The sequence below is a fragment of the Streptomyces sp. NPDC026673 genome, from assembly GCF_040638135.1.
In the GTDB taxonomy this organism is placed as follows: Bacteria; Actinomycetota; Actinomycetes; order Streptomycetales; family Streptomycetaceae; genus Actinacidiphila.
Genome location: NZ_JBEZXR010000020.1, coordinates 1 through 114,769, shown reverse-complemented (window position 1 = coordinate 114,769; position 114,769 = coordinate 1). Strand labels below are relative to the sequence as shown.

Genomic DNA, 114,769 nt, shown 5'->3' with positions numbered 1-114,769 from the left:
TTTGCGGGGATGCATGAGGGGCGCAGCCGTGCCGCAACTGGTCTACACCACATTACCTGCCGGGAGGTAGTCCCATGGGTTCGGACGCCGCCGCAGCCGCTCCGCGTCCGAGCCGGAAGTGGAGCGGCGTCCTGTTCCAGGGGCTGCAGAAGATGGGGCGCAGTCTGCAGCTGCCCATCGCGGTGCTGCCGGCGGCGGGCATCTTGAACCGGCTGGGCCAGGACGACGTCTTCGGCCCGAAGGGCCTCGGCTGGGACAACGTGGCGAGGGTCTTCGACGGCGCGGGCGGGGCGCTGCTGGACGGCTCGCTGGGGCTGCCGCTGCTGTTCGCGGTGGGTGTCGCGATCGGGATGGCGAAGAAGTCGGACGGCTCGACGGCGCTGGCGGCGGTGGCGGGTTTCCTCGTCTACTACGGGGTGCTGCACCAGTTCCCGCAGGACTGCCCGAAGGGGGCGGTCTTCGTGCAGGCGAGCATGATCAGCGGGGCGTGCGTCCCGCCGGGGACGCCGTCGCAGGCGGTTCCGGCGGCGTACCAGAATCCGGGGGTCTTCGGCGGCATCGTGATCGGGCTGCTGACCGCCTTCTTCTGGCAGCGGTACCACCGCACCAGGCTGGTGGACTGGCTCGGCTTCTTCAACGGCCGCCGGCTGGTGCCGATCATCATGGCGTTCGTCGCGATCGTCTTCGCGGTGCTGTCGGTGTGGGTCTGGCCGCCGATCGGCGGCGGTCTGACCTCCTTCAGCCAGTGGCTGACGGATCTGGGCTCGTACGGGTCGGGGATCTTCGGCGTGGCGAACCGGGCGCTGCTGACGGTGGGGCTGCACCAGTTCCTCAATGTCTTCGTGTGGTTCCAGTTCGGCAGTTTCACCACGCCGGACGGCACCGTGGTGCACGGCGACGTCACGCGTTTCCTGGCGGGTGACCCGACGGCGGGGCAGTTCACCTCGGGCTTCTTCCCGATCATGATGTTCGCGCTGCCCGCCGCCGCACTGGCGATCACGCACTGCGCCCGCCCGAGCCGTCGCAAGGAGGTCGGGGGGCTGATGCTGTCGGTGGCGCTGACCTCGTTCGTGACGGGCATCACCGAGCCGATCGAGTATTCGTTCATGTTCATCGCGCCGGCGCTGTACGCGGTGCACGCGGTGCTCACCGGGGTCTCGATGGCGGTGACGTGGGCGCTGGGCGTGCACGACGGCTTCTCGTTCTCGGCGGGGCTGATCGACTACGTCATCAATTGGCACCTGGCGACCAGGCCCTGGCTGATCGTCCCGATCGGGCTGGCCTTCGCGGCGGTGTACTACGCGCTCTTCCGCTTCGTGATCACCAGGTTCGATCTGGCGACGCCGGGGCGCGAGCCGGAGGAGGTCGCGGAGGAGATGGCGCGGGACAACACCAAGGCGTAACGGGGGCGCCACGCTCGGGAGTGTGGTCTAGACCACAGGCGGCGAAGCTTTCCTTGATGCGTTGCTTACATGTTAATACTGGTCTACACCACTCGGTGGTTTAGACCAGGAGGACCCCTCATGACAACCGCCACCGCATCGGCGGCCCCCGCAGCGAAGAAGCGGGGCTCCGGCCTTTTCCAGGGCCTGCAGAAGATCGGCCGCAGCCTGCAGCTGCCGATCGCCGTGCTGCCGGCGGCGGGCCTCATGGTCCGGCTGGGCCAGCCCGACGTCTTCGGCGCCGAGGGGCTCGGCTGGGACAAGGTCGCCCTGGTCTTCGACAAGGCGGGCGGTGCCCTCACCGGCGCGCTGCCGCTGCTCTTCTGCGTGGGCGTGGCCATCGGCTTCGCCAAGAAGGCGGACGGCTCGACGGCGCTGGCGGCCGTCGTCGGATTCCTGGTCTACAGCAAGGTGCTGGAAGCCTTCCCGGTCACCGAGGCCAAGGTCCAGAAGGGCGCGGACATAGCCGCGACCTACAACAATCCCGGCGTACTCGGCGGCATCATCATGGGCCTGCTGTCCGCCGTCCTGTGGCAGCGGTACCACCGCACCAAACTGGTGGACTGGCTCGGCTTCTTCAACGGCCGCCGCCTGGTGCCGATCATCATGGCGTTCGTCGGCATTGTCGTCGGCGTCTTCTTCGGCCTGGTCTGGGAGCCCATCGGCGAGGGCATCGGCAACTTCGGCGAGTGGATGACAGGCCTCGGCGCGACCGGCGCGGGTCTGTTCGGCCTGGTCAACCGCGCGCTGATCCCGATCGGCATGCACCAGTTCGTCAACACGGTGGCCTGGTTCCAGCTGGGTGACTTCACCGACGCCGCCGGCCAGGTCGCGCACGGCGACTACGGCAGGTTCCTCGCAGGCGACCCCAGCGCCGGCATGTATATGTCGGGCTTCTTCCCCATCATGATGTTCGCCCTCCCGGCGGCGGCCCTGGCGATCGCGCACTCCGCCCGCCCCGAGCGCCGCAAGGCCGTACTGGGCATGATGACCTCGCTCGCGCTGACCTCCTTCGTCACGGGTGTCACCGAGCCGATCGAGTTCTCGTTCATGTTCGTCGCCCCGCTGCTGTACGTGGTGCACGCGGTCCTGACTGCCGTGTCCCTGGCCGTCACCTGGGCGCTGGGCGTGCACGCGGGCTTCAACTTCTCGGCCGGCCTGATCGACTACGCCCTCTACTGGCGGCTCGACACGAAGCCCTGGCTGATCATCCCCATCGGCCTGGTGTTCGCCGCGATCTACTACGTGGTCTTCCGCTTCGCGATCACCAGGTTCAACCTCCCCACCCCGGGCCGCGAGCCCGACGAGGAGATCGAGGACCTCACCAAGGCGTAGCTCGACGCGAAGCCCCCGGAACCGCAGGGTTCCGGGGGCTTCGTGCCGTTCGGGGCGGGGCGGGGCGGTCAGATCTCGTAGACCGCGCCCGCCTTCGCCACCTCGACCGGGCCGTCGTAGACCTCGCGGGCGTGCTCGAGGTTGATGCGCGGGTCGGTCCACGGCGGGATGTGGGTGAGCAGGAGCCGGCCGGCCCCGGCGCGGTCCGCGTACTCGCCGGCCTCGCGGCCGTTCAGGTGCAGCCCGGGGATGTCCTCCTTGCCGTGCGTGAAGGAGGCCTCGCACAGGAAGAGGTCGGTGCCCTCGGTGAGCGTCAGCAGCGCGTCGCAGGGCCCGGTGTCACCCGAATAGGTGAGGGCGCGTCCGCCGTGCTCGACACGGAAGCCGTACGCCTCCACGGGGTGGCTGACGACGTCCGCGGTGATGCTGAAGGGGCCGAGCCGGAAGGTGCCGGGTTCGAGGGTGCGGAAGTCGAAGACCTCGCTCATGCACTTCTCGTCGGGCATGTCGCCGTACGCGCTGGCCAGCCGCCGCTCGGTGCCCGCGGGGCCGTAGACCGGGATGGCGTGGGCGGGGCCGCCCTCGTGGCGGTAGTAGCGCGCGACGAAGTACGCGCACATGTCGATGCAGTGGTCGGCGTGCAGATGGCTCAGCAGGATCGCGTCGAGGTCGTACAGACCGCAGTGGCGCTGCAGCTCGCCGAGGGCGCCGTTGCCCATGTCGAGAAGCAGCCGGAAGCCGTCGGCCTCGATGAGGTAGCTCGAGCAGGCCGATTCCGCGGACGGGAACGACCCCGAGCAGCCGACGACGGTGAGCTTCATGTGCAGAAACCTCCGTGGATTGTTCCGGGGGTCTTGCGTTGGCGCGCCACGACGCCCCCGCTCCGCAGGGGGAGGGGGGAGGGGCGGGAGCGACCCGCCATGTGCTCTTGAGCGTAAGGCGCACGGCGTGCGCGTGCTCCTCTGCGGAGCCCCGTTGTGGGCGGAATCACCAGTACGGCGCCCTCGTCGCCGGAACTCCGCCGGGACGGGGGCGCCGCGGGGGCGGTCAGGCCCAGAGCTGGCCGTGCAGGGCGGCGACGGCCGCCTCGGTGGACTCGGCGGTGTAGATGCCGGTCGACAGGTACTTCCAGCCGCCGTCGGCGACCACGAACACGATGTCGGCGCGTTCTCCGGCGCGTTCGGCCTTGCGGGCCACGCCGAGGGCGGCGTGCAGGGCGGCTCCGGTGGAGACGCCGGCGAAGATGCCCTCCTGCCGCAGCAGTTCGCGGGTGCGGCGGACGGCGTCCTCGGAGCCGACGGAGAAGCGGGTGGTGAGGACGGACTCGTCGTAGAGCTCGGGGATGAAGCCCTCGTCGAGGTTGCGCAGTCCGTAGACGAGGTCGTCGTAGCGGGGCTCGGCGGCGACGATCTGCACGCCGGGGACCTTCTCGCGCAGGTAGCGGCCGACGCCCATGAGGGTGCCGGTGGTGCCGAGGCCGGCGACGAAGTGGGTGACGGTGGGCAGGTCGGCGAGGATCTCGGGGCCGGTGCCGGCGTAGTGGGCGCCGGCGTTGTCCGGGTTGCCGTACTGGTACAGCATCACCCAGTCGGGGTGCTCGGCGGCCAGTTCCTTGGCGACGCGGACGGCGGTGTTGGAGCCGCCGGCGGACGGGGAGGGGATGATCTCGGCGCCCCACATCGCGAGCAGCTCGCGCCGCTCGGAGGAGGTGTTCTCGGGCATGACGCAGACCATGCGGTAGCCCTTGAGCCTGGCGGCCATGGCGAGCGAGATGCCGGTGTTGCCGGAGGTGGGCTCGAGGATCGTGCAGCCGGGGGTGAGCCGTCCGGCGCGTTCGGCCTGCTCGATCATGTGCAGGGCCGGGCGGTCCTTGACGGAGCCGGTGGGGTTGCGGTCCTCCAGTTTGGCCCAGACGGAGACCTCGGTGGAGGGGGACAGGCGCGGCAGCCGTACCAGCGGGGTGTTGCCGACGGCTGCCAGCGGGCTGTCGTACCGCATCAGCGCATGCCACCGGCGACGGCGGGGAGGATCGTCACGCTGTCGCCGTCGGTGAGCTTGGTGGAGATGCCGTCGAGGAAACGGACGTCCTCGTCGTTGAGGTAGACGTTGACGAAGCGCCGCAGTTCGCCCGCGTCGACGATGCGCTCGCGGATGCCGGTGTGGCGGGTGTCGAGGTCGGCGAGGAGTTCGTCGAGGGTGCTGCCGCTGCCTTCGACGGCCTTGGCGCCGTCGGTGTAGGTGCGGAGGATGGTCGGGATGCGGACCTCGATGGCCATGCGTCGGCTCCAGTGGGTGCGTGAGGACGGCGGGTAAGGCGGGGGGATGGCGCGGGCGGACGTGCTCAGGCGCACGGACATGCCGCGCTGGCGAGGCGGCACAGGTCGACGTGCAGCCGCGCCACGAGCAGTGTGCCCGGCGCCTTGTCGCTCACGTCGTGGGGAACCATGGGTTCATCGTATCGATTCCCCCGGGGACCCAGAGAAGGTCGTCCCATGATGCGGACCCGGGTGTCTCAGACGGTGGGGTCGACGATCTCGACGGGCTCTTCGGTGACCTCGCCGTCCACGATCCGGTACGAGCGGAACTGGAAGGGCCCGGCGTCGTCGGTGTCGGCGGTGGAGATCAGCACGTAGTGGGCGCCGGGCTCGTTGGCGTAGCCGATGTCGGTGCGCGACGGGTAGGCCTCGGTCGCGGTGTGCGAGTGGTAGATGACCACCGGCTCCTCGTCGCGGTCGTCGAGTTCCCGGTAAAGCTTGAGCAGGTCGGTGGAGTCGAACTCGTAGAACGTGGGCGAGCGGGCCGCGTTGAGCATCGGGATGTGCCGCTCGGGCCGGTCGGTGCCGGCGGGGCCGGCGATCACGCCGCAGGCCTCGTCGGGGTGGTCGGCGCGGGCGTGGGCGACGAGTGCGTCGTGCAGGGCACGGGTGAGGGTCAGCATGGTCGTCAGGATAGGCAGACGGCCCCCGGATCCCGTCCGGGGGCCGTCTGGTGGGACGCGCGGCTACTGCTGGGCGACGGCCAGGGGGGACTCGCCGCGGGCGCGCCGCTTGACGACGAGGTAGCCGATGCCGAGCAGCGCCGACCAGACGAGCCACACGAAGAGCCCGAGGCGGGTGTCGGCGTCGGTCGCCATGAGGACGACGACGAAGAGCAGCGCGACGATGGCGATCCAGTTGGTGACCGGGGCGCCGGGCATGCGGAAGTCGGAGGCGGGCAGCAGCCCGGCGCGGACCTTGGCGCGGTAGCGCAGGTGGGCGGCGAGGATCGTGATCCAGGTCCACAGGCCGGCGCAGGTGGCGACCGAGGTGATGTAGACGAAGGCCTTGTCCGGGGAGACGATGTTGACGATCACTCCGATGCCCATGACGAGGGTGGACATGACGAGCGCGGGCAGCGGCAGTTGCCGGTTGCTGAGGTTCGCCACGGCCTTGGGCGCCTCGCCGTTGACGGCCAGGCCGCGCAGCATGCGGCCGGTGGAGTAGATGCCGGAGTTGCAGGAGGACAGGGCCGCGGTGAGGACCACGAAGTTCATGATCCCGGCCGCGCCGGGGATGCCGACCTGGGCGAACACCTGGACGAAGGGGCTGACGCCCGGGGTGTACTTGGTCCAGGAGAAGACCGACAGCAGGATGATCAGCGTGCCGACGTAGAAGACGCCGATGCGGACCGGGAGGGTGTTGATCGCCTTGCGCAGGGTCTGCTTGGGGTTCTCGGCCTCGCCGGCGGTGGTGCCGACCAGTTCGACGCCGAGGTAGGCGAAAATCACGCCCTGCATGGCGAGCATGGCCTGCCAGGCGCCGCTGGGGGCGAAGCCGCCGTCGGCCCAGAGGTGGGTGACCGACGCGGTGTCGCCGGCGGAGGAGAAGCCGAAGGTCAGGATGCCGACGCCGATGACGATCATGGCGACGATCGCGGTGACCTTGATCGTGGAGAACCAGAACTCCAGCTCGCCGAAGATCTTGACCGAGACGAGGTTGGCGACGAAGAGCACCACGAGGGCGACCGCGGCGGTGGACCAGACCGGGATCGACGGCCACCAGAAGTTGATGTAGGCGCCCGCGACGGTGACCTCGGACATGCAGGCGGTGACCCACAGGGCCCAGTACGACCAGCCCGTGGCGAAGCCGGCGAACGGCCCGAAGAACTCGCGGGCGTAGTCGGCGAAGCTGCCGGAGGTGGGGCGGTAGGTGAGGAGCTCGCCGAGGGCCCGCATGATGAAGAAGATCACGATGCCGGCGGCTGCGTAGCAGGCGATGAGGCTGGGCCCGATGGCGGCGATGCCCTTGCTGGACCCGTAGAACAGGCCGGTGCCGATGGCGCCGCCGATGGCGATCATCTGGACCTGGCGGGCGCCGAGTCCGCGCTTGTAGCCCTCCTCCGGCGCGGTCCCCGTGGCGCCGCCGCCCGATTCGTACTGCTCGACCTGCGTCGAGGTCATGGTGCTGTGCCTTTCTCCATGCCCGTCCGGCCGTACTGGCCGGGGCCGGGCTCCGGTCCCCCCGGATGGTGGAGGTGCACGCCGGGATCAGCCGGCCACGCGACCGACCGCGACAGGGGTGGCGTCACGGCCGGTGGTCGAGGATTCGTATCACGGGGTGTGCGCCGGGCACGCAGCGCAAATGTGGCATACCGCACAGGAAGAAGTGGACAAAAGGTGCGCCGAACGGGAATGCGGTCGTGTGGGGTGACGTGATCGTTATCCCGAATTGAGCGTCCTCTGAGCGTCGCGTCGGCGACCGGACGCCTCCCGGATCAGGGCATGAGGGTCTCGACGAGGCTCTCCTGGAGTGCCCCGAGCCAGAGGTAGGCCATGACGAGCGGCTTGCGCGGATCGGAGTCCGGCAGGCGGTAGAGCTCGTTGTCCTCGTCCTCGGTGATCTCCAGCCGGGTCCCCATGGTCAGCCGCAGGTCGTTGAGGGTGCCGAGCCACCGGCGCGCCTGCTCCGCGTCGAGGGTGAGCACCGCTCCCCCGTCGCCGCCGGCGGTCAGGGCGTCGAGGCTGCGGACGACGGCGAGCGCGTCGCCGCGCTTGCGGGTGCGCAGGTCGTTCTCGGTGTAGCGGCGGAACTCCGAGGAGTCCGCCTTCTCCTCGTAGGCGTCGGGGAAGAGCCGGGCGAGCGCCGGGTCCTGCGGGGGCTCGGTGGGGCCCTCCGCGAACAGTTCGGCGAACGGGTCGGCCGGTTCGGCCCCGTCGGCGTCTGCGGGGCCGATCAGCTCAAGGAGCTGTACGGCCAGGCTGCGCAGGATGGAGATCTCGACCTCGTCGAGGGCGACGGCGGCGCCGCCTCCGGCAGCGGTCTCGAAGTACCCGGGCATGTCAGTATCAGCCGTCCCTCAGGGGCTCGGTGGTCTCGGTGGTCTGGGTGGTCTCGGCGATCCCGTCCCGCGGGCTCAGCGGTCCTGCGTCAGGGTGGCCCACAGCCCGTAGCCGTGCATCGCCTGCACGTCGCGCTCCATCTCCTCGCGCGAGCCGCTGGACACCGCGGCCCGGCCCTTGTGGTGCACGTCGAGCATGAGCTTGGTGGCCTTGTCCTTCGGGTAGCCGAAGTAGGCCTGGAAGACGTAGGTCACGTAGCTCATCAGATTGACCGGGTCGTTGTGGACGAGGGTCACCCAGGGAACGTCCGGGGACGGCACCTCGAAAGGGGCCTCGGTCGACTCGGTCCGTTCGATCTCTGCGGGGGCGACACTCACGAGACCCATGCTGTCACCACACCCTGCCGACAGCGAAACCGGCCTCCCGAGAAATCGTCACTCTGACGAGATTTGGGGGTAGCATCCTCGGCATGAGCACTGCAGACCTGGGGCTGCCCGTCACGGTCCCCTCCACCGCGCTGTTCACCGACCGGTACGAGCTGACGATGCTGCAGGCCGCGCTGCGCAGCGGCGCCGCCCACCGGCGTTCGGTGTTCGAGGTGTTCACCCGGCGGCTGCCCGAGGGGCGCAGGTACGGGGTGGTGGGCGGCACCGGACGGGTGCTGGACGCCGTGGAGAACTTCCGCTTCGACGACGCCGTCCTCGGCTTCCTGGAACGGGAGCGGGTCGTGGACGCGCCCACCCTGGAATGGCTGGCCGGCTACCGCTTCCGCGGCGACGTCCTGGGGTATCTCGAGGGCGAGGTGTACTTCCCCGGCTCGCCGATCCTGCGGGTGGAGGGCACCTTCGCCGAGGCGGTGGTGCTGGAGACGGTCGTGCTGTCGATCCTCAACCACGACTCGGCGATCGCCGCCGCCGCGTCCCGGATGGCCGTGGCCGCCGCCGGCCGGCCGCTGATGGAGATGGGCGCCCGCCGCACCCACGAGCTGGCGGCGGTGGCGGCCTCGCGTGCCGCCTACGTCGGAGGCTTCGCCTCCTCCAGCAACCTGGCCGCCGGGTTCCGCTACGGCCTGCCGACCATCGGCACCAGCGCGCACGCCTTCACCCTGCTCCACGACGACGAGCGGGACGCCTTCACCGCCCAGGTGGAGTCGCTCGGCCGGGGCACCACCTTGCTGGTCGACACCTTCGACGTGGCCACCGCCGTGCGGGCTGCCGTGGAGATCGCCGGGCCCGAGCTCGGGGCGGTGCGCATCGACTCCGGCGACCTGCTGCTGCTCGCGCACCGGGTGCGGCAGCAGCTCGACGACCTCGGGGCGAAGAACACCCGGATCGTGGTCACCTCGGACCTGGACGAGTACGCGATCGCCTCGCTGGCCGCGGCACCGGTCGACGCCTACGGGGTCGGCACCTCGCTGGTGACCGGCAGCGGGCATCCGACCTGCTCGATGGTGTACAAGCTGGTGGCCCGCGCGGCCTCCGACGACCCGGAGGCGCCGCTGGTGCCGGTCGCCAAGAAGTCGATGGGCGGCAAGACCAGCATCGGCGGGCGCAAGTGGGCGGCCCGCCGGCTGGACGCCGACGGGGTCGCCGAGGCCGAGGTGATCGGCACCGGCCCCGTCCCCGGACCGCTGGCGGACCGGCAGCTGCTGGTGCCGCTGGTGCTGGGCGGCGAGACCGTGCACCGGGAGCCGCTCGACGCCGCGCGCACCCGGCACATCGAGGCGCGCGCCGCGCTGCCGCTGTCCGCGACCCAGCTGTCGCGCGGCGAGCCGGTGCTGCCGACGGAGTACATCACGCACTGACCCGCCCTGCCGCGGCAGGGCCCCGGCTCATTACAGTCGAGAAGCGACAGCGAGGGGAAAGGACCGACCACCATGCACCGCGCACTGATCGTCGTGGACGTGCAGAACGACTTCTGCGAGGGCGGCAGCCTGGCGGTCGCCGGCGGCGCCGAGGTCGCCGCAGCCATCACCGACCTCATCGGGGACGCCACGGCCGGCTACCGGCACGTCGTGGCCACCCGCGACCACCACGTCTCCCCCGGAGACCACTTCTCCGAACGCCCCGACTACGTCCACACCTGGCCGGTGCACTGCGTGGCCGGCACCGAGGGCGTCGGTTTCCACCCCAACTTCGCGCCGGCGGTCGCCTCGGGCGCGGTCGAGGCGGTCTTCGACAAGGGCGCCTACTCGGGCGCCTACAGCGGCTTCGAGGGCGCCGACGAGAACGGCACCGGGCTGACCCGGTGGCTGCGCGAGCGCGGGGTGGCGGAGGTCGACGTCGTCGGGATCGCCACCGACCACTGCGTACGGGCGACCGCGCTGGACGCCGTGCGCGAGGGCTTCCGCACCCGGGTCCTGCTGGACCTGACGGCAGGGGTGATGGCGGAGACGACCGAGCGGGCGATACGGGAACTGCGCGCGGCCGGCGCCGAGGTGTCCGGGAAGCCGGTGGTCGGCGGCCGGGACTGACGGCCGCGGCCCGCGGTGGGGACCCGGCGGACGCTCAGCGGCGGACCGTCGGCCCCAGCAGCGCCGCGATGGACTGCCAGGCGGCGGCGGGCGGGGCGGGGATGCGGCGCCAGACCAGGCCGTCGGGATGGTGGAGGACGGCGTTGATCTCGTCGGCCGTGGGGGGCTCCATGTTGCCGACCAGACGGACGGTGCGGAACCCCAGGTTGCGCAGGCGGGTCAGCGCACGCTGGCGGTTGACCGCGACCACGAGCACCCTTATGTGCTCGTCCGGGGCCCCGCCGGGCCAGGGCAACCGCAGCGCCACGACGACGTCGCCGCTCGGGAGCCTGGTGAAACCGCCGCTGGCCATACGGACATGGTGAGCGGATCGGCCCCCGTCCACCAGGGGACGGGGGCCGATCAGGTCACTTCGGGTGGTGCGTGATCACTTCTTGGAGGGGCCGACCAGCACCGTGACGGTGCTGCCGTCCCTGGCCTCGTGAAGGATCGTGATGCGCGTGTTGGTCGGGGAGACCTTCACGCTGCCGGTGGGGTTCGCCGACGACCAGTAGGAGTTCTTGTCGTCGAAGACCGGGACCCCCGGCTGGCTCGCGACCTTGGTGGCGACACCGTTCTTGTGCAGGGTGATCGCGTCGGTGCGGGCCCGGGTGAACGTGGAGTCGTAGGACTGCACGCGGTTGCGCATGACCGTGCCGTCCGACCACTTCAGCGCCTTGGGGTGGGCGTCGATCGGGAGGATCTTGCCGGAACCGGCGTGCTCGCTGACGTTGTTGTCGTCCTGCGAGGTGTCCCACAGCCAGATCAGCAGGCCGTTCTGGTACGCGTAGTGCTCGACCCAGTTGTCCTTGGTGCTGGCCCAGCCGAAGTTGTAGGGGCCGACCTTCAGGGTCTTGTCGTACGAGACGTACTGCCGGTTCTCCGCGATGTAGTACTGCGCGTAGTCCTCGGAGAACGTGGAGCCCTTGGTCGAGAAGCCCTTCGCGGTCCAGCCGTTGTCACCGGACTCGGCGCCGTCGCTCAGCACGGTCGCGCCGTCGGCGGTCACGGTGATCGCGTCGGCGAGGAAGCCCTTCAGGGCCACGCCGCCGTCGGACTGGTAGCGGAAGCGGAGCTTGACCGACTGGCCCGCGTAGGCGTCCAGCGGGAGCACCATGTCCTGGTAGGACGTCGCGCTGCCGGTCAGGGCCGGCTTGTCGCTGGCGTCGCGCGGGAGCGGGGCGCCGCCGATGGTGCCGTCGAGCGCGGTCCAGGTGGAGCCGCCGTCGGTGGACACCTCGGTGTAGAGGTAGTCGTAGCTGCGCTCGATGTCGTACCAGGCCTTGAGGGACAGGCTCGCCGAGCTCTTCCCGGTCAGGTCGACGTCACGGGTGAGGGTGTTGCTCAGGTCGTTGCCCTTGCCGCTCCACCACTGCCTGGTGCCCTCGGCCGGGGTCGCCAGCTGGGTGGTCACGGTCTTCTTGGGGAGCGTGACGACCAGGCCCTGCTTCTTCGCGGTGTTGTACTCCGCGACACCGAGGGTGGTGGACGAGATCTTGCCGGCCTTGGCGGTGGCGTAGTTCAGCCAGCCGAGCTGCAGCTTGTCCCAGGCGGTCATGTCGCCGGGCAGGTCACCGATGGTGTCCTTGCCCTCACCGAGCCAGGAACCGGACGACATCAGCGTCCAGAAGCCCGTGGAGTTCTCGGCGGTGTTGGTGGTGTCGTAGTGGTCCGGCAGACCGAGGTCGTGGCCGTACTCGTGGGCGAAGACGCCGAGGCCGCCGTTCTCCGGCTGGACGGTGTAGTCGCCGACCCAGACGCCCGTGTCGCCGATCTGGGTGCCGCCGAGCAGGTTGCCCTCCGGGCCGGTGGCACCGATGTCGGTGCCGTAGGCGTACCACCGGTGGGCCCAGATCGCGTCCTCGCCCTGGGCGCCGCCGCCGGCGGACTCGTCCTCACCGGCGTGCACGATCTGGAAGTGGTCGATGTAGCCGTCGGACTCGTTGAAGTTGCCGTCGCCGTCGTAGTCGTAACGGTCCCACTGGTCGTACTCGGCCAGCTTCGCCTTGATCGTGGCGGCGGAGTCACCGGCGGCCTTGCGCGCGGCGACCCACTTGTTCACCGCGTCGGCGACGAGGTTCCAGGTGCAGGTGTCGCACTTGTTGCTGCCGTACCGGGCCTCGTTCCAGTCGACCTTGACCCAGTCGGCGACCTCGCCGGCGACGGAGTAGCGGCCGGAGGACTGCTTCTCGTAGTACTTCGCCATCGACTCCTTGCCGGAGGCCTTGGAGAAGTACAGGTCCTGGAAGTGCTGCTTGTTGTAGTCCGCCTGCCACGCCGTGCTGTTGTCCGTGCGGCGGTCGGGCTTGGCTATCTGGTTGTGCGCGGGGCCGGTCGTGCCGCCGTACTCGGGGTCGACCTTGGTGCCGAACTCGGCCAGGATCACGAAGATCTTGTCGGTCTTCTCGCGCGCGAGCTCGACGTACTTGTTCTTGCCGAGCTTCACCACGTCCGAGGCACCGCGGTCCTCGACCTTGGACTTGCCGGAGATGACCTGCTCGATCGCCTGCTGGCGCTGCGCGGACTGACGCTCGCTCAGCGGGCCCTTCAGATCATGCTCGACGCGCTCCGCCTTCGCCGGGTCATGGCGCACGACACGGGCCTGAGAGTCGGCCTGGGCTGCCGCGACGGGAAAAGCGGTGGCGCCTATTGCGGCGATCGCCACGGCCAGAGCGGCGGATCTGATGGTCCGTCGTTGGCTTATCACGATGTATTGACCTCCCTAGGGTGAAGCCATTGCACCGGAGTGACGCGTGAAAAGACAGATCTTGACTTGACCATGACCGACAAGTACGGTGAGCGACCGCGCCGTTGCAGATAGCGGACACATCGGGCGGTACAAGCCCAGTTCGGCACAAGGCAATTGGCCGGGGGAAGAACGCGATGCGACCCCGTGCGCCCCCCGTGCTTCCGTACCGTGGGTTAGGTCACGCTTACCAGGCGTTCCGCACGGGCATCCCGCAACGTAGGGTCGGTGGTTGGCGTGCCACGTCCGAACCGCCCGGAAGACCGCCCTGGCCGACGCTCCGCCACCATCGACGTATACGAGGACGGATCAGCCATGCCACGTCCCACTCCCGCCCAGCTGACCTACGGTTCCGCGACCGTGGTGCTCTCCACCCTCGCGATGCTGCTGCTCTCCGAGGCGCGATCGGGCATCGCGGTGGCGGTCATCGCCTTCGCGGGACTGGTGCTCGGCGTCCTGGTCGCCGTGACGGCGGCGATCCCGGCCGGCGCCCGCCGCACCAAGCGCGAATTCCCCGTCGAGCGGCACCCGGTCCCCCGGCCCCGCGTCCGCGGCACCGCCGAAACCCGGTTGGGCGAGCACTCGCTGAGGCGCTGAGGCGCCGGGCACCGCACACCCGCGATACGCCGAAGGCCCCGGAGCGCAGGCTCCGGGGCCTTGGTGTTCGATGCGCGCGTCAGACCTTGACGACGACGGTCTTGGCCGCCTTGTCGTGCCAGCACTGGCGGTACGGCTTGTCCCACAGGTGCCAGAGGGCGTTGAGCAGCGGCACAACGAAGCCCACGCAGGGGATCACGTTGCCGACGACGCTCGCACCCGCGTACGTACCGGCGCGGGCCCAGGCCGCGTTGCCGGGGACGGCGCCGTCGGCGAGCCGCGCCACGCGGATTTTCATGACCTTCTTGCCGATGGTCTGGCCGCTGGACTTCAGCATCAGCGCTTCGTAGAGGAAGCTGGCGATGCCGACGAGGAGCGACACCACGGCGACCTTGCCCAGGTCGTCGGGGTCGGTGAACGACGCGCCGAAGGCCGCGAACAGGACGAACGCGAGGACGAGGAAGATCGCCCCGTCGATGAGCCGGGCGACGAAGCGCTGGCCGCTGCCGGCCAGCGGGGGCATGCCCGCCAGGGCCGGGTCCATGGGCATCTGGCCGTAGCCGGGCCCCTGCTGCGGATAGGCGTAGGGCTGCTGCTGCTGCGGGAACGGCTGCTGCTCGTAAGGGTTCTGGCCCTGGGGGTGCGGCTGCTGTCCGTACGGATTCTGTCCGTACGGGTCCTGGCCCCCCGAGCCGCCCTGCGGGTAACCGTAGCCGGGCGGTTGATTCGAACTCATGGAGTGAGTAAATCAGCCGGGCCTGACAACGCATAGACGCAGTTGGTCACGGCACTGCGACGATCAGCCCACAGCGTGCCTTACTCCACCGAAACCACCACGGTTTGCCCCGCTTTGTCGTGCAGGCACTGACGGAACGGCTTGTCCCACGTGCACCAGAGCACTTCGATGATCCAGAAGATCTCGCCGCAGCAAGGGATGATCGGCACCAGCGAGTAGACCGACTCCCGCTTGAGCGCCGCCGCGTTCGACGGATTGGCACCGTCGGCCAGCATGCCGACCCGCACCTTGAGCAGCTTCTTGCCGAGGCTCTGCCCGTACCGGGGGAGCATGAACACCTGGTAGGCCAGGTAGATCACGGCGTAGATCACGCCTTGGGCGAACGACTCGCCGATGGTGGCGTCCACTCCCCAGATCGCCGTGGTGACGCCGAAGACCGGGATGCCGATGATCAGGCCGTCGACGATGCGCGCGACCAGCCTGCGCCCCCGGTTCGCCAGCGGGGGCATCCCCGCGAGGGGATCGGGCTCGGCCGCGCCGCCGTAGGGGTCGCCGCCCGCGTAGGGCCCGCCGCCGTAACCCGGAGGGGGCGGCTGGTCGTAGGGCGAGCCACCGCCGGGCGGGGGCTGGTACGGGGGCGGCTGGTACGGCTGCTGCCCGGGCGGAGGCTGCCCAGGCGGGGGCTGCGCAGGCTCGGACGGCTCCCGGGGCGGCTTGGCGAACGGGTCCTCGGGCTGATCGGTGCTCATGCCCCGAGTGAAACCCGGACGATTCGGCCGCGCCTCCGGCGGGGGCCGTTCGGGTGTCAGCGCTCGCGGGCCACGAAGGTACGTGCCGCCTTGTCGTGCCAGCACTGCCGCCAGGGCCGGTCGAAGAGACACCAGAGCAGCCCGAGGAAGCCGATGACGAGCACGTCCAGCACCGTGTGGGTGAGCCAGCGGCGCAGCGCCTGCCCGAAGCCCGGCTCGTACTGGCTCTCGATGTCCAGCACGCGCAGGCCCAGCAGTTTCTTGCCCAGCGTGCGGCCCCACTTGGCGGTGGGCAGTACCTCGTAGAGCAGTCCGGTGACGAGCGCGACGGCGGCGATGATGCCGAGTTGCACGCCCGTCGTGCCGTCGATCAGCCAGACCGTGACCTCCTCGCCGCTCAGCCGCGCGGCGTCCACCTTGTCGCGCAGGTGCTCGTACGCCGCCGTCCCCAGCGGCACCGCGGCGGCCGCGACGACCGCGCCGACCACCACGGAGTCGATCAGCCGGGCCACCAGGCGCTTCCCCGGCGACGCCGGCCGCGCCTGCTCCTGCGCGGAGGCGAACGGGTCGTTCGCCACCGGCCGCCACGGCGCCGGGGCGGCCGGTTCCCCGCCCTGCGCCGGGACCTGGCGCGCGAGATCGTGCACCTGCTGCGCCCAGGGGACGGGAGCGGGCTGCCGGTCGGGCGCGGCGCTCTCGGTGGGCGCGGACGCCGCCGCGGTCCGGGCCGGCGCGGGCGCCGGGGCGGGGGCGGCGCTCCGCGCGGGGCCGGGGGTGGGGCCGGCGGTCTGCGTCGGCGTGGGAACCGGGGCCTGGGCCTGGGCCGGTGCGGGTGCCTGGGCCCGGACGGGCACCGCGGGCTGCTCCCCGCGTTCGGGGGCGCCCCATGACACCCGGGGCGAGGGGTCCTGCCGGGCCGGGTCGGCGGCCCAGGCCCGCTCCGGCCGGGACTCCTGCTGCGGCTGCGGCTGCTGCTGCACCTGCCGCCCGGTGAGCGTCTCGGGCCCGCGTTCGGCCCGCGGCGCCCGCGGGTCCTCGTCCAGGAACATCGGCCCGGACTCGTCGAGCGCGGGGGTCCACGGCGTCGCCGCCGCCTGCGGCAGCTCGGGGGCCGCGGGCGCGGGCGGCGGCGCCAGCGCGGGACCGGCCGCGGCCACGGCCGCACCGGAGGGCGGCGCGAGGTCCTCCCCGGACTGCGGGGCGGGGCGGCTCGTACCGGGCACCCACGAGGACCCGTTCCAGTACCGGATGTAGCCCGGGATGGACGGGTCCGGGTAATACCCGGGACCGGGCAGGCTCCCGTCGCTGCTACCGGAGGTCATCCGTGACAACTCCCCTCACGACCGACACGCTCGACCAGCCCGCCGTCTCCGGCGTGCAAGGAGGACACTAACGAAGAACGCGGGGAGCGGACGAAAGAAACGATCCATGGGCGAGGATCGGCATTACGGGGCAAATCCCGGCGACCGAACCGATACGCTTCCGAACTGACACCGCCTCGGACGGACGGGGACGTGCGCGCCGCGGAGCCGTGGGCGCGGCGGGGGCGGGGAACGGGAGAGCCGTCGCACGACCGGACGCACCCCAGGCGGGGCGGACGGCGACGTTCCGTGTGTACCCCATCCATTCCGTGAGTGCCGGGCGTTCGGGAAAAATCCTCCCGATCGCCGAAACCCGCGTAATGGTGAAGACCGTATGCGCTCTCTCCCGGTGCGGGCCCCGCGCAGCACCCGCCGCGCAGCACCGCCAGGGGCCTTCGCGCCGAGGAAAGGACGACCAGATGCAGACCGTGGTGGAACGCGAGCTGGAGATGCACCTGGTGCTGTCGCCCGAGCGCAGCGTCGCCGTCCCGGCCAAACTGGCCTACCGGTCGGAGGACCCCTTCGCCGTGCACATCACCTTCCACATCGGCTCGGACTCCCCCGTCAGCTGGACCTTCGCCCGGGAGCTGCTGGTCGAGGGGGTGTTCCGGCCGAGCGGGCACGGGGACGTGCGGATCTGGCCGACGAAGACGGACGGGCGCAGCGTGATCTGCATGGCCCTCAGCTCGCCGGACGGCACCGCGCTGCTGGAGGCGTCCTCGCATCCGGTGGCGGCCTGGCTGGAGCGCAGCCTGCGGGCGGTCCCGCCGGGGACCGAGCTGGACCATCTCGCCATGGACGAGCGGCTGGACGAGCTGCTGGCGCCGGCCGCCGGCGAGCCCGCGCGGGACGACCGCCGTCCGCGCGACCCGTGGCCGGGGGCCGACGAGTCGCCGGACGCGTGAGGCGCCGCCGGCGCCGGCCCTCGGGCGGCCGGTGCGGGCGGCACGGCCGGTGCCGGCGGGCTCAGAAGACCTTGCCCGGGTTGAGGATGCCGAGCGGGTCGAAGACGGCCTTGACGCCGCGCTGCATCTCCACGCCCACCGGGCCGAGTTCGCGCGCCAGCCACTCCTTCTTCAGGACTCCCACGCCGTGCTCCCCGGTGATCGTGCCGCCCAGTTCCAGGCCGAGCGCCATGATCTCGTCGAACGACTCGCGGGCCCGTCCCGACTCCTCGGGATCGGCGGCGTCGAAGCACACCACGGGGTGGGTGTTGCCGTCCCCGGCGTGTGCGCACACCCCGATCGTCAGATCGTGCTTGCGGGCGATCGCCGCGACCCCGTCGAGCATCGCCGCGAGCCTGCCGCGCGGCACGCACACGTCGTCGATCATCGTGGCCGTGGAGACCCGCTCCAGCGCGGGCAGTGCCATCCGGCGGGCCTGGAGCAGCATCTCGGACTCCGCCGCGTCCTCGGCGGGCACCACCTGTGTGGCCCCGGCGGCGGTGCACAGCTCCCCCAGCGCGGCCAGGTCGGCGGCCGGTTCACGGGTGTCGAAGGCGGCCAGCAGCAGGGCCTCGGTCGACTCGGGCAGCCCCATGCTGGTCATGTCGTTGACGGCTCGCACCGTCGTGCCGTCCATCAGCTCCAGCAGTGAGGGCACATGGCCGCCGGCCATGATGTCGCAGACGGCCGCGCAGGCCGCCTCGGCGGAGGGGAACTCGGCCACCAGGGCCAATTGGGCGGGCGGCGCGGGCTTGAGGGCCAGCACGGCCCGTACGACGACGCCGAGGCTGCCCTCGGAGCCGACGAACAGCCGGGTCAGGTCGTAGCCGGCGACGCCCTTGGCGGTGCGCCGTCCGGTGCGCAGCAGCCGCCCGTCGGCGAGGACGACCTCCAGGCCGAGCACGTACTCGGCGGTGACCCCGTACTTCACGCAGCACAGGCCGCCGGAGCCGGTGCCGATGTTGCCGCCGATGGTGCACTGCTCCCAACTGGAGGGGTCCGGCGGGTAGTACAGGCCGCGTTCGGCGACGGCCCGGGACAGCGCGGCGTTGACGACGCCCGGTTCGACGACGGCGACGCGGTCGACGGGGTCGATCTCCAGGATGCGGTCCATCCTGGTGAGGGAGAGCACGATGCAGCCGTCGGAGGCGTTGGCGGCGCCCGACAGGCCGGTGCGGGCTCCCTGGGGCACGACCGGCACCCGCAGCGCGGTGGCGGTCCGCATGACGTGCTGGACCTGCTCCACGGTGCGCGGCAGGACGACCACCGCGGGCGCCCCGGACGGGCAGAAGCTGGCCATGTCGTTCGCGTACGAGGCCGTGACATCGGGGTCGGCGAGGATCGCCTCGTCGGGGAGTCCGGCGCGCAGCCGGTCGATGAGATCGCCCATGCGTCCAGCTTCGCACCGCGCGGCCGCCCGGGGAAGATCACGTCACCGCGCGGATCGCGGGTGTCGCCGGGCCTCCGGGTGTCCGCCGACGGCGAACCGGCACCGGACCACGCCCTCCCCCGCGGGGGCACGGTCCGGCGCCGGAGTCTGCGGCGAGGGGCGGTCGCGGGCCGCCGTGGTGCTCGCGGCGCGATCGCCTCGATGAGGCCTTTGTCATGCCCTTTGCCGGTCTCCATCGAACCGTGCCGTTCGATCAATTCGACGAAGACGGCCGGGTGATCCTGGACAGGCTTGGTGAAGATCCGCGGCGGGCGACCGTCTCGTCACGATCTGCCCGGATCTCCAACGACCCTGCCGCGGTGCCCGGTTCGCGGCTCGCAGCCGCGAGGGGCCGCCCCGGCGTCGGCGGCGGCGCGCTCCGCGGAGGCCGCCGCGCGGGATCGCGTCGGCGCCCCCTCGGCCCTGGCCCGAGGGGGCGCCGACGCGGGAGGGAGCGGCTACAGGTTGCCGCGGCGCTCCTGCTCGCGCTCGATCGCCTCGAAGAGCGCCTTGAAGTTGCCCTTGCCGAAGCCCATCGAGCCGTGCCGCTCGATCATCTCGAAGAAGACCGTCGGACGGTCCTGGACGGGCTTGGTGAAGATCTGCAGCAGGTAGCCGTCCTCGTCCCGGTCCGCCAGGATCTTCAGCTCCCGCAGCGTGTCGATCGGCACACGGGTGTCGCCGACCCACTCGCCCAGGGTGTCGTAGTAGGAGTCGGGGGTGTCCAGGAACTCGACGCCCGCGGCGCGCATGGCGCGGACCGAGGCGACGATGTCGTTGGTGGCGAGGGCGATGTGCTGGACGCCCGGGCCGCCGTAGAACTCCAGGTACTCGTCGATCTGGGACTTCTTCTTGGCGATCGCGGGCTCGTTGATGGGGAACTTGACCTTCAGCGTGCCGTCCGCGACGACCTTCGACATCAGGGCCGAGTACTCGGTGGCGATGTCGTCGCCGACGAACTCCTTCATGTTGGTGAAGCCCATGACGCGGTTGTAGAAGGTCACCCAGTCGTTCATCCTGCCGAGCTCGACGTTGCCGACGCAGTGGTCGATCGCCTGGAAGTAGCGCTTGGCCGGCGGCTCGACGATCGGGTCGGCGGCGACGTAACCGGGCAGGTACGGGCCCTTGTAGGCGCCGCGCTCGACCAGGGTGTGGCGGGTCTGGCCGTAGGTGGCGATGGCGGCCAGGACGACCGTGCCGTACTCGTCGCCGACCTCGTGCGGCTCCTCCAGGCCGGTGGCGCCGTGCGCGAGGGCGTAGTCGTAGGCGGCGCGGACGTCGGGCACCTCCAGCGCCAGGTCCACCACGCCGTCGCCGTGGGCGGCGACGTGCTCCTCGAGGAAACGGCCGTGGTCGGTGACGGCCTTGACCACCGAGGTGAAGACGAAGCGGGCGCCCCCGGACTCCAGCACGTAGGACGCGGTCTCGCGGCTGCCGTTCTCCGGTCCGGAGTAGGCGACGCGCTTCATGCCGAACGCCGTCGAGTAGTAGTGGGCCGCCTGCTTGGCGTTGCCCACCGCGAAGACGACCGCGTCCATTCCCTTGACCGGGAACGGGTCGGCGTCGCCGGGGGTGGGGGAAGTGTGATCCAGGGTCTCAGTCATGGCAGCAGCCTCGCCCCGCACCTCAAGGTGCGCAATAGTTTCCCGAACGACTGGACAGCTTGTACAGCGCATCGCCCATATCGGGCGGCATTCTGTGCAGGGTGACCACCGCCACAGGAGAGACGGGGCCCCATGGGGATCGACCGGCTGGACGGACGGCTGATCAAGCTGCTCGCCGACGAACCGCGGATCGGCGTGCTGGAGGCCTCGCGCCGCCTGGGAGTGGCGCGCGGGACCGTGCAGGCACGACTGGACCGGCTTCAGGCCAATGGGGTGATCCGCGGGTTCGGACCGCAGGTGGACCCGGCCGCGCTGGGCTACCCCGTGACGGCGTTCGCGACGCTGGAGATCAAGCAGGGGCAAGGCCCGGACGTGCGGGCGCATTTGGCGACCGTTCCGGAGGTGCTGGAGCTGCACACCACGACCGGGCACGGGGACATGCTCTGCCGGCTGGTGGCCCGCTCGAACGCCGATCTCCAACGTGTGATCGACCGGGTTGTGGGCTTTGATGGCATTGTGCGGGCCTCCACGGCGATCGTCATGGAGAACCCGGTCCCGCTGCGGATCATCCCGCTGGTCGAGCAGGCGGCACAGGACGCGGACACCTAGGCGAGGGACGGCAGGGGTGATGCCGGATGAGCTTCTGGGAGTACCTCGCCAGCCGTCGCGAGCAGCTGATGATCGACACCTACCAGCAGGCCAGCCTGGTCTTCCAGTGCACGGTGCTGGCGACCGCCATCGGAGTCGCGATCGGGGTGCTCGCCTACCGGCGCGACTGGGCCGCGGCCCTGGCCGTCACCTCCACCGCCACGATCCTCACCATCCCCTCCCTGGCCCTGATCGGCCTGCTCATCCCATGGCTGGGGCTCGGCGTCCCCCCGACCGTGACGGCGCTGACGCTGTACGGGCTGCTGCCGGTGGTCCGCAACGCGATCGTGGGACTGCGCGGGGTCGACCCGGCGCTGGTCGACGCGGCCCGCGGCATCGGCATGTCGCGGGCGGCTGCGCTGGCGCGGGTCGAACTGCCGCTGGCGTGGCCGCCGATCCTGACCGGCATCCGGGTCGCGACGCAGATGCTGATGGGCATCGCCGCGATCGCCGCGTACGCCTCCGGTCCGGGGCTCGGCAACGAGATCTTCCGCGGGATCGCCTCCCTGGGCGGCGCCAACGCGCTCAACCAGGTGCTGGCCGGGACGATCGGCATCGTCGTCCTCGCGCTGCTCTTCGACGCCTGTTACGTACTGCTCGGACGGCTCACCATTCCGCGGGGCATCCGTGGCTGAGGCATCGGGCGCGGCCATCGAGCTGGAGCAGCTGACCAAGTGCTACCCGGGCAGCGTGGAGCCGGCGGTGGACGGCGTGAGCATGGAGATCGGGGCCGGCGAGACGGTGATCTTCGTCGGCCCCTCCGGGTGCGGGAAGTCCACCACGCTGAAGATGATCAACCGGCTGATCGAGCCGACCTCGGGCCGCATCCGCATCGGCGGCGAGGACGTCACCCACATGGACCCGGTGCGGCTGCGCCGCAGGATCGGCTACGCGATCCAGTCCTCCGGGCTGTTCCCGCACATGACGGTGGCGGAGAACGTCGCCCTCGTCCCCCGGATGGCGGGCTGGCCCAGGGCACGGGTCCGGGACCGCGTCGAGGAGATGCTGGACCTGGTCGGGCTCGACCCGCGTGAGTTCCGGGGCCGCTATCCGCGTCAGCTGTCGGGCGGTCAGCAGCAGCGGGTCGGGGTGGCCCGGGCGCTGGCGGCCGATCCCCCGGTGCTGCTGATGGACGAGCCCTTCGGCGCCGTCGACCCGATCACCCGTGACCACCTCCAGGACGAGCTGATCAGGCTGCAGCGCGAACTGCACAAGACGATCGTGTTCGTCACCCACGACTTCGACGAGGCCATCAAGCTCGGCGACCGCATCGCGGTGCTGCGGGAGCGCTCGCACATCGCCCAGTTCGACACCCCCGAGGCGATCCTGACCAATCCGGCCGACGACTTCGTCTCCGGGTTCGTCGGCGCCGGGGCCGCGCTGAAGCGGCTCAACCTGACCCGGGTGCGGGACGTGGGCGTCGCCGACTTCCCGACGGTACGCCTCGACGACCCGCTGCAGGCGATCTTCGACCGGCTGCGCGGGGCGACCGCCACCGGCGAACTGCTGCTGCTCGACCACAAGGGCCGCCCCTACAAGTGGCTGCGGCGCGGCGACCTGATGCGCTCCAGGGGCTCGCTCGCCCGCGCGGGGACGCTGGTCGGATCCACCGTGACCAGGGACGCGACCCTGCGCGACGCCCTGGAGGCGGTGCTCACCGACAGCAGCGGACGGGTCGCGGTGACCGGCCGCCGCGGGGAGTTCACCGGCGTGGTGGACATGGAGACGCTGCTCAACTCCGTCCACGAACTGCTGGAGGAGGACCGCCTCGCGGCCCTGGAGCACCGCCATGAGCTGGAGGAGCTGCGCGCCCCGCAGACCCGGGCCGAACAGGAGGCCTCCGACCACGAGCCGGGGGCCCGGGCGTGACGCCCGCCGCCGGCGGTCCGCCCGGCGGACCGGGAGGCCCCGCCACGGCTCCCGGGGCCGGGCGCGGCACGGCGGGCCCGGACGATCCGGCGGCCGGCGAGGGCCCCGGCGACGAACCGGCCCCGCCCGCCGCCGGACCGCCGCGACGGCTGACCTGGCCGAAGCTGCTGGTCACACCCGTCGCGCTCGCTCTCGTCCTGCTCGCCACACATCTGTGGATCACCGGCATCACGCTCGACTCGATCGCCGAGAACGCGCTGGTCGGCGACACCGTCCGGGTGCGGCTGTGGCAGCACGTCAGGCTGACCGCGATCTCCACCTTCTGGGTGCTCGTCATCGCCGTCCCGCTCGGTGTCGCGTTGACCCGGCGGCGGCTGCGGCCGGCCGCGCCGGTGGTCACGGCGATCGCCAACATCGGGCAGGCGACGCCCGCCATCGGAATGCTCGCGCTGCTGGTGATCTGGCTGGGCATCGGACCGCGCACGGCGCTGATCGGCATGGTGGTGTACGCGGTGCTGCCGGTGCTGTCCAACACCATGGCGGGGCTGCGGGCCATCGACCCCACCCTGATCGAGGCCTCGCGGGGCATCGGGATGTCGGCGGCCGGAACGCTGTCCCGGATCGAGCTGCCGCTGGCCGTACCGCTGATCCTGGCGGGCGTGCGGACCGCGCTGGTGCTCAACGTGGGCACCGCCACGCTCGCCACCTTCGTCGGCGGCGGCGGTCTCGGCGACATCATCACCACCGGGATCGTCACCCAGCGCATGCCGGTGCTGGTGCTCGGTTCGGTGCTGACCGTCGTACTGGCGCTGCTGGTGGACTGGCTGGCGTCGCTGGCCGAGCAACTGCTGCGCCCGCACGGCCTGGAGACGGGATGACCCGCCGCCGCGCGCTCGCCGCGGGCCTCCTGCTGCTCCTCGCCTGCGCCCCGGGCTGCGGGCTCAAGAGCGGCAGCCCCCTCGTCGACGACGTGCGCCCCGGAACCCTGGGGAAGGGCCTGCCGCTCAAGGGCGCCTCGCTCACGGTCACGTCCAAGAGCTTCAGCGAGCAGATCATCCTGGGCTCGATGATCGGCCTGATCTTCAAGGCGGCGGGCGCCGAGGTGCTGGACCGCACGAACATCCAGGGCTCCATCGGGGCCCGGGAGGCGATCAAGTCCGGTGCCGCGGACGCCATGTACGAGTACACGGGCACCGCCTGGATCACCTATCTGGGCAACGACGAGCCCATCACCGACCCGGTGGAGCAGTGGCGGGCCGTCCGCGACGCCGATCTGCGCAACGGCATCACCTGGCTGCGGCCGTCCACCCTGGACAACACCTACGCGCTCGCCGTCAGCCGGGAGAAGAACCGCCCCTACGGGCTGCGGACCCTGTCCGACGTCGCCGCCCTGTCGAGGAGGGACCCCGCGGCCGTCACCCTCTGCGTGGAGAACGAGTTCGCCTCGCGGGACGACGGCCTGCCCGGCATGGAGAAGGCGTACGGGATGGACCTGCCCTCCTCCGCCATCCGCAAGATGGACACCGGGATCATCTACACCCAGATCGCCAAGCCGGGTTCCTGCCTGCTCGGCGAGGTCTACACGACCGACGGCCGGATCGCCTCCCTCGATCTGCAGGTCATGGAGGACGACAAGCACTTCTTCCCCAACTACGACGCCGCGCCCGTCGTCAACAGCGAGGTGCTGGAACGCTGGCCGGCCATCCGCGGCCTGCTCGACCCGCTGTCGGCGAAGCTGACCACCGACGTCGGCCGGGAGCTCAACGCGAAGGTCGACGTGGAGGGCGAGGACCCGCACGAGGTCGCCAAGGAGTGGCTGGTCGAGGAGGGCTTCGTCACGGCGGGCTGAGCGGCGTCGCGCGATAGGTGCAAAGAAAGCATTGCAAAGAAGTCTTTGCACGCTCTACGGTGAACCCGTGCCCGACGAACCCGCCACCGGCGCGCCCGGCCCCGGCGTCATCAGCCTCGACCCGCGGACCCTGCGCGGCCTCGCCCACCCCCTGCGCATCCGCCTGCTCGCCGCGCTGCGCGAGTACGGGCCGGCCACCGCCTCGGGCCTGGCGGCCCGGCTCGGCGAGTCCAGCGGCGCTACCAGCTACCACCTGCGGCAGCTGGCGGCGTACGGGTTCGTGGAGGAGGACCCGGGGCGCGGCACCGCCCGCGAGCGCTGGTGGAAGGCCGCGCACAGCGGCACCCGCTTCAACGCCGCGGGTTTCCTGGCCCACGCCGACCCCGATGTGCGCGCCGCCATCGGCCTGCTCGGCCGGGAGGTCGCCGCGACCCACGCCGCGGAGCTTCAGGCCTGGCTCGACTCTCTGGACGGCTGGTCGCCGCAATGGCGCGAGGCCTTCGACCTCAGCGACTTCGCCCTGCGGCTCACGCCCGGGCGGGCCCGCGCCCTGCGGGCCGAGCTGCACGCCGTGGTGGAGAGCTACCGCGACGCGGACACCGGACAACCCGACGAAGGCGACGACGCCGCACTCGTCCGGGTCCATCTGCACGCCTTTCCGCGCGCCGCGGACTGACCGCACCGACCACCACGGGGGAACGCACATGGACACCGGAACCGGCATATCCGACGGCACCCGGCGGGCCGCGGGGCCCGGCCGGGCCGGCGACCCCAGGCCACTGCGCCTGGTCCTGGCCGCCAACGTCGTCTCCATCAGCGGCAATTCGCTCACCGTGCTCGCCGTCCCCTGGTTCGTGCTGCAGACCACCGGCAGCGCCGCCCGCGCGGGCCTGGCGGCCTTCTGCGCGACACTGCCGGTCGTGGTCTCCGCGCTCGTCGGCGGGCCGGTCATCGACCGCTTCGGGCGGCGCAGGTCGTCGGTGCTCTCGGACACGGTGTGCGCGGTCGCCGTCGCGGCCGTCCCGCTGCTCCACTTCGCGGGCGTGCTGCGCTTCTGGCAGCTGTGCGCCCTCATGGCCGTCTGCGGGCTCTTCCACGCCCCCGGCGAGACCGCGCGCGAGGTGCTGCTGCCCGTACTGGCCGAGCGCGCCGGAACCCCGCTGGGACGCGCCGCGGGCTACTTCGACGGCGCCTCACGCGGGGCCCGGATGCTGGGCGCCTCGCTCGGCGGGGTGCTCATCGCCGTCCTGGGCGCGGAGACGGTCCTCCTGGTGGACGCCGCCACCTTCGGCGTCTCCGCGGCCCTGATCGCCTTCGGCGTCCGCGGGCTGGCGGGTGCCGAACCGGCGAAGGACGCGGCGCCGGTCTCCCTGCGCACCTACCGGGCCGAACTGCGCGAGGGCTACGCCTTCCTGATCCGCAGCCGGCTGCTGCTCGCCATCACCCTGATGGTCATGGTCACCAACGGCCTGGACGCGGGCTGGAGTTCGGTGTTGCTGCCCGTGCACGCCGAAAGAGAGCTCGGGGGCGCCGTCCAGCTCGGCCTGCTGTCCGGCCTCTTCGGGGCGGGTGCCCTCGCCGGGGCGCTGCTGTACGGCGCGGTGGGCCACCGTATGCCGCGGTGGCCGGTCTACACGCTGTGCTTCCTGCTCTGCGGGGCGCCCCGGTTCGTGGTCGCCGCGTGGCTGCCCGGGTGGGGAGCCCTGGCCGTCACCATGGTGGCGGGCGGTATCGCGGCGGGGGCCCTCAACCCGATCCTGTCGACGGTGACCTTCGAGAACGTCCCGGACGAGCTGCGCACCCGCGTGCTGGGCACCCTGGGGGCCGGGGTGCTGCTCACCACCCCGATGGGCGGGCTGGCCGCGGGCTACCTGGTGGACGGCGTCGGACTGGCCGGCGCGCTGCTCCTGACGGGCGGGGCGTACCTGCTGGCGACGCTGTGCCCGCTGGTCTTCCCCTCCTGGCGGCGCATGGACGCGGAGCGGCCGGCCTAGCAGCTGGGGACCTTGCCCCCGCGGTCGAGGGCGTCCAGGGCGTCGATCGCGCCGTCGAGCGTGGTGACCGGCACCAGGCGCAGCCCCTTGGGGAGTTCGGCCTTGGCGTCGGAGCACTCGGCCTTGGGGACGAGGAAGACGGTCGCGCCGTCGCGCCGGGCGGCCTGCTCCTTGAGCGGGACGCCGCCCACCGGGCCGACCTTGCCGCCGGCGGTGATCGTCCCCGTACCGGCGATCCTGCGGCCGCCGGTGAGGTCGCCGCCCCGGCCGTTGCCGTCGATCTTGTCGATGATGCCCAGGCTGAACATCAGGCCCGCGCTGGGCCCGCCGACGTCCGCCAGGTGGAGCGTCACCTCGACGTCCGAGGAGGACAGGCCCAGCTGCCGCAGGGCCGCGGCGGTGGCGTCCTGCTGCGACTCGGTCATCTCCGCCCGGTTGTGCTTCTCGATCTCCTTGACGGTGCCGCCGGTCGGGTAGACCGCGTCGCGCGGCATGACGGCCTCGTCGGTGGCGAACCACGCCTTGAGGACGTCGCCGAAGCGGACGACGGCGTCGGGGTTGGTCGCCGCGATGGTCGTCATCCGCAGCTGGCCCGAGGTGTCGCGGGTCTCGGTACCGGTGATCGTGATCACCTGCTTGCCCTGGTCCTTGCCGAGGACGTCGGCCGTCAGTCCGGGCACGACGATCGAGATCGGCAGAGGCGCGAACAGGGCCACCGCCAGCAGCGCGGCCACGAGGGCGGCGCAGACGACGAGGGTCCGGTTCCGGGCGGAGGCGAAAGGCATGGGGTGAATGTAGTTCACGGTGGCGCGGGGGACGTGCCGGGCCCCGGGGCCGCCCCCGCCGGGACGGGACCGGACCGCCGTCTAACGCAGGGCGTCGGCGACCTCCATCGCGGCCTCGACGACCCGGGGACCCACCCGTTCGGGTATCGCGTCGGCGAGCATCACCACGCCGACGCTGCCCTCGATGCCGGGCACGCCCACCAGCGGGGCCGCGGCACCGCTCGCCCCGGCCTCCAGCTCGCCGTGGGTGAGGACGTAGCCGGGGCCCTCGGCGCACCGCGGATCCGGCTCGTACGGCTGCACGCTGCGTCCGGCGAGGATCGCCCGGCCGGCGGCGCCGCGGTCCAGGGAGTGCCGGAAACCGGTGCGGTAGGCGACGTGGTAGTCGGTCCAGCTGGGTTCGACGACGGCCACGGCGAGTGCCTCGCTGCCGTCGACCAACGTCAGGTGGGCGGTGGCGCCGATGTCCTCGGCGAGGGAGCGCAGGGCGGGGAGCGCGGCCTCGCGCAGCAGCGGATGCACCTGGTGCGCCAGGCGCAGGACACCAAGACCGACCCGGGCGCGGCCGCCGAGATCGCGGCGGACCAGGGAGTGCTGCTCCAGCGTGGCCAGGAGGCGGTAGACCACCGTGCGGTTGACGCCCAGCTTCGCCGCCAGTTCGGTGACGGTCAGTCCGTGGTCGGTGTCGGCCAACAGCTTCAGGACCCGCAGGCCCCGATCGAGCGTCTGAGAGGTCTCCGCGGTCACGACGCCCCCTTCTCGTGTGAGTGGCGGCTCATCTCTCACGGCGGGAGCACTGCCGGTCCCGCGGCAGAGCGCGGAGAGGCCACCGGTCTGGCGGTACCGGCTGGCGCCCCGAGGCTGCTCTGCCACGGCGCGTTGCGTGACCGGAACGGTAGCGATGCGTACCGCTCAGCGGAAGACTTCGTCCACAATCCGGTCACGCGAATGAGGTAGCGGGCCCGACGGGCGCAAATCTTCCGCCGAACAACCACTCACGCCGCAAGATTCACACTCGCGCTGACGAACCGTCACACCCGCTCCCGAGCACCCCGGATGACGGCTCCGCCGCCGCTCAGCGCATCCGGGTGGCCCACTCCTGGATCTTCTTGATGCGCTCGTTGAGCTGCCCCGCCGTCGCCTCCGCGCTCGGCGGACCGCCGCACACCCGGCGCAACTCGTTGTGGATGACGCCGTGCGGCTTCCCGCTCTGGTGGTTGTACGCGGCGACCATCGTGTTGAGCTTCTTGCGCAGCTCCAGCAGCTCCTTGTGCGTCACGATCGGGCGCCGCTCGGCGGGCAGTTCCAGCAGGTCCGCCTCGTCGTCCGGCCTCTTCCTGCTGTGCGCGATCTGCCGGGCCTGACGCCTCTGCAGCAGCAACTGCACCTGGTCGGGCTCGAGAAGGCCCGGAATGCCCAGGTAGTCCTGCTCCTCCTCGCTGCCCGGATGCGCCTGCATGCCGAACTCGGCCCCGTCGTAGAGCACACGGTCGAAGACGGCGTCGGACTCCAGCGCCTCGAAGGGCAGCATGTCCTGCTCCCCGGTGTCCTCGTCCTGCTGCTTCTCGGCCTCCGCGAGCTCCTTCTCGGACTCCGCGTACGGGTCCTCCTCGCCCTCCTTCTTGGGCTTGTCGAGGGCGTGGTCGCGCTCCACCTCCATCTCGTTGGCGAAGCCCAGCAGCATGGGGATGGTCGGGAGGAAGACCGAGGCCGTCTCACCGCGGCGGCGGGACCGCACGAAGCGGCCGACCGCCTGCGCGAAGAACAGCGGAGTGGAGATGGTGGTCGCGTAGACCCCGACGGCCAGCCGCGGTACGTCCACGCCCTCCGACACCATGCGGACCGCGACCATCCAGCGGTCGTCGCTCCCGCTGAACTCCTCGATGCGGGAGGAGGCGCCGGTGTCGTCCGACAGCACGACCGTCGCCTTGTGCCCGGTGATCTCCCGGATCAGCTTGGCGTACGAGCGGGCCGAGTCCTGGTCGGTGGCGATGACGAGGGCGCCGGCGTCCGGGATGGACTTGCGGACCTCCGTCAGCCGCTTGTCCGCGGCGCGCAGCACGTTCGGGATCCACTCACCGGTCGGCGCGAGCGCGGTCCGCCAGGCCTGGCCGATCGCGTCCCTGGTCATCGGCTCGCCGAGCCGCGCGGAGATCTCGTCGCCGGCCTTCGTCCGCCACCGCATGTTGCCGCTGTAGGAGAGGAAGATCACAGGCCGCACGACGCCGTCGGCGAGGGCGTTGCCGTAGCCGTACGTGTAGTCGGCGGAGGACCGGCGGATGCCGTCGTTGCCCTCCTCGTACGTCACGAAGGGAATGGGGTTGGTGTCCGACCGGAACGGCGTCCCGGTCAGCGCCAGGCGCCGCGTCGCCGGCTCGAACGCCTCCAGGCACGCCTCACCCCAGGACCGGCTGTCGCCCGCGTGGTGGATCTCGTCCAGGATCACCAGCGTCTTGCGCTGCTCGCAGCGGTTGCGGTGCAGCATCGGGCGCACACCGACACCCGCGTAGGTCACCGCGACCCCGTGGTACTCCTTGCCGACCGGGCCCGCGCTGTACTCCGGGTCCAGCTTGATGCCTATCCGGGCCGCGGCCTCCGCCCACTGCTTCTTCAGGTGCTCGGTGGGGGCCACGACGGTGATCTGCTGCACGAGGTGGTTGTGGAGCAGGTACGAGGCCAGCGTGAGCGCGAACGTCGTCTTGCCGGCACCCGGGGTCGCGACGGCCAGGAAGTCGCGCGGCTGCGCGGCGATGTAGCGGTCGAGCGCGCCCTGCTGCCAGGCCCGCAGCTTGCCGGCGGTGCCCCAGGGGGCGCGGCCGGGGAAGGCGGGCGACAGGTGGTGCGGGGTGCTTGCGGTGTGCGGGGCGGTGGTAGTCACGGTCTCCGGCGGCGGGTCGGGTACGACAACCGTCACAGCCTACTGGCGCGGGACGGGGGGTCCGGGGAGGGACGGGCCGGGTTCACGGCTTGTGCGACGGGGGTCACACGGGGGTTCGCCTGCGGGTGCGTTGTGGTTGATGCGGGGGGTTTCCCCGCCCGCCCTCCCGAGCACCCGGCGCGGTCGGTGCGGGCCGCGCACCGTGTGCCTGGGGTCGGTGCCGCGCCGGCGCACTCCCCCAGCCTCCGGCCGGGGGTACCCCCACCAACGCTCGCGGTTTACGCCAACGTCATTCGGCGCCGGGTCCGCCGCTCGTCTCCCCCAGCCTTCGGCCGGGGGGACCCCCACGGGAGCACCCCGCCACACCCCCTCCGGTCGTGTGGGCGCACGACGGCCGGTGGGGGGGGTCAGCAAGGCACTCGCGGCGACCCCGAACCGCTTCCTCACCCCTGCGTCCCCCAGCTACCGCTGAGGGCTGCCCCGTGGGGCGCCTGACCCGGTGGGCTTCGGTTGGGCACTGACGGCGACACCGGACCGGCTCCTCACCGCCTGCATCCCCCAGTTATCGCTGGGCGGTGCCCCCGGGGTGCCTGACCCAGTGGGGGTGAGGTGGGTGCTTGCGGCACCCCCGGACCGCCTACTTACCCCCCTCCGGGGATCAGGCGCGCTACGAGAGGGAGGGGGCGGGGTCGGAGGGGTGGGCGTTCTGGACACTGGGCGTATTTGTGTGCGGCACCCGGGGCAAGGAGAGCAGGTGCCCGCCACGCACGTAAATATGCGTCCAGAATGGCCAGCCCCGGAGGCCCCGCACCCGGCCCACCCACACACGCGCGAGGCGGTGCCTGACCGCGCCGGGCAATCGGGAGGGCGGGCGGGGAAACCCCCAACAGCAACCACAACGCACCCGCACACGACAACCGGGCACCAGCAAACCGCACCCCGCGCGCTACGGGCCGCACCCTGCGGCCAACGCGGCCAGCGCAGCGCCAATCGCCCCCGGGTCGGAAACCACGCCGGAGGCGACCCCCACGACCAGCTCATACGCCGCGTCCTGGTCCGCCGACCGCAGGTCGACCCCGTTGAGGGCGAGGAACACCACCGCCGCAAGCCACGCGGTCCGCTTGTTCCCGTCGACCAGGGGGTGGTTCGCCGCGATCGCGTGCAGCAGCGCCCCCGCGCCGGCGAAGACGTCGTCCCCGTACGCCTCGACGCCGAACATCCGCGCCCGCGGCCGGTGCACCGCCGACGCGAGCAGCCCGGGATCGCGCACCGCGGGCGGCTCGCCACCGCACGCGAGGCGGGCGAGATCGGCGACCTCGGCGAATGTGAGATGGCGCACGGTCACGTCACTCCCCCAGCCTGCGCAGCAGATCCGCGTGGTCGGCGGCGTACGTCTCGCCGACGGCCCGGACGCGCGCGGCCTCGGCCGCCTCGTACGCCCGCACCGCCGTGCGCACGAACTCCGCGACCGGCACGCCGTGCGCGTCGGCGAGGTCGCTCAGGGACTCCCACTCGGTGTCGGTGAAGACGACGGTCAGCTCTTTCACACCGGGACGGTAACCCCCCGGCGCACGCTCCTCACCCGGTTTTCGGGCGGAGCCGGGCCGCGGCGCCCACGCCCGCGAGGGAGATGGCGGCCATGGGGAGGAGGACGGCCGCGAAGGCTCCGGTCGCCCCGCCGAGGGCGGCGAAGACGGTGCCCGCGGCGGCGACCAGGACGACGCTGGACAGGGCGTCGGAGACCTGGAGCGCGGCGGAGTTGGCGCCGGCCTCGGAGGGGGGCGAGAGCTTGAAGAGGATGACGCTCAGGGAGGAGATGACCAGGCCCGCGCCGAGGCCGCCCACGGCCCAGGCGGCGGCCGCGCTCCAGGCGGGGGCGGCGTCGAGGAGCGGCAGGGCGGCGCCGGCGATCGCGGCGGCCATCAGGAACATGCCGAGGACGACGAGGCGTTCGCGGTGGGGCTCGAGGCGGGGCCGGCCCTGGATCCAGGAGCCGATGCCCCAGGTGATGCCGCCGCTGGCCAGGGAGAGCCCGGCGAGGGTCGGCGACATGTGGCGCTGCGTGACGAGCATCAGCGGGACGAAGCTCTCCGCGCCGAGGAACGTGCCGGAGGCCACGCCGCGCAGCAGCACCACGGAGGGCAGGCCGCGGGCCGCGCGGAAGGTGCCCCGGGGCAGCAGCCGCAGCGCGGCCGGGACGACGAGCGCGGCACCGGCCGCCGCGAAGACCAGGGACAGCGGCCGCAGGTCCTGCCCGGCGTACTGGAGCAGCCCGGCGCCGGCCGAGACGGCGAGCGCCAGGCGCAGCCGGCGGCCGTCGGGGGCCCTGCGGTCGTCCGGGGGGCGCTGGAGGGACGTACGGCGCAGCGCGGGCATGCCCATCAGCAGCGGGAGTACGACGAGCACGGGGATGGCGAGGAAGACCCAGCGCCAGCCGAACTGCTCGGTGACCGTGCCGGCCACGAGCGGCCCGACGACCGAGGGCAGCACCCAGGACGCGGCGAAGGCCGCCATCACCGCGGGGCGCAGCCGCTCCGGGTAGGCGAGGCCGACGACGACGTACAGGGCGACGATGACGAGCCCGCCGCCGATGCCCTGCACGGCGCGGCCCAGCACGAACGGCCACATGGACTGCGCGGTGCCGGAGACGACCAGGCCGGCCGCGAAGGCGGCGATGCCGCTGACGAGCGGTGCCAGCGGACCGCTGCGGTCGCTCCACTGACCGCTGACGACCATCGCGAACAGGGAGGTGGTGAAGTAGCCGGAGAAGGCGAAGGCGTACAGCGGCAGCCCGTCCAGCTCGCGCGCGGCGACCGGCATGGCGGTGCCGACGGCGGTGGCCTCGAAGGCGATGAGCAGGACGACGGAGACCATCGCGAGGGTCAGCGCGCGATAACGGCTGCCCAGCACGGTGTCGGTGTCCGATCCGGCGAGCGCCATGCCTGAATTGCCGGATACCGGCTCGATGTCTGCGGTGGTCACCACGACAGGGTAAGGGGTCAATCGATGCCTTGCCCCTGGCACCCTGGTCGGCCTTTCGGCCTAGGACCGGGAGAGAGCGGGCCCTGGCCGGGAAGGCGTAGGCCATGCCGCACTACACGTCGTACGACGGAACCGAGATCGCCTACCGGGACCAGGGCGAGGGGCCGGTGCTGCTCGCCCTCGCCGGCGGGCCGGGACGGGACGCCGCCTACCTGGGGGACCTGGGCGGCCTGGACCGCGGCCGGCGCCTGGTCGTCCCGGACAGCCGGGGCACCGGCGGCAGCCCGCCGGCCGCGGACCCGCTCGCCTACTCCTTCCCGCGCCTGGCCCAGGACCTGGAGGCGCTCCGCGGGCACCTGGGCCTGGAGCGCTTCGCGCTGCTCGCGCACGACGCCGCCGCCGCGACCGCGCAGGCGTACGCCGCCGCCTACCCGGAACGCCTCACCCACCTCGTGCTGGTCACCCCCGGCTCCCGGCTGCAGGGCGAACTGCCCGACGACGCCCGCGAGATCTTCGAGAGCCGCGTCGGCGAACCCTGGTGGCCGCAGGCGGTCGCCGCCCTCGCGGAACTCGAGAGCGCCGACGACCTCGACCGGGTCAGGACGCTGCTGCTCGAGGTCGCGCCGATGGCGTACGGCCGCTGGGACGAGCCCCAGCGCGCCCACGCCGCCGCGGAGGGCGGCCAGTTGCACCCGGTACCGCGCGCCGGCTTCTGGCAGGGCCTCGACGAGCCCGCCCGGCTGGCCGTGCTGGCCCGGCTGCGCGAGGTGACCTGCCCGGTCCTGGTCCTCACCGGCGACCGCGACGCGGTCACCGGCATGCGCGCGGGCGAGGTCGTCGCGGCCTCCTTCCCGCACGCCGTCCTGCGCCCGCTGCACGCCGTCGGGCACTTCCCCTGGGTCGACGAACCCGATCTGTTCCGTCCGGTGGTGGAGGAGTTCCTCTCCTCCCCCGATGGTTCGTGAACGGCGTATGGCAGTCCTGTTGCGGGCCCCCGGGAAGCGTTGACCCGCTCCCGGGGGCCGCGTCTATGGTCGGGGTACGTCAACGACGCAAGGCCGTGTGCCCGAGTGGTTCAGGGGCTCGACTGCAAATCGAGTTACGTGGGTTCGATTCCCGCCACGGCCTCCACCCCTTGACCGGGAAGAAGAATGGGGCGCCCCTCGGAAGAGGTGCGCCCCATCTGCCGGTCCGTCTCAAGTTCCCGTCTCGGTTGACCGGCACGAGCACGCCGGCGGCGCCGTCGTCGCCGTCATCCGGCCCGTCCGTTTCCGGCTTCCGGATCAGACCGCCGACCTGTTTCGCCACCTCGGTCCGCACCGCGTCGACCATGTGCTGACAGCGGGCGGCCGTGGCGGTTGTCGACCATCCCACGAGGCCCATGACAGCGCGCTCGGGTACCCCGAGAATGAGCGGGACCGTGGCGGCCGTGTGGCGGGCGTCGGGCACCTGACGACGCCGTCTGCCCTGCTGCTCAACCGCCGTGCCGCCCCGCACTCGCCGCCGCCCGAAATGTCGCTCAGCTAACGGAGACGGGAAACGCGATGCGCGAGTCGGCCGCGGAGCCCATGCCTCCCGACCGTGTGACGCACGCCACGGGAACCCGCCCCGCCGGTTGGACAAATCTTGACGTGGACTACTCATTGCACACCCGGATACGGGCAGGTGACCCCGAGGCGTTCCGCGAGCTCTTCCGTGACCACGCCCGACTGGTCCACCGGCACGCGGTGCGCGTGACCGGGGACTGGGCCGTCGCCGAGGACGTCGTCTCGCTGACCTTCCTGGAGGCGTGGCGGCTGCGGGCCAAGCTGCGGGACGAGGGCGACAGCCCGCGCCCCTGGCTGATGGGCATCGCCGTGAACGTACTGCGCAACACCACCCGCGCTGCGCGCCGCCACCAGCGGGCCCTGCAACGGCTGCCGGCCAAGGAAACGGTCCCGGACTTCGCCGACGAACTCGTCGGCCGCATAGCCGATGCCGACGAGCTGGCCGCCGCCCAGCGGGCGCTGAAGAAGCTGCGCCAGAGCGAGCGCGAGGTCTTCACGCTGTGTGTGTGGTCCGGGCTCGGCTACGCGGAGGCGGCGGCCGTGCTCGGCGTCCCGGTCGGCACCGTGCGCTCGCGCCTGTCCCGCGCCCGCAGACGGCTGAGCAAGCTGGCCGAGGAAGAACTGAGAAGGCGCAGGGAACCCCTGCCGCGCAACGGACAAGTACAGGCCGGCCGCACTTCTGCGGCCCGGTCACACGAGTCGTACGAGGAGAGGTCCGAATGATCCGCAAGAAGTCGCGGCGTGAGGAGTCGCTGGACCACGCGGAGCTGGCCCGTTTGCTGCCGGCGCCCGGAGACCCGCACCTGTCGCTCGACCGTCACCTGCTTCTCGAGGAGCACCTGATGAACGAGATCGAGTCCACCGCGCCCGCCCCTGCGCCGTCCCGCCGCCCGGCACGCCGTGTCCTGCTGATCGGTGTCCCGGTCACCGCCGCCGCCCTGGCCGGCGCATTCGCCTTCACCGCGCTGACCAATTCCGGGGGCGGCGACCCGGCCGCGGCAACCCCGCCCTCCGCTGCGGCAGCCCCGCCCCCGGTCGAAGCGCCGGTCGTCCGCATCGAGCCCGGCAACACCGCCCAACTCGCCTCCACCGTCGAGCACATCGCCGCAGCCGCCTCGGCCCGCAAGACGCCCGTCCCCGGCCCGGGCCAGTACATCTACATCAAGAGCAAGGTCTCCTACCTCGCCGTTTCGCACACCGACACAGACGACTCCAAGGCCTGGGTCCAGCCCCTGCACATCCGTGAGGTCTGGAATTCCCCCGACGGCAAGCAGGGCTGGCTAGACGAGCCCGGCTACCAGCCCAAGGGCGGCACCACCCTCGACAGCAACGTCAAGCCCAGCTTGGGCGCCCCCTCCTACGACTACCTCAAGACGCTGCCCACCGACCCGGACGCCTTGCTGGAGAAGATCTACAAGGAGACCAAGGGCCAGGGGAACTCCCCGGACCAGCAGGCATTCACCACGGTCGGCGACCTGCTCGGTGAGCAGATCGCACCAGCGAAGCTGAACGCGGCGCTCTACCGGGCCGCGGCCAAGATCCCCGGGGTCGTCGTGGTGGAGCACGCCAAGGACGCCGCGGGACGCGAGGGCATCGCCCTGGCCCACGTCGACCAGCGGAGCGGCGACCGCACCGAGTGGATCTTCGACCCCAAGACGTACGCCTATCTCGGCAGCCGCGCTGTCCAGGTCAAGCAGGCCGACGGCATCAAGCCCGGCACGGTCGTCAACTGGACCGCCGTGCTGGAGCGGGCCGTCGTCGACGCCCAGAAGCAGCGCCCCGCCGCGCAAGGCACCCGTGCGTGAGAACGCAATCGCCCCGCTGGGCAGTGCACATGGCGCCACGCGATCACATCGAGCAGCACTCCCGTCGTCGCGGGTGGCGGTCTCGCGGTCGTGGCTGGTCGGCACCGGCACGGTACCCATCGCGCGCAGGCGCCGCACGGCCGGCCGGAGCTGACTGCAGGCGGCAGGCGGCAGGCGGCAGGCGGCAGGCGGCAGGCGGCAGGCGGCAGGCGGCAGGCGGCAGGCGGCAGGCGGCATAACGCTACGGGTGAAGCAGGCCGGTCGCCGAGTCGTGGGCGGCCTGCTCGTGCTCCGAACCGCTCGGTGAACGGCCACCACCGGCGCCCCGGGTAAGTGGAGTCGGGCACACCGGCGTGGTGTCACGGGGACGGCGCCGGACGCGAACGGCCGCCATCCGTGCCGGGTCGGCCCTGCACCGCGGGCCCGGCCCGGCCGCGTGCGTGCGTGCGTGCGTGCGTGCGTGCGAAAGACCATCGCCACGCCCCCGTTGCCCCGGATAGGGTGGCGGCGACGCGTCCTGGGGCGCGGGGTGTGCCGGGAAGTCTGGTCGGCGTCGCAGGGGCCGTGTGCCCGTTTCCGCCGACGCCCGGAGGTCCCGCTGTCGTGAACGGTGCCCCGCCCTCGCCTTCCCCTTCCGCAGCGTCCTCCCCTCATTCCTCGAGGGACGGCCTGCGGGAACGACGGATCGGCCTCGGCCTCGCCGCTCTCGCGGCGCTCCTGACCTCGATCGGGGCGGCGCTGTACGTGCTGCCGGGCCCCGGTTTCCCGTTGGTGGTCCTGGGCGTCGCCCTGCTGACCGCCGGAATCGCCTCGGCCGGCGCGCACCGTCGCGGCCGGCCGCGTCCGAACACCACTGGAGGTCCCACCCGATGACGAACTGGCACGGGATCGGGCTCGCGGTCTTCTCCCTGACCCTGCTCCCCGCGGGCCTCGCCCTGGTCGCCGGCCGGGTGCCGGCCCGGCTGCGCCCCCGGCTCGCCCCGATGCGCCCGCGCGGCTCGGCCCTGCTCGCCCTGTACGCCGTCGCGCCCCTCAACGCGATCCCCCGGCTCACGGGAGCCTCCGAGGCGGTCACCCTGGCCTGCACCGTCGCCGGAGGCGTCCTGGCCGTGACCGGATGCGTCCTCGTGGGCGTCTTCGCCCAGCGCGCCAAGGCGGCCGCGCCGTGACCCGCGGGCCGCTTCGGCGGCGACCCGCCTGGTCGCTCGTCGTGTGGTGGTTGCCCCTGGCCCTGCTTCTGTGGCTCGTCGGCAAGGCCGTCGACCAGCCCGCGTCCCTCCTGCGGTGCACGGCGTCCGCCGCGCTGTTCGCCGCCGTCGGGGAGCTCGGCGACCGGCTGCGCCGGCGCCTGCAGCGGAACGCCTGAAAGGCCGTTCGCCCTCGCCGCCGCCGGGAAGGCCGCGGCCTGCGGCGAGGGGCCCGCACGGACCGGGCCCTTCGCCGCGTGGGGCGGTGCGTCACGTCTGCGGCCGGGCCACCGCGTGCTGGGGGCGGATGGGCAGGCGGCTGACCGGGCGGCCGGTGGCCGCGCGGACCGCGGAGGCGACGGCGGCCGGGGAGACGACGACGGGGATCGCGCTGGCGGCCTTCGCCCCGAAGGGGGCGAGCACATCGCGTTCCTCGACGAGCCGGACCACGCGGATCGCGGGCGCGTCGAGCGCGGTGGGCAGCGAATAGCCCGTCAGGTTGGGCCGCTTGATGACGCCTCGGGGTGCGCGCAGATCCTCCATGAGGGCCATGCCGACCCCCTGGGTGACCCCGGCCTCGATACGGGCCCGCAGCTGGGCGGGGTTGAGGATCCGGCCGACGTCCTGGGCGACGGCCATCTCCACGACCCGGATCGCGCCGAGTTCGATGTCGACGTCGACCACGGCGCGCACCGCGCAGAAGGCGAGGCCGACGAAGGCGTCGCCCTGCCCGGTCTCGTCGAGCTGCTCGGTGGGATGCGGGCGGCACTGGGCGGTGGCCCACAGCTCCTTGCCGGCCAGCTCCTCCTCGACGGTGGTGGACAGCACCCCGTCGTACGAGGTGATCTTGCCCTCGGCGATGGAGAGCAGCTCCGCCGACATCCCGAACTTCCCGGCGAGCGGCTGCAGCAGCTGGGTGCGGACCATCTTGGCCGCGCGCTCGACCGCGCCGCCGGAGACCCAGGTGTGGCGGCCGCGGGCGGCGGCGCCGGCCGGGGGCTGGTCGGTGTCCGAGGGCAGGACGCGGACGTCCTCGACGCCCAGCACCTCCTGCACGATCTGCCGGGCGAGGGTGGCGAAACCCTGGCCGGTGTCGACGGCTGCGCAGATGACGGTCGCGGCGCCGTCGTGGACGCGCACGGTGGCAGTGGAGACCTCGTCGGTGCCCTCGGCGCCGAGCATGTGCACCATGCCGAGCGCGTAGCCGACGCCGCGGCGCACCGCGCCCGGCTCGCCGGCGCCCTCCAGGCCGCCCGGGAGCAGCCACTCGGACTCGTCGTCGTCGACGGGCAGCGGGGGCAGGTCGGCGTCGCGCACGGCCTTCAGCAGTTCGCCGACGGGCGCCGGGCAGGTCACCGTCTGGCCGGTGGGCAGCAGGTCGCCGGTGGCCATCACGTTGCGCATGCGGATCTCGGCCGGGTCCAGGCCGAGTTTGGCGGCGAGCTTGTCCATCTGGCCCTCGTAGGCCGCGCAGACCTGCATCGCGCCCTCGCCCCGGACGTGGCCGGAGGGCGGGTTGTTGGTGCGTACCGCCCAGCCCTCGACGAAGACGTGCGGGACGACGTAGGGACCGGCGGCGAAGGAGACGGCCGCGGCGAGGGCGTCGGAGGAGGTGTCGGCGTAGGCGCCCGCGTCCAGCAGCACCTGGGCCTCGACCTTGACCAGCCGGCCCTCGGCGTCCGCGTGGTGGCGGTAGCGCAGCAGCGTGGGGTGGCGGTGGCTGTGGCTGAGGAAGGACTCCTCGCGGGTGGCCACGAACTTCACCGGGCAGCCGGTCTTCAGCGCGAGCAGCCCGAGCGGGATCTGCACGCCGGAGTCCTCGCGGTCGCCCATCGCGCCGGGCACCCCGGTGACGACGACCTTGACCCGGTCCTGCTCCAGCCCGAAGCAGGCGGCGGCCAGATCGCGGTCGGTGTGCGGGTCGGTGGAGGCGACGTACAGCTCCACGCCGCCGTCGGGACGCGGCACGGCGAGTCCGGCCTCCGCGCCGACCGGGGCCGGGTCCTGGCGGCCCACCCGGTACAGGCCCTCGACGACAACCTCGCCGACCGCGTCGGGGTCGCCGAACTGCAGCGGGATGTGCCGGATCAGGTTGCCGTCGGGGTGCAGCGGGGGCGCCGAGAAGGCCCGTTCCGGGTCGATGACCGGTTCCAGGACCTCGTACTCGACCTGGATGGCGGCGGCGGCGAGCCGGGCGGTGTCGGGGTGGTCGGCGGCCACGGCGGCGATGGCCTCGCCATGGTGCCGGACGGTGTCCTTGGCGAAGACCGGACGGTCGGCCACGCGCCGGCCGTGCGTGGCGTCGCCGGGGACGTCCTCGTGGGTCACCACGGCGCGCACGCCGGGGAGCGCGGCGGCCTCGGAGGTGTCGACGGACAGGATGCGGGCGTGCGGGTGCGGGGAGCGCAGCACGGCGGCCCACAGCAGGCCCTCGGCCCACAGGTCGGCGGCGTACGGGTACGTCCCCTGGGCCTTGGCCATCGCCTCGGCGGCGGGCAGGGAGGCGCCGATGCCGTGCGGGGTGGACTGCTGCTCGGCGGCGCCCGTCGCGACCGTCGTGGGGGTGCCCACGGCCGGAGTGGCCGTCGCGGCGTCGGGGCCCGTCATCGCGCGTACCTTTCGCTGCCGCGAGGGGGAAGGTGGTGCCGGGTCAAGCGGTTCGGGGTGTTCACGCCGGGCCTCCGGAGGAGGGGCGCGGGTGCGGCACGCGGGCGCCGTCGGCGAGGTCCCCGGCGGCGTCGTCCGCGGCGTCCGCGGCGGTCTCCTCGCGCTCGGCCACCACCTGGCGCACGGCCTCCAGGACTCCCTGGTAGCCGGAGCAGCGGCAGAGGTTGCCGCTGATCGCCTGCCGGGTCTCCAGCTCGGTCGGGTTGTGGTTGCCCTCGAGCAGGTCGTGCACGGTCATCGCCATGCCGGGGATGCAGAAACCGCACTGCACGGCCCCGCACTGGGCGAGCGCCCGTTGGACGTCCGAGGGCCCGCCCTCGGCGGACAGCCCCTCGGCCGTACGGATGTCGCTGCCCGCGGCGGTCGCGGCGGGCACCAGGCAGGAGGCCACGAGACGGCCGTCGACCTTCACCGAGCACGCGCCGCACTCGCCCTGCTCGCAGCCGTCCTTGGCGCCGGCGAGGCCGAGGCGCTCGCGCAGTACGTAGAGCAGCGACTCGCCGAGCCAGGCGTCGGTGACGGGGCGGTCGGTGCCGTTGACGTTCAGGACGTACGAGGCCACCGGGTGCTCGCTGTGCGCGCCCTCGCCGGGCTCGGCGGCCTCGCCGGCCGGCGCGTCCGGGCTCTGCGGATCCTCGGCGGCGAAGTCCGCGGCGGCGTCCCCGGGTTCGCCGGACTCGCCGAGGCCCCCGGGGTCCTCGCCGTGGGCCGCCTCGGGCCGCGGCTCCTCCGGCGCGTCCTCGGCCGCCGGCACGGCGGCGGGGGCGGGGGCGGGCGGGAAGCGGTACTCGCCGGATTCCTCGGCGGCGCCGTCCGGGGCGAGGGGCAGCGTCCACTGGCCGGTGGCGTCCGCGGGGAGCGCCCAGCCGCCGTCCGCGGCGACTCCGGCGTGCGGCGCGGAGGGTGCCTGCGGGGCGGCGGGGGCGGTCCAGGGTGCCGGGTCGGGGGCGGGCAGGAAGGCGCCCACCGAGTACTCGCCGGAGTCGTCGGCGGTCGGGTCCTCGCGCACGACCGGGATCGCCCAGGTCGTGGCCGCGTCCTCGCCGGCGGCCGGGACGGCGGACGTCTCGGCGGAGGCGACCGTGATCGGCACCTCGGGCGGCTCGGGCGCGTAGCCGTGGCCCGGGGCGGCGAGCGGGTCGGCCCCGGGCTCGGTCATGGAGAGCTGCGCCGCGAAGGAGACGTGCATGGTCTGGTCGGCGTCGTACTCGCCGTGGGGCAGGGGCTCCCACACCCCGTGCCCCGGGGTGAATCCCCCGCCGTGCGGCTGGGGGGACCCCGCCTGCGGCTGGTCGGTCATGCGCCCGTCCGGTGTCCTGTCGTCGTACACGTCGTCACTCATGCCAGTGCCCTCCCCAGCGCCCGGCGGGCCAGTGCGGCCACCGTACGCCGCAGCTGGACGGCGGCGGGCGGCAGCTCGGGGGCCGGGGCGCCGTCCGGGCCGGGCAGCGGGTCGGGGATGCAGGCGGCGGCGACGTACTCGCCGAAGGCCGTGAGGGCCTCCGGCGCCAGCGTCCGCTCGCCGTCCCAGTCGATCAGCCCGGCGACCCAGCGTTCGGCCTCGAGCGGCCGCAGCGGCACCGGTGCGACGGCTCCCACCGCGCAGCGTACGCCCCGGCGGGCCGGGTCGAGGACGACGGCGACGGAGGCGATCGCGCGGCCCGGGCCGGTGCGGCCGGTGGCCTTCAGGAACGTCTGCGGGGCGTGCAGCAGCGGCACCCGGACGTACGCCAGGATCTCGCCCGGCCGCAGCGGGTCCATGCCGGTGAGCAGGTGGCTGACGGGCAGCTCGCGGTTGCCGTCCGGGCCCGCGACGACGACGGAGGCCTCCAGGGCGGCCAGCACGGGCAGCGAGTCGCCGGTGGGGGCGGCGCCGGCGATGTTGCCGCCGAGGGTGCCCGCGTTGCGGATCTGCGGGGGCCCCGCGGCGCGTGCGGCGGCCGCCAGGGCGGGGATGAGCGCGGCGAAGTCCGGGCGGCCCATGCGGGCGTGGGTGAGTCCGGCGCCGAGCAGTGCGGCGCCGTCCGCGTACTGCCAGCCGCGGATCTCGCTGATCCGGCCGAGGCCGACGAGTCCGGCGGGGCGCAGCAGCCCGGAGTTCACGGCGGCCATGAGGTCGGTTCCTCCGGCCACGGGCACGGCGGTGGGCGTGGCGGCCAAGGCCGCCACGGCCTCGTCGAGCGAGGTCGGCAACGCCACATTGCGCGCTGCCTGCCGTGCGTACGTGCTCACGCAGCTGCCCCTTCCCCGGCTGTCCGCGGTGCGGTAGCCGTACGGTACGTGCTGACAGCCCGGACGTGGCAACTCTGGCACATCTTCCGGGGTGATCAACGCGAGGGTCGCAAAGGAGAACCCGCCTTCCGGATGGAAGTCCGTCCGGTTTGCGGCTTTCTCCAGCTTGCGATGGGAATGGCCTCCTTCACGCGCCTTGCCGTGATTGGCCACACCACCCTGCCATCTCCCGCGTCGACCGGCCCCGGGTTGTGGCACGCCTCACACGATCGGGGGCGGCCCCTCGATCGGGCGTCCGATGACGCCGGGACGCCGCTGCCACGGCAGCGGCCCGCCGGGCGGCCGGTATTCGACTCCCAGTGCGTCAAGTCGCCCGTAGTGGGTGGCCATTCGGGCGGCGAAGCCCTCGTGGTCGCGGCCGGCGGGCGCGGGCAGCCGGCTCCACACCGTCTCGGCGAAGGCGGCGAGCCGCGGGAAGGCCATGTAGTCCACCGCGCGCACCGAATCCATCGTCTCCGTCCAGATGTTGGCCTGCGCGCCGATGACGTGGGCGGCCTCCGCGGCGGTGAGGCTGTCCGGGACCGGCTCGAAGCGGTAGACGTCCTCCAGGGTGCGGGCGTGCGCGATCGGCACGGGCTCGTCCTCGCTCTCCGACTGCCGCCAGTCCAGGTAGACCTGGCTCTCCGGGCACATCACGACGTCGTGCCCCGCCCGGGCCGCCGCGATGCCGCCCGCGTAGCCGCGCCAGGAGGAGACCGCCGCGCCCTCGGCCAGTCCGCCCTCCAGGATCTCGTCCCAGCCGATCAGCCGCCGGCCGCGCTCGCCCAGCCAGCCGTCGAAGTGCCGGACGAACCAGCTCTGCAACGCGTCCTCGTCACGCAGCCCCAGCTCCTTGATGCGGGCCTGGACGGCGGCCGAGGCCCGCCATTGGTCCTTGGGGCACTCGTCGCCGCCGATGTGCACGAACCGGGAGGGGAAGATCTCCAGGACCTCGGCGAGGACGTTCTCGTAGAAGCGCACGGTCGCCTCGGTGGGCGCCAGCACGTTCGGGTTGATGCCCCAACCGGTCAGCACCGGCAGGGCGGTGGTGTCCACGACGTCCGTGTTGCCCAGCTCCGGGTACGCGGCGATGGCGGCCTGCGAGTGGCCGGGGACGTCGATCTCGGGGACGACGGTGACGTGCCGCTCGGCGGCGTACGCCACGATCTCGCGGAGGTCGTCCTGGGTGTAGTAACCCCCGTGCGGGCGCTCGTCCCACAGCGGCGACTCCCGCAGCCCGACCTTCGTGCGGGTGCGCCACGCGCCGACCTCGGTGAGGCGCGGGTAGCGGCGGATCTCCACCCGCCAGCCCTGGTCGTCGGTGAGGTGCAGGTGGAGCACGTTGAGTTTGTGGGCCGCCAGCAGGTCGACGTAGCGCAGCACGACGTCCTTGGGCATGAAGTGCCGCGCCACGTCCAGCAGTACGCCGCGCCACGCGAAACGCGGGGCGTCCTCGACGGAGCAGTGCGGCAGGCGCCAGGTGCCCCCCGGCAGCGGCGCGCGGCGGAAGGCGCCGGCCCCGAGCAACTGCCGTACGGTCTGGGCGCCCCAGAACAGCCCCGCCGCTCCCCCGCCGGCGATGCGCACCCCGTCCCCGGCCGACACCGTCAGGCGGTACCCCTCCGCGCCGAGGCGCTCGGTCACGGCCGGGTCGAGGGACAGCGTGATCGTGCCGGGCGTGCCCGCGGGCGGCGGGAGCAGCGGGAGCCCGGTGGCGGCGCCGACGGTGGCGCGCAGCCAGTGCGCGGTCCCCTCCGTGCCGGGGCCGGCCTCCAGGGTGGTGCCGGGGCCCAGGTCCACGTGACCGCCGTCGGCGTGCCGGTGCGCCTCGACGGGCGCCGGGATGAGGTCCATGGCGCCCATCCTGCCGCGCCCGCGCCGACTGGAATAGACCAATCGCCGATTTCCGGCCCGCGCCGGCCGGACGCGGAGCGCCCTCAGCCGCGGGCCCGGCGGGCCCGGTTCAGCGCGAGGAAGGGGATCAGCATGCCGACGGCGAACCACAGGACGTGGGCCGCGGTCACCGCGGACCACAGCGCCGTGGAGGTCGCCTGCGCCACGGAGAGGGCCACGGCGGTGCCGATGAGGGCCACGAGAGCGGTCAGCTGGAGGACGGCGTGCCGGCTGGGCAGGAAATCGCGCTGAAGGAAGGCGTCGCCGTACCACCAGCGCACCGCGCGGGCGGCCGCGAGCAGCACCACGACGGCGCCCGCCGCGACGCCCAGGACGGCCGGGAGCGGCCAGGGGGTGCCGTCGGCGGCGGAGGCGGCCGCCAGGCCGGTGGCGGCGAACGGGAGCACGGGCAGGAAGGCCCCCGCGGTGAGGGCCGCGGCCCGGGCGCGGGCCGGGTCCCCGTTCAACTCGGCCCGGGCCAGGGCGCGTACCGTCTGCAGCCGGCCCCGGCCGCTGCTGCCGGAACGGCGGGCCTGGACCAGCCACAGTCCGCCGGCCAGTGCCGCGAGCACGGCGATCCCGCCGGTCAGCACCCAGAGGTCGGCGAACAGCACGAGCGGGACCACCAGCAGGGCGGGCACGAGCCGCGGCCAGCGGCGCCGCCCGGCCACGTCGGCGGGCGACGCCCCGAGCTCCACGGCCCGGGCCGCGACCGCCCGGCGTTCGGCGCGGGCGGCGGGCCGGGCGGACAGGTCCAGCGCCCTGGCGAGGGCGACCTGGGCCTCCGCCTCGCGGGGCGCGATCAGGACCGCCCGCCGGGCGGCCGCCACGGCCTCGGCACGGCGGGAGAGCATCCGGCAGGCGTCGGCAACCAGCACCTGGGCGCGCCACTCGCGGGGGTCGGCGGCGGCGACCCGCAGCCCGAGCCCGAGGGCGGCATGGGCGTCGCCGAGTATCAGCAGGACGAGCCCGGCCAGCAGGGGCGCGTCCGGATCGCCGGGCTCGGCGTGCGCCAGCGCCCAGTCGACGGCCTCCCGGGCCCGGTCGGCCCGCCGCTCGTACGCGAAGACCCGGGCCCGCACCAGATAGCCGAAGCTCCCGTTGCGGGCCACGAAGGCGTCGTCGACGAGCGAGTGCGCCATCGCGAAGCGCCCCCGCTCGCACAGCCCGAAGACCCGCTCCGCCGTGACGGCGTCGTCCTGTGCCATGTCCCCTCAAACGCGCGAAGTACGGCCGCGGTGCCACGGCCGTACCTGCCCGGTATGAAGGCGGCTACTTCTTGCCGCTCTTGTCCTTGTCCCCGCCGCCGACGGGCATGGATTCGAAGATCTCCTTGCACATCGGGCACACCGGGTACTTCTTCGGGTCCCGGCCGGGCACCCAGACCTTGCCGCACAGCGCGACCACCGGCGATCCGGAGAGCGCGCTCTCCATGATCTTGTCCTTCTGAACGTAGTGCGCGAAGCGCTCGTGGTCGCCATCGCCGTTCGACACCTGCGGGGTCGGCTCGACGAGGGTGCCGGTGCCAGCCCCGCGCTCGGGCTCGAGAGTGCTCATGGCACGCAAGCCTAATTCAGAGACGGATCGTCCGGATACGTCGCGACCATCGCGAGTTCGCTGCGCTGCCTGCGCAGCACGGAGCGCCACAGCTGCTCGGGATCCGGGGAGAACACGTCCCCCGGCTCGGACTCCACCACGTACCAGGCGCCCTCGCCGAGCTCGTCCTCCAGTTGGCCGGGCCCCCATCCGGCGTACCCGGCGAAGATCCGCAGCGATCCGAGCTCGGCCGCCAGGAGCTCCGGCGGCGCCTCCAGGTCCACCAGGCCGATCGCGCCGTACACCCGGCGCCAGCCGAGCGGCTCGTCGTCCTCCCCGTCCCGGGGCTCCCCGGGCACCACGGCCAGGCCCAGCGCGGAGTCCAGCGAGACGGGGCCGCCCTGGAAGACCACCTGGGGCGCGCCGGCCAGACCGGCCCAGGGCTCCAGGACATCGCCCACCCCGACGGGTGTGGGGCGGTTGAGGACGACGCCGAGCGTCCCCTCCTCGTCGTGGTCGAGGAGGAGCACCACCGCCCGGTCGAAGTTCGGGTCCGCGAGCGCGGGCGTCGCGACGAGCAGTCTGCCGGTGAGCGATGACACTTCGGTCATGGTCAACATAATCCCGCATTCCGCCGCCTCGCGGGGTGGCAACGGCGCCCTTTTCCGCCCCCGGGCCCGTACGGCGGCACCCGCGACGGCCACCCTCCGGGACCGAGCGACCGCGCAGGGTGCTGTAGCGAAGCCATTACATGAGTGGGACCTCACAGCCCTCTCGCGGTCCCCGGAAGGCCGATTACCATTTCCCCTTGGTGCCTGCGGGGACCCCGCTTCTTTTCTGCCCGTCTCCAGGAACGCGAGAGCAATGACCGGCCTTAACGATGTACTGCTCGTCCACGGCGGCACCCCGCTCGAGGGTGAGATCCATGTCCGCGGGGCGAAGAACCTCGTACCCAAGGCGATGGTGGCCGCCCTGCTCGGCAGTGAACCCAGCCGGCTGCGCAACGTGCCCGACATCCGCGACGTGCGCGTGGTGCGGGGCCTGCTGCAGCTGCACGGGGTGACGGTGCAGGCCGGCGACGAGCCCGGGGAACTGGTGCTCGACCCGTCCAAGGTGGAGAGCGCGAACGTCGCCGACATCGACGCGCACGCGGGCTCCTCCCGCATCCCGATCCTGTTCTGCGGCCCGCTGCTGCACCGCCTCGGCCACGCCTTCATCCCGGGCCTCGGCGGCTGCGACATCGGCGGCCGGCCGATCGACTTCCACTTCGACGTGCTGCGCAAGTTCGGCGCGGTCATCGAGAAGCGCCCCGAGGGCCAGTACCTGGAGGCCCCGCAGCGGCTGCGCGGCTGCAAGATCGAACTCCCGTACCCGTCGGTCGGCGCGACCGAGCAGGTGCTGCTGACGGCCGTCCTGGCCGAGGGCGTCACCGAGCTGAGCAACGCCGCGATCGAGCCGGAGATCGAGGACCTCATCTGCGTCCTGCAGAAAATGGGCGCCATCATCACGATGGGCACCAACCGCACCATCCACATCACCGGCGTGGACAAGCTCGGCGGCTACAACCACCGCGCCCTCCCGGACCGCCTGGAGGCCGCCTCCTGGGCCTGCGCGGCGCTGGCCACCGAGGGCAACATCTACGTCCGCGGCGCCAGCCAGCGCGAGATGATGACCTTCCTCAACGTCTTCCGCAAGGTCGGCGGCGCCTTCGAGGTCGACGACCACGGCATCCGCTTCTGGCACCCCGGCGGCCCGCTCAACGCGATCGCCCTGGAGACGGACGTCCACCCCGGCTTCCAGACCGACTGGCAGCAGCCGCTGGTCGTGGCCCTCACGCAGGCCTCGGGCCTGTCCATCGTCCACGAGACGGTCTACGAGTCCCGGCTGGGCTTCACCTCGGCGCTGAACCAGATGGGCGCCCACATCCAGCTCTACCGCGAGTGCCTGGGCGGCACGCCCTGCCGCTTCGGCCAGCGCAACTTCCTGCACTCCGCGGTCGTCAGCGGCCCCACCAGGCTGCAGGGCGCCGACCTGGTCATCCCCGACCTGCGCGGCGGTTTCTCGTACCTGATCGCGGCCCTGGCCGCGCAGGGCACCTCGCGGGTGCACGGCATCGACCTGATCAACCGCGGCTACGAGAACTTCATGGGCAAGCTGGAGAAGCTCGGCGCCAAGGTGGAGCTGCCCTCCGGGGAGTGACACCGGCGCCCGCCACCGCGGGCACACGGAAGGGCGGCCTCCCCGAGGGGAGGCCGCCCTTCATGTGTTCGCGGTGTTCGCGGAATTACTTGCCCTTGGCGGCTTCCTTGAGCTTCGAGCCCGCGGAGACCTTCACGCTGTAGCCGGCCGGGATCTGGATCGGGTCACCGGTCTGCGGGTTGCGCGCGGTGCGCGCGGCGCGGTGGCTGCGCTCGAAGGTGAGGAAGCCGGGGATGGTGACCTTCTCGTCGCCCTTGGCGACGATCTCGCCGACGACCTCGGCGAAGGCGGCCAGAACGGCGTCGGCGTCCTTGCGGGTCACCTCGGCGCGCTCGGACAGCGCGGCCACCAGCTCACTGCGGTTCATCTAAGTACTCCTTGCATGGAAACCCCAACGTCGACCGTCGAGGAAGACGCATTGTGAAGACGCTTCTCGCGCTTCTGCGGTGCGGCCCTCACCGCCCAGGTACGCATCCTGCCCCTATTTCTGGGGGAAACGCCAATCCGGCACCCGGGAGAGTCACACAAAAAGCGGGTCGCGTACGGCTCGATGACGCTCCGTCGTCAGGAGGTCGCGGTAAGGCCCTGCGACTTGGCGGCCTCCCGGACGGCACCGGCGACGGCGCCCGCGACCTTGTCGTTGAAGACGCTCGGGATGATGTAGTTCGGGTTGACCTCGTCCTCGGTGACGACGTCCGCGAGGGCGGTGGCCGCGGCGAGCATCATCTCGGTGTTCACCGTGCGGCTCTGGGCGTCCAGCAGGCCTCGGAAGACGCCCGGGAAGACCAGCACGTTGTTGATCTGGTTCGGGAAGTCGCTGCGGCCCGTGGCGACCACCGCGGCGGTCTCCCGGGCGACCGCCGGGTCCACCTCGGGGTCGGGGTTGGCCAGGGCGAAGACGATCGCCCCGTCGGCCATGGCGGCGACGTCGTCGCCGTCCAGGACGTTGGGGGCGGAGACGCCGATGAAGACGTCCGCGCCGTGCACGGCCTCCTTCAGGGTCCCCGTGATCTCCTCGGGATTGGTGTTGTCGGCGATCCAGCGCAGCGCCGACTCGGGGTCCGCCTCGACCAGGTCCTCGCGGCCGCTGTGCACGACGCCGTGGATGTCGGCGACGACCGCGTGCTTGACACCGGCGGCGAGCAGCAGCTTGAGGATGGCCGTACCGGCGGCACCCGCGCCCGACATGACGACCCGTACGTCGCCCATCTGCTTGCCGACCACGCGCAGCGCGTTGGTCAGCGCGGCGAGCACCACGATCGCGGTGCCGTGCTGGTCGTCGTGGAAGACGGGGATGTCCAGCGCCTCGCGCAGCCGGGCCTCGATCTCGAAGCAGCGGGGCGCCGAGATGTCCTCCAGGTTGATGCCCGCGAAGCCGGGGGCGATGGCCTTGACGATCTCCACGATCGCGTCGGTGTCCTGGGTGTCCAGGCAGATCGGCCAGGCGTCGATGCCCGCGAAGCGCTTGAACAGAGCGGCCTTGCCCTCCATGACCGGCAGCGCGGCCTTGGGGCCGATGTTGCCGAGGCCCAGCACGGCCGAGCCGTCGGTGACGACCGCGACGCTGTTGCGCTTGATGGTCAGCCGGCGGGCGTCCTCGGGGTTCTCGGCGATCGCCATGCAGACCCGGGCCACGCCGGGCGTGTAGACCATGGAGAGGTCGTCACGGTTGCGGATGGGGTGCTTGGACGCCATCTCGATCTTGCCGCCGAGGTGCATCAGGAACGTACGGTCGGAGACCTTGCCGATCGCGACGCCCTCGATCTGCGCCAGCTTGGCGACGATCTCGTCCGCGTGCGCGGTCGACGTCGCGGCGATGGTCACGTCGATGCGGAGCTTCTCGTGACCGGAAGCGGTCACGTCCAGTCCGTGGACGGCCCCGCCGGAGGCTTCGACGGCCGTGGTGAGCTGGCTGACCGCCGATCCGCTCGCGGGCACCTCCAGCCGCACCGTGATTGAGTACGAGACGCTCGGCGCCGTTGCCATGGCCGCTGTTCCTCCGCTGTCGCTGGTTGTGCGCCCTCGATGCTGCCATACTGGCGGGTACGCGTAAACCGGGGGGCCCTACAACAGAATGTTGAGTGGCGAGCAAGAACAACGGAAGCTTGTGTGCTTAATGTTCCCCGGGCCGCCACCGAAACGGCGGACGCGTACGGAATGACAATCGCGGATCGTTTGTTAGCCTGGGTGAGGCACCGGCTCGATCCAAGCCCCCGGGCCCAACCTTAGGCGCTTCGAGCGCCCACTTGCCGCGAGGCGAGCATGGCGGGTCGGTGTCACTTACGTCCGGCGGGGCGCCCTTCTCGGAAGGGCGCCCCGCCGTCGTCTTGGAGCGGGTCAGTCCCGCAGCAGGTCCGGCACGCCCGCGGCGTCCGGCAGATCGCGCTCCCTGGAGAGCACCGTCAGCCGCTGGGTGGCCCGGGTCAGCGCCACGTACAGCACCCGCAGCCCCGCGGGCGACTCGTCCGCGATCTCCGCCGGCGAGACGACCAGTGTCGCGTCGTACTCCAGGCCCTTGGCCTCCAGGCTGCCGAGCGCCACGACGCGCTCCCCCAGCCCCGCCAGCCAGCGCCTGGCCTCCTCCCGACGGCCCATGGCCACGACCACGCCCACCGTGCCCTCGACCTCGCCCAGCAGGCGCTCCGCCTCCGCACGCACCGCCTCGCCCGGATGCCCGTCGGCGGCCACCACGAACTGCGGCACGATGCCCGTGGAACGCACCGCGCGCGGCGACTCGCTGCCCGGCATGGCCAGCGCGAGCACCTTCGCCGCCAGGTCGGCGATCTCCGCCGGGTTGCGGTAGTTCACGGTGAGCGTGAAGCGGCGGCGCGGACGGGTGCCCAGGGCCTCGTCCCGGGCCAGGGCCGCCTCGTCCGGATCCGTCCACGAACTCTGCGCGGGGTCGCCCACGACCGTCCAGGTGGCCGCGCGGCCCCGGCGGCCGACCATCCGCCACTGCATCGGCGTCAGGTCCTGCGCCTCGTCGACGATCACGTGCGCGTACTCCGTGCGCTCCGCGTCCAGCCGCTCCTGGCGGCTGCGCCGCCCGCCGGCCATCCGGTCGGCGAAGGTGGTGACCTCGTCCAGGCCGGTCAGCTGGTCCAGCGGGTCCGCCTCGCGGGTGCGCACCTTCGGCGGCGGGCCGAGCAGCGCCTCCAGCTCGTCGAGCATGGCGACGTCGTGCACGGACAGCGCCCCGTTGCCCTCGGCGTCCAGCCGGCGCAGCGAGCGGGCCACCCGGCGGACCTCCGGCGGGGTCAGGACGCGCCGCGCCCAGCGCCCGAGCCGCTTCTCGTCGGAGAGTCCCGCCAGCACCCCGCGCGGGGTCAGCACCGGCCACCACGCGGCCAGGAAGTCGATGAACTCCTGCTCGGTGGAGATGTCCTCGTCGAAGCCCTGGCGCTCCTCCGCTGCCAGCTCGGGATCGTCGTAACGGCGTCCGGCCTTGCGCCACAGCGCGTCCAGCAGCAGCCGGCGGGCCCGGGGCCGCAGCAGGTTCACCGGCGCCGTGCCGCCCAGCACGGCGTGCCGGATCGACGACAACTCCTCGGCCTCCAGCTCCAGCCGCCGGCCGAAGGCCACCACCCGCAGCCGGTCAGGGCACCGCCCCGCCCCGGCCCCGTGCTCCAGCACGCCGCGGGCCGACCTGCGCAGCACCTTCAGCATCCGCAGCGAGCCCTTGATCCGGGCGACGGCCGGATCGTCGTACGTGGTCGCCTCGGCACCGTCCACGAGCGAGCCGACGGCCCGGATCGCGACCTGCCCCTCCTCGCCCAGCGAGGGCAGCACGCCCTCGGTGTACGCCACCAGCAGCGGCGTCGGGCTGACCACCAGGATGCCGCCCGCGTAGCGGCGCCGGTCCTGGTAGAGCAGGTAGGCGGCCCGGTGCAGGGCCACGGCGGTCTTGCCCGTGCCGGGGCCTCCGGTCACCTCCGTCACGGACGCGGCGGGCGCCCGGATCACCACGTCCTGCTCGGCCTGGATGCTGGAGACGATGTCCCGCATCGTGTGGCTGCGCGCCTGGCCCAGCGCCGCCATCAGCGCGCCGTCCCCGACGACGGGCAGCCCCGTCGTCAGTTCCGGGCGCAGCAGGTCGTCCTCGACGCCCAGCACCTTGCGGCCCTTGGAGCGGATGACACGCCGCCGCACGACCCGGCCCGGCGCGACCGGCGTCGCCCGGTAGAACGGCGCGGCCGCCGGGGCCCGCCAGTCGATCACCAGCGGCGCGTAGTCCGCGTCCAGCACGCCGAGCCGGCCGATATGCAGGGTCTCGGCGATGTCCGCCGTGTTGTCGGGACGGACCGCTTCGTCGGCCGGCTCCACGGAGGTGTACGCACCGTCCGGGCCCTTCTTGCCGTCCTTGCCGGGCAGCAGGTCGATCCGGCCGAAGAGGAAGTCCTCGAACTCCGCGTTCAGCCGGTTCAGGTGCAGCCCCGCCCGGAACACCTGCGCGTCGCGTTCCGCGAGCGCGCCCGGCGTGCCGACCTGACCGCGCTTGACCGCGTCGTCCATCAGGAATTCCGCCTCGTGGATCTTCTCCTCGAGCCGGTCGTACACCCGGTCCAGATGCGTCTGCTCGACCGCGATCTCCGTGTCCCGGACCGCTGCCACGCAGGACCCCCTTCTTCTTCCCGTTCGTCACGCGCCGCGCGCGCCGCCCCGGCGAACGGGGCAGCCTGCAACCGTACGCCAACAGGGCGTTCCACGCCCACTCGGCGAGTGCCTCCGGGCACGGTCCGGGGGCGCTCTGCGGTGGGGGAGGTGGGGGTGGGGTTGTGGCGGCGGTGGGCTGTTGGGCTTTCCCGCCGTCTCGCTCCCTTCGGTCGCAAAGCGGCGGGCTGCGGATGGGAGGGTGCGGGCTCGGGGCTTCGCGGCGGTGTGCGGGTGGGTGCGTGGTTGGGGTTCAGGCGCCGGAGCGGGATGCCTTTCCGGTGCTGTGGGTCTCGTTGCCGTCCGCGGGTAGAAATGACCGCTTCCACGCCTACTGTTGGGGTGGTGGGCGCACCCGCCGTAACCGGCGTCTGCGGGTGATTCGGGGTGTTGTTGAGGGGGGCGGGACATCGGGCTCGCTTTCACCGACACAGTCGGCGGAAGAGGGCCCGATCTTTGAGCCGGGAGAGATCGGGCCCGCTTTCACCGACATAGACAGCGAAACAGAGCCCGAACTTTGAGCCGGGGGACATCGGGCCCGCTTTCGCCGAATATGTCGGCGAAACAGAGCCCGATCTCTCGGAAAGCCACCCGCCGAGCGCTGTGCTGTCGGGGAATTGCCCGCAGACGCAGGTCACGGCGGGCGCGCCACCCACGGACGGTGGGCGTGGAAGCGGTCATCTATACCCGCGGACGGCAACGAGGCCCGCGCCCCACGAACAACCGGCCCCGCTCCGGCGCCTGAACCCCAGCCGCAAACCCACCCGCACACCGCCGCCAAGCCCCGCGCCCCCACGCTCCCATCCGCAGCCCGCATCTTTGCGACCGAAGGGAGCGAGACGGCGGGAAAGCCGAACATCACCCCACCGAGGGGCCGTACTTGCCCTCCGCAGCCGGGTCCAGCGCGAGGCGGTAACCCCGCTTGACCACCGTCTGGATGAGCTTCGGCGCCCCCAGTGCCGCACGCAACCGCGCCATCGCCGTCTCGACCGCGTGCTCGTCGCGCCCCGCACCCGGCAGGACCCGGAGCAGGTCGGCGCGGGAGACGACCCACCCGGGGCGCCGCGCGAGGGCGCGGAGCAGCGCCATCCCGGCCGGGGGCACGGCGCGCAACTCCCCGTCGACAACGACCGCGTGGCCGCGGATCTCCACGCGCCGTCCGGCGACGGGGAGCGGACGCACCCGCCCCGGGAGCTCGGCGGCGAGCAGCTGGACCAGCGGGCCGAGGCGGAAGCGCTCGGGCTGGGCGGTGGGCACCTCGTGGGCCTCCAGGGGCAGCGCCGTGACGGGGCCCACGCAGGCCGGGAGGATGTCGTGGCGCAGGGCGTCGAGGAGCTCGCCCCGCAGACCGCGCCGTTCGGCCCGGTCCAGCAGGGAGGCCGCCGCCGGGGCACTGGTGAAGGTCACCGCGTCCAGGCCCCGCGCGACGGCCGTGTCGATGAGCCGGTCGACGGGGCCGATGTCCTCCGGCGGCATCCAGCGGTAGACCGGGACGCCCACGACCTCGGCCCCCGCCACGCGCAGTGCCTCGCAGAAGCCGGGCAGCGGCTCCCCGTGCAACTGGACGACGATGCGGCGGCCGTCGACACCCTCGTCCAGCAGCCGGTCGAGGACCTCCGCCATGGACTCGGACGCCGGCGACCAGGACTCCCTGAGCCCGGCGGCGCGGATGGCCCCGCGGACCTTGGGGCCGCGGGCGAGCAGCTCGACGTGCCGCAGCCGTTCCAGCAGGGGCTCGCCGAGCCCCCAGCCGTCGGCCGCCTCGATCCAGCCGCGGAAGCCGATCGCCGTGGTGGCGACGACGACGTCGGGGCCGCGGTCGAGCAGCCGCTTGGTCGCGGCGAGCAGCTCGGTGTCGTCCGGCAGCGGGACGATCCGCAGCGCGGGCGCCCGCATCACGGTGGCCCCGCGCCGTTCTAGAAGGGCGCACAGTTCGTCGGCGCGGCGGGCCGCGGTGACGCCGACCGTGAAGCCCGCCAAGGGGAGGACGTCTGCGTGTCGCACTTGCATGGCTCTTGCCTCGCTCCGCCGGAGGTACACGTGCAACGGAGGCCCGGGACCGTCCCGGGTCCCGGAGTCGTGCGCCCCGTTCCGCGCATGGTTCCAAGCCCCGGTGACGGTCTCGGTTCACCGGCATTTCCCCGTTGTTACGCGGTTCGCCGGGACTACACCTCGGCGTAGGAGAGCCGCTGCTCCGATGCGGCCCGGTCACCGGGCCCGGCCGCCGGGGCGGGGGCCGGTGCGGGCCTGCGCAGGTATACGGCCCAGGTGACCACGAAGCAGACCGCGTAGACGGCGAGGAAGGAGACGAAGGCGGGGGTGCCGGTGCCCCGGGTGAGGAAGGACTGCCGGAACGCGAGGTTGATGCCGAGGCCGCCGAACGCGCCGACCGCGCCGATCAGGCCCATGGCGGCGCCGGACAGCCGGCGCCCGTAGGCGGCGGCGGCCTCGCCGGTCAGGCCCTTGGCCGCGGCCTTGGCGGCGTAGATGCCCGGGATCATCTTGTACGTGGAGCCGTTGCCGAGGCCGGTCAGGAGGAACAGCGCGACGAAGGCGGCGGAGAACAGGCCCAGCGACTTCTGCGCCGAGGCGACGACGATGACCGCGGTGGCGGCGGCCATCGCCAGGAAGTTCCACAGGGTGATCCGCGCGCCGCCGAAGCGGTCCGCGAGCCGTCCGCCGACCGGGCGGATCAGCGAGCCGAGCAGCGGGCCGACGAAGGTGATGGACGCGGCCTGCAGCGGGGTGCGGGCGAACTGGTTCTGCAGGACGAGCCCGAAGGCGAAGCTGTAGCCGATGAAGGAACCGAAGGTGCCGATGTAGAGGAAGGACATGATCCAGGTGTGGCCGTCCTTCACCGCCTCGACGGCCGCCCCGGTGTCGTTCCTGACGGGCGCCAGGTTGTCCATGTACAGGGCGGCGAGCGTCGCCGCGACCACGATCAGCGGGATGTACACGGCCAGCAGCAGTCGCGGGTGGCCCGCCCCCGCCGTGCCGATGACCAGCAGGCCGACCAGTTGGACGACGGGCACGCCGATGTTGCCGCCGCCCGCGTTGAGGCCGAGTGCCCAGCCCTTCTTCCGGAGCGGGAAGAAGGAGTTGATGTTGGTCATGGAGGACGCGAAGTTGCCGCCGCCGACCCCGGTGAGCGCCGCGACGGCCAGGAAGGTCCCGTAGGACGTGCCGGGCTCCATGACGAACGCGGCGGCGATCGTCGGCAGCAGCAGCGCCAGCGCGCTGACGACGGTCCAGTTGCGGCCGCCGAAGCGCGCGACGGCGAAGGTGTACGGGACGCGGACCACGGCGCCGACCGCGGTGGCCATGGCGACGAGGAAGAACTTCCCGGCCGGGTCGATGCCGTACTCCGGGCCCATGAAGAGCACCATGACCGACCAGAGCGTCCAGATCGAGAAGCCGATGTGCTCGGACAGGACGGAGAAGAACAGGTTCCGGTTGGCGACGCGCCGGCCGCCGTTCTCCCAGAACTCCTCGTTCTCGGGGTCCCACCGCTCGATCCAGCGGCCCCCCTTGCGTGCTGTGGTGCTCGCGGCAGTCATGACGCCTCCAGGCCCTGATGTCGCTCGTCGGGTGATGCCCCACGACAGTAGGAACGGCGCGTTTCCGCCCGATGGCCTGAGGTGACCGGCACGCAACCTTGCTCTCACCCCGCGCGCGGGCCCCCTGTGAGCGCCGGGGGCGCCATCAGGCGGGCGTCGGGCTCGGGCAGCCACGCGCCCTCCGGCCGGGTGAGCCAGTCCTCCCGTACGGCGAGCCGGTGCGCCGCCGAGCGCAGGGCGTCCAGTCCCGGGTGCCGCAGTCCGCGCCGCCACACCATGGAGACCGGGGCCAGCGGCACCGGGCCGGTGATCGGGCGCAGGACGAAGCCCGGGAGGTCGATGAACTCGGTGCTGGCCAGCACGGGCCAGCGGTGCTTGCGCACCAGCCGCACGAACTCCTCCGGGCCCTCGATGGCCGGGAAGGGCGCGGCCACGGCGATGCCCCGGCCCCGGAAGAGGCGCTCGGCCAGGTCCGTCCACTCGGCGGTGTCCGGGTTCCCGGCCGCGGCGTACAGCGCCTCGCCCGCGAGTTCCGCGAGCGGCACCTCGGCGAGCGGGGCCAGCCGGTGCCCGGCGGGAAGCAGCACCGCCATCCGCTCGTACCGCACGGGCCGGTGCTCCAGCCGGTCGAGGACGGCGGGGGCCAGACCGGCCGCCCGGCCGAAGGAGACGTCCAGACGGCCGGCGAGGATCCCGGCGGCGGCGCCGGTGAGCCCGCTGTGGAAGCGCGCGGTCAGTTCGAGCTCGGGCGCGGCGGCGCGGGCGGCGGCCAGCACGCGGTGGCCGGTGCCCACCGGCGCGCCGATGTCGACCAGCAGCGGACGGCCGGCGGGCGCGAAGGCGGCGGAGAGTTCGTCGTGGGCGGCGAGCACCCGGCGGGCGTACGGCAGCAGCCGCTCCCCTTCGGCCGTCAGTCGCACCGAACGGGTCGTCCGTACGAACAGCTCGGCCCGCAGCTCGCGTTCCAGGCGCCGCACGTCCCGGCTGAGCGCCTGCTGGGCGACGTGCAGGCGGGCGGCGGCCTGGGTGAAGTGCAGCTCCTCCGCGACGGCGGTGAAGGCCCGCAGCAGGCGTGGGTCGAGGTCGTGCGGCATCCGCCCATTGAACACGTCCGCGATTCACAACGGGAACGCGTCAATGGTCTCCGATCAGGTGTTGGACCCGGCCCGGGGCGGGCCGCGAGGGTGATCGCATGACCGCGTACGCCTTCGCCGCCCCCTACCGGCGGCTCTTCGCCCTGCCCGGCACCCGGGCCTTCACCACCGGGAACCTCCTGGCCCGGCTCCCGATGGGGATGTTCGGCGTCAGCGCGGTCGTCATGATCGCGGCCGGCTACGGCTCGTACGCGATGGCCGGGGCGGTCACCGCCACCGGTTTGGCCGCGACGGCCGTGGTCGCCCCCTGGATCGCGCGCCTCACCGACCGGCACGGCCAGGCCCGGGTGGCCGTGCCGGCCGCCGCGCTGGCCGCGCTGGGCTCGCTGGCGCTGGTGGTGTGCGTCCGTCTGCACGCCCCGGCCTGGACCCTGTTCGCCGCGTACGCCGCCACCGCGACGACGCCGAACACCGGCGGCATGGCGCGGGCGCGCTGGGCCCATCTGTACCGGGACGACGACCGTGCCCGGCATGTCGCCAACTCCTTCGAGCAGGCGGCGGACGAGGTCTGCTTCGTGCTCGGCCCGGTCCTCGCGGCCTTCCTGTGCACCTCGCTGTTCCCCGAGGCGGGCACGCTGACGGGGGCGCTGCTGCTCTTCGGCGGCATCCTTGTCTTCGCCGCGCAGCGCGGCACGGAGCCGCCGCCGGTGCCGCGCGCCGCGACCGGCCCGGGGGCGGGCAGGGGGCACGCCGCCGTACCGGCGGTGCTGCTGACGTTCCTGGCGACCGGGGCCGTCTTCGGCGCCCTGGAGGTCACCACGATCGCCTTCGCCGACGCCCAGGGGCATCGCGGCGCCGCCGGGGCGGTACTCGGCCTCCAGGCGGCGGGTTCCTGCGCGGCGGGCCTGCTGTACGGGCTGCGCCGGCCGCGCGGCACCGCCGGGGGACGCTTCGCCGCGAGCGTCGCCCTGATGGCCGCCCTCATGCTCGGCCCGCTGCCCGCGGCGGCCCTCGGCGGTCTGTGGCCGCTCGCCGCCGCGCTGCTGGTCGCCGGTATGGCCACCGCGCCCACGATGATCAACGGCATGGCCCTGATCCAGCGGCAGGTGCCGCCCGGCCGCCTGAACGAGGGGATGACGCTCGCCGTCACCGCGCTCCTGGGCGGCATCGCCACGGGTTCCTTCGCCGCGGGCTCGGTGGTCGAGACCTGGGGGCCGGCGCCCGGCTACGCGATACCGGCCGCCGCCTCGGCGGCCGCCGCGCTGATCGCGGCCGTGTCCCTGCGGACGGCCGGGGCGGCCGGCCCGGGTCGGGCCGCGAACGACAAAAGGCGACGCCCGCCGCGCGGTGCGCGGTAGGCGTCGCCTTCCATGGGGCAGTGGAGATGGCGGGAATCGAACCCGCGTCCTGTGGTGCGGAATCAGGGCTTCTCCGAGCGCAGTCCGCTGTGCTTTTCTCGGCCCCGGCAGTCACGCGGACAAGCCGCCGACGGGCCCAGCCACTGTTTGATTTCCCACCGAGCCCCGTGGCCGGGCTCAGTGGTTTAGTCCCCTAGCTGATGCCAGGATCCGGGTCGGGAACAGCCCCGGGCTGACACTCCGCGGAGTCTTCGCTAGCTGCTAATTAGGCAGCGAGAGCGAAGGCGGAGGAATCGCGCTTGGAAGTGGCGATTATTGTTTTCGGCATATGGTTTACGAGATCATTGCCGCTTTCTCGGCTCGCTTCCCCTGCTTCGACATCCCCAGTCGAAACCGATCATCCCCATGTTGATTTTTCAAACTGCTCACCGGGCCGTCACGGCCCGGTGGTGCTGACGCCATCGTACGTGACCGACGTGCACGGAGGCCAGCGCATTTCCCGGGGGGTCAGTCGCCCCGCTGGCGGCGGCGCGCCGCCGAGATGGCGCGATCGGTCTCGCGGCGGTCCTGCTTCTCGCGCAGGGTCTGCCGCTTGTCGTAGTCCTTCTTGCCCTTGGCCAGCGCGATCTCGACCTTCGCGCGGCCGTCCTTGAAGTACAGGGCGAGCGGCACGATGGTGTGGCCGGTCTCCTGCGACTTCTGGAAGAGCTTCTCGATCTCCTCGCGGTGCAGCAGCAGCTTGCGCTTCCGCCGCGCCGAGTGGTTCGTCCACGTCCCCTGGGTGTACTCGGGGATGTGCACGTTGTGCAGCCACGCCTCGCCCCCGTCGAGCTGGCCGAAGCCGTCGACCAGGGAGGCGCGTCCCTGGCGCAGCGACTTCACCTCGGTGCCGGTGAGCACCAGGCCCGCCTCGTAGGTGTCGAGGATGTGGTAGTCGTGCCGCGCCTTCTTGTTCTGCGCGATCAGCTTGCGACCCGTTTCCTTTGCCATAGCGCCGCCATTCTCGCACCTCGGCGGTGTCGGGGGTACCGGTTTGCGCCCCGGTCAGCGGGCCGGCGTGCCGAGGCCGTCCAGCACCTCGAGGGCCTCGGCCTCGGCGTCCGCGCCGCCGGTGACCGCGAGGTCGGGTTCGATCCCCCGGCCGTCGACCCGGCGGCCCGCGGGCAGCCGGTAGTGGCCGACGGTCAGCTCGGCGACCGAGCCGTCCGAGAGCCGGCTGGGCATCTGCACGGAGCCCTTGCCGAAGGTGCGGGAACCCACCACGACGGCGCGGCCGCGGTCCTGGAGGGCGCCGGCCAGCAGCTCGGCCGCGCTCATCGTGCCGCCGTCGACGAGGACGACGAGCGGGGTCTCGGTGTCGCCGGCGTCGTCGGCGTAGAGCGCCCGCTGCCTGCCGTGCACGTCGTACGTGGCGACCAGGCCGCCGTCCAGGAGCGCGGAGGCCACACCGACGGCCTCCGTCACCAGACCCCCGGAATTGCCGCGCAGGTCCAGGAGTATGCCCCCGCCCGCCGTCCGGGCCTGGGCGGCCAGGACGTCGCGGACCTGCCGGGCGACGCCCTTGGTGAAGGCGTCGATCTTGACGTCGGTGACGCCGCCGGGGAGGTGCCGCACGCGTACGGACTCCGTCGGCAGCAGGGCGCGCCGCGGGGAGGCGTCCCAGGAACGCGCGCCGCGCCGCAGACCGAGGCGGACGGCGGAGCCCGACGTGCCGGAGCCGCGCAGCCGGGAGACGACCTCGGTGACGGGACGGCCGGTGACGTCCGTGCCGTCGATGCCCAACAGCCGGTCCCCGGCGCGGATGCCGGCGCCGGCGGCGGGACTGCCGGACTGGACGCGGTCGATCTCGATCCGGCCGTTCTCGGTGCGCCGCACCCACAGGCCGACCCCCACGTACCGGCCGTCGAGGGACTGCTGGAAGCCCTCGTACTCCTGGGCCGTGTAGAAGGAGGACCAGCGGTCGCCGCTGCGGCTGACCAGGGCCTCCGCGGCCTGCGGGCCGACCTTGCCCTCGGCGATCGCCTCGGCGATCTCGTCGGTGTCGGCGACCGTGCCGGCCGGGATGCGGGAGGCGGACGGCCTGCCGCGGTCCCCGCCGAGGACGTCCCCGAAGGAGCCGGTCGCCGCGCCGGTGGCCAGGACCGCGCCGAAGACCAGCGTCAACGCCGCGGCGCGGCGCAGGCGACGGGCGCTCCCGGGCGGACAGTGGCTCAGCACGACGGGCAGTCTAGGCGAGAAGCGGGCGCTGTACGGAAAGTTGGCCGTACAGCGCCCTTGGCGCGAATCAGACCTTGAGGTATTTGCGCAGCGCGATGAGGGCGGCCAGCGCGGGCATCAGCATGCCCACCACCAGCACCAGCGGCAGCACCTGGGCCACCTCGCCCCAGCCCAGGAAGTTGATCAGCGGCACCTTGGTCTGCAGCGACAGGCCGTGGTCGATGAGGAAGTAACGGCCCACGAGGAGCATCAGACAGGCCAGGCCGCCGCCGACCAGACCGGCGAACGCGGCCTCCATGATGAACGGCATCTGGATGTAGAAGCTGGACGCGCCGACCAGCCGCATGATCCCGGTCTCGCGGCGGCGGCTGAACGCGGACACGCGCACCGTGTTGACGATCAGCATCATCGCCACCGTGAGCATGAACGCGAGGACCACCAGCGCCGCCAGCGTCATGCCGTTGAGCAGCCCGAAGAGGTTGTCCAGCAGGGCCTTCTGGTCCTGCACCTCCTGGACGCCGGGACGGCCCTGGAAGGCGCTCGCGACCACCTGGAACTTCGTCGGGTCCTTGAGCTTGACCCGGAACGACTCCTGCATCTGGTCCGGGGTCAGCGAGTCGGCCAGCGGCGAGTCGGAGAACTGCTCCTTGTAGTGCTTGTACGCGTCCTCCGCGGACTCGTGGAACGCCTTCTCGACCAGCGGCAGATCATTGAGCTGCTTCTCGATGTCCCGCTTCTGCTCCTCGGTGACGGCGCCCTTGGTGCAGTTGGGGTCGGTCTTGGCGTCGTTCTTGTTGCAGAGGAAGATCGACACCTGGACCTTGTCGTACCAGTAGCCCTTCATCGAGTCGACCTGCTCACGGGCGAGCCACGAACCGCCGGCGAGCGCGAGCGAGAGGGCCACGGAGACGATGACCGCGAAGGTCATGGTGAGATTGCGCCGGAGGCCGACGCCGATCTCCGAAAGCACGAACTGGGCGCGCATGTTGTCCTTTCAGAAGGCTGCGGTGTGCAGAACGAGGTCCCGGCTCAGTGCTGGTAGCCGTAGACGCCGCGGGACTGGTCGCGGACCAGTCGCCCCTTCTCGAGCTCGATGACGCGCTTGCGCATCTGGTCGACGATGTTCTGGTCGTGGGTGGCCATCACCACGGTGGTGCCGGTCCGGTTGATCCGGTCCAGCAGGCGCATGATGCCCACGGAGGTCTGCGGGTCGAGGTTTCCGGTCGGCTCGTCCGCGATCAGCAGCATCGGGCGGTTGACGAACGCCCGGGCGATCGCCACGCGCTGCTGCTCACCACCGGACAACTCGCCCGGCATGCGGTCCTCCTTGCCGCCGAGGCCGACGAGGTCCAGCACCTCGGGGACCGTCTTGCGGATGGTGCCGCGCGGCTTGCCGATCACCTCGAGGGCGAACGCCACGTTCTCCGCGACCGTCTTGTTGGGCAGCAGGCGGAAGTCCTGGAAGACCGTGCCCAACTGCCGGCGCATCTGCGGCACCTTCCAGTTGGACAGCCGCGCGAGATCCTTGCCGAGCACGTGCACCACACCGGTGTCCGTTCGCTCCTCGCGCAGGATCAGCCGCAGGAAGGTCGACTTTCCGGAGCCCGAGGAGCCCACCAGGAAGACGAACTCACCCTTCTCGATTTCCAGCGACACGTCCCGAAGTGCAGGACGGTTCTGCCGGGGGTAGGTCTTGGTGACGTTGTCGAATCGGATCACGGTCGCACTCCGCATACAGGGGATCGGAGGCGACCATACGCGAATGGCCGCTGCCCGCGCAGTCCGCGGTCCGGGATGACGGGTTTATTCACCGACCACGTGGGGACAAAGCAGGCATTGGCCACATGGGTCACTCTTCGGAGTCACGGGAATCGCGCGGGACGCGCCGACCGTCCCGGAAACTGGCACAGTGGTCGGGGGGCTCGGGAACGTACCGTCCCTGTCGCGCGTTGTTCATGGAGCGGCCGCCCGGCCGCCTGGGAGGAGGCGACCGCATGACAGTCGACCGACTGGTGTGCGCCAACTGCGCCGGCCCCGTCAGCGAGGGCCGCTGCGCGGTCTGCCGCGCCCACCGCGCCCGCATGCAGCAGGAGAACCCGTTCGCGGCGATCTCCCCGGCGGCGCTGATCGCCCTGCTCGTCGCACTGCTCGCGGTGGTGTGGGTGGTCCACGAGGCCGCCGTGTAGCGGTACGCACACATACGGACAGCCAGGGGGCCCGGAGCGCGGAAGCGCTCCGGGCCCCCTGCGCGTCCGGGGCCCCTACGCGGCCCTGCGAGCACCCCGGACGCGCGGGGGCCCACCGCGCACGGGGAACATGCGCGGCGGGCCCCGGGGGCGTCCTCACGTCCGGGCGTGGGCCCGGAACCTCAGACGGCGGTGTTGCGGCCGGCGCCGACCAGGCGCGGCATCAGGCGGAAGCCCACACCGCCCGCGATCATCGTCGCGGCGCCGATCAGCAGGAAGAGGGTCTCGCCGGCACCGGTCTCGGCCAGCTCCTCCTTGGTGTCACCCTGGGTGACGACCTCGCTGCTGCCGGCGTTGTCGGTGTCGGTGTTGTCGGCGCAGGTCACGCTGTCACCGTCGAGGGTGCAGGTGGGGCCTTCGTCGGAACCGCCGGTCCCGCCGCCGTTGCCGCTCCCGCCGTTGCCGGAGCCGCCGCTGTTGCCGTTGCCACCCGTGCTCGGGTCGCCGGTCGTGGGGTCACCCGTCGTCGGGTCGCCGGTCGTCGGGTCGCCCGTGGTGGGGTCGCCGGTCGTCGGGTCGCCCGTCGTGGGGTCGCCCGTCGTCGGGTCACCGGTCGTCGGGTCGCCCGTCGTCGGGTCGCCCGTGGTGGGGTCACCGGTCGTCGGGTCACCGGTCGTCGGGTCGCCCGTGGTGGGGTCACCGGTCGTGGGGTCACCGGTCGTCGGGTCACCCGTCGTCGGGTCACCGGTCGTGGGGTCACCCGTGGTGGTCTCGCCGGAGGCGCCCTCCGTGACGCCGAGGGTGGAGCCCTCGGTGTCCTCGTCGCCGAGGTTGACGCTGACGCCCACCTCGGCGGAGCCCGCATCCAGACCGATGTCCAGGCCGACGGCCTGAGCGGCGCCGGCGGCGGTCAGCGAGGCGCCGGCCGCGATCACCGCGGCGGCGGCTATGCGAGCCACTCGCAGCCGCGTGCTCTTCTTGCTCATCTGGCAACTACCCCCAGTAGCTTCTCGTCAATGGAGCAGCGTCACAGGGGGAGCGTCCTGCGGGGCGGTTGAGATTCAAGGTCGTGGCTGGGCCACCGACCGCGCTCGCCCCCGTTCGCTCACGCCCCAGTCATACGCATGCCGCGCATCACCATTCCCAGATTTCACAGTGCAGTCAAGGCCGTTCCAGGCGCAATGCCGGAATTGGCGGCCTATGCCGCCCACTTGCTTATGCGGCTGTGACCCGAAACGCACAACTGCCACCCATCGGGTGGCAGTTGTGAGGATTTCGAGAAGGCGGCGGGGCCGTCAGACGCGCGCGCCCTGCTCCTGCTGCTTGCGCCAGCGGATGCCGGCCTCGAGGAAGCCGTCGATGTCACCGTCGAGAACGCCCTGCGGGTTGCCGACCTCGTGGTCGGTCCGCAGGTCCTTCACCATCTGGTACGGGTGGAGCACGTAGGAGCGCATCTGGTTGCCCCAGGAGTTGCCGCCGTCGCCCTTGAGGGCGTCCATCTTGGCCTGCTCCTCCTGGCGGCGCCGCTCCAGCAGCTTGGCCTGCAGCACGTTCATGGCGCTGGCCTTGTTCTGGATCTGGGAGCGCTCGTTCTGGCAGGAGACCACGATGCCGGTCGGGATGTGGGTGATCCGGACCGCGGAGTCGGTGGTGTTGACGCCCTGGCCGCCGGGGCCGGAGGCGCGGTACACGTCGATCCGCAGCTCGGTCTCGTCGATCTCGACGTGGTCGCTCTGCTCCACGACCGGCAGCACCTCGACGCCCGCGAAGGAGGTCTGGCGCCGGCCCTGGTTGTCGAACGGGGAGATGCGGACGAGGCGGTGCGTGCCCTGCTCGACCGAGAGGGTGCCGTAGGCGTACGGCGCCTTCACCACGAAGGTCGTGGACTTGATGCCGGCCTCTTCCGCGTACGAGGTCTCGTAGACCTCCGTCGGGTAGCCGTGCCGCTCGGACCACCGCAGGTACATGCGCTGCAGCTGCTCCGCGAAGTCGGCGGCGTCGACACCGCCCGCCTCCGCGCGGATGTTGACCAGCGCCTCGCGCGCGTCGTACTCGCCGGACAGGAGGGTGCGGACCTCCATCTCGTCGAGCGCCTTGCGCACCGACTCCAGCTCGCTCTCCGCCTCGGCGCGGGTGTCCGCGTCGTCCTCGGCCTCGGCGAGCTCGAAGAGCACCCCGAGGTCGTCGATGCGGCCCCGCAGCGTCTCGGCCTTGCGGACCTCGGCCTGCAGGTGCGACAGCTTGCTGGTGATCTTCTGCGCCGCCTCGGGGTCGTCCCACAGCGACGGCGCCGCCGCCTGCTCCTCGAGCACGGCAATGTCGGCCCTCAGCTTGTCGAGGTCCAGAACGGCCTCGATCGAGGCCATGGTCGACGAGAGGGACTTGAGCTCTTCGGATACATCCAGGACTGCCACGTCCCCCAGGGTACCGGCACGCCGCGCATTGCCGCTCCGGTGAGCCGGGGCGGACCGGCCGCGGGCCGGGCGCCCGCGGCGCGCTCAGGCGCGGACGGGGGCCGACGCGTGGGCGAGGGTGCCGTCGGCGCGGCGCAGGTACAGGGTCAGGGTGTCGTCCGCCGTGGCCAGGCCGGGGTGCGAGGGGGTGCTGGCGGACAGCGGCACGGGCGTCCACTCGCCGCCGTTCGAGACCGCGGCGGCCAGGGCTCCGTCGCCGGCGGGGGCCAGGACGAAGAGCCTGCCGTCGGAGACGGCGGGCTCGGGGCGGCCCGTGGCGTCGAGGCCGGTGACGATCTCCGAGGGGCGCCAGGCCCCGTTCACATACGGCAGGCGGAGCACGGCGCCGTCGGCCTTGCGGACGGCGAAGGCGTCGAGGGTGCCGCGCCCGGCCGAGACCAGGCCGGGGGCGGCGGTGACGCGGCCCGCGGTGGGGACCAGCGCCCAGGCGTTCCAGCGGCCGTCGACCCAGGAGGAGGTGACCAGGTCCCCGCCGGAGCAGCCGACCAGGTCGATCCGGCCCGGGGCGGAGGAAGCGGCGGCGGGCGTCGTGGTGAACGTCGCGGGCTGGTCGACCTGGTACCAGTCGCCCCAGGCGCCGCCGCTGAGGGTGCGGCGGTAGACCTTGTGGTCGGTGCCGAGGGCGAAGACGTCCAGCTGCCCGGCGCGCGGGGAGACCACCGAGGGGTCGTCGGCGACGCTTATCCCGGTCAGCCGGTGCCAGGCGCCGGAGACCAGGTACCAGATGTTCTTGTCGCTGCCCCGGGTGAAGACGTACGTCGTCCCCGAGAGGGAGATCGCGCGGGGGCCGCCGGCCGGCCGGACTCCGCGGTCCGGGAAGTGGGGCAGCGCGGTGTAGCCGGACCAGCGCAGTCCGGCCTCCTCGGCGGTGCCCGCCGGGGTGCTGACGTCGCCCTGCGGGGTGCTGACGTCACCCTGCGGGGAGGCCGCGCCGCCGGCGGGCGCGGTGGGCGTGGTCGACGCCTGCCCGGACGGCTTGTCCTCGCGGCTGGTGGAACCGCCGTCGTCGTCGGAGCCCGAGGCCGCGATGGCCCAGCCGCCGAGCCCGACGACGAGCGCGGCGGCGGCCGCGGCGCCGATCTTGACGCGGCGGCGCTGGAGCGCGTCGGGGACGGCGCGGTGCCGGTGCCGGGCGCGCTGCCCGGGCACCGTGTCGGGTCCCGTGCCGGCCAGCTCTTCCGCGGTGGGCAGCTTGAGGCTCGTGTGCGTGTCGCGGGTGGAGTCCGGTGCCGAGCCGCGGACCAGGGGCACGGCACCGCGCGGGCGGCCGGCCGGCGGGTCGTACGGTTCGGCGCCGGTGTCCTCGGCCTGGTCGTACACGTCGTCGCCGTGGTGGTCGCCGGGTGTGTCCACCTCCAGCGGCGGCAGCCCGGCCAGCGCGGGCAGCAGCTCGCGCAGCCGCGCGCCGACCTCCGCGGCGGTCAGCCGGGAGGCGGGTGCCTTGGCGAGGCACTGGGAGAGCAACTGCCACAGCTCGTCGGGCAGATCGGGCAGCGGCGCCACGGACTCGGTGACGTGCCGGCGCAGCACCGCGCCCGGGTGGCCGCCGCCGAAGGGCGTGAAGCCGGCGAGCAGCTCGTACAGGACGGTGGCCAGAGCGTAGATGTCGACGGAGGCGCGCGGCGGCAGCCCCTCGATGATCTCGGGGGCCAGGTAGTCGGGGGTGCCGATGATGCGGGTGGCCCGGGTGCGGCGCGGTGAGTCGACCAGCCTGGCGATGCCGAAGTCGGTGAGGAGCGCCGGGGGCGCCCCGCCGGGGCCGGGCGGGGCGGCGGAGTCCAGAAGGACGTTCTCCGGCTTGACGTCGCGGTGGACGACGCCCGCGGCGTGGGCCGCGGCCAGGCCGTCGGCGACGTCCGCGGTGATGGCGACGGCGGCCTCGGGGGCCAGCCTGCGCTCGCGCTCCAGGCGGGAGCGCAGGTCCGTGCCGCGGACGAGGTCCATGACGAGCGCGAGGTCGCTGCCGTCGACCACCAGGTCGCGGATCCCGACGATGTGCGGATGGTGGAGCGCCAGCAGGGCGGTGCGCTCCTGGACGAAGCGGCCGACGAGGTCCTGGTCGGAGGCGAGGTCCTCGCGCAGCAGCTTGATGGCGACCGGGCCCTCGGGGCCCTCGCCCAGCCACACCGTGCCGGCGGAACCCCGCCCCAGCACCTGGTGCGCGGTGTACCGGCTGCCGATCTTCCGTCCCAAGGCTGCTTCGACTCCTCCGACGTGCCGTCGTGTTGGCGACAAAGCTACGCGGATGCGAGCCGCTTGGGGGAACCTGTCGGGGGTGAGTGCGGCTTCTCCGGGAGAAATCACCCTCCGGAAGTCGACAAATCACCAACACCGGCCTGATCGGGGGGTGAAGGCGGGCCGACCGGCGTTGACGGGAGCGGGCGGGCCGAGGCGCCGCCGGAGGAGGCGTGACGGCATCCGCCGCGGCGGCCGCGCCACCGACACCGGCGGGGACCGTCGGCCCGGAGGCCGGCGCTCCCGGCCGGGACCGACGCGGCCGCCCCGGCCGACGCACCGTCAAACGCCGGGGACGGACCGCGCGCAGGGCACCGGCCGCCCCGCGGGGCGGCGCCCCTCGCGTATCCCTACGGGGTGCCGCCGGTGCTTCCCGAGCCGCCCGAGGAGCCGCCGAGGCCCGAGACCCAGTCCCAGAAGTTCTGCACGCCGTCGCTGACGGTGCCCCACAGGCTCTTGCCCGTGTCCAGCCACTCCGGGACCGGGGTGAGGTACCAGACCAGCACCACGATCACGATCAGCACGATGATCATCGTGAAGCAGCCCTTGAGGCACCCGAGTCCCGGGATCTTCATCGGGTTGGCACTGCGCGGCCGCGGCTCGCGGCGCGGGGCCGGCTCGGGCGCGGGCGGGCGCTGGGGCTCGTACCGCTGGTGCTGCGGCTGCTCGTACCGCGGCGCGGGCTGCTGCGGTCGCGGCGCGTACTGCTGGGGCTGGGGCTGCGGCTGGGGCTGCTGCGCGTACCGCTGCGGTTCCGGCTGCGGGGCGTAGGCCGGCTGCGCCGGCTGCCGGTACGTGGGCTGCTGCGGCCGCTGCTGGTACGCCTGCGGGGGCTGCTGCGGAGGCTGCTGCTGCGCTCCGGGCTGACGGCGCGGCCTGCGGCGCAGCGGGTCCTGGTCCGGGTCCAGGTACTGGACCTCGGTCTGCTCGGCGCGCGCACGGGCGCGGTTGAGCTGCGACTCCCACGGGTGCGGGCCCTGGGGCGCGCCGGAGTCCGGCGCGCCGTCCGGGACCGGCGGCATCACGCGGGTGCCGTCGCCGGAGGCGGCGGGGGCGGAACCGCCGGGGATCACCCGGGTGGCGTCGGCGGCGCCCCCCGCCGCGGAGGCGGGCAGAACGCTGGTGGCGGCATTGGGGTCGTACGCGTCGTACGCGCCCAGGGGCGAGCGGTTGGGCAGCACCTGGGTGGGGTCGGCGGTGCCGGGCGGCACGAGCGGGGTGTCCGGGACGGTGGCGGGGGCCGGGTCCGGCGCGAGCAGCGCGGCGACGCCGAGCGCCGCCTCGGACTGCGCCGGGGAGGAGTGCACCCCCACGCCCGCCGCGACGACGCGCAGGGCGCGCGCCAGGTTCTCCGCGCTCGGCCGCTCGCCGGGCTCCTTGCGCAGGCAGCGCTCTATGACCGTCCACAGCGGCTCGGGCACCGTGGTGGGGCGGCGGGGCTCCTCGCTCAGGTGCTGGTGCAGCACTTCGAGCGCGCTCTCGCCCCGGAAGGGCGGGCGGCCGGTGACCAGCTCGTAGAGCAGGATGCCGGCGCCGTAGATGTCGACCGCCGAGGTCTGCGGGCGGCCCTGGGCCGACTCCGGGGCGACGTAGGCGGGTGTGCCGACGAACTCGTGCGTCCGCGTGACGCCGGGCGAGTCCGCCAGCCGGGCGATGCCGAAGTCGGTCAGCATCGGGTGCATCTGCTGGGTGCCGTCCGGGCCCGCGACGGTGGCGAGCAGGACGTTGGCGGGCTTGAGGTCGCGGTGGACCACGCCGTCGGCGTGGCTGGCGGCGAGCGCGTCGGCCACGGCGGCGGTCAGCAGGGCGCCGCCGACCGGCGAGAACGGGCCGTTCTCACGCAGGTAGCGGTAGAGGTCGGGGCCCTCGACCAGGTCCATCACCAGGGCCAGCAGCTCGCCCTCCACCACCAGGTCGCGGACCCGGACGATGTGCGGGTGGCGCAGGCGCAGCAGGACCGCGCGCTCCCGGAGGAAGCGCATGACGATGTCGGGGTCGCCGGCCAGCTCCTCCTTGAGGACCTTGATGGCCACGGTCTCGCCGGTGTCCCGCACATGGGATCGCCACACGGTGCCCGTGGCTCCGCGCCCGAGCGGCTCCACCAGTTCGTATTTGCTGCCTACCGGCCGCACGTTCGCGCTCCCTGGATCTTGGCCTGGTCCGTGGCCTGTTCCGCCCACTGTAGTGCCGCCGCGTGGGAGCGGGGCCGGTTCCGACAGGGGGCGGGTGTGGGGTTAGGACGCGGGGTACGGTCGTTTGGTTGCTTTTTCCGCCCAATGCCGACCATTCAAGATCGCAAAGGTGGGCACCGGCGGCGAGCTGTCGGCGGCGAGTGGGAGGATGCGTCTCGCGGACCGCGATTCGCCGGGCCGGCTGCGCAAGCCGGGCAACGGAAGCCTGCCGGTTCGCTCTTGTACGTGTCGACGTACCGGGCACGGCGGGGTGGGGGTCGGGGGGCCCGTGCCGCGCCGGATCCGGGCAGAAGGGACCGTGGACGGAGATGCAGATCCGGCTGACCGTTCTCGGGCCGCGCGGCGGGCGTGCCGCGCGCTCCTGCGACGTGCTCGTCACCGCGCCCGCGGGCACCCCCCTGAGTGCCGTGGCGGGCGCGCTCGCGTCCGGCTCCGGCGGCTCGGGGCAGCCCGCGCGGGCCGGGAAGTCCACACCCCCGCTGTACGCGGGCGCCGAGCGGCTGGACCCGGCCACCGCCGTCCTCGGGGTGCCGCCGCTGCTCGACGGCGCGGTCCTGTCGCTGCACGCCCCCGCCGACGGGCACGACGCGGGCCGCCCCACGGCCGCCGCGCGGCTGCACGTCGTCGGCGGGCCCGACGCGGGCGGCGTCCACCTGCTGCAGGGCGGCCGCATCCGGGTCGGCCGATCGGTGGACGCGGACGTCCCGCTGGACGACCCCGACGTCTCCCGGCTGCACTGCGTCATCACGGTGGACGAGGGGGGCCGGGTCACCGTCGCCGACCTCGGCTCCACCAACGGCACCGCCCTCGAGGGCCGCCCGGTGGGCGAGCGCGCGGTGCCCTTCCCCGCGGGCGCGCTGCTGCGGATCGGCGAGACGACCCTCCGCCTGGAACCGGCGCCCCCCGGCTCCGCCGTCCCGCCGCCCCCCGCCTCGATCCCCGCCATCCCCGACGCCGAGGGCCACCTCCATGTGACCCTCCCCCCGACCTCCTGGCCGGACAGCGGCCCCGTGGCGACCTGGCGTCCCGCGCGTCCGGCCGACGGCGCCCCGGAGCGGCCCGCCGCCCGGGTCGCCGTGCCCGGCGACGGGCCCACCACCACCGGCACCGGGGCGGGGGGCGCCGGTGTGGGCTCACCGGCGGCAGCCGCTCCCGGGGACGGCCCGGCGACGGGCGCGCCGGGCACCCCGGCCCGGCGGGACACCCCGCAGCGCGGCCTGTCCGAGCAGACCCGCACGGTCGCGCTGCCGCAGGGCAAGCGCGGCGGCGGGCGGGCCGCCGAGGCCGGCGGCCGGATGGCCGGGGCGATAGGGAGCTGGGCCCGCCGCCTCGCGGCCGGGCGCCCCGCCCCGGGTGACGGTGGTCCGGAGCACGGCGCGGGCGCCTACGACCCGGCCGACGCCGCCGCGCTGCGCGACCGCTGGCCCGATCCCGCGGCCGTCCTGCTGACCGCCCTGGGGCCGGGCCCGCGGCTGTGGGAGCGCGCCCCCGGCCATCCCGACCTGCTCACCGTGCGGCTCGGCACCGCCGACCTGACCGCCGAGGACGGCTACCGGACGCTGCCCGCCGTGCCGTTCACCGTCGACCTGCGCGACCCGCACACCCATGTGCTGGGCCTCGCCGGACCGCGCCCCCGGCTGTCCGGGCTGGCCAGGGCGGTGATCGCCCAGCTGTGCGCCCTGCACCCGCCCGGCGTCCTGGAGGTCGCCCTGATCAGCGCCGACCGCGCCCGTCCCGCCGAGCAGCGGGCCGAGGAGTGGCAGTGGCTGCACTGGCTGCCGCATCTGCGTCCCGCGCACGGGCAGGACTGCCGGCTGCTCACCGCCACGGACCGGGAGCAGGCGGAAGCCCGCGTCGCCGAGGTGGTCCGGCGCATCGAGGAGGGCCCGCTCGGCGCGGGCTGGGCGACGGCCACCCCGGAAGAGGTGGCCGAGGCCGCGGCGCGCCGCGAGGGTCCGTACACGCTGCTGGTGGTGGACGGGGACCCGGGCTCGGCCTATCTGCGCGAGGCCGCCGACCGGATCGCGGCCGCCGGGCCGTCGGTCGGTGTGCACCTGCTGTGCCTGGCCGATCGCCCGGAGCGGCTGGCCGCGCGGTGCGGCGCCGTCGCGGTGCTGGAGGGCGACGTCGCCACGACGCTGCGCATGGAGCCGCACGGCCCGGAGCGGATGACCATGGAGGCGGTCTCCGCCGCCTGGGCCGAGCGCTTCGCGCGGGCCCTCGCCCCGCTGCGCGAGGGGGAGGCCGGCGCGCCCCGCCGTACGCGCTCCGCGCTGCCGCGCACGGCCCGGCTCCTCGACGAGCTGGACCTGGCGCTCGCCACCCCGGCGAAGATCGCCACCCGCTGGGCCGAGCCCGGGCCGTCCGGCGGCGCCGCCGCGGCCGTCCTGGGCGCCGGCCCCGAGGGCAGGGTCCTGGTCGACCTGGTCGCCGAGGGACCTCATCTGCTGGTCGGCGGCGCCCCCGGTTCCGGCAAGACGGAGCTGCTGCGCTCCGTGGCCGCCGCGCTGGCCGCCGCCGAACGGCCGGACCGGCTGGCCCTCGTCCTCGTCGACGGCGCGGGAGCGGAGCGCGGCGACGGCCTGCGCGCCTGCACCGACCTGCCGCACGTCTCCACCTATCTGTCCGCCTCCGAACCGCTGCGGATGCGCGAGTTCGCGCAGGCGCTGGCGGCGGAGCTGAAGCGGCGTGACGAGGTGCTGGACGGAGTGGACTTCGGGCACTGGCACGAGCGCCGGCGGCTGCCCGCCGTACCCCGCCAGGCGGAGCCGGGCGGAGCCCCGGCCGCGGCGGCCGCCGCCGCGGACCCCCAGGTGCGCGGCGCGGTGCGGGTGCGCACCCGCACCACGGAGCCGCTGCCCCGACTGGTGGTCGTGGTCGACGACTTCGACGCCCTGGTCGCCCCGGCTCTCGGCAGTCCCGGCCGTCCGGCCGCCGGTTCGGTGGTCCGGGCCCTGGAGAGCGTGGCGCGCGACGGTGAGCGGCTCGGCGTCCACCTGGTCGCCGCGACCGGCCGCCCGGAGCGCACCGCGGGCACCGACACCGACGACGCGGCGCGGCTGCGGATCGCGCTGCGCACCGAGGAGCCGGAGTCCGCCGCGCTGCTGGTCGCCGTCGAGGAGCCGGCGACCGTCGACGACTCCCTGCCGGGCCGCGGCTATCTGCGCCGCCCGGACGGCGCCGTCACCGCCTTCCAGGCGGGCCGGGTCAGTGGCCGGATCCCGCGGACGGCGACCCTGCGCCCCACGGTCGTCCCGCTGGAGTGGGACCGCATGGGCGATCCGCCCACCCGCCGCCCGGTCCGCGAACTCGGCAACGGCCCCACCGATCTGGCCCTGCTGGCCAGTGCCCTGCAGCGGGCCGCGGAGTCCGCCACGGCCGATCCGGCGCCGCCGCTGCTGTGATCCGTCCCCGTCCCGTTCGCCGGTCAGATCGCGGTCACGATCCAACCGCCGTGCGCTGAGGCGCCATTGCGGCGGTTGTCGGACAAGGCGTAGGGCCGAACGCGGAACAGCGGATGACGCGGGGACGGGACGCCCGGTGGTGGCCTCGGCCACCACCGGCGGGGGCGGCACCTTCTCGCTCCCCCGCCTCGGCGACCGGCGCCCAACCGCGCTTGACCGCCTCGGACTTCGCCGAGCCGCACAACGGCGTCGACCGGCCCGGCCCCCTCGTCCACAGGTACGCCCCGATGGCGGCGGGCGTCATCGCGGCGGGCCCGTCCGGGGTGCCGCGGGAGCCGCTGGAGGCGGCCCGGCTGGACGGCGCGGGCGAACTGCGGCTCTTCGCCACGGTGGTCGTGCCGCCGGGCGGCCCGGCGACCGCCTCGCCCGGCATCTTCCGGTTCCTGTGGGTGGGGGACGACATGCCGGTGGCGCTGATCTTCTCGGACTCCGGCTCGCAGCCGATCACGGCCGCCCTGTGGCAGCAGGTCCGGCAGTTCGGCAACGGCATCGAGATCCCGGCGCCGGGCGCCTTCGTGTCCATGGTGGTCCCGCTCGTCGCCTTCTTCGCCTTCCAGCGCCGGTTCGTCTCCGGTGTCATGGCGGGGCCGTGACGTAGTCCTCCGCAGGTCAGCGGGGCAACACTCCGTCGCCGGACCGGTCGCCGTACGCGGCGTACACCCGGGATATAACGGGCATACGCCGCGTAAGCCGACATTACGGATGTGCTGCCTTGCCACGGTTCAGCGTCATCGTGCCCGTCCACAAGGTGCAGGCCTATCTGCACGAGTGCCTGGAGTCCGTGCTCGGGCAGAGCTTCTCGGACTTCGAGGTGATCGCCGTCGACGACCGCTCCCCCGACGCGAGCGGCGCCATCCTCGACGCCTTCGCGGCCCGCGACCGCCGGGTGACCGCCCTGCACCTGAAGGAGAACGTGGGCCTCGGCCCGGCCCGCAACGCCGGCATGGCCCGCGCCACCGGCGACTACCTGCTCTTCCTCGACAGCGACGACACCCTGGCCCCCGGTGCCCTGCAGGCCGTCGCCGACCGGCTCAAGGAGACCGCCGAGCCGGACGTGCTGGTCTACGACTACGCCCGCACCTACTGGGACGGCCGCGTCGTGCGCAACCAGCGCGCCCACCTGCTCGCCCGGGACGAGCGGCCCGCCGGCCCCCTGGACGACCGCCCCGAGCTTCTGCGGCTGCTCCCCGTCGCCTGGAACAAGGCGTACCGGAGGGAGTTCGTCGAGCGTCGCGGCCTCACCTTCCCGCCCGGCTGGTACGAGGACGTCCCCTGGACCTACCCCCTGCTGCTCGGCGCCCGCACGATCACGGTGCTCGACCGGGTCTGCGTGCACTACCGGCAGCGCCGCCGCGGCAGCATCCTGCGCACCACCAGCAGCCGGCACTTCGACATCTTCGACCAGTACAACCGGGTCTTCGCCTTCCTCGACCGCAACCCCGCCCTCGACGGGTGGCGGCCGGCGCTCTTCGGCCGGATGACCGACCACCTGCTGGCGGTCTACAACACCCCCGGACGGCTGCCGCGCTCCGCGCGGGGCCTCTACTTCAAGCGGTGCAGCGTCCACTTCCGCCACTACCGCCCGCAGGAGCCGGCCGACCGCCCGCGCGGCGGCGTACCCGGTGGCACCCGCAGGCTGCTCGTGCGGCTCGGCGCGCGGCAGGTCTTCGACGCCGTGCGCACCGTCAACGCGCTGCGCAGGAGACTGCGGCGGCTGGGCGGGGACGCGGCGCGGGCGGCACGTGAGGCGTGCCTGCGGCTGCACTACCGGATCCAGCGGCGCCGCTCCCTCGACCCGGACCTCGCCGTGTTCGCGGCCTGCCGCTACGGCGGCTACGGCGGCGACCCCGCCGCCGTGGAGGCCGCCGTCCGCGACCTGGCCCCGCACATCCGCACCGCGTGGATCACGACCCCGGCGTACGCGCACACCCTGCCGCGCGGCGTACGCCGGCTCCAGCCCGGCTCGCCCGCGTACTGGACGGCGCTGGCGCGCGCCACCTACCTGGTCAACGACGTCAACTTCCCGCACGCCTACCGCAAGCGGTTCGGCCAGGTGAACCTGCACACCCACCAGGGGACGCCGCTCGGCCGCATGGGCCTGGACGTCCAGGGGCATCCCGCCGCCTCGGCCGGCCGGGACTTCGCCCGCATGCTCGCCCACACCGACCGCTGGGACTTCTGCCTGTCCGCCAACCCGCACTCGACGGTGGTCTGGGAGCGGGCCTACCCCGCCGGCTACACCACCCTGGAACACGGTCAGCCCCGCAACGACCTCCTGCTGCGTGCCGACGCCGACGACGTGCGCCGGGTCCGCGCCGTGCTCGGCATCCCGCCGGAGGCCACCGCGCTCCTGTACGCGCCCGCGCACCGCGACTACCGGCGCGGCTTCCACCCGCCGGTCGACCTGGTCCGGCTGGCCCGCGAACTCGGCCCCGGCCACGTCGTCCTGTACCGCGCGCCGGACGGCCACGCCGGCACGGCCACGCTGCCCGAGGGGCTGCCGGACACCGTGCTGGACGTCTCCGCCCACCCCTCGGTCCAGGAGCTCTGCCTGGCCGCGGACGCCCTGGTGACCGACTACGCGTCGCTGATGTTCGACTACGCCAACCTCGACCGCCCGATCGTGGTGCACGCCGAGGACTGGACGGCCTACCGGGCCGCCCGCGGCACCTACTTCGACATCACCGCCGAGCCCCCGGGGCCGGTCGCCCGGAGCGAGGACGAACTCCTCGACATCCTCACCACCGGCGCCTGGCGCGGCACCGGCCCGGCGGAGCTGCGGGCGGCGTTCCGGGCGCGCTTCTGCCCGTACGACGACGGCCACGCCGCCGAGCGGGTGGTGCGGCGGGTCTTCCTCGGCGAGGACGGCGGGCAGCCCGCCGCGCTCCCGCCGGAGCGCCGCACCCCGGCCCCGGCGGCGCGCCCGTAGCGGCGGTCACGGTCCCGGCGCCCCGGGCGGGTCCCGCCGCTCCCGCCAAGGCACTACCTCGGCTCCGAGCCGCGGGCCGACGGGCACCGCGCGGCGCTCCCCGGACACCCCGGACGCCGCGGACACCCCAGGCGCCCCGGATGCCGCAGGCTCACCCGGGCGGCGGCGCCGGGGTGCGCTCGTCCGGCTTCAGGACGGGAAGCAGCTCCGGCTCGCCCAGCAGCACGCGCCGCACGGCCCGTTCCGCCGCCCGCCCGTCGTCCCAGGGGCAGAAGCGCGCCCGGAAGGCGGCCCGCAGCTCCGCCGCCTCCGGCGAGGACCAGGCCCCGGAACGGAAGGCGGTGGCGATCCCGGCCTCGTCGCGGGCCACCACGCCCGGGGTGTCGCCGGGCCGGCCGGAGACCAGGTCGAAGTAGACCCCGCGGGCGGCCCGGTAGACCTCCCAGTCGGCGGCGTGCACCACGATCGGGCGGTCGAGGTTGGCGTAGTCGAACATCAGCGACGAGTAGTCCGTGAGCAGGGCGTCGGACGCCAGGCAGAGCTCCTCCAGCGGCGCGTACGCCGAGACGTCCAGCGCCCCCTCGGGCAGTGCCGCCGGTCCGGCCCCCGGGTAGAAGTAGTGCGCCCGCACCAGCACCAGGTACTCCGGCCCCAGTGCCCGGCACAGCCGGTCCAGGTCCAGCTGCGGGACGAACTCCCGCTGGTAGTCGCGGTGCGTGGGGGCCCACAGGATCGCCCGGACACCGTCCGGGACACCCAGCCGGGCCCGGATCCGCCGCACGTCCTCGGCGTCCGCCGCGAAGTAGGCGTCGTTGCGCGGGTACCCGGTCGGCAGCGTCAGGTAGCCGCCGGGGTACACCCGCTCCCAGACCTCGCTGGAGTGCGGGTTGGCGGACAGGGAGTAGTCCCACTGGTCGGCGTGGTCCAGCAGCCGGCGGAAGCTCATGCCCTTGGCCACCGCCGGGTGGGCGCGCAGATCCATGCCCATGTGCTTGAGCGGGGTGCCGTGGTGGGTCTGCAGGTAGATCTGGCCTGGGCGCTTGACGACCTCCCCGGTGAAGTTGGCGTTGTTCACCAGGAAGCGGGCCCGGGCCAGCAGCTCCCAGTAGCGCCGGGAGTTCACCTCGACCCGGTCGACGCCCTCGGGGACCGCGTCCTGCCCGCCGCGCCGGACCACCCACACCCCGTGCAGGTGCGGGGCGAGCTCGAGGGCCTTGCGGTGGATCGCGGCCGGGCTGCACAGCACCCCGCGGTTCCAGTACGCGGCGTACAGGACCAGGTCGTCCTCGAGCGGGCGGCGGCGCTCCAGGGCGTACCAGCGGCGGTACACCTCGCGCGCGGCCGCGTTGCGGCCCGCGCGCAGCCGCCGGGCGGCGCGGGCACGCAGCTCGGCGGCCCGGTGGGCGGCGAAGGTGCCGGGCAGCCCGGCACGGCGGAAGAAGGCGGCCCGGTCCTGCGGGCGCAGCCGCCCGGGGTCGTCCAGGACGGCGCGCAGCCGCCGTTCCCGCTCGGCGCGCAGCACCGGCAGGTCGTGCCGGGCCAGGAGCGCGTCGTACCGGTCGGCCACCGCGAGGTGCCGCGGGCCCGGCGTGCCGGAGAAGCTGCCGTGGCGGCGCTTGCGCCAGGTGACGCAGATCCGGTCCAGGCAGGCGATGCGGGGGGCGGAGAGCAGCATCTCGTACGCCACCGGGACGTCCTCGTACGGGCCGGGCCCGAAGCCGAAGCCGGCCCAGTAGTCGCGCCGCACCACCCGGTTCCAGGCGGCGGGGAAGACGGTCAGGCAGTCGGGGCGCTCGGTGGCCCGGAAGACCGCGTGCCCGGCGAGCGCGGCCGCCTGCAGGAAGGGGCCGTCGCCGCTCTCCCCCCGGTGCTCCCACACGTCGAGGCGGTCGTGGTCGAAGAGCAGCACCTCCGGGTCGCCGGTGGCCCGCAGCCGCGCGTCGAGGGCGGCCAGGGCGCCGGGCGCGAGGAGGTCGTCGGAGTCCAGGAAGAGCAGGTAGTCGCCACTGGCCCGGGCCGCCCCCGCGTTCCGGGCCGGGCCGGGCCCCGCGTTGCGGGGCCGGCGCAGCGGGAGCACCCTGGGGTCGGCGGCGGCGACCTCCTCGACGACCGCCGCGGACCCGTCGGGCGAGCAGTCGTCGACCGCGATCAGCTCCAGGTCCGCGTACCGCTGCCCGAGCACCGACTCCAGGCACGCACGCACGTAGCCCTGGGTCTTCCACACCGGGACGATCACGCTGAACCGAGGCATAGCGCCGAGCGTAAGCAGGACCGGCCCCCGGCGCCCGGTGGATCACCCGAAAAGCGCAGGCGAAGTGACCGAGTCGGCGGTCGCGAGTTGAACCCCTCGCCCCCCTGTCGCCCTCGTCCGGAAAGGGCCACGTCACCGATGTCATCGCGCACGCCCCGCCTCACGGTCGTCGTTCCGGTCCACAACGTCGAGAGCTGGCTGGCGGAGTGCCTGCGCTCGGTGGCCGCCCAGACCCTCGACGCGCTCGACGTGGTCATGGTGGACGACGGCTCCACCGACTCCGGTCCGGAGATCGCCCAGGGGTTCGCCGACCGCGATCCGCGCTTCCGGCTGGTCCGCCAGGAGAACGGCGGGCTGGGGCACGCCCGCAACACCGGTACCCGCCACGCCGACCCGCGCACCGAGTACCTGTGCTTCCTGGACAGCGACGACATCCTTCCGCCGCGCGCCTACGAGAGGCTGGTGGGGCTGCTGGACGGGTCCGGCTCGGACTTCGCGACGGGCAACGTCTGGCGGCTCACCGCCGACGGCCGCAGCCAGGCCTGGCAGCACCGGGACATGACCCGCACCGTCACCGGCACCCACATCACCCGGGACCTGAGCCTGCTCTCCGACCGGGTCGCCTGGAACAAGGTCTTCCGCCGCTCCTTCTGGGACCGGCACCACCTCGCGTTCCCCGAGGGCGTGCTCTACGAGGACACCCCGCTCACCATCCCCGCGCACTTCCTCGCCGAGTCCGTCGACGTGCTGCACGAGCACGTCTACTACTGGCGCATCCGCGAGGGCTCCATCACCCGGCGCCGCACCGACGTGAAGGGCGTGCGCGACCGGATCGCCGCCGTCGACCACGTCAGCCGCTTCCTCGGGGACCCGGCCCGCACCCGCTGGACGTCCTACAAGCGCGCCTACGACCGCTCGGTCCTCACCGACGACCTGCTGTACTTCATCGACGCCCTGCCGATGGCCGGGCCCGAGTACCGGCGGGTCTTCATGGACCGCTGCCGGGACTGGCTCACCCGGGTCGACCCCACCCTCTTCCCCGAACTGCCGGCCGGGCTGCGCATCAAGTGGCACCTGATCGTCAAGGACCGCCTCGACGACCTGCTGGCCGTGCTCGACCACGAACAGCGCAACTCCTCCGGCTTCGCCGTCGCCGGCCCGCCGCTGCGCAAGAGGGCGGTGCTGCGCGGCCCGGACGGCGGCCGGATCACCCTGCCGGCCTCGGCCGCCCGGCTGCGGCGCGCCGACTTCCCGGTCCGCGCGCGGGTGCGCGAGGTGGTGCGGGAGAACGGCCGGCTCGTCCTGCGCGGATACGCCTATCTGCGCAACATCGACGCGGACCGCAAGGGCGCCGCGCACATCACCGCCGTGGCCGTCCACGGCCACGGCCGCCGGGCCAAGGTGGTGCTGCTGCCGGTCAGGATCCGGCAGGAGCCCGCCGCGACCCTCAACTCGCGCCAGGAGGAACACTGCTACGACTGGTCGGGCTTCGAGATCACGATCGACCCGGCCCGGCTGACCACCGGCCGGCGCCAGGGCGAACCGCGGGCGGGCCGCTGGCGGCTCGGGGTGGTCGTCGCGGCGAAAGGCGTCATCCGCAGGGCGGGCCTGCGGGCCGCGGAGGCGGGCTCGGGGGCGTCCCCGCCGTCGTACGCGACCGGCGGCGGGATGCGGCTCGTGCCGTACTACCGGCAGGGGCGGCTGCACCTGTCGGTGGAACCCGAGGTCCGGCGGCTGACCGGTCACCGGGCGGCCGGCGACGGGGCGGTGGAACTGGACTTCACCGGTGCGCGGCAGGCGACCGCGGTCCGGCTGTCGCACTCCGCGAGCCCGACCGTCCTGGAGTATCCGCTGGAGCCCCCGGACCCCGCGGACACGGACGGCGGCGTCCGCCGGGCCCGCGTGCCCCTCGCCGACCTGGCGGCCGCCCGGCCCGCGCTGGAGGCCGGGCCCAAGGAGATCCGCCCCGAGGACACCGACAGCTGGGACGTCGCGCTGCTGCGCCCCGGGCACGCCGATCCCGTCCACCTCGACGACGCGCTGCCCGCCGGGCACTACGACCTGGGCACCGACCCCCGCCTCGGGGGGACGCCGCGGCGGCTGCTGGTCGAGGCGAAGGCGTCGGGGAAGCTGGTGCTGCGCGACCGCACCCCGCAGCCCGTCGCCGACGCCATCGGCTGGACCGCCGAGGGCGCGCTGGTCGTGGCGGGCCGCCTCGCGCCGGGTTCCGCCCCGGGCCCCGCGGAACTGGTGCTGAAGCACGGTACGCACCGCGTCGAGTACGCCGTCCCGGTCCAGGCCGACGGCGTCCCGGGACGGCGTCCGGGGTCCCCGGCACCGTCCAGCGCCATCCCGCCGCTGGCGCTCGCGCCGGAGGACCCGGCGGGTCCGGCCCCCCATCAGGGGCGCCGCTTCACCGCCACCCTGCGCCCCGGCGCGCTGGAGACGCTCGCCGGCACCGTGCCGCTGCCCGCCGGCCGCTGGTACCTGCACCTGCGCGACGGCGCCGGCACCGACGCCCCGGTGCGGGTCGCACCGGGCGTGTTCGAGGCACTGCCGATGGCGGCGGAGGCGGGCGGGAAGACCTTCTGCGTGGACCGGCGCTTCCACGACCGGCTGTTCGTCGACGCCCGGCCCACCGTGCCGGAGCCGCAGCGCGGCCCGTACCGGCAGCGGCTGCTCCGCGAGAGCCACCACCCGCGCACCCGCGGGCTGCCGCGCCGCGAGGCGGTGCTGTACAGCGCCTTCGACGGGCGGGCGTACGGGGACTCGCCGCGCGCCGTCCACGAGGAGCTGCTGCGCCGCCGCGCGGCGGACGGCCTGGAGCACCTGTGGGTGGTCAGGGACGGCCAGGCGCCCCCGGCGGCGAGCGCGCGGCCGGTCGTGCTGCACAGCGCCGCCTGGTACGAGGCGCTCGCCCGCAGCCGCTACATCGTCACCAACACCCACCTGCCGGAGTGGTTCGCGCGCCGCCCCGACCAGACCGTGCTGCAGACCTGGCACGGCACCCCGCTCAAGAGGACGGGCCGGGACCTCGCGGGCACCCTCTGCGCGGACCTGGTACACCTGCCCCGCCCGCCGCGCGACCCTGGCGCCCAGTGGAGCCTGCTGCTGTCGCCGAACGCCCACAGCACCCCCCTGCTGCGTTCCGCGCTCGGCTACGACGGCCCGATCGCCGAGACCGGACTGCCCCGCACGGACGTGCTCCTCGCCGACGACCGCGACAAGATGGCCGCCGCGCTGCGCGACCGGCTGCGGATCCCCCGGGACCGCACGGTGGTGCTGTACGCCCCGACCCGCCGCGACGACCTGGCCTACGACGGCGAGCACTACCGCGTGTCGCCGTACCTGGACCTGGCGGAGGCCGAACGCGCCCTGGGCGCCGACCATGTGCTGCTCTTCCGCTCCCACCCCCTGGTCGCCGACCGCCTCCGCACCCCGCGCTCCGGTTTCGTGCGCGACGTGTCCGCCCACCCGGACGTGGCCGAGCTGCTGCTGATCGCCGACGTCCTGGTCACCGACTACGCGTCACCGGCGGTCGACTTCGCCAACACCGGCCGGCCGATGCTCTTCCTCGTCCCCGACCTGGAGCACTTCCGCGACACCCTGCGCGGTTTCTACCCCGACTTCGAGGCCCAGGCCCCGGGCCCGCTGCTGCACTCCACCGCCGACCTGGCCGGCGCGCTGCGCGACCTCGGCACCGTGGCACGGCACAGCGCCGACGCGTACGCGCACTTCCGCACCACGTTCTGCCACCTCGACGACGGCGGTGCGGCGGCCCGCGCCGCCGACCGGCTGCTCGAGTCCGACCGCCACCGACCCTGAGGGAACCCAGGATCCACATGCCCCGCTTCTCCGTCATCGTCCCGGTCCACACGGTTCAGGGCTATCTGCGCGCCTGCCTCGACTCGGTGCTGTCGCAGTCACTGCCCGACCTCGAGGTGATCGCCGTCGACGACCGCTCGCCGGACCACTGCGGCCGCATCCTCGACGAGTACGCGGCCCGCGACTCCCGGGTGATCGCGCTGCACCACGAGGAGAACCTGGGCGTGGGGCGGTCCCGCAACACCGGGGCCGAGCGGGCCACCGGCGACTACCTGCTCTTCCTCGACGGCGACGACACCCTCGCCCCCGGCTCCCTGGAGGCGGTCGCCGAACGCCTGAAGCAGGACGGCGACCCCGACATCCTCTACTTCGACCATGTGCGCACCTACTGGTGGGAGGCGTCCGAGAAGAGCGTCTTCGGGGAGCTGCTCGCCTCGGCCGGCACGGACGTCTTCCGGATCACCGAACGCCCGGAGTTCCTGCGGCTCTTCGCGATGACCTCCAACCGGGTCTACCGCCGCGCCTTCTACCGGGGGCACGGCTTCTCCTTCAGCGACGGCATCTACGAGGACGCCCTCGTCTCCTATGTGACGATGCTCAGCGCCGAGCGCATCTCGTGCCTGGCACGCGTGGTGCTGGAGTACCGGCAGCGTCGCAGCGGCGCCAGCACCCGCAGCCCGGGCCGCAACCACTTCGTCATCCTCGACCAGTACACCCGGCTCTTTGACTTCCTCGACGGGCCCGGCCGCGAGCATCTGGCGCCGCTGCGGCCGATGCTGTTCGAGCGGGCCGTGAGCCACTTCCTGTTCTGCCTGGGCAACCCCGACCGAATCCCGCCCCGGCTGCGCGGCGCGTTCTTCCGGCTCGCCGCCCGCTGGTACGCCCGCCACCTGCCGGAGGGCTTCACGGCCCCGGCGGACAAGGCCGTCGGCTACCGGCGGCTCGCCCGCGGCAGCTGGCTGCTGGCACGGCTGGGCGACGTGCCGGGAGAGGCCCGCAGGGAGCTGGCCCGGCGCAGGCGCCGGATGCGCCGGCGGCTGGCGCAGCGCGCCAAGTCCGCCCTGTACGCGTACCACCTGCGGCGGCCGCTCGACCCCCACCTCGCGGTGTACTCGGCCTACTGGGACCGCGGGGTGTTCTGCAACCCGGCCGCGATCTACCACAAGGCCCGGGAACTCGCCCCCGCCGTCCACGGGGTGTGGCTGGTCCGCAAGTCCGACGTCCCCCGGGTGCCCAAGGGCGTGGACTACGTCGTGCCGCGCACCCGGCGCTACTGGCGGCTGATGGCCCGGGCCACGTACCTGGTCAGCAACGTCAACTTCCCCAATGACGTACTGAAGCGACCCGGCAGCGTCCACCTGCAGACCCACCACGGCACCCCGCTGAAGAAAATGGGGATCGACCAGCAGCGCTACCCCGCCTCCGCCAAGGGCATGAGCTTCCGCCGGCTGCTGGAGCGGGTGGACCGCTGGGACTACAGCCTCTCCTCCAATCCGCACTCCAGCGAGATCTGGGAACGCGTCTACCCCTCCTCCTGGCAGCATCTGGAGACCGGCTACCCCCGCAACGACGTCTTCCTGACCGCCGGCGCCGCGGAGGTCGCCCACGCCCGCGCGGCCCTGGGCATCGCACCCGGCCGCACCGCGATCCTGTACGCGCCGACGACGCGCGACTACCAGAAGAACTTCGTGCCGCGGCTGGACGTGGAACGGGTGTGCCGGGCACTCGGCGAGGACTTCGTGCTGCTGACCCGCATCCACTACTTCCACGGCGAGGACGCCCGGCTGAAGGCGCTGCACAAGGAGGGACTGCTGGTCGACGTCTCCCGGCACCCGTCGGTCGAACAGCTGTGCCTGGCCGCCGACGCCCTCGTCACCGACTATTCGTCGATCATGTTCGACTACGCCCTCCTCGACCGGCCCATCGTCGTCCACGCCGACGACTGGCCGGTCTACCGGGCCAGCCGCGGGGTCTACTTCGACCTGCTGTCCGGCGCCCCGGGCGACACCCCCGGAGCCGTCTCCACCAGCGACGACGAGCTGATCTCCGTCTTCCGCGACGGCGCCTGGAACGGCGCCGCCGCGGCGGAACTGCGGGCCGCCTTCCGCCGGCGCTTCTGCGCCTTCGACGACGGGCGGGCCGCCGAACGGGTCGTGCGGCGCGTCTTCCTGGGCGAGACCGAGCCGCTGCCCCTCGTCCCGCTCGACGCCCGCACCCCCGCGCCGGCCCCCGCGCCCCACGGTGTCCCCACCCCGCCGCGGGAGCCGCGCACCGGGCCGCAGACCGGGCCGCACTCCGGACCGCACTCCGGGCCGCAGGAAGCCGCCGCCCACCCGTAGCCGGGCCCCCGTACGGGCCCCGCCGGGATGCAGCCGCGCCCGTCACGATCAAGCATCGAGTGGAACGAGGTGACGAGTCGACGACGGCCGGGAGGGCGATGGTGACCGGCGTGCTGACCCAGCGGGACTGGCGGATCCAGGCGTACGAACTGCGGGAGGTGCGGCAGCCCTCGCCCTACCTGGTCCTCGGCACCCTCTTCTGGGTGGTGGTGGCCGTCCGCGCCTGGCAGTCCCCCGTCGCCTCCGACTTCGGGCAGCACGCCGCGGCGATCGAGCGGATCGCCGCGGACTGGTGGCATCCGGCCAACCCGCTGCTCGACGTACCGGGCTCCGGCAGCCCGTACTTCACCCCCTACACCGTCCTGCTCGGGCTGCTGTCGAAGCTGACGGGCGTTCCGGGCTGGCAGCTGCTCAAGGCCTGCGGCCCGGTCAACCTGGCTCTGGTCGTCACCGGTATCGGGGCCTTCACCCGCGTGCTGAGCAACCGGCGCTGGGCGCCGGTGCTGGCGCTCGCCGCGTTCGTCCTGCTGTGGGGGCCGCAGCACAAGGAGTGGAGCGGCTTCCTCGGCCTGCAGTCGATGATCCGGGGGCTGGCCTACCCCAGTGCCTTCGCCGTCGGGGTGACCTTCTGGGTGTGGGCGCTCACCGCGCGGGCCGCCCGGCGCGGCTTCGCCGGGACATGGCTGCACGCCGGCCTCGGGCTGCTCATCGGGACGGTGCTGCTCGTACACCCCTTCACGGCGATGGGCACCGTCATCGGGGTGATCGCCATCGTCATCGGCATGCAGCGCACGCCCGTCGCGGCCGGCGTCTTCGGCCGGTGGGCGCTGACCGGCGCCGTCGCCTTCGCGATCGCCGCCTGGTGGCCGTACTTCAGCCTCTCCGCCCTGCTGGGCGACCCCACGGTCGACGACATCCACCGGCGGCTCTACGCGGACCTGTGGCAGTGGTACGGCCTGGCCCTGGCCGGGCTGCCCGCCCTGCTGTGGCGGCTGCGGCTCAACCGCTTCGACCCGCTGGTGCTGATGTTCGCCGCGGACTGCGCGGTCGCCGCCTACGGCTGGCTGAGCGGTTCCTACTCCTTCGGGCGGATCTTCGGGCTGCTGCTGGTGCCGCTGCAGTTCGCGCTGGCGGTGGAACTCGCCGGGGCCCCTCCGTGGACGCCGCTGCGGAGGGTGCTGGCCCCGGTGGCGGCGGTGGCGGCCTGCGCGGGCCTGGTGGCGCAGGCGGGCGCGATCGTGCCGCCGCGCTACGTACCGCCGGCGCTGCAGCTGCAGCGGCTGAGCACCTGGCCCAGCTACCTGTGGGCGCAGGAGCACATCGCCGTCGGCGACGTGCTCCTCACCGACGACTACACCCCCAAGCACGTCATGCCCGCCTACGGCGCGTTCCTGGTGTCACCGACCTGGCCCGACCCGTCGACGACGCAGACCGACCGCGAGCGCCGCGAGGGCGACGTACGCGCCTACCTGTCCCCCTCGACGCCCATGGACCAGCGCCTGGCCATCGCCCGCCGCTACCACGTGAAGTGGGTGATGACCGAGCCGGACGACCCGGCCCCGCCGGGCGGCGTCCAGGTCGCCCAGGGCCCGCGCACCGGCGAGCGGCTGTACCGGATCGGCTGAGCCGTCCACGCGGCAGAGGCCGGGGAGCGTGCTCCCCGGCCCCTGCCGTCGTACGGTCGCCGTCAGGCGTCAGGCGTCAGGCGCCGTGTGTCGGCGCCGTGTGTCAGCGCCGCGCGCGCAGCAGCGAGCGGATCGTCCGCATCGCCACCGACAGGTTCGCCAGGTCGAAGCTCTCCGAGCCCTGGATCTCGTCGAGCGTCGTCCTGGCGCGCCCGACCAGCGCGCTGTTGGACTCCTCCCACGCCTGGTAGCGCTGCTCCGGCGTGGACGAGCCGTTGCCGACGGAGAGCACGTCCTGGGTCAGCGCCGCGTGCGCCGCGAAGAGGTCCTCGCGGATCGACGCGCGGGCCATGGAGTGCCAGCGGTCGGCGCGCGGCAGCTCGATGATGCGGTCGAGCAGCTGCGTGATCTGCAGCCGGTCGGCGAGGTCGTAGTAGACCTCGGCGACCGCCAGCGGGTCCTTGCCCGTCCGGTCGGCGACGTCGACGATGTCGAGGGCCGGGAAGGCGGAGGAGAGCCCGGCCACCTTCGTCGCCAGCTCCTCCGGCACGCCCGCGCCGGTCAGCTCGTCGTGGATCGACTCGTACCACTCCAGGTCCGCGCCGCGCAGCAGCTTGGGCAGCACCGCCCACACGGTCGTGACGCCGTCGCGGAAGAAGTCGATCGTCTCGGCGATCGCCAGCGGCTGCGGCCGGTTGTTCAGCAGCCAGCGGGTGCCGCGCTCGACCAGCCGCCGCGAGTGCAGCCGGATCCGGGTCTGGACGTCGGCCGGGACGACCGTGTCCAGGGCCTCCACCTCGTCCCAGATCGCGCCCAGGCCGAAGATGGCGCGGGCCGCGGTGTGCGCCCGGACGATCTCCTCGGTGGTGGCCCCGGTCTCCTCCCGGAAGCGGTGCAGGAAGGTGCTGCCGCCGGTGTTGACCGTGTCGTTGACCAGCACCGTCGTCACGATCTCGCGGCGCAGCGCGTGCCCGTCGATCTGCGCCGGGAACCGCTCGTGCAGCGCCTTGGGGAAGTACGCGTCGAGCAGCTGCCGCAAGTACGGGTCGTCGGGCAGATCCGTGGTGAGCAGCTCCTCCGCCACGGTGATCTTGGTGTAGGCGAGGAGGACGGCCAGCTCCGGCTGGGTCAGGCCGTGGCCCGCGTTCAGCCGCTCGCGGATCTGCCGGTCGGAGGGCAGGAACTCCAGCGCCCGGTCCAGCTTGCCGTCCCGGACCAGCCTGCGCAGGAAGCGCTGGTGGGCGTGGAGCAGGCTGCCGGACTGGGCCATGCCGTTGGCCAGGGCCACGTTCTGCGCGTAGTTGTTGCGCAGCACGAGGGCTCCGACCTCGTCGGTCATCTCGGCCAGCAGCGAGTTGCGCTGCTTGACGGTCATGTCGCCCTCGGCGACGACCGCGTTGACCAGGATCTTGATGTTGACCTCGTGGTCGGAGGCGTCCACGCCGGCGCTGTTGTCGATGGCGTCGGTGTTGACCCGTCCGCCGGACTGGGCGAACTCGATCCGGCCGAGCTGGGTCAGGCCCAGGTTGCCGCCTTCGCCGACGACCTTGGCGCGCAGCTCGCAGCCGTCCACGCGGATCGCGTCGTTGGCCTTGTCGCCGACGTCCGCGTGGGACTCGGTGGCGGCCTTCACATAGGTGCCGATGCCGCCGTTCCACAGCAGGTCCACCGGGGCCTTGAGGATCGCCTTCATCAGGTCGGCCGGGGTCATCTTCGCCACCGGCTGCTCGATGCCGAGCGCCTTGCGGATCTGCGGGGTGATCGTGATCGCCTTGGCGCTGCGCGGGAAGATCCCGCCGCCGTGCGAGATCAGCTTCGCGTCGTACTCCGCCCACGAGGAGCGCGGCAGCTCGAACATCCGGCGCCGCTCGGCGAACGAGGTCGCCGCGTCGGGCTGCGGGTCGATGAAGATGTGCCGGTGGTCGAAGGCCGCGACCAGCCGGATGTGCTCGCTGAGCAGCATGCCGTTGCCGAAGACGTCACCGGACATGTCGCCGACGCCGACGACGGTGAAGTCCTCGTTCTGGGTGTCGTGGCCCATCTCGCGGAAGTGCCGCTTGACCGACTCCCAGGCGCCGCGGGCGGTGATGCCCATCTTCTTGTGGTCGTAGCCGACCGAGCCGCCGGAGGCGAAGGCGTCGCCGAGCCAGAAGCCGTACGACGTGGCGACCTCGTTGGCGATGTCCGAGAAGGACGCGGTGCCCTTGTCGGCCGCCACCACCAGGTAGGTGTCGTCGCCGTCGTGGCGGACCACGTCGGCCGGCGGCACGACCTGCCCGCCGACCAGGTTGTCGGTGACGTCGAGCAGACCGGAGATGAAGGTCTTGTACGAGGTGATGCCCTCGGTCAGCCACGCCTCGCGGTCGGCCGCCGGGTCCGGCAGCTGCTTGGCGACGAAGCCGCCCTTGGCGCCGACCGGCACGATGACGGTGTTCTTCACCATCTGCGCCTTGACCAGACCGAGGACCTCGGTGCGGAAGTCCTCGCGCCGGTCGGACCAGCGCAGGCCGCCGCGGGCGACCTTGCCGAAGCGCAGGTGCACGCCCTCCACGCGCGGGGAGTACACCCAGATCTCGTACGCCGGGCGCGGCGCGGGCAGGTCCGGGATCGCCTGCGGGTCGAACTTCATCGACACATAGGCGTGCGGCTTGCCGCCGTCGGCGCGCTGGAAGTAGTTGGTGCGCAGCGTCGCCTTGATGAGGGTGAGGAAGGAGCGCAGGATGCGGTCCTCGTCCAGGCTCGCGACCTGCTCCAGGGCGGCGTCCACCTCCTCCAGCAGGGCGTCGGTCAGCTCGCTGCCGGCCCGCTGGTGGTCCGGGGAGAGCCGGGCCTGGAAGAGGTTGACCAGCAGCCGGGTGGTGTGGACGTTGTTGCGGAGGGTGTCCTCCATGTAGTCCTGCGAGAAGGCCGTGCCGGCCTGCCGCAGGTACTTGGCGTACGCCCGCAGCACCATCGCCTGGCGCCAGGTCAGCCCGGCCCGCAGCACCAGGGAGTTGAAGCCGTCGTTCTCGGCCTGCCCGGTCCACGTCGCGGTGAAGGCGTCCTGGAAGCGCTCGCGGGCGTCGTCGCCGAGGTCGCCCAGCGACGGGTCGATCCGCAGCCCGAAGTCGTAGATCCAGGCCCGGGTGCCGTCGGCGCGGCGCATCTCGTACGGGCGCTCGTCGATGACCTCGACGCCCAGGCGCTGCAGCACCGGCAGCACCGCCGACAGCGACACGGGGGCGCCGGTGCGGTAGATCTTGAAGCGGCGCTCGTCGGGGGCGGCGCCCACCGGCTCGTACAGGCTGAGGCAGAAGTCCTCGCCGTTGAGGCGCTCCAGGTGCTGCAGGTCGGCGACGGCCGCGCGGGGCGTGAAGTCGGCGCGGTAGCCGTCGGGGAAGGCGTGCGCGTAGCGGCGGGTCAGCTCGGCCGCGCGCTCCTCGCCGCACTCGGAGGTCAGCGCCTCGGCGAAGCCGTCGGCCCAGGAGCGGGCGGCGTCGGCGAGCCGGTTCTCGATCCGCTCGACGTCGCGGTCGGTGAGGTGCGGCAGCGTGGTGCCGGCCGCGACGCGGACCACGAAGTGCAGCCGGGAGAGCACCGACTCGGTGTTCCAGGCGGTGAAGTCCGCGGTGACCCCGTTCAGCTCCTCCTTGAGGATGTCGGTCAGCCGCAGCCGCACGCCCGTGGTGTAGCGGTCCCGGGGCAGGTAGACCAGCGCCGAGAAGTAGCGGCCGTACTCGTCCTGGCGCAGGAACAGCCGCAGCCGGCGGCGCTCCTGCAGGTACAGCACGCTGGTGACGATCTCGCGCAGCTCGTCCGGGCCGGTCTGGAAGAGCTCGTCGCGCGGGTAGGTCTCCAGGATCTGCAGCAGGTCGCGGCCGTCGTGGCTGTCCGGGGAGAACCCGGCGCCGTCCAGCACCTCCTGGACCTTGCGGCGGATCACCGGCACGCGGCGCACGGACTCGGTGTAGGCGGCCGAGGAGAACAGGCCGAGGAAGCGGCGCTCGCCGATGACGTTGCCGTCGGCGTCGAACTTCTTCACCCCGATGTAGTCGAGGTAGGACGGGCGGTGCACGGTGGAGCGGCTGTTGGCCTTGGTGAGGATCAGCAGCTTGTGCTCGCGGGCCTTCTTGCGGGCGTCCGCGGGCAGCCGGTTGAAGGACGGCGAGACCGCGTGGGCGCCGTCGGTCTCGTCGACGCGGTGCCGCGGGTCGGAGCGCAGGATGCCCAGCCCGGTGCCGGGGACGGCGGTGAGCACGTCCTCCTCGCCCTCGGGGGTGCTCTCCGTGGTGAGCGCGTACTCGCGGTAGCCGAGGAAGGTGAAGTGGTCCTCGGAGAGCCAGCGCAGCAGCTCCCATGCCTCGCCGACCTCCTGCTCGGGCAGGGCGGGCGGGGTCGCGGCCAGTTCGTCGGCGATGCGCAGCGCGGCGTCGCGCATCTTCCGCCAGTCCTCGACGGCCTCGCGGACGTCGGAGAGCACGCGGCGCAGATCCGTGGTGATCTGCTTCAGGTCCTCGCGGTCGGTCTCGCGGTCGACCTCGACGTGGATCCAGGACTCGGTCAGCACATCGTGCGGGAGGGCGGCCGAGTCTCCGGAGGCGGCGTCCAGCACCTCCAGCAGCTTCCCGGTCACATCGCGGCGCACCAGCATCTGCGGGTGGACGACGACGTGGATCGCGCGGTCCTGCCGGGACAGCTCGTTGGTGACGGAGTCCACCAGGAACGGCATGTCGTCGGTGACCACCTCGACCACCGTGTGGCTGCACGTCCAGCCGTTCTCCTCGACCGAGGGGGTGTGCACGCGGACGTTGGCCGTCCCCTGTGGGCGCACCTCGGCGAGCCGGTGGTGGGACACGGCGGCGCCGAAGACGTCCACCGGGTCGCGGTCGAGCAGGTCCTCCGGGGCGCTGTGCAGGTAGTAGCGCTGGAGGAACGCTCCCAGCGCCTCCTTCTCGAGGCCCTGGCCAGGTTGTCCCCCCGCCGGGCTGTTCTCAGCTACCCGGGCCGCCCGTGCGAGCAGCTCGGCCTTTGCTTCGTCCAGCTTGGTCTGCATGTCCTCATGCTCCTGTCGCGCGCCATTGCGTGACGTAGGTAGTGGTGATCGGTGGATCAGCGCTGATCACGCTGTAAGGCTATCGCTACGGCCGGGGGGGCTGTCAGGGGCTCTTTGTGTACAAAACCACGAACCAATCTTTGACGAACTGGACAGTCCGGCCGGGCGGGTGCAGGTTGAGGAGGGGAGCGTCTCAGGGATGTATCGAGACGTTCACACAACGGCAGCGCGAGACAGCAGGGCGGCGCGGCAGCACGCGGCGGACGGACAGCAGACGGCGAGAGGCGGGACACCCAGCCATGGCCACCAAGATCCTGATCGTGACCGGCGACGCGGCGGAATCGCTGGAAGTCATGTACCCGTACCAACGGCTCCTCGAGGAGGGGTACGAGGTGCACATCGCGGCCCCCAGCCGCAAGAAGCTCAGGTTCGTCGTGCACGACTTCGAGGAGGGCTTCGACACCTACACCGAGAAGCCCGGCTACACCTGGCCGGCCGACCTGTCCTTCGCGGACGTCGACCCCGGCGAGTACGCGGCGGTGGTCGTCCCGGGCGGACGCGCCCCGGAGTACCTGCGCAACGACCCCGAGCTGCGCAAGGTCCTCAAGGCGTTCTTCGACGCCGACAAGCCCGTCGCGCAGATCTGCCACGGCCCCCTGCTGACGGCCGCGGTCGGCGCCCTCAGCGGGCGCCGCGTCACGGCCTACCCGGCGCTGGAGATGGACATGGAGGCGGCCGGCGCGAGCTTCCAGGACTCCGAGGCCGTCGTCGACGGCGTCGTGGTCTCCGCGCGCGCCTGGCCGGACCACCCCTCCTGGATGCGCGAGTTCCTCACGGTGCTCCGCTCCAAGGCGCCGGTGACCTGACCTGCGGGCCGCCCGGGTCCTCGCCGCATGGGCCGGGGCTCTGGGCCGGCGGCCGGGGGCCGGGGCTCTGGGCCGGGGGCCGGGCGGCGCGCTCAGGCGACCAGGGCCTCGGCGGCCTCCACCGCCTGCTCCAGCGTGTCGACCACCGGCACCCCGGCGGTCTCCAGGCTCGCCCGGCTGTGCGAGCCGCCGGTGTACAGCACCGCCATCGCCCCGACGTGCCTGGCGGCCACGGCGTCGTCGACGGCGTCGCCGATCACCACGATGCGGTCCGGCGCTATGCCCCGCATCGCGGCGACGTGCCGTGCCATCTGCTCGGACTTGCCGGTGTGGCTTCCCTCGGTACGGCCGTCCACCCGGACGAAGTGGTGCTCGATGCCGTGCGTGCGCAGGATCGGTATCAGCTGATCGTGGGGCGCGAGGGAGCACAGCGACTGCGTGAGCCCCTCGTAGCGGCGCCTGGCCAGGATCTCGGCCGCCCCCTCGGCGAGACCGCAGGTGCCGGCGAGGGTCCAGTAGTGGCGATGGAAGATGTCGTCCATCACCTCCCACTCCTCGTCGGTGGGCAGCCGGCCCATGAGCCGTTCGTAGAACAGGGGGACCGGCACGCAGTACAGCTCGCGGTAACGCTCCAGCGTGATCCGCGGCAGCCCGATCTCGGCGAAGGAGGCGTTGGTGGCCTCGATCACCGCGTCGATGTCATGGAGCAGCGTGCCGTTCCAGTCCCACACGAGATGCGCGTTCACATCCGAAACCGTACCCAGACCCGGTGTCCCCAAGGCAAGTGCCCAGGTCAAATCCACTCGCGGCGTGTTCGTACGGTCACGTCACGCGATGAGCGAGGGGATCTCCTGGGTGGCGTACCAGAGCAGCTCGTGGTCCTCGGCCCCGTCGACGGTGAAGCGGGCGTCGTCGTCGCCCGCGTCGGCCGCGCCGAGGGCGTCGGCGGCCGCCGTGACGTCGCCCTCGGCCTCGTCGGAGTCGGCGTGCACCGCGGCCGCCCGGGCCATCGGAACGGGCGCGGCCAGGCGCACGGTGCCCAGCGCCGAGGGGTCCAGAGCGCGGTCGGGGTCGAAGGAGACGGCGCCGTCGGCGACGTCGACGGCGACCACGACACGCCGCCGGGGCGCGTCCGGGGTGACCGCCAGCAGGCGCAGGGAGGCCTGGGCGGCGCGGGTGAGCGCGGCGTACTCCAGTTCCTCGATGTCGTCGGAGACGTACCACTCGCGCAGGCTCGGGGTCACCGCGAAGGCGTCGAGCGGCGCGGGGCCCAGTTCGCCCGCCTTGTGCGCCTCGGCCAGGCCTGGGAGGGTCGTGGGGATGTAGACGCGCATGGCGTCAGCATAAGGGCGCGGCACCCCTGATAGGTGAATCCCCCACCGCTTCCCGGACAACGCGGGCCCGTCTTCCCGGCTCCGGGCCCGTCCCCGTAGAACCCGGTTACCAGCCGGTAGACCACGGGGGTCCCCACCATGCCTGTCATCACGCCCATGCCCGCAGCCGCGCCCACGTCCGCACCCGTGTCCGGGCCCGCAGCCGCACCCACGCCCACGCGGCACGTCACCGCCCTGCCACCGCACGTCTGGTTCGCCGGGCGGCTGCTGGAGGTCCTCACCGGGCGGCGGCCCATCACCAGCCTCGCCGGACGGATGCAGCCCGAGGCCTACGACCGGCTCTGGGACCTCGTGGGCGCCCGCGCCGACTGGCGCTACGTCTCCCGCGGCCACCTGCCGCGGCTGCTCAAGCCGCCGCGCGTCTCCCCCACCCACGACGGAACGGCCGTCGAGGTCAGCGCCGTCGTCCTGCTGACCCCGCACGTCGTGCGTGCCCTGGCCTTCCGGCTGGAGCGCGTGGGCCGCGAGGGCCCGGAACGCGGGGCCCCGGGACGCGCCGGGTCCGGCACCGGCTGGCGCTGCGCCGCCGTCGAGGCGCACTGACCCGCGCCCGCCGGGACACAAGCCCGGGGCCGGACCCCCGTCAGGAGTCCGGCCCCGGAACGCGTGAACGCGTGAACGCGTGAACGCGTGAACGCTACTTCTTGCGGCGCCGGCCGCCCTTGGCGGCGCGGCGGCGCTCCGCCCGCGTCAGGCCGTCCGACTCCGAGCCCGCGTCGCTCTCGAAGTCGCCCTCGATGACACCGCCCTCGCCGTCCACCGTGGGAGCGGAGAAGTGCAGCCGGTCGGCCCGCTTCGGGGCCTCCAGGCCCTTGGCGCGGATCTCCGGACGCGCATCCTGCTTGACCAGCGTCGGAGCGGCGTCCTGCGGGGCCCCGGCCTCCACCGGCACCTCCTCGACCTGCTGCTCGACCTGGACCTCCAGGTTGAACAGGTAGCCGACGGACTCCTCCTTGATGCCGTCCATCATGGCCTTGAACATGTCGTAGCCCTCGCGCTGGTACTCCACCAGCGGGTCACGCTGCGCCATGGCCCGCAGGCCGATGCCCTCCTGCAGGTAGTCCATCTCGTACAGGTGCTCGCGCCACTTGCGGTCCAGCACCGACAGCACCACGCGCCGCTCCAGCTCGCGCATGATCTCCGAGCCGAGCTGCTGCTCACGGGCGTCGTACTGCTCGTGGATGTCGTCCTTGGCCATCTCCGCGATGAAGTCCGCGGTGATGCCCGCCCGGTCCCCGGCGGCGTCCTCCAGGTCCTCCACCGTCACCGTGAGCGGGTAGAGCTGCTTGAAGGCGCCCCACAGCCGGTCCAGGTCCCAGTCCTCGGCGAAGCCCTCGGCCGTCTCGATCGCGATGTAGTCGTCGATCGTGTCGTCCATGAAGTGGCGCACCTGCTCGTGCAGGTCCTCGCCCTCCAGGACGCGGCGGCGCTCGCCGTAGATGACCTCGCGCTGCCGGTTGAGCACCTCGTCGTACTTCAGGACGTTCTTGCGGATCTCGAAGTTCTGCTGCTCGACCTGCGACTGGGCGGAGGCGATGGCGCGGGTCACCATCTTGTTCTCGATCGGCACATCGTCGGGCACGTTGGCCATGGCCATCACGCGCTCCACCATCTGCGCCTTGAACAGGCGCATCAGGTCGTCACCGAGGGAGAGGTAGAAGCGGGACTCGCCCGGGTCGCCCTGACGGCCGCTGCGGCCGCGCAGCTGGTTGTCGATGCGCCGCGACTCGTGCCGCTCGGTGCCCAGCACATACAGCCCGCCGAGGTCCTTGACCTCCTCGAACTCGGCCTTGACCGCCGCCTCGGCGCGCTCCAGCGCCTGCGGCAGAGCCGCCGCCCACTCCTCGACGTGCTCCACCGGGTCCAGGCCGCGCTGCCGCAGCTCCGCCTCGGCCAGGTCGTCGGGGTTGCCGCCGAGCTTGATGTCCGTACCACGGCCGGCCATGTTGGTGGCCACCGTGACGGCGCCCTTGCGGCCGGCCTGCGCGACGATCGACGCCTCGCGCTCGTGCTGCTTGGCGTTGAGCACCTCGTGCGGGACGCCGCGCTTGTTCAGCTGCTGCGACAGGTACTCGGACTTCTCGACCGAGGTGGTGCCGACCAGGACCGGCTGGCCCTTCTCGTGCTTCTCGACGATGTCGTCGACGACCGCGGCGAACTTCGCCTCCTCGGTGCGGTAGATCAGGTCCGCCCGGTCCTTGCGCTGCACGGACCGGTTGGTCGGGATCGGGACCACGCCGAGCTTGTAGATCTGGTGGAACTCCGCGGCCTCGGTCATCGCCGTACCGGTCATGCCCGAGAGCTTGGAGTACAGGCGGAAGAAGTTCTGGAGGGTGATCGTGGCGAGCGTCTGGTTCTCGTCCTTGATGTCCACCCCCTCCTTCGCCTCGATCGCCTGGTGCATGCCCTCGTTGTAGCGGCGGCCGGCGAGGATACGGCCGGTGTGCTCGTCGACGATCATGACTTCGCCGTCCATGACGACGTAGTCCTTATCCTTCTTGTAGAGCTCCTTGGCCTTGATGGCGTTGTTCAGGTAGCCCACCAGCGGGGTGTTCACCGACTCGTAGAGGTTGTCGATGCCCAGCCAGTCCTCGACCTTGGACACGCCGGCCTCGTGGATGGCGACGGTGCGCTTCTTCTCGTCGAAGTCGTAGTCGCCGGTCTCCGGCTTGCCCATGCTGCCGGCCTCGCCCGGCTTCAGGCGGGTCACCAGACGGGCGAAGTCCGAGTACCACTTCGTGGCCTGGTCCGCCGGGCCGGAGATGATCAGCGGGGTACGGGCCTCGTCGATGAGGATCGAGTCCACCTCGTCCACAACCGCGAAGTTGTGACCGCGCTGCACCAGTTCTTCCTTCGACCACGCCATGTTGTCGCGCAGGTAGTCGAAGCCGAACTCGTTGTTGGTGCCGTAGGTGATGTCGCAGGCGTACTGCTCGCGGCGCTGCGCCGGAGTCATGTTCGCCAGGATGCAGCCGACCTCCAGGCCCAGGAAGCGGTGCACCCGGCCCATCCACTCCGAGTCCCGCTCGGCGAGGTAGTCGTTGGTGGTGATCAGGTGCACGCCCTTGCCGGACAGCGCGTTCAGATACGTCGGCAGCGTGCCGACCAGGGTCTTGCCCTCGCCGGTGCGCATCTCGGCGACATAACCGAGGTGCAGCGCCGCACCACCCATGATCTGGACGTCGTAGTGCCGCTGACCCAGGACGCGCTTGGCTGCCTCGCGGACGGTGGCGAACGCCTCGGGGAGCAGGTCGTCCAGGCTCTCGCCGTCGGCGTAGCGCTCCTTGTACTCGTCCGTGAGGGCCCTCAGCTCGGCGTCCGTCAGATTGACGAAGTCCTCTTCAATGGAATTGACCTGGTCCGCGATGCGGTGCAGCTTGCGCAGGATCTTGCCTTCGCCTGCACGCAGGATCTTGTTGAGGACGGACACGTAGGCTGGCTCCTTGCCGGTCGGGCCTGGCACGGTTTCGCGCGCTGGCACAGCAGGTCACACCCCGCTGCAACGGCCATCGTAAGCGAGGAGACCAGCGGGCCGGGAGGTCCGTCGCCAAGCCGGGCGGTTCTCCTTGCCGATCGCCGCACCGATCCGGTCATTTCCGGTCGAGAGCGCCCCCCGCGCTCGGGGATACTTCGGACGCATGGAGCCGATAACCCTCACCACCGAACGCCTCGTCCTGCGCCCCTTCGGACCGGACGACGCCGAGGCCGTCCGCGTCGCCTGCCAGGACCCCGACATCCCGCGCTGGACGCCGGTGCCGTCCCCGTACACCCACGAGCACGCGCACGAATTCGTCACCCGCACCTGCCCCGACGGCTGGCGCGACGACACCGTCTACAACTTCGCCGTCACCACGCGCGACGAGGGACGACTGGTGGGGGCCATGGGACTGGTGCGACTGGCCCAGCTGCGGACCGCGGAACGACAGGCCGAACTCGGCTACTGGACCGCCAAGGAGCAGCGCGGCCGCGGCCTCACCACCGAGGCCGCCCGGGCCGTCGCCCACTGGGCCTTCGAGGACCTCGGCGTCGAGCGCCTGGAGTGGTACGCCGAGGCCGGCAACGCCGGCTCCCGGGCGGTCGCCCTCAAGGCGGGCTTCCGCATGGAGGGCACGATGCGGGGCAAGATCGTCCACCAGGGCACCCGGCGCGACGCGTGGATCGGCTCCCTGCTCCCCTCCGACCTCGGCCTGGCCGGGGGCGCCGCCTACCTTCCGTACCGGGGCGAGTGACCGCACCTGCGGCACCTGCCGCACCTGCCGCACCGGAGCGAGTGACCGTGCCAGGCCGGCCGGGGCGAGTGACCGCAACCGGCGGGCCGGCGGCGGCACCGCGGCGGGCATTGTCAGAGGCGCCTTCTAGGGTGGGCCCATGACGACGCCCGTGCCCCTCTCCGCCGACGACGCCCGCCGGATCGCCCTGCGCGCGCAGGGCTTCCTCGGCGCCCCCGACCGCCGCGGCGGAGTGCGCGGCGTCCTGCGACGGCTGGGCGCGGTGCAGCTCGACACCATCTCGGTGCTGGCGCGCTCCCACGAGCTCATCCCGTACGCGCGGCTCGGCGCCGTCGGCCGCACCGCGGTCGAGTCCGCGTACTGGAGCGACCACCACGCCTTCGAGTACTGGTCGCACGCCGCCTGCATCCTGCCCATCGAGGAATGGCCGCACTTCGCCTTCCGCCGCCGCGCCCGGCGGGCCCGCGGCCACCGCTGGCACGTGCTGCAGGACGCCGACCGCTCCATCGCCGCCGTCCTGGACCGGCTCAAGACCGACGGCCCGCTGACCTCGACCGAACTGGGCGGCGCCAAGAACGGCGGCCCCTGGTGGGACTGGTCCGAGACGAAGATCGCGGTGGAGTGGCTGCTCGACACCGGCGACGTCGTCTGCACCCGGCGGCGCGGCTGGAAGCGCGTCTACGACCTCGCCGAGCGGGCCGTCCCCGACGCCCTCTTCCACGACGACATCGACGACGCCGAGTGCCTGCGCCGCCTGGTCGTCCAGGCCGGAGCGGCCATGGGCGTCGCCACCCGGGCCGACCTCGCCGACTACCACCGGCTCAAGGGCGAACAGGTCGACTCGGTCATCGCCGACACCGGCCTCGTCCGCGTCGAGGTCGAGGGCTGGGGCAACAAGCCCGCCTGGGCCGACCCCACCGCCCTGGCCGACGCCTCCCGCGGCGGCCGGCACCGCACGACCCTGCTCTCCCCCTTCGACTCCCTGATCTGGGACCGCCCCCGCACCGAGCGCATCTTCGGCTTCACCCACCGCCTGGAGGCGTACACCCCCAAGCCGCAGCGCATACACGGCTACTTCGCGATGCCGCTGCTGGCCGGCGGCCGGCTGGTCGGCCGCGCCGACCCGGCCCGCGAGGGAAGCACCCTGATCGCCCGTCAGGTCTCCCTGGACTCCGCCCGCGCGGTCGAACCCATGGCGCAGGCGCTGCGCGAGGCGGCCGAGTGGGTCGGCTGCGACAGCGTCCGCGTCGAGCGGCTCGACGACCCCAAGCTCGCCGCGGCCCTGACCGCCGCCCTCGCCTGAACCGGGCGGCGCCTCGGTCCCGTCCGCGCCTCGTGCCGGGCGCGGACCCGCGCCGGGCCGACGGACCTGCGGATCTGCGGATCTGCGGATCTGCGGATCTGCGGATCTGCGGGCCAACGGATCTGTGGGTCAACGGATCTCGAGGATCTTCTCCCGCATCGCGTACACCACGGCCTCCATACGCGAGTGCAGCTGCAGCTTCTCCAGGATGTTCCGCACATGGTTCTTCACCGTGTTCTCGCTGATGAAGAGTTCCTTGGCGATGTCCCGGTTGTTCATGCCGGTGGCGACCAGCTTCAGCACCTCCAGCTCACGGTCCGTCAGCCGGGGAGCGGGTACGAGCCGGCGCTCGTCCGTCCGCTGGATCATCGACTTGAACTCGGTGAGCAGCTTCGACGCCATCGAAGGGCTGATCTGCGACTGCCCGTCCGCCACCGCGCGGATCGCCGTGGCCACCTCGTCCGTGGAGATCTCCTTGAGGAGATAGCCGGTCGCCCCGGCCTTGATCGCCTCGTAGAGATCGGCCTCCTCGTCGCTCATCGTCAGCATGATGATCTTCGCGCTGGGGGCCACCTCCTTGATGGAGGTGCACGCCTCGATACCGCCCCGCCTCGGCATCCGCACATCCATCAGCACGATGTCCGGCAGCAGGTCCGCGGCCTTCTCCGTCGCTTCCGCGCCGTCCCCGGCCTCGCCGACGACCTGGATGTCCTCCTCCTGCGCGAGCACGATCTCCAGACCCCGGCGGAACAGGGCGTGGTCGTCCACCACGAGCACCCTGATCGGCTCCTTGCGCGGCCCGCCGGCGACGCCCGGGTCCCCCGCGGCGCCCCTGTCGGACTCCGCCCCACCGGCCGGCGCGGGCTCGAAGCTGTCCGCCATCGGTTCCTCCCCCTCGGGCCGGCGCCCGTGGTAGTCGCACTTTCCGTGCCAGGCCAACCGGGCTACGCGGCCCGCACCTTGGCTGCCCGGCCATGATTCCATGCCCGAGCACGGCGGCGCTCCCAGGCGATGGTCGTTTTCCCGCCCGGGAGCGCCGCACCTGACCCCTAGTTCACCGGCGGAGCGCTCCGCCCGCGCCGGCCGGCGCATCCTCGACGGAGGGGTCCTCCTTGAGGTGGATGACGCCGTAGTCGTAGCCGTGCCGTCGGTAGACGACACTCGGTTGTTCCGTGTCGGAGTCGATGAACAGGTAGAAGTCGTGCCCGATCAGCTCCATCTCGTAGAGGGCCTGGTCGAGCGTCATCGGTGCTGCCGCGTGCGTCTTCTCCCGTACCACCAGGGGTCCTTCACCCTGGACCTCGAGGCTCCCGCCGATCTTGGTGGTGGGCACGCCTTCGGGTGTCTCCCCGGCGGTCGGGGTGCCGTTGAACTCGGTCGTGGGCAGTCCGGCCGTCGCCTCCGCCACGCTCATGGGGGTACGGCTGCCGCCGCGGTGCACCCGGCGCTTGTCGGCCGCCTTGCGCAGCCGCGCCTCGAGCTTGTTCACCGCGACGTCGAGCGCCGCGTAGGGGTCGGTCGCGGCGGCCTCGGCCCTGATCACCGGGCCACGGGTGCGCAGCGTGATCTCCACCCGGTCGGAACGGTCTGCCTGCCGGGGGTTCGGTTCCTTGGACACCTCGACCTCGAGGCTCATCACCTTGCCGTCGAGCTTCTGGATCTTCTCCAGCTTCTCGTTCACGTGCTTCCGGAACCGCTCGGGCACCTCGGTCTTGCGGCCCTTGACGACGATGTCCACGCAGAACTCCGTTCCCGGATCGCCGCGGTCTCACGGGGCGATCCCTTGCGCTGAGGCCGGCGGGCACCAGGGGTCCCGCCCGGCGTCGACGTTCGTTGCCGCTCCGCGCGCTCGGAGGCTTCCGGGCGGCGAAGCCGCGACTCTCACCTCCTCCTCCCCCGCAGGACAGATCTTCACCCACTGAACTATGGGTGAACCCCATCCCGCGGTCCGGGGAACGGCGGCCCACAGCGAGCGCCGCTGCCCCTCACCACCGAACATAGACCCGTCGACCCGGGGTCGGCACCCCCAGAAGCGCTATACCTCCCTTCGGGTGAAATGCCCCTTGCGTCGCCTGCGAGATCAGGCCTGACCATAGGATTCCGCTTCGCGTTCGGCCGCCCGTTCGACTTGCCGAAGGGGTGTTTCCCGGTCTCTTCGGTGCACGCCCCCCGTCCGGCCCGCCGAGTGGCGCAGCGGCACCGGGCCGCCGACCACCGCCGCGGCGAGGACCCGGCCCCCGGCCTCCTCGACCGCGCGGGCCGCGGCGGCCAGCGAGGCGCCGGTGGTCATCAGGTCGTCCACCAGTACCGCCGGTGTGCTGCCGAGGAGGCGGCCGGCGCCGCGGACGGCGACCAGGGCTCCGGAGAGGTTCGCGGGCCGGTCGCGGGCGCCGAGGCCGGACTGGTCGGCCACCGCGCGCCGCTGTCGCAGCACCGCCGCCGTCCGGACGGACAGCCCGTCGCGTCGCAGATCCGCGGCGGCGGCGAGGGCGAGGCGGCGGGTCGCGTCGTGGCCCCGGGCCGCGACGGCGCGGCGGGAGGACGGCACGGGGACGAGGAGGAGCGGGGGGAGGGTGGGGGCGCTTTCCCGGGGCGATGTGTCGGGGGCCCCTCCCCCACCCCCTCCCCGCACCGCGGCGTAGACCGCACCCGCCAGGGCCTCGCCCAGCGGACGGGCCAGGCCCAGCGCGCCGCGCTCCTTGTGCGCGAGCAGCACCGCGCGCGGCTGATCGGCGTAGACGGTGGCCGCCCACACGGCGGGAAGCCCGTCGGGCGGCGCATCCGGCCACACCTGTCGTGCGCCGGGGTCGTGCAGCGCGGCGCCGCACTCCTCGCACAGCCCGGTCCGCGGCGCCCCGCACCCCGCGCACTCGGCCGGCAGAACCAGCCCGGAGATCTCCCGCCACCACTCCCGGATCCCGCGGACGCCCCGCAGGCCTCGCCGTCCCCGATGCCGCCGATGCCCCTGATGCCCCCGTGGTTCCCGCATGGCTCAACGATGCCGGGATCGGGCGATGGCCGCCACACCCGTCCCCAGCCTGTGGATAACTTCCGGGCAAGCGAGGCTCACACGGGGGCTGCCGGACAGCCGCGCCGCCCGGCAGCCGGAGAGAACGCAGGTCAGCCAGGGTAGACGGGAGAACCGCCCTTGGGCGCGACTTCCTTCCAGTTGGAGTCGGGCGGCAGGCGGAAGACGCCGCCGCCGTCGAGCTCCGCGAGCAGCGGCTTGTCCTGGCGCTCGGAGGCGGCGACCGACACCACGCCGCTGATGCCCGGCAGGCTCGGGGTGGACGTGCCCGAGCCGTCCGCGTCCACGTACTGGATCTGCGACACCCCGCCCGCTTCGCGTCCCACGACCACCAACCGGCTGAATCCGGCCCAGGAGGCCGCCTTGACGTCCTCAAGCTGCGGGGCGACGCTGCGCAGATCCGCGACCGTGATCTTCGGCTTGTCGGCGGTCCCGGTCCGTTCGATCCGCCCGAGCCGCAGGGTGGTGTGGTCGTCCTCGTGAACCAGCATGGCGATGCGCACGCCGTCGGCTGCGACCCGCAGGGACTCGATGCGCCCGTCGCCGAGCCCGGGCACGGCGACCTCGTGGGGGGTACCCGCGCCGTCGCGCAGCATCAGCAGCCGCGGCTTGTTCGGATCACGGTCGGCGATCCAGAGGTCGCCGTAGCCGTCCCAACTGGGGACGGTCAGCCGGTTCTTCGGGTCGGTGGCCTGACTGTGCAGGACCACGGCGCCGAGTTCCGTGTCGGCGTTCAGCCCGGCCACGTAGAGGTTGGCGCCGTCCTCGCTGAGGGCGGCGGCGTACTCCTCGTCGCGCCGCACGGCGGCGGATCCCACCCTGAACGGGCCGGTGCCGAGGGGACCCGCCACGGCGACGGGCTGGGTGTCGTCGCCGCTGAGGCCGACGAGGTGGCGGTCGGCATCGATGAAGTACTGCTCCCTGCCGTCCCCGACGAGCTTGTCCGGCGCGTACTCGCGGGCGTCCTCACGCCGCAGCGAGCACAGGGCACGGCCGGTGGGGCCCTGGAGCTCGACGGACGGCACGGGGGTGGAGGACATCCCCTGGATGGTCTGGATCAGCTGGGCGGCCATCCGCTCGCAGAGCGCGCTGCCGCCGCCCGGGGTCCGCTTGAGCCTCACCGTCACGCGCTGGGAGTCGTCGAGTTCGACCTTGCCGGCCCGGATGCCCGCGGGGAACGCCGAGACCACGACGGGCCGCAGCCAGTCGGTGGGCCCGGCGAGCAGGGCGTTGACGGTGGTGCTCAGCGGGTTGATGCGCTTGCGCAGGTAGATCGGGTCGGCGACGAGTGCGTTCCGGCTGCCGGAGCCTTCCTGGGAACCGGGGCCTGGGGAGGTGAAGTAGAACGTGTCGACGGAGCGGTAGAAGCGCCGGAAGTCGGCCTCGCTGAGCACCAGTCCGTCAGCGACGCCGGCGATGCGCCATTCACCGTCCTCTTTGGTCAGGCGTATGCCGCTGTTGAGGGTGCCGTCCTCGGCGCGGTAGGCGTGCCGGCCGTCGACCGTGGCGACCTTCTCGCCCGTGAGGGTGATCTGCGTGCTGTCGTCGTCCTTGCCGTCGGCGACCGCGCCCGGTTCCTGCACCTGGGTGGGGCCGCCGGCGAGGATGGTGATCCCGGATTCGGGTTTCCAGCGTTTGGCCTGGTCGTGGGTCATGTAGAGCTTGGCGGTGGCGTAGGTGGCCTCGTCGCTGGTGGTGGCCTCCAGGAAGCCGCTGACGATCTCCCGGGGGCTCTCGCCGTCCTGCGGCTTGACGCCGAAGACGCGGACCTGGGGGTCGGAGTCCGCGTGCTGTTCCCCACCGACCTTGTGCACCTCGCCGCTGCTGGGCATGGAGGCACAGCCTGTGAGCAGCACGAGGCCGCCCAGGAGTACGCCCGCAACGGCCGGCCGCGGAAGGCCGCCCCCCTTCGCGCGCATCAGTCCTCGTCCTCCCGCGCCTCGTCTGCTGTTGTGGGGTGGGTGGTGACCGTGCCGCTGCCGGCGCGGTGCCCGACGACCCGCGCGCCGTTGCCGGGCAGGGCCGCGGGGTCGGCGGCCGGGGGCCGTGGCGCGGTGAGCGGCATGGCGGGGATGGCGGGCGCTGCGAAGCGCGGCGCCGGGAGGCCGTGGTGGGAGGAGGCGGGGGGTGCGGCCGCGTCGAGGGCGGTGGCCCCGGCGGGCATGCCGCGGTGGGAGAGGCCGGAGGCGAGGTCGCGGTTGCGGCGGGAGTCCTCGGGTTCGAGGGCGATCGGTGATCCGCGCAGGCTGTCGGCGCCGGTGCGGGGCAGGGTCAGCCGGAACTGGGAGCCGCCGCCGGGTTCGCCCCAGGCCTGGAGCCAGCCGCCGTGCAGGCGGGCGTCCTCGATGGCGATGGACAGGCCGAGGCCGGTGCCGCCGGTGGTGCGGGCGCGGGCGGGGTCGGCGCGCCAGAAGCGGTTGAAGACGCGGGTGGCCTCGCCGGGCTTGAGGCCGACGCCGTAGTCGCGTACGGCGACGGCGACGGCGCCGCCGGCGGATGCCATGCGGACGTGGACGTCATGGCCCTCACCGTGTTCGACGGCGTTGACGACGAGGTTGCGCAGGACGCGTTCGACGCGGCGCGCGTCGGCCTCGACGGTGACGGGCTGCTCGTCGCCGTGGACGACGATGCGGCTGCCCTTGCGCTCGGCGAGCGGTTCGGCGCCGTCGACGACGCGGCGTACGACGTCGCGCAGGTCGATGGGCTCTGCCTCCAGGGCGGCGGCGCCCGCGTCGAAGCGGCTGATCTCCAGGAGGTCGGAGAGCATCGACTCGAAGCGGTCGAGCTGGTTCTGGAGCAGTTCGGCGGAGCGGGCGGTGGCGGGGTCGAAGTCCTCGCGGGCCTCGTGGATGACGTCGGCGGCCATACGCACGGTCGTCAGCGGGGTACGGAGCTCGTGGGAGACGTCCGAGACGAAGCGGCGCTGCATCCGGGAGAGGTCCTCGAGCTGCTGGATCTTGACGTGGAGGGTCTGGGCCATCTTGTTGAAGGACTCGCCGAGGCGGGCGATGTCGTCCTCGCCGGTGACCTTCATGCGTTCCTGGAGGCGGCCGGCGGCGAGCCGCTCGGAGATCTGGGCGGCCATGCGGACGGGGGTGACGACCTGGCGGACGACGAGCCAGGCGATGGCGCCGAGCAGGACGACGACGAAGATCCCGGCGGTGGCCAGGGTGCCCTTGACCAGGCCGAGGGTCTTCTCCTCCTGGTCGAAGGGGAAGAGGTAGTACAGCTGGTAGGGCTTGCCGTTGGGGTCGCTCAGGCGCTGGCCGACGATGAGGGCGGGTTCGCCCTCGGGGACGCTGTCGCTCTTCATCGACGTGTAGCGCTCGAAGACGTCGGACCTCTCGTCGACGGCCTGGCGCAGGTCCTCGGGGACGCTTTCCTCGGGCCAGACGCCGCCGGAGCCGCGGGGTCCGTGGGTACCGGGGCTGTCGGCCTTGGCGCTGAGGGTCTGCTCCTGGGCGCTGGAGCTGAGGGCGACGACGGAGTAGACGCCCTGGCCGCTGCTGGCGAGTCCTTCGACGAGGCTGTTGAGCCAGGTCGCGGTGTCGTTCTGGCTGCGCCCGTCGGCGCCGCTGCCGGCGTTCTCGGTGCCGTCGCGGGCGTTCTCCTTGGCGACCGTGAAGCCGCCGACGGCCTGGCTCTGTGCGGTCTGCCGCTTGGCGTCGAGCAGCCCGTTCTTGACCTGGCCGATGACGACGACGCCGAGGAGGAGGACGACGCCGAGGGACATCAGCAGGGTGGTGGCGACCACGCGCAGCTGGATGTTGCGCCGCCAGAGCCGGACGGCGGGCTGGAGGGGCCGCCGGGCCCAGCGCACGCACGAGCGGAGCACCGGCAGCAGACCCGTGAGGGGGTCCGCGTGCCGGCTCTCCAGCCGCTCACGCTCGTACGCGGTGGCCATGTCAGCCCGGTCCGGCCTTGTAGCCGACGCCGCGGACGGTCACCACGATCTCGGGGCGCTCGGGGTCCCGCTCAACCTTGGAGCGCAGCCGCTGGACGTGCACGTTGACCAGGCGGGTGTCGGCGGCGTGCCGGTAGCCCCAGACCTGCTCCAGGAGCACCTCGCGGGTGAAGACCTGCCAGGGCTTGCGGGCGAGTGCGACCAGCAGGTCGAACTCGAGGGGGGTCAGCGCGATCGGCTGGCCGTCCCGCTTGACCGAGTGGCCGGCCACGTCGATGACCAGGTCACCGATCGTGAGCTGCTCGGGGGTGGGTTCTTCGGCCCTGCGCAGCCGGGCCCGCACACGGGCCACGAGCTCCTTGGGCTTGAACGGCTTGATGACGTAGTCGTCGGCGCCCGACTCCAGGCCCACCACGACGTCGACCGTGTCGCTCTTCGCGGTGAGCATGACGATGGGCACCCCGGACTCGGCCCGGATCTGGCGGCATACGTCGATGCCGTCCCGTCCGGGGAGCATGAGGTCGAGGAGGACCAGATCGGGCTTGGTCTCCCGGAATGCGGCGAGGGCCTTGTCTCCGTCGGCCACGAACGACGGCTCAAAACCTTCTCCGCGCAGCACGATGCCAAGCATCTCTGCCAGTGCGGTGTCGTCGTCGACGACCAGGACGCGTCCCTTCATAGCGACCATCATCCCATTACCTGATCGTGACCTGGAGCACGAGAAGAACACAAAGCTGCCAGGGCATCGGCGGTGACCGGCGAAACCACGCCGTTTTCGGTGACTATTGCCGTTATCAGACCCGCGGGTGTGATGTCGAACGCAGGGTTGTACGCCTGGGTGCCGAGCGGTGCCACAGGGTTTCCGGCCGATTCGGTGACTTCGTGCCCGGGGCGCTGCTCGATCTCGATGGAGGAGCCGTCGGCGGTGCCCCGGTCGACGGTGGTGGTGGGGGCGACGACGATGAAGGGCACGTTGTGGTACCGGGCGAGCACGGCGAGTGGGTAGCTGCCGACCTTGTTGGCGACGGAGCCGTCGGCGGCGATGCGGTCGGCGCCGATGAGGACGGCGTGGACGTGACCGGCCGCGAAGAGTGAGCCCGCGGCGCTGTCGGTGAGCAGGGTGTACGCCATGCCGGAGCGGGCCGCCTCGTAGGCGGTGAGGCGGGCGCCCTGGAGCAGGGGGCGGGTCTCGTCGACCCACAGGCGGCGCAGCCGGCCTTGGCGGTGGGCGGCGAGGGCTACGGCGAACGCGGTGCCTTCGCCACCGGAGACAAGGGCGCCGGTGTTGCAGTGGGTGAGGATCTGGTAGCCGCCGCCGGGGAGGAGCTCGGTGAGCAGTTGCAGGCCGTGTCGGGCCATGGCGGCGCTGGCCTCGCTGTCCTCGGCGTGGAGGCTGCGGGCCTCGGCCAGGGCCGCGGCGGCGGCGCGCTCGGGGTCGCCTCCGGCGCTGCCGGTGAGGGCGGCCCGGTAGGCGGCGGCGGCCCGCTGGACGCCGTAGGCCAGGTTGACGGCGGTGGGCCGTGCGTGGGCGAGGGACTCGGCGGCCTCGTCCACGTCGTAGCCGCGGACGGCGGCCAGGGCGACGCCGTAGGCCCCGGCTATGCCGAGCAGAGGGGCGCCGCGTACGGCGAGGCTGCGGATGGCCTCGACCAGGGCGGGGACGTCGGTGCAGACGAGCTCCACTTCCTCCGCGGGGAGCCGGGTCTGGTCGAGGAGGACGAGGACGGGACCCTCCGGCGGTTCCTCCCAGCGCAGCGCCGGCAGGGGCTCGTCAGGGTTGCCCTTGGAATCATTGGCCAGAGATACCACGTACTGATCACCCATCTGCTCAGTCTGCCGTGTACGGCAGCACGTTTTGAACGGTTGCGGCACTCCGCATCCGCAGGTACAAGCCCGCTTCACCCATGGCACGATGGCCACCGTCCCGCCGTTGGACGAGTAGGTAGCGCAGTAACGAAGGAGCGACGATGAACGACTCTCCGGGCTGGGCCTCGCCCGGATCCTCACCCTCCGGTGAACCGGGCCGTGCCGACGGCCCCGGTGCTCCGCAGGACGCCGCGCCTCCGAACTGGTCCCAGCAGCAGCCGCCCGCCGGCCAGTGGCAGGCCACCGGCGGCTGGGGCGCCCCGCCCCCGCCCAGCGGCCCCGTCTGGGGCCGGCAGGCGCCCGCAGGATGGCAGCAGCCGCACTGGGGTGCCTCGCCGTCGCCCAAGCCCGGCGTCATCCCGCTGCGGCCGCTGGGCATCGGCGAGATCCTGGACGGTGCGGTCTCCACGATGCGCACGTACTGGCGCACCGTGCTGCCCATCGCCTTCGCGGTCTCGCTCCTGACCCAGGGCGCCATGGTGCTGCTCCAAGGGTTCATGCTCGACGACAACGCGACCTTCAACTCCCTCGACGGCCGATCCGAGCCCTCGTTGAGCGAGATCACGAACGCCCTCGGCGGCACACTGGCCGCCGCGGGACTCACCGTCGCGATCACGCTCCTGGGCTCCGTGATCGCCACCGCGATGCTCACCATGGTCATCAGCCGGGCCGTCCTCGGCCGCGAGGCGACCCTGGGTGAGGCCTGGTCCGACGCCCGCCCCAGGCTGCCGGCACTGCTCGGCCTGACCGTCCTGCTCAGCCTGATCGGCTTCGGGATCCTCGCAGTCGGCGTCACCCCGGGCATCGCCATCGCGGTCAGCGGCTCCGTCCCCGCGGGCCTCGTCCTGGCGTTCATCGGCGGCCTGGCCGCCCTGGGCGTGATCGTCTGGCTGCTGATCCGCCTCAGTCTCTCCTCTCCCGCTCTCATGCTGGAGAGGCAGGGCGTCCTGAAGTCGATGGCCCGGTCGGTGAAACTGGTCCGGGGCTCGTGGTGGCGCATGCTGGGCATCCAGTTGCTCACCATGATCCTCGTCTACATCGTCTCGTCGATCATCCAGATTCCCTTCGCGGTGGTGGGGATCGTCGCCGGAAGCGACGGGCTGTCGGCCTTCGCCTCGGGCGACCAGGCGGGGCTCGGCTGGACGTATCTGATCGTCACCGGGATCGGTGCCGTCATCGGATCCACCATCACCTTCCCCATCAACGCCGGGGTTACCGCCCTGCTCTACATGGATCAGCGGATCCGCCGCGAGGCCCTCGACATCGAACTCGCCCGTGCCGCGGGTGTCGCCGGCCACGCCGACGCCACCGGCGGGAGTGCCGCGCCCGGCAACAGCCCAGCCACCGGGGGCTGATGCCGGTGTCGGGGGAGGACACACCGGTCACCATTCCCCGTGGTCCCGCCCGCGAGGCGGCCGAGGACGAGTTGTCCAAGGGGATCTACCACCGGAACGACCCGAGCCTGTTGGAGCGTGCGCTGAACTGGCTCTGGGAGAAGATCACCCACCTGCTCGACACCGCCTCCGGGGCCGCCCCCGGAGGCACCGTCGGGCTGGTGACGATCATCGTCGTGATCGTGCTGCTCGCCGTCGCCCTGCGGCTGCGGCTCGGCAAGGTGCGCGCGCAACCCACCACAGGTCCGGGGATGTTCGCCGACCTCCCCCGGACCGCGGCCGAACACCGAGCCGCCGCCGAGGAGCACGCACGCCGGGATCAGTGGGCACCGGCTATCCAGGAGCGGATGCGCGCGATCGTGCGCTCCCTGGAGGAACGGGCTCTGCTCGACCCCCGCCCCGGCCGCACGGCGGACGAAGCCGCCGCGGAGGCGGGCCGCCCCCTCCCCGAGCACGCCGCCCGTCTCCTGGACGCCGCTCGCGTCTTCGACGACGTCACCTACGGCGACCGCCCCGGCACCCCGGAGGCCTACAAGACCCTGCGGGACGTCGACAGCGAAGTGCAGCGCGCCAAGCCCCAGTTGACCGAGACCGCCGCGGACACCACTGGAGGTGCCCGCCCGTGACCGACACCCTGTCCCCGGCGCAGGCGCCCGCCCCGGCCACGACGTCGACGTCCCCGACGGCAGGCCAGCTCTGGAACCGCTCGCGATCCCTTCTCGCGGCACTCGTCTTCCTGCTCCTCTTCGGTGTCGTCTACGCCATCGCGCGCTCCGGCGAGAACCATGCCGCACTCGACCCCCGTTCCCCCGACCCGTCCGGCAGCCGGGCCGTCGCTCAACTCCTCCATGACCAAGGGGTGACCACCACAATCGTCACCACCACCGACGAGGCCGTGGCCGCCGCCAAACCCGACACCACCCTCCTCGTCACCCTCCCCGACCTGTTGACGGAGCGTCAGCAGAGCGCCGTTCGCGCCGCGATGGAGCGCTCCGGCGGCCGTGTCGTCCTCCTCTCCCCCACCGATGCCTCCGTCGAAAAGCTCGCCCCCGCCGTCCGCTACACGGGACCCGTCCCCGTACACGTCCTCGCCCCCGACTGCGGGCTGCCCACCGCCCGCGACGCCGGCGACGCCGAGCTGGGCGGCGGCGCCTACTCGACCTCCGCACGCGACGCCGACCGCTGCTATCCCGACACGTCGGGCGACTTCACCCTGCTGCGCCTGCCGAGGGCCGACGGCGGCGACACCGTCGTCCTCGGCACCCACACGCTGCTGCAGAACGAGAACCTCGCCGAACAGGGCAACGCCTCGCTCGCGATGCAGATCCTCGGCGCACACCCGAAGCTCGTTTGGTACCTCCCCTCACTCACCGACGCCTCCGCCTTCGGCGGCGGCCGGCAGAACTTCCTCGACCTCGTCCCCGACGGCTGGAGCTGGGCCGTACTTCAGCTCTTCATCGCCGCGGTCCTCGCGGCCCTCTGGCGAGCCCGCCGCCTCGGCCCGATCGTCACCGAGCGGCTGCCCGCCACCGTCCGCGCCGCGGAGGCCACCGAGGGACGTGCCCGCCTCTACCGCCGCGGCAACGCCCGCGGGCGGGCCGCGGAGGCCCTGCGCACCGCCGCACGCGACCGGCTGGCACCGCTGGTCGGCGTCCCCCCGTCGCAGAGCCATGACCCCGACGTACTGCCCGCCGCGGTGGCGGCTCGGCTCGACGATCCCGCCACCGACCCGCGCACCCTGCTCCACGGTCCCCCTCCCCCCAACGACGCGGCCCTGCTGCGTCTGGCCGACGACCTCGACGCACTGGAACGCCGCGTCCTTCTCAACGAGAGGAAAGCAACCCCGTGAGCGCCGCACCGACCGCCGACAGCGCCCGCGCCTCCTTGGAGGCCCTGCGCACCGAAATCGCCAAGGCCGTCGTCGGCCAGGACCCGGCCGTCACCGGTCTGGTCGTCGCCCTGCTCTGCAGGGGTCACGTCCTCCTCGAAGGAGTGCCCGGAGTCGCCAAGACCCTCCTGGTGCGTGCACTGGCCGCCTCGCTCCAGCTGGAAACCAAGCGGGTGCAGTTCACGCCCGACCTGATGCCCGGCGACATCACCGGCTCCCTCGTCTATGACGCCCGCACCGCCGAGTTCTCCTTTCAGGCGGGCCCCGTCTTCACCAACCTGCTGCTCGCCGACGAGATCAACCGCACCCCGCCCAAGACGCAGGCCTCACTCCTCGAGGCCATGGAAGAGCGTCAGGTGTCCGTCGACGGCATCCCGCGGCCGCTGCCCGAGCCGTTCCTGGTCGCGGCGACGCAGAACCCCGTCGAGTACGAGGGCACCTACCCCCTTCCCGAGGCCCAGCTGGACCGCTTCCTCCTCAAGCTGGTCCTGCCGCTGCCCTCCCGCGAGACCGAGATCGACGTGCTCACCCGCCACGCCGATGGCTTCAACCCCCGGGACCTGGACTCCGCCGGACTGCGACCCGTCGCCGGACCCGCCGATCTCGACGCCGCCCGAGCCGCCGTCGCCAAGACATCGGTCTCGGCCGACATCACGGCCTACATCGTCGATATCTGCCGAGCCACCCGCGAATCCCCCTCTCTGACTCTCGGTGTCTCCCCCCGAGGAGCCACCGCCCTCCTCGCCACAGCCCGCGCCTGGGCCTGGCTCACCGGCCGCGACTACGTCATCCCCGACGACGTCAAAGCCCTCGCCCTCCCCACGCTCCGCCACCGCATCCAACTGCGGCCCGAAGCCGAGATGGAAGGCACCACTCCCGATTCGGTCATCTCCTCGATCCTCGCCCGCGTCCCCGTACCCCGCTGAGGACGACGACCGACCATGGCACTCACCGGACGTACCGCCCTACTGGCCGCCGTCGGCGCCCTCGCCGTGGGTCTGCTGCTCCCCGGCTGGAGCGGCATCCTGATCGTCGAAGGCATCCTCCTCCTCGGAATTCTGTGCGACCTCGCGCTCGCCGCGCCAGTACGAAAGCTCCATTTCACCCGATCCGGTGAGACATCGGTTCGACTCGGGGAAACGGCGGAAGTCGTGCTCACGGTCAACAACCCCAGCCGGCGCCCCCTGCGCGCACATGTCCGCGACGCCTGGCCGCCGAGCAGCTGGTACCCGGGTACCGAAGCAGCCGCGTCCCGTCACCGGCTGACCATTCCGGCGGCCGAGCGTCGCCGCCTGTCGACCACCCTGCACCCCACCCGCCGCGGCGACCGGCACGCCGAACGCGTCACCGTCCGCTCCTACGGACCTCTTGGTCTGGCCGCACGACAGGGCTCACATCGCGTCCCCTGGACGGTGCGGGTCCTGCCGCCCTTCCACAGCCGCAAGCACCTGCCGTCCCGTCTGGCCCGCCTCCGCGAGCTCGACGGACGCACCTCCGTGCTCATTCGCGGGCAGGGAACCGAGTTCGACTCCCTCCGCGAGTACATCCCCGGCGACGACACCCGGTCCATCGACTGGCGCGCGACCGCGCGACGGGCCACCGTCGCCGTCCGCACCTGGCGCCCGGAACGGGACCGCCACATCCTCGTCGTCCTCGACACAGGCCGCACGTCGGCCGGTCGTGTGGGTGATGCCCCACGCCTCGACGCGGCCATGGACGCCGCCCTGCTGCTCGCCGTACTCGCGGGCCGCGCCGGCGACCGAGTGGACCTCCTCGCCTACGACCGCCGGGTACGCGCCTCCGTCCAGAGCCGAGCCGGCCGGGACATACTCCCCGCACTGGTGAACGCCATGGCACCGTTGGAGGCCGAGCTCGTCGAGTCCGACGCACGCGGTCTCGTCGCCACCGTCCTCCAACGCGCCACCCAGCGCTCGCTGGTCGTCCTCCTCACCGGCCTGGACGCCGCACCGATGGAAGAGGGTCTGCTGCCGGTCCTCCCGCTGCTCACCCACCGCCACGAGGTCCTCATCGCCTCGGTGGCGGACCCCCGCATCGAAGAGATGGCGAAGGGTCGCACCACCGTCGACGCCGTGTACGCGGCCGCAGCCGCAGAACAGGCTCGGGCCGAGCGCCGTCGCGTCGCCCAACGCCTTTCCCGGCACAACATCACCGTCGTCGACGCCCCGCCCGCAGAGATCGCCCCCGCGCTGGCGGATGCATACCTCGCCCTCAAGGCGGCCGGCCGCCTGTAGAAGGCAGATTCAGGGGGCTTTCCCAAGCGCCCCTCCTTCCCTGGGTTCTCACGTCCGTTCCCGGACGTCGAGAGTGCCCCTCGGCCGGCCCTCCTGCCGCGGTGCGTGTGGCGACCGTGAACATTCCGAACCGGGACCACCTCACACTCGCCGCACGCACCGCGGCCGTCACGTTCAGCGTGCCACCACACTCAGGGCTGGAATCGAGGCCACGACGCCGGCGCGAGATCGGGGATCAACGCAAAAAAGCCTCAACCCCCGAGCCGAAGCTCGGGGGTTGAGGCTAATAATTGTTCGGCGGCGTCCTACTCTCCCACAGGGTCCCCCCTGCAGTA

At 72.8% G+C, this 114,769-nt stretch carries 89 protein-coding genes, 1 tRNA gene, 1 other RNA gene and 3 pseudogenes; 37 read left to right on the top strand and 57 right to left on the bottom strand.

Annotated features, from left to right (window positions below; all coding sequences use genetic code 11):
• Positions 1–74 precede the first annotated feature (74 nt).
• Together AB0F62_RS16750 and AB0F62_RS16745 are read left to right on the top strand one after the other, a co-directional pair.
• Complete coding sequence (locus AB0F62_RS16750) at positions 75–1,403, top strand: PTS transporter subunit EIIC (protein ID WP_361798520.1); 1,329 nt, start codon at positions 75–77, stop codon at positions 1,401–1,403.
• Positions 1,404–1,523: 120 nt separating this feature from the next.
• Entirely contained in the window at positions 1,524–2,777 is a 1,254-nt protein-coding gene (locus tag AB0F62_RS16745) for a PTS transporter subunit EIIC (RefSeq protein ID WP_361798517.1), read from the top strand.
• Positions 2,778–2,845: 68 nt separating this feature from the next.
• Here AB0F62_RS16745 and AB0F62_RS16740 read toward each other — a convergent pair whose 3' ends face one another.
• From AB0F62_RS16740 to clpS, 8 genes are all read right to left on the bottom strand, one after another.
• Positions 2,846–3,598, bottom strand: a complete 753-nt coding sequence (locus AB0F62_RS16740; RefSeq protein ID WP_361798514.1) for an MBL fold metallo-hydrolase — start codon at positions 3,596–3,598, stop codon at positions 2,846–2,848.
• A gap of 226 nt (positions 3,599–3,824) precedes the next feature.
• The gene (locus tag AB0F62_RS16735; protein WP_361798512.1) at positions 3,825–4,775 is read right to left on the bottom strand and encodes a cysteine synthase; all 951 of its coding nucleotides are present in this window, start codon (positions 4,773–4,775) and stop codon (positions 3,825–3,827) included.
• Complete coding sequence (locus AB0F62_RS16730; RefSeq protein WP_361798509.1) at positions 4,775–5,053, bottom strand: MoaD/ThiS family protein; 279 nt, start codon at positions 5,051–5,053, stop codon at positions 4,775–4,777. The genes AB0F62_RS16735 and AB0F62_RS16730 overlap by 1 nt, the downstream gene beginning before the upstream one ends.
• A 65-nt stretch (positions 5,054–5,118) precedes the next feature.
• The gene (locus AB0F62_RS16725) at positions 5,119–5,223 is read right to left on the bottom strand and encodes a putative leader peptide (RefSeq protein ID WP_361798506.1); all 105 of its coding nucleotides are present in this window, start codon (positions 5,221–5,223) and stop codon (positions 5,119–5,121) included.
• 66 nt (positions 5,224–5,289) lie between these two features.
• On the bottom strand, positions 5,290–5,715 hold the full coding sequence (locus AB0F62_RS16720; RefSeq protein WP_361798503.1) for a M67 family metallopeptidase: 426 nt from the start codon (positions 5,713–5,715) through the stop codon (positions 5,290–5,292).
• A 63-nt stretch (positions 5,716–5,778) separates the two neighbouring features.
• Positions 5,779–7,215 carry an amino acid permease gene (locus AB0F62_RS16715; RefSeq protein ID WP_361798500.1) on the bottom strand — a complete coding sequence of 479 codons (1,437 nt, stop codon included), beginning with the start codon at positions 7,213–7,215 and terminating at the stop codon, positions 5,779–5,781.
• 314 nt (positions 7,216–7,529) lie between these two features.
• Positions 7,530–8,093, bottom strand: coding sequence for a DUF2017 domain-containing protein (locus AB0F62_RS16710; protein WP_361798497.1), 564 nt, complete (start codon positions 8,091–8,093; stop codon positions 7,530–7,532).
• Between the two features lie 75 nt (positions 8,094–8,168).
• A complete protein-coding gene (clpS, locus tag AB0F62_RS16705) occupies positions 8,169–8,480 on the bottom strand; it encodes an ATP-dependent Clp protease adapter ClpS (protein ID WP_361798494.1) in 312 nt (103 codons plus the stop codon).
• 83 nt (positions 8,481–8,563) lie between these two features.
• On the opposite strand from clpS, the gene AB0F62_RS16700 reads away from it, so the two are divergent.
• Both AB0F62_RS16700 and AB0F62_RS16695 read left to right on the top strand, forming a co-directional pair.
• Positions 8,564–9,898 carry a nicotinate phosphoribosyltransferase gene (locus AB0F62_RS16700; protein ID WP_361798491.1) on the top strand — a complete coding sequence of 445 codons (1,335 nt, stop codon included), beginning with the start codon at positions 8,564–8,566 and terminating at the stop codon, positions 9,896–9,898.
• A gap of 72 nt (positions 9,899–9,970) precedes the next feature.
• The gene (locus AB0F62_RS16695) at positions 9,971–10,567 is read left to right on the top strand and encodes an isochorismatase family protein (protein WP_361798488.1); all 597 of its coding nucleotides are present in this window, start codon (positions 9,971–9,973) and stop codon (positions 10,565–10,567) included.
• Between the two features lie 34 nt (positions 10,568–10,601).
• On the opposite strand, the gene AB0F62_RS16690 is transcribed toward AB0F62_RS16695, so the two are convergent.
• Both AB0F62_RS16690 and AB0F62_RS16685 read right to left on the bottom strand, forming a co-directional pair.
• Positions 10,602–10,919 (bottom strand): hypothetical protein, encoded by a 318-nt coding sequence (locus tag AB0F62_RS16690; protein ID WP_361798485.1) that lies wholly within the window; start codon positions 10,917–10,919, stop codon positions 10,602–10,604.
• A 75-nt stretch (positions 10,920–10,994) separates the two neighbouring features.
• Entirely contained in the window at positions 10,995–13,313 is a 2,319-nt protein-coding gene (locus AB0F62_RS16685; RefSeq protein WP_361798482.1) for an immune inhibitor A domain-containing protein, read from the bottom strand.
• 354 nt (positions 13,314–13,667) lie between these two features.
• Here AB0F62_RS16685 and AB0F62_RS16680 point away from each other — a divergent pair, with 354 nt between their 5' ends.
• Positions 13,668–13,949, top strand: coding sequence for a hypothetical protein (locus AB0F62_RS16680; protein WP_361798479.1), 282 nt, complete (start codon positions 13,668–13,670; stop codon positions 13,947–13,949).
• Positions 13,950–14,028: 79 nt separating this feature from the next.
• On the opposite strand, the gene AB0F62_RS16675 is transcribed toward AB0F62_RS16680, so the two are convergent.
• From AB0F62_RS16675 to AB0F62_RS16665, 3 genes are all read right to left on the bottom strand, one after another.
• Positions 14,029–14,685 (bottom strand): RDD family protein, encoded by a 657-nt coding sequence (locus AB0F62_RS16675; RefSeq protein WP_361798476.1) that lies wholly within the window; start codon positions 14,683–14,685, stop codon positions 14,029–14,031.
• 80 nt (positions 14,686–14,765) lie between these two features.
• Positions 14,766–15,434 carry an RDD family protein gene (locus tag AB0F62_RS16670; protein WP_361798473.1) on the bottom strand — a complete coding sequence of 223 codons (669 nt, stop codon included), beginning with the start codon at positions 15,432–15,434 and terminating at the stop codon, positions 14,766–14,768.
• A 56-nt stretch (positions 15,435–15,490) separates the two neighbouring features.
• Positions 15,491–16,756: an RDD family protein gene (locus tag AB0F62_RS16665; RefSeq protein ID WP_361798471.1), complete on the bottom strand. Its 1,266-nt coding sequence runs from the start codon at positions 16,754–16,756 to the stop codon at positions 15,491–15,493.
• Positions 16,757–17,214: 458 nt separating this feature from the next.
• Between AB0F62_RS16665 and AB0F62_RS16660 the strand changes: the two genes are divergently transcribed.
• Positions 17,215–17,700 (top strand): SsgA family sporulation/cell division regulator, encoded by a 486-nt coding sequence (locus AB0F62_RS16660; RefSeq protein ID WP_361798468.1) that lies wholly within the window; start codon positions 17,215–17,217, stop codon positions 17,698–17,700.
• Positions 17,701–17,761: 61 nt separating this feature from the next.
• Here the strand turns inward: AB0F62_RS16660 and AB0F62_RS16655 are convergent, their stop codons facing one another.
• From AB0F62_RS16655 to hppD, 3 genes and pseudogenes are all read right to left on the bottom strand, one after another.
• Positions 17,762–19,129 carry an FAD-linked oxidase C-terminal domain-containing protein gene (locus AB0F62_RS16655; RefSeq protein ID WP_361798465.1) on the bottom strand — a complete coding sequence of 456 codons (1,368 nt, stop codon included), beginning with the start codon at positions 19,127–19,129 and terminating at the stop codon, positions 17,762–17,764.
• Between the two features lie 191 nt (positions 19,130–19,320).
• Positions 19,321–19,475 (bottom strand): annotated as a pseudogene (locus AB0F62_RS16650) (4-hydroxyphenylpyruvate dioxygenase); the annotation flags it as partial.
• Positions 19,476–19,626: 151 nt separating this feature from the next.
• Positions 19,627–20,772 carry a 4-hydroxyphenylpyruvate dioxygenase gene (gene hppD, locus AB0F62_RS16645; RefSeq protein ID WP_361798462.1) on the bottom strand — a complete coding sequence of 382 codons (1,146 nt, stop codon included), beginning with the start codon at positions 20,770–20,772 and terminating at the stop codon, positions 19,627–19,629.
• Positions 20,773–20,904: 132 nt separating this feature from the next.
• Here hppD and AB0F62_RS16640 point away from each other — a divergent pair, with 132 nt between their 5' ends.
• From AB0F62_RS16640 to AB0F62_RS16610, 7 genes are all read left to right on the top strand, one after another.
• Positions 20,905–21,381 carry an Lrp/AsnC family transcriptional regulator gene (locus AB0F62_RS16640; protein ID WP_361798459.1) on the top strand — a complete coding sequence of 159 codons (477 nt, stop codon included), beginning with the start codon at positions 20,905–20,907 and terminating at the stop codon, positions 21,379–21,381.
• A 26-nt stretch (positions 21,382–21,407) separates the two neighbouring features.
• Entirely contained in the window at positions 21,408–22,055 is a 648-nt protein-coding gene (locus tag AB0F62_RS16635) for an ABC transporter permease (RefSeq protein ID WP_361798456.1), read from the top strand.
• Complete coding sequence (locus AB0F62_RS16630; RefSeq protein ID WP_361798453.1) at positions 22,048–23,289, top strand: ATP-binding cassette domain-containing protein; 1,242 nt, start codon at positions 22,048–22,050, stop codon at positions 23,287–23,289. Before AB0F62_RS16635 ends, AB0F62_RS16630 begins: the two co-directional genes overlap by 8 nt.
• Positions 23,286–24,167 carry an ABC transporter permease gene (locus AB0F62_RS16625; RefSeq protein ID WP_361798450.1) on the top strand — a complete coding sequence of 294 codons (882 nt, stop codon included), beginning with the start codon at positions 23,286–23,288 and terminating at the stop codon, positions 24,165–24,167. Before AB0F62_RS16630 ends, AB0F62_RS16625 begins: the two co-directional genes overlap by 4 nt.
• Positions 24,164–25,138, top strand: a complete 975-nt coding sequence (locus tag AB0F62_RS16620; protein WP_361798447.1) for a glycine betaine ABC transporter substrate-binding protein — start codon at positions 24,164–24,166, stop codon at positions 25,136–25,138. Before AB0F62_RS16625 ends, AB0F62_RS16620 begins: the two co-directional genes overlap by 4 nt.
• Positions 25,139–25,205: 67 nt before the next feature.
• The gene (locus AB0F62_RS16615) at positions 25,206–25,814 is read left to right on the top strand and encodes a helix-turn-helix domain-containing protein (RefSeq protein WP_361798444.1); all 609 of its coding nucleotides are present in this window, start codon (positions 25,206–25,208) and stop codon (positions 25,812–25,814) included.
• Positions 25,815–25,842: 28 nt separating this feature from the next.
• Positions 25,843–27,132 carry an MFS transporter gene (locus AB0F62_RS16610; protein ID WP_361798441.1) on the top strand — a complete coding sequence of 430 codons (1,290 nt, stop codon included), beginning with the start codon at positions 25,843–25,845 and terminating at the stop codon, positions 27,130–27,132.
• Here AB0F62_RS16610 and AB0F62_RS16605 read toward each other — a convergent pair.
• From AB0F62_RS16605 to AB0F62_RS16580, 6 genes are all read right to left on the bottom strand, one after another.
• On the bottom strand, positions 27,129–27,917 hold the full coding sequence (locus AB0F62_RS16605) for a S16 family serine protease (RefSeq protein ID WP_361798438.1): 789 nt from the start codon (positions 27,915–27,917) through the stop codon (positions 27,129–27,131). The two genes, AB0F62_RS16610 and AB0F62_RS16605, sit on opposite strands and share 4 nt — an antisense overlap.
• Positions 27,918–27,998: 81 nt before the next feature.
• The gene (locus tag AB0F62_RS16600) at positions 27,999–28,664 is read right to left on the bottom strand and encodes a helix-turn-helix domain-containing protein (protein WP_361798435.1); all 666 of its coding nucleotides are present in this window, start codon (positions 28,662–28,664) and stop codon (positions 27,999–28,001) included.
• 328 nt (positions 28,665–28,992) lie between these two features.
• Positions 28,993–30,795: a DEAD/DEAH box helicase gene (locus AB0F62_RS16595; RefSeq protein WP_361798432.1), complete on the bottom strand. Its 1,803-nt coding sequence runs from the start codon at positions 30,793–30,795 to the stop codon at positions 28,993–28,995.
• A gap of 946 nt (positions 30,796–31,741) precedes the next feature.
• Positions 31,742–32,134 carry a type II toxin-antitoxin system death-on-curing family toxin gene (locus AB0F62_RS16590; RefSeq protein WP_361798429.1) on the bottom strand — a complete coding sequence of 131 codons (393 nt, stop codon included), beginning with the start codon at positions 32,132–32,134 and terminating at the stop codon, positions 31,742–31,744.
• A 7-nt stretch (positions 32,135–32,141) separates the two neighbouring features.
• Entirely contained in the window at positions 32,142–32,342 is a 201-nt protein-coding gene (locus AB0F62_RS16585) for a CopG family transcriptional regulator (protein WP_361798426.1), read from the bottom strand.
• Between the two features lie 31 nt (positions 32,343–32,373).
• Positions 32,374–33,735 (bottom strand): MFS transporter, encoded by a 1,362-nt coding sequence (locus tag AB0F62_RS16580; protein ID WP_361798545.1) that lies wholly within the window; start codon positions 33,733–33,735, stop codon positions 32,374–32,376.
• 146 nt (positions 33,736–33,881) lie between these two features.
• Between AB0F62_RS16580 and AB0F62_RS16575 the strand changes: the two genes are divergently transcribed.
• Entirely contained in the window at positions 33,882–34,742 is an 861-nt protein-coding gene (locus AB0F62_RS16575; RefSeq protein WP_361798423.1) for an alpha/beta hydrolase, read from the top strand.
• Between the two features lie 91 nt (positions 34,743–34,833).
• A tRNA-Cys gene (locus AB0F62_RS16570) sits at positions 34,834–34,908 on the top strand.
• 99 nt (positions 34,909–35,007) lie between these two features.
• Here AB0F62_RS16570 and AB0F62_RS16565 read toward each other — a convergent pair.
• A pseudogene (locus tag AB0F62_RS16565) lies at positions 35,008–35,220 on the bottom strand (site-specific integrase); the annotation flags it as partial.
• Between the two features lie 188 nt (positions 35,221–35,408).
• On the opposite strand from AB0F62_RS16565, the gene AB0F62_RS16560 reads away from it, so the two are divergent.
• The 4 genes from AB0F62_RS16560 to AB0F62_RS16545 all read left to right on the top strand — a co-directional run bounded on the left by AB0F62_RS16560 (position 35,409) and on the right by AB0F62_RS16545 (position 38,495).
• Entirely contained in the window at positions 35,409–36,047 is a 639-nt protein-coding gene (locus AB0F62_RS16560; protein ID WP_361798420.1) for an RNA polymerase sigma factor, read from the top strand.
• On the top strand, positions 36,044–37,129 hold the full coding sequence (locus tag AB0F62_RS16555) for a CU044_5270 family protein (protein ID WP_361798417.1): 1,086 nt from the start codon (positions 36,044–36,046) through the stop codon (positions 37,127–37,129). Before AB0F62_RS16560 ends, AB0F62_RS16555 begins: the two co-directional genes overlap by 4 nt.
• An 869-nt stretch (positions 37,130–37,998) precedes the next feature.
• On the top strand, positions 37,999–38,298 hold the full coding sequence (locus tag AB0F62_RS16550) for a hypothetical protein (protein ID WP_361798414.1): 300 nt from the start codon (positions 37,999–38,001) through the stop codon (positions 38,296–38,298).
• Positions 38,295–38,495 (top strand): hypothetical protein, encoded by a 201-nt coding sequence (locus AB0F62_RS16545; protein ID WP_361798411.1) that lies wholly within the window; start codon positions 38,295–38,297, stop codon positions 38,493–38,495. Before AB0F62_RS16550 ends, AB0F62_RS16545 begins: the two co-directional genes overlap by 4 nt.
• Before the next feature lie 91 nt (positions 38,496–38,586).
• On the opposite strand, the gene AB0F62_RS16540 is transcribed toward AB0F62_RS16545, so the two are convergent.
• The 7 genes from AB0F62_RS16540 to AB0F62_RS16510 form a co-directional block, all read right to left on the bottom strand.
• Complete coding sequence (locus AB0F62_RS16540; RefSeq protein ID WP_361798408.1) at positions 38,587–40,923, bottom strand: molybdopterin cofactor-binding domain-containing protein; 2,337 nt, start codon at positions 40,921–40,923, stop codon at positions 38,587–38,589.
• A 61-nt stretch (positions 40,924–40,984) separates the two neighbouring features.
• The gene (locus tag AB0F62_RS16535) at positions 40,985–42,325 is read right to left on the bottom strand and encodes a (2Fe-2S)-binding protein (protein ID WP_361798405.1); all 1,341 of its coding nucleotides are present in this window, start codon (positions 42,323–42,325) and stop codon (positions 40,985–40,987) included.
• The gene (locus tag AB0F62_RS16530; RefSeq protein WP_361798402.1) at positions 42,322–43,215 is read right to left on the bottom strand and encodes an FAD binding domain-containing protein; all 894 of its coding nucleotides are present in this window, start codon (positions 43,213–43,215) and stop codon (positions 42,322–42,324) included. Before AB0F62_RS16530 ends, AB0F62_RS16535 begins: the two co-directional genes overlap by 4 nt.
• 261 nt (positions 43,216–43,476) lie before the next feature.
• Positions 43,477–45,108: a beta-N-acetylhexosaminidase gene (locus AB0F62_RS16525; RefSeq protein ID WP_361798399.1), complete on the bottom strand. Its 1,632-nt coding sequence runs from the start codon at positions 45,106–45,108 to the stop codon at positions 43,477–43,479.
• Between the two features lie 83 nt (positions 45,109–45,191).
• Positions 45,192–46,355: a hypothetical protein gene (locus tag AB0F62_RS16520; RefSeq protein WP_361798396.1), complete on the bottom strand. Its 1,164-nt coding sequence runs from the start codon at positions 46,353–46,355 to the stop codon at positions 45,192–45,194.
• Positions 46,356–46,419: 64 nt separating this feature from the next.
• Entirely contained in the window at positions 46,420–46,704 is a 285-nt protein-coding gene (locus tag AB0F62_RS16515; RefSeq protein WP_361798393.1) for a DUF3039 domain-containing protein, read from the bottom strand.
• 11 nt (positions 46,705–46,715) lie between these two features.
• Positions 46,716–47,294, bottom strand: coding sequence for a YqgE/AlgH family protein (locus AB0F62_RS16510; protein ID WP_361798390.1), 579 nt, complete (start codon positions 47,292–47,294; stop codon positions 46,716–46,718).
• A gap of 253 nt (positions 47,295–47,547) precedes the next feature.
• Here AB0F62_RS16510 and murA point away from each other — a divergent pair, with 253 nt between their 5' ends.
• Complete coding sequence (gene murA / locus AB0F62_RS16505) at positions 47,548–48,882, top strand: UDP-N-acetylglucosamine 1-carboxyvinyltransferase (protein ID WP_361798387.1); 1,335 nt, start codon at positions 47,548–47,550, stop codon at positions 48,880–48,882.
• 85 nt (positions 48,883–48,967) lie between these two features.
• Here the strand turns inward: murA and AB0F62_RS16500 are convergent, their stop codons facing one another.
• From AB0F62_RS16500 to AB0F62_RS16475, 6 genes are all read right to left on the bottom strand, one after another.
• Positions 48,968–49,249: an HU family DNA-binding protein gene (locus AB0F62_RS16500; protein WP_018564081.1), complete on the bottom strand. Its 282-nt coding sequence runs from the start codon at positions 49,247–49,249 to the stop codon at positions 48,968–48,970.
• Positions 49,250–49,446: 197 nt separating this feature from the next.
• Entirely contained in the window at positions 49,447–50,868 is a 1,422-nt protein-coding gene (locus AB0F62_RS16495) for an NAD-dependent malic enzyme (protein ID WP_361798383.1), read from the bottom strand.
• A 351-nt stretch (positions 50,869–51,219) separates the two neighbouring features.
• A complete protein-coding gene (locus AB0F62_RS16490) occupies positions 51,220–53,493 on the bottom strand; it encodes a UvrD-helicase domain-containing protein (protein ID WP_361798380.1) in 2,274 nt (757 codons plus the stop codon).
• Between the two features lie 897 nt (positions 53,494–54,390).
• Positions 54,391–55,536 (bottom strand): uroporphyrinogen-III synthase, encoded by a 1,146-nt coding sequence (locus tag AB0F62_RS16485; RefSeq protein ID WP_361798378.1) that lies wholly within the window; start codon positions 55,534–55,536, stop codon positions 54,391–54,393.
• 161 nt (positions 55,537–55,697) lie between these two features.
• Entirely contained in the window at positions 55,698–57,089 is a 1,392-nt protein-coding gene (locus tag AB0F62_RS16480) for a nitrate/nitrite transporter (protein WP_361798375.1), read from the bottom strand.
• A 104-nt stretch (positions 57,090–57,193) separates the two neighbouring features.
• Entirely contained in the window at positions 57,194–58,183 is a 990-nt protein-coding gene (locus AB0F62_RS16475) for a LysR family transcriptional regulator (RefSeq protein WP_361798372.1), read from the bottom strand.
• 98 nt (positions 58,184–58,281) lie between these two features.
• Here AB0F62_RS16475 and AB0F62_RS16470 point away from each other — a divergent pair, with 98 nt between their 5' ends.
• The gene (locus tag AB0F62_RS16470) at positions 58,282–59,541 is read left to right on the top strand and encodes an MFS transporter (protein ID WP_361798369.1); all 1,260 of its coding nucleotides are present in this window, start codon (positions 58,282–58,284) and stop codon (positions 59,539–59,541) included.
• Positions 59,542–59,559: 18 nt separating this feature from the next.
• Here the strand turns inward: AB0F62_RS16470 and ssrA are convergent.
• The 5 genes from ssrA to ftsE form a co-directional block, all read right to left on the bottom strand.
• Positions 59,560–59,946, bottom strand: a transfer-messenger RNA (tmRNA) gene (gene ssrA, locus AB0F62_RS16465).
• A gap of 102 nt (positions 59,947–60,048) precedes the next feature.
• Positions 60,049–60,531, bottom strand: a complete 483-nt coding sequence (smpB, locus tag AB0F62_RS16460; RefSeq protein WP_361798366.1) for an SsrA-binding protein SmpB — start codon at positions 60,529–60,531, stop codon at positions 60,049–60,051.
• 54 nt (positions 60,532–60,585) lie between these two features.
• Positions 60,586–61,758 carry a S41 family peptidase gene (locus tag AB0F62_RS16455; protein ID WP_361798363.1) on the bottom strand — a complete coding sequence of 391 codons (1,173 nt, stop codon included), beginning with the start codon at positions 61,756–61,758 and terminating at the stop codon, positions 60,586–60,588.
• A gap of 67 nt (positions 61,759–61,825) precedes the next feature.
• Positions 61,826–62,743, bottom strand: coding sequence for a permease-like cell division protein FtsX (gene ftsX / locus AB0F62_RS16450; protein WP_361798360.1), 918 nt, complete (start codon positions 62,741–62,743; stop codon positions 61,826–61,828).
• Positions 62,744–62,787: 44 nt separating this feature from the next.
• A complete protein-coding gene (gene ftsE / locus AB0F62_RS16445) occupies positions 62,788–63,477 on the bottom strand; it encodes a cell division ATP-binding protein FtsE (RefSeq protein WP_361798357.1) in 690 nt (229 codons plus the stop codon).
• A 275-nt stretch (positions 63,478–63,752) separates the two neighbouring features.
• On the opposite strand from ftsE, the gene AB0F62_RS16440 reads away from it, so the two are divergent.
• On the top strand, positions 63,753–63,944 hold the full coding sequence (locus AB0F62_RS16440) for a hypothetical protein (protein ID WP_361798354.1): 192 nt from the start codon (positions 63,753–63,755) through the stop codon (positions 63,942–63,944).
• 182 nt (positions 63,945–64,126) lie between these two features.
• On the opposite strand, the gene AB0F62_RS16435 is transcribed toward AB0F62_RS16440, so the two are convergent.
• From AB0F62_RS16435 to AB0F62_RS16420, 4 genes and pseudogenes are all read right to left on the bottom strand, one after another.
• Positions 64,127–64,930 carry a hypothetical protein gene (locus AB0F62_RS16435; RefSeq protein ID WP_361798351.1) on the bottom strand — a complete coding sequence of 268 codons (804 nt, stop codon included), beginning with the start codon at positions 64,928–64,930 and terminating at the stop codon, positions 64,127–64,129.
• 309 nt (positions 64,931–65,239) lie between these two features.
• Entirely contained in the window at positions 65,240–66,358 is a 1,119-nt protein-coding gene (prfB, locus tag AB0F62_RS16430; protein ID WP_361798348.1) for a peptide chain release factor 2, read from the bottom strand.
• Positions 66,359–67,411: 1,053 nt separating this feature from the next.
• Positions 67,412–68,611: pseudogene (locus tag AB0F62_RS16425) on the bottom strand (serine/threonine-protein kinase); the annotation flags it as partial.
• 392 nt (positions 68,612–69,003) lie between these two features.
• Entirely contained in the window at positions 69,004–70,785 is a 1,782-nt protein-coding gene (locus AB0F62_RS16420) for a serine/threonine-protein kinase (protein ID WP_361798345.1), read from the bottom strand.
• A 368-nt stretch (positions 70,786–71,153) separates the two neighbouring features.
• Between AB0F62_RS16420 and AB0F62_RS16415 the strand changes: the two genes are divergently transcribed.
• The 3 genes from AB0F62_RS16415 (at position 71,154) to AB0F62_RS16405 (ending at position 77,238) form a co-directional block, all read left to right on the top strand.
• Positions 71,154–74,249 (top strand): FtsK/SpoIIIE domain-containing protein, encoded by a 3,096-nt coding sequence (locus AB0F62_RS16415; protein ID WP_361798343.1) that lies wholly within the window; start codon positions 71,154–71,156, stop codon positions 74,247–74,249.
• Positions 74,250–74,536: 287 nt separating this feature from the next.
• Entirely contained in the window at positions 74,537–74,902 is a 366-nt protein-coding gene (locus AB0F62_RS16410; RefSeq protein WP_361798542.1) for an ABC transporter permease subunit, read from the top strand.
• A gap of 119 nt (positions 74,903–75,021) precedes the next feature.
• Complete coding sequence (locus AB0F62_RS16405) at positions 75,022–77,238, top strand: bifunctional glycosyltransferase family 2 protein/CDP-glycerol:glycerophosphate glycerophosphotransferase (RefSeq protein WP_361798340.1); 2,217 nt, start codon at positions 75,022–75,024, stop codon at positions 77,236–77,238.
• Between the two features lie 151 nt (positions 77,239–77,389).
• Here the strand turns inward: AB0F62_RS16405 and AB0F62_RS16400 are convergent, their stop codons facing one another.
• Positions 77,390–79,489, bottom strand: coding sequence for a CDP-glycerol glycerophosphotransferase family protein (locus AB0F62_RS16400; protein ID WP_361798337.1), 2,100 nt, complete (start codon positions 79,487–79,489; stop codon positions 77,390–77,392).
• Positions 79,490–79,627: 138 nt separating this feature from the next.
• On the opposite strand from AB0F62_RS16400, the gene AB0F62_RS16395 reads away from it, so the two are divergent.
• Genes AB0F62_RS16395 through AB0F62_RS16385 form a run of 3 tightly spaced genes read left to right on the top strand, consistent with a single transcriptional unit; the run spans position 79,628 to position 87,278 of the window.
• Positions 79,628–83,314, top strand: coding sequence for a CDP-glycerol glycerophosphotransferase family protein (locus AB0F62_RS16395; protein ID WP_361798334.1), 3,687 nt, complete (start codon positions 79,628–79,630; stop codon positions 83,312–83,314).
• 17 nt (positions 83,315–83,331) lie between these two features.
• Positions 83,332–85,653, top strand: a complete 2,322-nt coding sequence (locus tag AB0F62_RS16390; protein WP_361798331.1) for a CDP-glycerol:glycerophosphate glycerophosphotransferase — start codon at positions 83,332–83,334, stop codon at positions 85,651–85,653.
• Positions 85,654–85,712: 59 nt separating this feature from the next.
• Positions 85,713–87,278, top strand: a complete 1,566-nt coding sequence (locus tag AB0F62_RS16385) for a hypothetical protein (protein WP_361798328.1) — start codon at positions 85,713–85,715, stop codon at positions 87,276–87,278.
• Between the two features lie 103 nt (positions 87,279–87,381).
• Here AB0F62_RS16385 and AB0F62_RS16380 read toward each other — a convergent pair whose 3' ends face one another.
• Positions 87,382–92,310, bottom strand: a complete 4,929-nt coding sequence (locus AB0F62_RS16380) for an NAD-glutamate dehydrogenase (RefSeq protein WP_361798325.1) — start codon at positions 92,308–92,310, stop codon at positions 87,382–87,384.
• A gap of 299 nt (positions 92,311–92,609) precedes the next feature.
• Here AB0F62_RS16380 and AB0F62_RS16375 point away from each other — a divergent pair, with 299 nt between their 5' ends.
• Positions 92,610–93,176, top strand: a complete 567-nt coding sequence (locus AB0F62_RS16375; protein WP_361798322.1) for a DJ-1/PfpI family protein — start codon at positions 92,610–92,612, stop codon at positions 93,174–93,176.
• Positions 93,177–93,268: 92 nt separating this feature from the next.
• Here the strand turns inward: AB0F62_RS16375 and AB0F62_RS16370 are convergent, their stop codons facing one another.
• A complete protein-coding gene (locus AB0F62_RS16370; RefSeq protein ID WP_361798319.1) occupies positions 93,269–93,922 on the bottom strand; it encodes an HAD family hydrolase in 654 nt (217 codons plus the stop codon).
• Between the two features lie 81 nt (positions 93,923–94,003).
• Positions 94,004–94,510, bottom strand: coding sequence for a hypothetical protein (locus AB0F62_RS16365; protein WP_361798316.1), 507 nt, complete (start codon positions 94,508–94,510; stop codon positions 94,004–94,006).
• 156 nt (positions 94,511–94,666) lie between these two features.
• On the opposite strand from AB0F62_RS16365, the gene AB0F62_RS16360 reads away from it, so the two are divergent.
• Positions 94,667–95,113: an Rv3235 family protein gene (locus tag AB0F62_RS16360; protein ID WP_361798313.1), complete on the top strand. Its 447-nt coding sequence runs from the start codon at positions 94,667–94,669 to the stop codon at positions 95,111–95,113.
• A gap of 94 nt (positions 95,114–95,207) precedes the next feature.
• On the opposite strand, the gene secA is transcribed toward AB0F62_RS16360, so the two are convergent.
• Positions 95,208–98,000 carry a preprotein translocase subunit SecA gene (gene secA, locus AB0F62_RS16355; protein ID WP_361798310.1) on the bottom strand — a complete coding sequence of 931 codons (2,793 nt, stop codon included), beginning with the start codon at positions 97,998–98,000 and terminating at the stop codon, positions 95,208–95,210.
• Between the two features lie 208 nt (positions 98,001–98,208).
• Here secA and AB0F62_RS16350 point away from each other — a divergent pair, with 208 nt between their 5' ends.
• Together AB0F62_RS16350 and AB0F62_RS16345 are read left to right on the top strand one after the other, a co-directional pair.
• Positions 98,209–98,799, top strand: a complete 591-nt coding sequence (locus tag AB0F62_RS16350) for a GNAT family N-acetyltransferase (RefSeq protein ID WP_361798307.1) — start codon at positions 98,209–98,211, stop codon at positions 98,797–98,799.
• Positions 98,800–98,938: 139 nt separating this feature from the next.
• Positions 98,939–100,102 carry a crosslink repair DNA glycosylase YcaQ family protein gene (locus tag AB0F62_RS16345; RefSeq protein WP_361798304.1) on the top strand — a complete coding sequence of 388 codons (1,164 nt, stop codon included), beginning with the start codon at positions 98,939–98,941 and terminating at the stop codon, positions 100,100–100,102.
• 129 nt (positions 100,103–100,231) lie between these two features.
• Here the strand turns inward: AB0F62_RS16345 and AB0F62_RS16340 are convergent, their stop codons facing one another.
• From AB0F62_RS16340 to mtnA, 7 genes are all read right to left on the bottom strand, one after another.
• Positions 100,232–100,984 (bottom strand): response regulator transcription factor, encoded by a 753-nt coding sequence (locus AB0F62_RS16340; RefSeq protein WP_361798301.1) that lies wholly within the window; start codon positions 100,982–100,984, stop codon positions 100,232–100,234.
• A gap of 172 nt (positions 100,985–101,156) precedes the next feature.
• Complete coding sequence (raiA, locus tag AB0F62_RS16335) at positions 101,157–101,840, bottom strand: ribosome-associated translation inhibitor RaiA (RefSeq protein WP_361798298.1); 684 nt, start codon at positions 101,838–101,840, stop codon at positions 101,157–101,159.
• 342 nt (positions 101,841–102,182) lie between these two features.
• Entirely contained in the window at positions 102,183–103,019 is an 837-nt protein-coding gene (locus AB0F62_RS16330; RefSeq protein ID WP_361798539.1) for a ComF family protein, read from the bottom strand.
• 203 nt (positions 103,020–103,222) lie between these two features.
• Entirely contained in the window at positions 103,223–105,049 is a 1,827-nt protein-coding gene (locus AB0F62_RS16325) for an LpqB family beta-propeller domain-containing protein (RefSeq protein WP_361798295.1), read from the bottom strand.
• A complete protein-coding gene (gene mtrB / locus AB0F62_RS16320; RefSeq protein WP_361798292.1) occupies positions 105,049–107,034 on the bottom strand; it encodes an MtrAB system histidine kinase MtrB in 1,986 nt (661 codons plus the stop codon). Before mtrB ends, AB0F62_RS16325 begins: the two co-directional genes overlap by 1 nt.
• A gap of 1 nt (position 107,035) precedes the next feature.
• Positions 107,036–107,725, bottom strand: coding sequence for a two-component system response regulator MtrA (mtrA, locus tag AB0F62_RS16315; RefSeq protein ID WP_078620260.1), 690 nt, complete (start codon positions 107,723–107,725; stop codon positions 107,036–107,038).
• On the bottom strand, positions 107,722–108,858 hold the full coding sequence (mtnA, locus tag AB0F62_RS16310; protein WP_361798288.1) for an S-methyl-5-thioribose-1-phosphate isomerase: 1,137 nt from the start codon (positions 108,856–108,858) through the stop codon (positions 107,722–107,724). The genes mtrA and mtnA overlap by 4 nt, the downstream gene beginning before the upstream one ends.
• 143 nt (positions 108,859–109,001) lie before the next feature.
• Here mtnA and AB0F62_RS16305 point away from each other — a divergent pair, with 143 nt between their 5' ends.
• The 5 genes from AB0F62_RS16305 to AB0F62_RS16285 are packed head-to-tail and all read left to right on the top strand — an operon-like array spanning position 109,002 to position 114,434.
• Positions 109,002–110,255 carry a hypothetical protein gene (locus tag AB0F62_RS16305; RefSeq protein WP_361798285.1) on the top strand — a complete coding sequence of 418 codons (1,254 nt, stop codon included), beginning with the start codon at positions 109,002–109,004 and terminating at the stop codon, positions 110,253–110,255.
• The gene (locus AB0F62_RS16300; RefSeq protein ID WP_361798282.1) at positions 110,255–110,920 is read left to right on the top strand and encodes a DUF4129 domain-containing protein; all 666 of its coding nucleotides are present in this window, start codon (positions 110,255–110,257) and stop codon (positions 110,918–110,920) included. Before AB0F62_RS16305 ends, AB0F62_RS16300 begins: the two co-directional genes overlap by 1 nt.
• A complete protein-coding gene (locus AB0F62_RS16295) occupies positions 110,917–112,143 on the top strand; it encodes a DUF4350 domain-containing protein (RefSeq protein WP_361798279.1) in 1,227 nt (408 codons plus the stop codon). Before AB0F62_RS16300 ends, AB0F62_RS16295 begins: the two co-directional genes overlap by 4 nt.
• Entirely contained in the window at positions 112,140–113,108 is a 969-nt protein-coding gene (locus AB0F62_RS16290; protein WP_361798276.1) for a MoxR family ATPase, read from the top strand. The genes AB0F62_RS16295 and AB0F62_RS16290 overlap by 4 nt, the downstream gene beginning before the upstream one ends.
• Positions 113,109–113,123: 15 nt before the next feature.
• Complete coding sequence (locus AB0F62_RS16285) at positions 113,124–114,434, top strand: DUF58 domain-containing protein (RefSeq protein ID WP_361798273.1); 1,311 nt, start codon at positions 113,124–113,126, stop codon at positions 114,432–114,434.
• Positions 114,435–114,769 lie beyond the last annotated feature (335 nt).

What these genes read in the sequence shown, in the direction of transcription:
- AB0F62_RS16750 (WP_361798520.1), top strand. Translation starts at nt 75, where the DNA reads ATGGGTTCGGACGCCGCCGCAGCCGCTCCGCGTCCGAGCCGGAAGTGG.
- AB0F62_RS16745 (WP_361798517.1), top strand. Translation starts at nt 1,524, where the DNA reads ATGACAACCGCCACCGCATCGGCGGCCCCCGCAGCGAAGAAGCGGGGC.
- AB0F62_RS16740 (WP_361798514.1), bottom strand. Translation starts at nt 3,598, where the DNA reads ATGAAGCTCACCGTCGTCGGCTGCTCGGGGTCGTTCCCGTCCGCGGAA.
- AB0F62_RS16735 (WP_361798512.1), bottom strand. Translation starts at nt 4,775, where the DNA reads ATGCGGTACGACAGCCCGCTGGCAGCCGTCGGCAACACCCCGCTGGTA.
- AB0F62_RS16730 (WP_361798509.1), bottom strand. Translation starts at nt 5,053, where the DNA reads ATGGCCATCGAGGTCCGCATCCCGACCATCCTCCGCACCTACACCGAC.
- AB0F62_RS16725 (WP_361798506.1), bottom strand. Translation starts at nt 5,223, where the DNA reads ATGGTTCCCCACGACGTGAGCGACAAGGCGCCGGGCACACTGCTCGTG.
- AB0F62_RS16720 (WP_361798503.1), bottom strand. Translation starts at nt 5,715, where the DNA reads ATGCTGACCCTCACCCGTGCCCTGCACGACGCACTCGTCGCCCACGCC.
- AB0F62_RS16715 (WP_361798500.1), bottom strand. Translation starts at nt 7,215, where the DNA reads ATGACCTCGACGCAGGTCGAGCAGTACGAATCGGGCGGCGGCGCCACG.
- AB0F62_RS16710 (WP_361798497.1), bottom strand. Translation starts at nt 8,093, where the DNA reads ATGCCCGGGTACTTCGAGACCGCTGCCGGAGGCGGCGCCGCCGTCGCC.
- clpS (WP_361798494.1), bottom strand. Translation starts at nt 8,480, where the DNA reads ATGGGTCTCGTGAGTGTCGCCCCCGCAGAGATCGAACGGACCGAGTCG.
- AB0F62_RS16700 (WP_361798491.1), top strand. Translation starts at nt 8,564, where the DNA reads ATGAGCACTGCAGACCTGGGGCTGCCCGTCACGGTCCCCTCCACCGCG.
- AB0F62_RS16695 (WP_361798488.1), top strand. Translation starts at nt 9,971, where the DNA reads ATGCACCGCGCACTGATCGTCGTGGACGTGCAGAACGACTTCTGCGAG.
- AB0F62_RS16690 (WP_361798485.1), bottom strand. Translation starts at nt 10,919, where the DNA reads ATGGCCAGCGGCGGTTTCACCAGGCTCCCGAGCGGCGACGTCGTCGTG.
- AB0F62_RS16680 (WP_361798479.1), top strand. Translation starts at nt 13,668, where the DNA reads ATGCCACGTCCCACTCCCGCCCAGCTGACCTACGGTTCCGCGACCGTG.
- AB0F62_RS16675 (WP_361798476.1), bottom strand. Translation starts at nt 14,685, where the DNA reads ATGAGTTCGAATCAACCGCCCGGCTACGGTTACCCGCAGGGCGGCTCG.
- AB0F62_RS16670 (WP_361798473.1), bottom strand. Translation starts at nt 15,434, where the DNA reads ATGAGCACCGATCAGCCCGAGGACCCGTTCGCCAAGCCGCCCCGGGAG.
- AB0F62_RS16665 (WP_361798471.1), bottom strand. Translation starts at nt 16,756, where the DNA reads ATGACCTCCGGTAGCAGCGACGGGAGCCTGCCCGGTCCCGGGTATTAC.
- AB0F62_RS16660 (WP_361798468.1), top strand. Translation starts at nt 17,215, where the DNA reads ATGCAGACCGTGGTGGAACGCGAGCTGGAGATGCACCTGGTGCTGTCG.
- AB0F62_RS16655 (WP_361798465.1), bottom strand. Translation starts at nt 19,129, where the DNA reads ATGGGCGATCTCATCGACCGGCTGCGCGCCGGACTCCCCGACGAGGCG.
- hppD (WP_361798462.1), bottom strand. Translation starts at nt 20,772, where the DNA reads ATGACTGAGACCCTGGATCACACTTCCCCCACCCCCGGCGACGCCGAC.
- AB0F62_RS16640 (WP_361798459.1), top strand. Translation starts at nt 20,905, where the DNA reads ATGGGGATCGACCGGCTGGACGGACGGCTGATCAAGCTGCTCGCCGAC.
- AB0F62_RS16635 (WP_361798456.1), top strand. Translation starts at nt 21,408, where the DNA reads ATGAGCTTCTGGGAGTACCTCGCCAGCCGTCGCGAGCAGCTGATGATC.
- AB0F62_RS16620 (WP_361798447.1), top strand. Translation starts at nt 24,164, where the DNA reads ATGACCCGCCGCCGCGCGCTCGCCGCGGGCCTCCTGCTGCTCCTCGCC.
- AB0F62_RS16610 (WP_361798441.1), top strand. Translation starts at nt 25,843, where the DNA reads ATGGACACCGGAACCGGCATATCCGACGGCACCCGGCGGGCCGCGGGG.
- AB0F62_RS16605 (WP_361798438.1), bottom strand. Translation starts at nt 27,917, where the DNA reads ATGCCTTTCGCCTCCGCCCGGAACCGGACCCTCGTCGTCTGCGCCGCC.
- AB0F62_RS16580 (WP_361798545.1), bottom strand. Translation starts at nt 33,735, where the DNA reads ATGGCGCTCGCCGGATCGGACACCGACACCGTGCTGGGCAGCCGTTAT.
- AB0F62_RS16575 (WP_361798423.1), top strand. Translation starts at nt 33,882, where the DNA reads ATGCCGCACTACACGTCGTACGACGGAACCGAGATCGCCTACCGGGAC.
- AB0F62_RS16555 (WP_361798417.1), top strand. Translation starts at nt 36,044, where the DNA reads ATGATCCGCAAGAAGTCGCGGCGTGAGGAGTCGCTGGACCACGCGGAG.
- AB0F62_RS16550 (WP_361798414.1), top strand. Translation starts at nt 37,999, where the DNA reads ATGACGAACTGGCACGGGATCGGGCTCGCGGTCTTCTCCCTGACCCTG.
- AB0F62_RS16540 (WP_361798408.1), bottom strand. Translation starts at nt 40,923, where the DNA reads ATGACGGGCCCCGACGCCGCGACGGCCACTCCGGCCGTGGGCACCCCC.
- AB0F62_RS16535 (WP_361798405.1), bottom strand. Translation starts at nt 42,325, where the DNA reads ATGAGTGACGACGTGTACGACGACAGGACACCGGACGGGCGCATGACC.
- AB0F62_RS16525 (WP_361798399.1), bottom strand. Translation starts at nt 45,108, where the DNA reads ATGGACCTCATCCCGGCGCCCGTCGAGGCGCACCGGCACGCCGACGGC.
- AB0F62_RS16520 (WP_361798396.1), bottom strand. Translation starts at nt 46,355, where the DNA reads ATGGCACAGGACGACGCCGTCACGGCGGAGCGGGTCTTCGGGCTGTGC.
- AB0F62_RS16515 (WP_361798393.1), bottom strand. Translation starts at nt 46,704, where the DNA reads ATGAGCACTCTCGAGCCCGAGCGCGGGGCTGGCACCGGCACCCTCGTC.
- AB0F62_RS16510 (WP_361798390.1), bottom strand. Translation starts at nt 47,294, where the DNA reads ATGACCGAAGTGTCATCGCTCACCGGCAGACTGCTCGTCGCGACGCCC.
- murA (WP_361798387.1), top strand. Translation starts at nt 47,548, where the DNA reads ATGACCGGCCTTAACGATGTACTGCTCGTCCACGGCGGCACCCCGCTC.
- AB0F62_RS16500 (WP_018564081.1), bottom strand. Translation starts at nt 49,249, where the DNA reads ATGAACCGCAGTGAGCTGGTGGCCGCGCTGTCCGAGCGCGCCGAGGTG.
- AB0F62_RS16495 (WP_361798383.1), bottom strand. Translation starts at nt 50,868, where the DNA reads ATGGCAACGGCGCCGAGCGTCTCGTACTCAATCACGGTGCGGCTGGAG.
- AB0F62_RS16480 (WP_361798375.1), bottom strand. Translation starts at nt 57,089, where the DNA reads ATGACTGCCGCGAGCACCACAGCACGCAAGGGGGGCCGCTGGATCGAG.
- AB0F62_RS16475 (WP_361798372.1), bottom strand. Translation starts at nt 58,183, where the DNA reads ATGCCGCACGACCTCGACCCACGCCTGCTGCGGGCCTTCACCGCCGTC.
- AB0F62_RS16470 (WP_361798369.1), top strand. Translation starts at nt 58,282, where the DNA reads ATGACCGCGTACGCCTTCGCCGCCCCCTACCGGCGGCTCTTCGCCCTG.
- smpB (WP_361798366.1), bottom strand. Translation starts at nt 60,531, where the DNA reads ATGGCAAAGGAAACGGGTCGCAAGCTGATCGCGCAGAACAAGAAGGCG.
- ftsX (WP_361798360.1), bottom strand. Translation starts at nt 62,743, where the DNA reads ATGCGCGCCCAGTTCGTGCTTTCGGAGATCGGCGTCGGCCTCCGGCGC.
- AB0F62_RS16440 (WP_361798354.1), top strand. Translation starts at nt 63,753, where the DNA reads ATGACAGTCGACCGACTGGTGTGCGCCAACTGCGCCGGCCCCGTCAGC.
- AB0F62_RS16435 (WP_361798351.1), bottom strand. Translation starts at nt 64,930, where the DNA reads ATGAGCAAGAAGAGCACGCGGCTGCGAGTGGCTCGCATAGCCGCCGCC.
- AB0F62_RS16415 (WP_361798343.1), top strand. Translation starts at nt 71,154, where the DNA reads ATGCAGATCCGGCTGACCGTTCTCGGGCCGCGCGGCGGGCGTGCCGCG.
- AB0F62_RS16410 (WP_361798542.1), top strand. Translation starts at nt 74,537, where the DNA reads ATGGCGGCGGGCGTCATCGCGGCGGGCCCGTCCGGGGTGCCGCGGGAG.
- AB0F62_RS16400 (WP_361798337.1), bottom strand. Translation starts at nt 79,489, where the DNA reads ATGCCTCGGTTCAGCGTGATCGTCCCGGTGTGGAAGACCCAGGGCTAC.
- AB0F62_RS16395 (WP_361798334.1), top strand. Translation starts at nt 79,628, where the DNA reads ATGTCATCGCGCACGCCCCGCCTCACGGTCGTCGTTCCGGTCCACAAC.
- AB0F62_RS16390 (WP_361798331.1), top strand. Translation starts at nt 83,332, where the DNA reads ATGCCCCGCTTCTCCGTCATCGTCCCGGTCCACACGGTTCAGGGCTAT.
- AB0F62_RS16380 (WP_361798325.1), bottom strand. Translation starts at nt 92,310, where the DNA reads ATGCAGACCAAGCTGGACGAAGCAAAGGCCGAGCTGCTCGCACGGGCG.
- AB0F62_RS16375 (WP_361798322.1), top strand. Translation starts at nt 92,610, where the DNA reads ATGGCCACCAAGATCCTGATCGTGACCGGCGACGCGGCGGAATCGCTG.
- AB0F62_RS16365 (WP_361798316.1), bottom strand. Translation starts at nt 94,510, where the DNA reads ATGCGCGTCTACATCCCCACGACCCTCCCAGGCCTGGCCGAGGCGCAC.
- AB0F62_RS16360 (WP_361798313.1), top strand. Translation starts at nt 94,667, where the DNA reads ATGCCCGCAGCCGCGCCCACGTCCGCACCCGTGTCCGGGCCCGCAGCC.
- AB0F62_RS16350 (WP_361798307.1), top strand. Translation starts at nt 98,209, where the DNA reads ATGGAGCCGATAACCCTCACCACCGAACGCCTCGTCCTGCGCCCCTTC.
- AB0F62_RS16345 (WP_361798304.1), top strand. Translation starts at nt 98,939, where the DNA reads ATGACGACGCCCGTGCCCCTCTCCGCCGACGACGCCCGCCGGATCGCC.
- AB0F62_RS16340 (WP_361798301.1), bottom strand. Translation starts at nt 100,984, where the DNA reads ATGGCGGACAGCTTCGAGCCCGCGCCGGCCGGTGGGGCGGAGTCCGAC.
- AB0F62_RS16325 (WP_361798295.1), bottom strand. Translation starts at nt 105,049, where the DNA reads ATGCGCGCGAAGGGGGGCGGCCTTCCGCGGCCGGCCGTTGCGGGCGTA.
- mtrB (WP_361798292.1), bottom strand. Translation starts at nt 107,034, where the DNA reads ATGGCCACCGCGTACGAGCGTGAGCGGCTGGAGAGCCGGCACGCGGAC.
- mtrA (WP_078620260.1), bottom strand. Translation starts at nt 107,725, where the DNA reads ATGATGGTCGCTATGAAGGGACGCGTCCTGGTCGTCGACGACGACACC.
- mtnA (WP_361798288.1), bottom strand. Translation starts at nt 108,858, where the DNA reads ATGGGTGATCAGTACGTGGTATCTCTGGCCAATGATTCCAAGGGCAAC.
- AB0F62_RS16305 (WP_361798285.1), top strand. Translation starts at nt 109,002, where the DNA reads ATGAACGACTCTCCGGGCTGGGCCTCGCCCGGATCCTCACCCTCCGGT.
- AB0F62_RS16300 (WP_361798282.1), top strand. Translation starts at nt 110,255, where the DNA reads ATGCCGGTGTCGGGGGAGGACACACCGGTCACCATTCCCCGTGGTCCC.
- AB0F62_RS16285 (WP_361798273.1), top strand. Translation starts at nt 113,124, where the DNA reads ATGGCACTCACCGGACGTACCGCCCTACTGGCCGCCGTCGGCGCCCTC.